Here is a 112,832-nt window from a genome sequence, read left to right as displayed (position 1 = left end):
TGTCAGGTCGGGATTTGTCGCAACCGCGCGAGGGCCTCCTGGGTGTCCACATCGAAGCTCGCGGCGGTCGAAGAGACGGGAATCTCGACCACCGCATCGCCGTTCACCTTGAGAATCTGTCGGCCCCCGGCGTCGCCCTCGATGGCTTGCAGCTCATCGAAGAATCGCCGCGCCCAGATCACCGGGTTGCCGCGCTGCCCCTGCGTGACGGGGAGCACGATGAGGGCACCCTTGTCGGGTTCGAAGGCCGATATCAGCCGGTCGAGCAGGGCGCCATCCACCAGCGGCATGTCGCCCAGCGCGATCAGGGCCGCGTCGCATTCGACAGGAAGGGTCGCAATGCCGGCGCCCACCGAGGTGGAGAGGCCGTCTGCGAAGGCCGGATTATGCACGAAGGTAACAGCCAGCCCCGCAAGGGCAGCACGAACCTCCACCTGCTGATGGCCTGTGACCACCGTGACCGAACTGGCCCGGCTGGCAAGCGCCGCTTCCACCGCGTGACGGACGAGCGGCTTGCCAGCATAGTCCTCCAGCAGCTTGTTCGGCCCGCCCATGCGCGTGGAGCGGCCAGCGGCAAGGACGATGGCCGCGACGGTCGGAGGGCTCGCGGCCGGCTTTTCGGCGGCGGCGCGCGGCTGCGGACGGCTGACGATCTCCATCAGCAGGCCCCCGACGCCGAGGCCGACGATGTCGGCGCGCGTGACCGGCAGGCCGGCCAGCAGTCGATGCAGGATCCAGTCGAAGCCGTTTTCCTTGGGCGAGCGGGCGCAGCCGGGTGCGCCCAGCACAGACATCGTGCCGGAACGCCCCAGCAGCAGGAGATTGCCCGGATCGACCGGCATGCCGAAATGTTCGACGGCGCCACCCGATATCTCGATGGCCGCGGGAATGACGTCGCGCCGGTCGGCAATGGCCGAGGCACCGAAGATGATGGTGAGATCGGCCTGCGCCGCCTTGGCGCGCTCGAGCGCCTGCGCCAGGGCAGGGGCCTGGTGCGGCACCCTTTCGTCGAGGACGAGCCTGGCCGCGGCCGGCGCCAGGCGCTCTTTCAGGACCTGGAGGGTGCGGGCGATCACGCTTTCCTTCAGGCCGGGAAGCAGAGTGGAGACGGCAGCGACCTTGAGCGGGCGGAAGGGAGCGATCTGGATGATCGGGGCACCCAGGCTGGCGAGCGCGCGCTCGAATGTCGGAGCCTCGACCGCAAAGGGGATGATCTTGACCGTCGCAATCATCTCGCCGGCCTTGACCGTATCGAAAGCGGGCAGAGTTGCGAAGGTGATGCTCTCGTCGATGGCGTTCACCCTGTCGACGCCGTCGCGATCGATTACCAGCACGCCGGCCTGTTCGGCAAACAGATTGGCCCGGCCGGTGAAAGGCTCGGCTACTCGCACGCCATGGCCTCTCAGTTTTGCGGCGATGCGCTCGGCGGCAATGTCCTCGCCGACATCGCCGGGATCGAGCCTGGCGATGACGATGGACTCGACCCCTTCGCGGCGCAGCGCTTCGATTTCGGTCGGCCGGATATGCGTGCCTTTCTTGAGGACCAGCCCGCCCTTGCGGATCGAATGGACAGCAACACCGCCTAGAGCCTGATCGATAGAAATTTCACCGAAAAACATGAAAAAACAATCACTTATAACAGGGTTTTGACAGGGCGGGTGGCCTGGGTTGCCTCTCGCCGCTTTCCAATCGAAGTGCGCTCGTGATCTCGGCCATGATCGAGACGGCGATCTCGGCCGGGCTGATGGCACCGATGTCGAGGCCGATAGGCGCATGGATGCGTGCCAGCGCCGCCTCGCCAACCCCGGCCTCGCACAACCTTTCGATGCGGCGCGCATGCGTCCTGCGCGAACCAAGCGCTCCCACATAGAAGCAATCGCGTTCGAGCGCATGTATCAGCGCCCCGTCATCGATTTTCGGGTCGTGGGTCAGGGCGACGAAGGCGGTGTAACGGTCTATGCCGAGGGGAGGCAAGGCTATATCGGGCCATTCGGCGAACAGTTTGACACCGGGAAAGCGCTCGGGCGTGGCAAAAGCGGTGCGCGGGTCGACAATGATCGGATCCTGGCCGACGAGTCGGGCCAGGGACGCCAGGGCCTGGCTGATATGGACGGCGCCGATCATCACCAGGCGTACCGGCGGCACGTGGACGGTGATGAAATGGCGCCTGCCGTCCTGCTCGATCGTGGCCGAGCGACCCTGCCGCAATTGCTGCGAAAGCACGGAGGCGAGCGGATCGGCCGGGATTGCGCTTTCCTCGACCAGACGTTCCTCTCCTGTGTCGAGATCGGTGACGAGAAGAACGGCCTTGCGGGCGGCTTTGGCCTGGTTGAGGGCCTGGAGGGTGGCAAGTTTCATGGCAGAGCCTGCGGGAATGTTGCGAAAGAAGGGGGCCTTCAGTCCAGTTTCTCGACATAGACCCGAATGGTGCCGCCGCAGGACAGGCCGACCCGCCAGGCGGTCTCGTCGGCGACGCCGAATTCGAGCAGGCGCGGCTTGCCTTGCTGGATGACGTCGAGTGCTTCGGTGACCACCGCACCTTCGACACAGCCGCCGGAGACGGAACCGAGAAAATTGCCGTCCTCGTCGATCACGAGGTTCGAGCCCGTCGGCCGTGGCGCCGAGCCCCAGGTCTCCACCACGGTGGCGATGGCGACGCCCTTGCCCTGTTCCCGCCAGTGCTGGGCGCTGGCGAGGATGTCGGTGTCGGAGGCGAAATTGCTGGCAGTATCACTCATCGAAATTGCTCCTTGAAACAGGACCTTCAGCCGCAATGCAGTTCACTTGAGTGTCTTGGAGTTTGCACAACCTTTGTCATTGCCAGGCTAGACCCGGCAATCCAGGCTTGACCCCGCAATCCAGGCTTGACCCCGCAATCCAGGCTTGGGCCCTGTTGCGCGGGTGGCTTCTGGATCTACACCGGACAACCGGTCCGGTTGGGGGCAAGCCCGACTATGACAATTCGGAAGGTTTCCTCCTTAAGTGAACTGTATTGCCCGTCAACCAACGCGTTTTAACCAATTCTTGGGATCGGCTGAGGCATCGGCCTTGCGGTCGAGGGCTTTCACCAGATCGCCCATGCTCCTCAGATTGTGAATGGTCCTGAATTCGTCAACATGCGGCAGCATGGCCTTGATGCCGGCGGCCCGTGCTTCGAAGGCATCGAAGCGCAGTAGCGGATTGAGCCAGATCAGGCGACGGCAGGAGCGATGCAGGCGATCGAGCTCCTTGGCGAGGCCGGGATCGACCTGGCGCTCCAGCCCGTCCGTGATCAGCAACACCGTGGCGCCCTGGCCGAGCACGCGGCGCGACCAGTCCTTGTTGAAACGTTCCAGGCAATGGGCGATGCGGGTGCCGCCATCCCAGTCCCTGACTGCACGGGAGGCATGTTCGAGTGCTTCGTCCGGGTCACGCGTGCGCAGGGACCGGGTGATGTTGGTCAGCCGCGTGGCGAAGACGAAGGCATGCACGCGCCGGCCCTTTTCAGAGATCGCATGCAGGAAATGCAGGAACAGGCGGGAATAATCCGCCATCGAGCCGGATATGTCGCAAAGCGCCACGAGGGGCGGGTGTTTCTCGCCGGCTTGTCGATAGGCGATGGTGACGAGATCGCCGCCGCTGCGCATGGCAGCCCTCAATGTCCTTCGCAGGTCGATGACCTCGCTGCCCCCGGGCCTGAGGCGGCGCGTCGGCTGGATGTCGAAGGGCAGGCGCAGTTGCGCCATCTCCTTCTTGGCCGCGACAATTTCCTCCGCTGTCATCTGGGCGAAGTCCCGTTGCTTGAGAATCTCGCGCTCCGACATGGTCAGGCGCGCGTCGAACTCGACGAGCTGCTTTTCCTCCACCTCGCGAGGCGGTTCCTTGTAGAAGGCGTCGTTGACGCGCTGGGCACCGGCCTTGGGTTTGGGCGCTTCCTTCATCGCCACCGCCTGGGGAGACATCATGGCGATGAGCTTTTCGGTGAGGGCACGCTGGCGCCAGAACAACTCGAAGGCCTGGCGGAACAGCAGGGACTGCTCATGCCGCGTCACGAAAACGCTGTGCAGCGTCCAGTAGAAATCCTGCTTGGCGCCGAGGCCTGCCGTCTCCACCGCCCGGATGGCATCGAGCACGCTGGCGGGACCGACCGGCAGGCCGGCGTCGCGCAGCAAGCGGCCGAAATAGGCGATGTTGTCGGCAAGGCGGCTGGGCGTGATTGGCATGGGGTCAGCCATCATCCACTCCCGCCATGGATGAACGGGACGACTTTCTACCCTCCCCTGGAGGGGGAGGGTCGGACCGGAGGTCCGGGGTGGGGTGACCACCTCGCAAGAATTCCGTCTCGCCAATCCAAGTCCGGCAAGACCGCACCTTTTCACCCCACCCCGACGCTTCGCGTCGACCCTCCCCCTCCAGGAGAGGGTAAAGAACGCGCGTCTCGGCCAGGAAGCTGCAACCTTCAGGCATGGGTCTGCGCCCCAGCCTTGACGCTGTCGATCAGCCTTTTGGCCTGACTGCCGGAGAGGCGAGCAATGTCGTCCTGATATTTCAGGAGCACGCCGAGCGTGTCGGAGACGAGGGCAGGATCGAGCGCCACAGCGTCGAGCTCGGTCAGGGCGGTGGCCCAATCCAGCATCTCGGCGACGCCCGGGGACTTGAACAGGTCCTCCCGGCGCAGTGCCTGTACGAAGCCGATCAGTTCGCGCGACAGCTTGGCCGGTACATGGGGTACCTTGCGGCGCAGGATCTCGAGCTCGTTCTCGGCGCTGGGGTAGTCGACCCAGTGATAGAGACAGCGCCGCTTGAGAGCGTCATGGATCTCGCGGGTGCGGTTGGAGGTGATCACCACAATGGGCGGGGATTCCGCCTTGACCGTGCCGAATTCGGGGATGGTGACCTGGAAATCCGAGAGGACCTCCAGGAGATAGGCTTCGAAGGCTTCGTCGGTGCGGTCGAGTTCGTCGATCAGCAGGATCGGCGCACCACCGGCCTGAGGGCGCACAGCCTCCAGGATGGGCCGGGCGATCAGGAAGCGTTCGGAGAAGAGATCGGAGCCCAGGCTGGCGCGGTCGACGCTGCCGCCGGCCTCAGCCAGGCGGATCTCGATCATCTGCGCCATGGTGTTCCATTCATACACCGCCGAAGCGATGTCGAGGCCTTCATAGCATTGCAGGCGTATCAAGGGGCGTCCCAGCGTCGCGGACAGCACCTTGGCGATCTCGGTCTTGCCGACGCCGGCTTCCCCTTCCAGGAAGAGCGGTCGGCCCATGCGCAGGGCAAGGAACAAAACGGTGGCAAGGTCTCGTCCGGCCACGTAATCGGCCTCGGCGAGCAGGGCGGCTGTTGCGTCGATGGAAGCGGGAAGGGGGGTAGGCAAGGCAAACTCCTGAAATCTGCCGGCATTAGAGTGTTTTCCAGAAAAGTTGAAAGACTTTTCGATTAAGAAAACACGTAAAAACAAAGAATTAGAGCAAAGTACGATTCAGAGATATCGCACTTTGCTCTAGAGGACGAGTCCCGTCAGGTCGAAGCGAAACCGTGGGATATCGGTTCTCGAGCCCTCCGGCATCAGAAGGGGGCGAGGCCCGCATCCGCGAAGGCCTGGCGGTAATGGGTGGCCGTGCCCGCGTCGAAGCAGCAGAACACGATCAGCGAAGGGGGCGCCGTGAGCAACGGCAGGGTATCGGTCACGGTTGCGATGGCGATGCCGGCTGCCTCGTCGGCGGGATAGCGGTAGATCCCGGTGGAGATGGCCGGAAAGGCGATGGAGGCAATGGCGTTGGCAGCAGCGACTTCCAGGCTGCGCCGATAGCAGGAGGCGAGCCTCGCCGCCTCCCCCTGGCCGCCGCCGTTGAAGACCGGGCCGACGGTATGGATGACGTGGCGGGCCGGCAGCCGGTATCCGCCGGTGATCTTGGCATCGCCGACCTTGCAGCCGTTCAGCATGCGGCACTCGGCCACCAGTTCCGGTCCGGCGGCGCGATGGATGGCGCCGTCCACACCCCCTCCGCCGAGCAGGGAGGTGTTGGCGGCATTGACGATGGCGTCCACCGCGAGCGTGGTGATGTTGGCGATCACCACTTCAAGGCGGGTTTTCGCAAGATCCGTGAAGAATTCTGGTTCGGGCATGATCCTGGGACCGCAGGCGTCTCGCCTGCATCTTCCTTTCCGCGAGCGTCCCGTTGCCAAGAGCAGGCGAGACACCTGCGATCCCAGAGGACGCTCGCGTTCTCGGCTTACCTCACTTCGCCGCGGCCACGGCTCTCTTGGTCAGAACGCCGATCAGATGGGCGCGATAGTCGGCGCTGGCGTGAATGTCGCCATTGAGCCCCTTCGGCGACAGGCTCACCCCGTCGAGCGACTTGGCGTGGAAGCGCGACGACAGGGCTTCTTCCGCCTTGGTGTGGCGGAACACGCCGTCAGAGCCGGCCCCAGTGACGGCGACGCGTACCGAACTTCCCTTCTTGGCCACGAACACGCCGACCAGGGCGTAGCGCGAAGCGGGATTGGGGAACTTCTGGTAGGCAGCCTTGGCCGGAATGGGGAAGGAGATCTTGGTGACGATCTCGCCTTCCTCCAGCGCGGTGTCGAACAGGCCGGTGAAATATTCGTCGGCCGGAATCTTGCGCTTGTTGGTGATGATGGTGGCGTTGAGAGCCAGGGCGGCGGCCGGATAGTCGGCGGCGGGATCGTTGTTGGCAATCGAGCCGCCGATGGTGCCGCGCGAACGCACCGCCGGATCGCCGATCATGCCGGCAAGAGCGGCGAGCGCCGGGATGGCTTCGCCGACAGTGGCGCTGTCAGCCACCTCGCCATGGGTGGTGGTGGCCCCGATGATGAGGTTGCGACCCTTCACCTCGATGCCGCTGAGGCCCTCGATCTTGGTGAGGTCGATCAGGGTGGTGGGGCTGGCGAGGCGCTGCTTCATGGTGGGCAGCAAGGTGTGCCCGCCAGCGAGCAGTTTGGCGTCCTCGGCCTTGGCGAGGGCGGCGACGGCTCCCCGGACGGAAGTCGGGCGCTGATAGGTGAACGGATACATGGGAGGCTCCCGGTTAGACTGGGGGGCGGGTCTTCAGACCCGCCTTGCTTGATCGGTTCGTGGTTCCAGGCGGGTCTGAAGACCCCCCCGTTTATTCCGCGGCTTTCTTGCCCTTGGCGGCGCGCTGGACGGCGTTCCACACGACCTGGGGGGAGGCCGGCATGGCAATGTCTTCGAGACCGATGGCGTCAGTGATGGCATTCATCACCGCTGGTGGTGCCGCGATCGCACCAGCCTCGCCGCAGCCCTTGATGCCCAGCGGGTTGGAGGGGCAGACTGTCTTGGTCATGCCGACATTGAAGGAGGGCAGGTCGTCGGCGCGCGGCATGCAATAATCCATGAAGGAAGCGGTCAGGAGCTGGCCGTCCTTGTCATAAACAGCACCTTCGAGCAGAGCCTGGCCGACGCCCTGGGCGATGCCGCCATGCACCTGGCCTTCGACGATCATCGGGTTGATCAGTTCGCCGAAATCGTCCACCGCCGTCCATTTGTCGATGGTGGTGACGCCGGTATCGGGATCGATCTCGACTTCGCAGATATGCACGCCCGCCGGGAAGGTGAAGTTGGTGGGATCGTAGAAGGCGCCTTCCTTCAGGCCGGGCTCGAGGTCCTGGCCGGAGAATTTATGGGCGATATAGGCCTGCAGCGCCACTTCGCCGAAGGCGAGACCCTTGTCGGTGCCGGCCACCGAGAAGCGCCCATCCTTGAACTCGATGTCGCCCTCCGACGCTTCCAGCACATAGGAGGCGACCTTCTTGCCCTTAGCGATGACCTTGTCGACCGCCTTGACGATGGCCGACATGCCGACCGCGCCGGAGCGCGAGCCGTAGGTACCCATGCCGAACTGCACCTTGTCGGTATCGCCATGCACGACGGCGACGGAGTCGATGGAAATGCCGAGCCGGTCGGAGACCAACTGGGCAAAGGTCGTCTCGTGGCCCTGGCCGTGGCTGTGCGACCCTGTCAGCACCTCGACGGTGCCGATCGGATTGACGCGGATCTCCGCCGATTCCCACAGGCCGACTCCGGCGCCGAGCGAGCCGACGGCCGCCGAGGGCGCGATGCCGCAAGCCTCGATATAGGCCGAATAGCCCAGGCCCCTCAGCTTGCCGGCCCGCTCGGAGGCACGGCGGCGGGCGCCGAAACCCTTGACGTCGTGCAACTCCATCGCCTTGTCGAGCGAGGCATTATAATCGCCGGCGTCATAGGTCATGATCACCGGGGTCTGGTGCGGGAAGGATTTCACGAAGTTCTTCTTGCGGAACTTGGCGGGATCCAGGCCGAGTTCGCGCGCCGCCACCTCGACCAGACGCTCGACCACGAAGGTCGCCTCCGGCCGCCCGGCGCCGCGATAGGCGTCGACGGGAGCGGTGTTGGTGTAGACGCCGTCGACCTCGGCATAAACAGCCGGAATATCGTACTGCCCCGACAACAGCGGCGCATAGAGATAGGTCGGCACACTGGAGGAGAAGGTCGACAGATAGGCGCCGAGATTGGCGATGGTGTGGACGCGCAGGCCGGTGATCTTGTTGTTGGCGTCGACGGCGAGTTCGGCGTGGGTGACGTGGTCGCGGCCATGGGCGTCGGCCAGGAAGGCCTCGGTGCGGTCTCCGGTCCATTTCACCGGCCGGCCGATGCGCTTGGCGGCCCACACGCACACCGTCTCCTCGGCATAGATGAAGATCTTGGAGCCGAAGCCGCCGCCGACGTCGGGGGCGATCACGCGCAGCTTGTGTTCGGGCGCAATGCCGATGAAGGCCGAGAGCACCAGGCGGGCGACATGCGGGTTCTGCGAGGTGGTGTAGAGCGTATAGGCCTCGGTGCCGGAATCGTAATCACCGAGCGCGGCACGCGGCTCGATGGCATTGGGCACCAGGCGGTTGTTGACGATGTCGAGCTTGGTGATGTGCTTGGCGGCCTTGAAGGCCGCGTCGGAGGCCGCCTTGTCGCCGAGGTGCCACTGGAACACCGTGTTGTTCTCGGCTTCGGCGTGGACCTGGGGCGCGCCTTTGGCCTGGGTCTTGGCGGTATCGGCGCTGGAAGGGAGTGCCTCATAGGTGACGTTGATGGCTTCGGCGCCGTCCTTGGCCTGGGCCAGGGTCTCGGCCAATACGACGGCGACGTGATCGCCGACATAGCGCACCTTGCCCTGCGCCAGGGCCGGATGGGCGCCGGCCTTCATCGGCGAGCCGTCCTTGGAGTGAATCATCCAGCCGCAGATCAGGCCGCCGATCTTGTCCTGCGCCAGATCCTCGCCGGTGAGGATCTCGATGATACCCGGCAGCTTGCGGGCCGCGCCGATGTCGATCGACTTGATCGTCGCATGGGCATGCGGCGAGCGCAGGAAATAGGCATGGGCCTGCCCCGGGCGATTGATGTCGCCGGTATAGTTGCCCTTGCCGGTAATGAAGCGGAAATCTTCCTTGCGGCGCACCGGTGCGCCCACGCCTGTGGCGTTCATAACATTCTCTCCCCATCAGGATTGGAATAATCCCCGGCAAACAAAGGCTTCGCCGAGAGAGTCGATGAAAAGCTCGAGGTTGGAGCGTCAGCCGATGGTGCCTATAGGCCGCCAAACTTGTTCGAGGTGACGCATCCCAGGAGAGAATAGGGTTATTCGGCCGCCTGTAGCGTTTCGCCTTCGGTCATCGCCTTGGCACCTGCCGCCACCGCCTTGACGATGTTGTGATAGCCTGTGCAGCGGCAGATATTGCCTTCGAGCTCATGGCGGATGGTGGTCTCGTCGAGGTCGCCGCCGAGCCGGTCGACCATAGCAACCGAGGTCATGATCATGCCGGGCGTGCAGAAGCCGCATTGCAGGCCGTGATTGTCTCTGAAAGCTTCCTGCATCGGGTGGAGCTGGCCGTTATTGGCGAGGCCCTCGATGGTGGTCACTGAGCCGCCGCTGGCCTGAACAGCGAGGGTGGTGCAGGATTTGACGGCCTTGCCGTCGATATGCACCACGCAGGCACCACACTGGCTGGTATCGCAGCCGACATGGGTGCCGGTAAGCCTCAGATGCTCGCGCAGAAAATCGACAAGCAATGTACGTGGATCAATATCAGCCGTAATTTCCCGTCCATTGACGAGAAGCGAAACGGAAGCCATGGGGTCCTCCAACCGGTTCGCGATCTGTTGTCCTCTCTATGTTCGCCGTCATTCATTTGGCGGCCTGAACGGAAGACTCTCATATAGCAGATCGGAATAATTCCAGTCTGGACCCCCTCTTTTCGGTGGTCAAGTGACAAGCTTGAAAAGTTGAGGGCCGTTTTCACGGGGTTTTTCGCGATTTTTTCGATTTTTCGAACAAAGCAGGCGAACGGGCCCCTGCGACAAGAAAGCACGAGTGCGAAGGCCTTGCGATGCAGCATGGTACGCTGTGCTGCGAAGGGAACTGTGCGGCAAAAGCACAACACCCATCCGCAAATGATGTGTGCGACGCCCAGTTTGGAATTGGACAGCACAATCATCTCGAAATTGTCGCAGAGTCCCACTATAAGCCCGGCAAGGATCTCACGAGTCAGCCTTATTTTGGAACCGCGTAACCCCAGAACATCCGAACTCCTTGCGGCTATCGCTTCGGCGGAAGGAGAGGACCGTATCTATTTCGGTGACCTGACGGCCGCCATGCGCAACCGCGCCTTCGGTATTCTGTTCCTTTTGTTCGGCATACCGATCTGCCTGCCCATTCCCGGCCTTGCCACCGTTTGCGGTTTCATCATTACTTTGATCGCCGCACAGATGATCCTCGGCCGCGACAATCTATGGTTGCCGCAATTCCTGGCCCGCCGCAGTTTCGCCCGCAAGGATCTGCAGCGGCTCGTCACCAGGGCGGAGCCCTGGATCCAGTGGGTCGAGCGGTTCGCCACGCCTCGCCTGGCGCCTTTCGCCGATGCACGCTCGCGTCGTATCATCGGCATTGTCGGGTTTGTCCTGGGCCTGGCACTGCTTCCAGCCATTCCGGTCATCGGTGCCATCCCGCTCGGTATCCCGATCTGCATCCTCGGTCTCGGCTTGGTGGAACGCGACGGCGCGGTGATCCTCGCCGGCTATGTCGCCACCAGCCTGGGCCTGCTGATCACGGCCGGCCTCGGCTATCTGATGTTCCAGGGCGCTCTGGCGGTCTTCTGATGCCAGGAAGCTTGGAAGTGACTCCTGGTTTTTTCGGACGATTTTCGCCAAATCTTTGATTTGGTGTTGAAAATCGTCAGGTGTTCAAGCCGAGGTAACTGCTCACCTCCTACCGTTGAGGGGCTGGACGACCTTAAGCAATTACCAGCCGAGAATGCGTCGGCATTTTCGAGGCTTTTGGTATGAGACGGGCGGTTCGGACAAGCCCTGTTTGAGGGCGGCGCAAACCCCGTAAGCAATTACGCTTCGATGAAACGGATGCTGTCGCCCTGGTTGATCGGCCCGGGTTGCTCCACGGTGCCGTAAATACCGATCTGGTTGGCGAACTGGCGCGCGACCGTCTTCATGATGGCAGGGGTTCGCTCGGCCGTCTGAGGGTCGAGGGTGATCATCACGCAGCGGTCGATCGGCCGGTCGGTGCGCAGCCGGACCTCCCGATTGCCGATGGCGACCCGCTTGCCGAGCCAGTCGCGCTCCCAGGTCTCGGCATCCGTGGGTTCGACAAGGAGGTTGATGCGGAAACGCTGCAGATCGATGTCGCCGCCATGGGCCTGCGCCAGGCGCCCTGCCGTGGTCGTGCTGACCAGCGAGAGGACGGCGCTGTCGAAATGGCCCCGCCCGAGTTGCATCAGATGCACGGGCTCGCCGGCGGCCTCGCTCAACTCCCGACACAAAGCAGGATCGTCGATGTCGTATTCGCCGCCTTTGGGCGAGGCCACGGTTAGCGCCGAGGCCTTGGGATCTTCCGGGTTGAGGTAGCGGGCGCGATAGCGCAGCAGATCCGGCAGATCCCGGCCGGTGAGGTAGGGGAAGCGGCCGCGGTCATTGGTTTTCACGAAGGCGTATTGCCTGTCGCCCGCCAGGCCGTTCCAGCGCAGCTCCACCGTGTCGAGGGCATCGCTGCCCATGGATTTGACCGGAAAACGCTGGATCCGGCGGATGATGCCGATCGAACCGTCCTTGCTCATGTCTGCTCGGCCCATGTCTGCTCGCCGCCGGAGGTTGCGAAGGATCAGTGGATGGAGAGGCCGTGGGAATCCCATTGGTCGCGCGGCACGGCTTCGCCGATCCTGTAGTCCAGAGATATCACCTTCATGCGATCGGGTGTCGCTTCGCAGCTAAAGGAATATTGGTACCAGATCCCGCCGCTGCGGAAGGCACCGCCATCGCCCTTGAGGGTGTCGCCCGTCACATGGGGATCCCCCAGCGCATAGGCGATGACGCTGTCGGGTTTGTAGGGCCGGGATTCGTGGCGGAGCCTTTCCATCAATTCAATGTCGCAGGCCTGCTGAAACCGATCGGCGGGAGCCAGTTTTGCGAGACCGGCTTCGGTCCGGTTGTTCTGGCGCGCAAGAGCAGGTGTCAGGGTAAGGGCGATCAGGGCGATCGAAAGCAGCGTCGATTTCATTCATCCAGTCCAGGCGGAGACAGGCCTATGCCGGATCGCGTGAACGACCGGCACGGGCCCGGTATTGGCCATGATCCTCACCATGCATCGTGCGATCGGGCAAAGGCCCGGGAAGCGCGCAGCATTTGGAATGGAGGGTCCGGAACAACAAGCGTTTCGTGACCACGCTTCCTGTTCCAGGCGACCAGCCCCGGTGGCCGAGGTGGCCATTTCCATGGCGAGGAGGATCGGCCCAGGCGAAATGGGTTCGGTTTCAACCCAATTCAATCCCGCGCCGATTCAGGGAGCGCAACCTAACGCTTCATCCACCCCTTGTCGATCCGTGGCGGACCTGGACATCCGCATGGTGGCTGCGGTTCGATCCTACCGTTCGCGTGCCGAATCCACGCTGATCGATCCGGGGCCGGCGAAAACGAAATAGAGGAAGAGGAAGCAATAGAGGATGGCGGCGTCACCGCCATTCAGGGCCGGGAAGAAGGATTTCGGTGCGTGGAACATGAAATAGGCCACCGCCATCTGCCCGGAAAGGATGAAGGCGACGGGGCGGGTAAACAGGCCGATCACGATGAGCAGACCGCCAAAGGCCTCGAGAATGCCGCCGAACCACATCAGACTGAAGAGCGCGATCTCGCGATCGGGCGGGAGTGCCGGAAAACCGAACAGCTTCTGGGTGCCGTGCGCCAGGAAGATCAGGCCGGCGACGATGCGAACAAGGGAAAGGATGGTCGGCGCATAGGCCTGGAGGGTCGATTGCGTCGATGGTTGTGACATGCTGCTCCGTCCGTGGATGGCTAAAGCGTTTTGCTTTAGGGGAAGAGCAGCCTTAGGTCACCCGCTGGCGTCTTTCCAGCCCGCGCGACCGGCAAGGCGATCACGAACCATCACGTTCTTGTTTAACTTCATTCCAGACTTGACGGATTTTCCACGGCGTTCCGCTGTCTGGCCGCAGGACATGCGCCGATGCGTTATGGTTCAGGGCGTGTCGAGCACCCCTGTCTTGCCGATGATGTAAGGCGGTCTGGGAATGGCGATGTGGGCCGCCCGCAAGGCTGCCGACCAGCGTTCGCGCAAATCGTGGAAATAGGGCTCGCCCGGCTCGATGCGATGGCTGATCTCGGATTTGAGCGCGTCGCGCCGCACGGTGAGGATGTCGATCGGCATGCCGACGCCGAGATTGGAGCGCATGGTGGAGTCCATCGAGATCAGGCCGACCTTGAGGGCATCCGGCATTTCCGTCTCGTAGTTCACGGCGCGGTCGAGGATGGGCTTGCCATATTTGTGCTCGCCGATCTGCAGATAGGGCGTATCGACCGTAACCTCGATGAAATTGCCGGCAGAATAGATCATGAAGAGTCGCATCTTGCCGCCCTTGATCTGTCCGCCGAACAGGAAGGCCACGTCGAAGCGGCTGTTATGCTCCTCCAGGCTGCGGCCATCGGTGGCATAGACGGCGCGGATGGCCCGACCGATCAACTGAGCGGCCTTGAACATGCTGGGCATGCTCATCAATGTGTCGACGGCGCCGGTATGGGGATTTTCCAGGCCCTCTTGGATGTGATCCAACACCGCCTGGCTAACGGACAGGTTGCCCGAGGTGCAAACCGCCAGCACGCGATCGCCCGGCTCCTCGAACACGTGCAGCTTGCGGAATGTGGCGATGTTGTCGATGCCGGCATTGGTGCGCGTATCCGCGATCATCACCAGGCCCTCGCGAACCGAAATCCCGACGCAATAGGTCATCGACTGAACTCCCAAGCCGCCCGCCGGCGGTGCCCCATGCGAACCCGAACCCCCAGGCTGCAGCGATCTTCCCATAGAGCAAGATTCGTTTGCCGCCTACGGGCGCAACGTCGGTCGAGACAGCGGCAAAAGGCGGCAGGGCAGCCTTTTAGTGCTTCGGCACGGAGCGCAGGCTCGAATAGACCATGCGCAGGACCAGCACCAGCGTGGTCAGCACGATCAGGATGACGGAGATCGCGGCGATGGCCGGATCGATGTTGTCGCGTACGCCGCTCCACATCAGCCGGGGCAGGGTGATGGCGTTCACGCTGGTGATGAAGAGGGTGACGCCGATTTCCTCCCAGGACAGCACAAAGGAGAGCATAGCCGCCGTCAGCAGCCCGAACTTGATGTTGGGCAGGATGATTCTGGTGGCGCGCTGCCAGACGCTTGCGCCCATGCCGCGGGCGGCCAGATCGATGCGCCGGTCGACCTGGCTGAGCGAGACCAGGATCAGCACCACGCAGAAGGGGACGATCATCACCACATGGGCCAGCACGACGCCGAGCCAGGTATCGAAACCGATGGCGGAGCTGACCTGGGACAGTCCCGTGAGCAGGAAATAGAGCGTCATCGCCGAAACGACCGGCGGCACGATCATCGGCAGCAGCACGAAGCCGACAAGGGCCGCGCTGAAGCGGGGGCGGAACATCCAGATGCCGACGCAGAACAAGGTCGCCAGCGTGGTGGCAAGCGCCGACGAGACCACGCCGATGCGGATGCTGAGCAGGATGGCATTGGCCCAGTCCGGATTGGTGAAGAGCGTACGGTAATGGGTCAGGGCATAATTACCGTTGGGCATCGACAGATAGCGGGCCGCCGTGAACGACACCGGCACCACGGCCAGCAGTGGCAGCAGCAGGAAAATGGCGACGAGGGCGGCCGCGGTGAGCGCGATCAGGCCGGGGCGGTGCGACGTCATTTGGACACTCCCGTATCGCCGAGGCGGGCATAGCGGAACAGCAGGCCCATCAGCACCGCCACGATCACCACCAGCGTGACGCTGATCGCCGCGCCCAGGCCCCAGTCCGGGCTCTGGAACATGCGCAGATAGATGAGTTCCGCCACCATCACGCTGCGGCCGCCGCCGAGAATGGCGGGTGTGACGAAGAAGCCGAGGGCGAACACGAAGACGATGAGCGTGGCGCCGATGATGCCGGAAAAGGTCATCGGCACGAAGACGGACCAGAAGATGCGCATCGAACCGGCTCCCATGCCGCGGGCGGCGAGGAAGACGCGCTCATCCAGGCTGCGCATGGCCGAGGCCAGCGGAAACACGGCGAAGGGAATGAGAAAATGCGACATGCCGATGATGACGCCGAATTCGTTGCGCACCAGCGTCAGCGGCTCCGAGATGAAGCCCAGACTCTGGAGCCAACTGTTGACGAGGCCGCGATTGGACAGCAAAGCGAGCCAGCCGAAAGCGCGGGTCAGCACCAAGATCCAGAAGGGGATGAGGATGCACAGTTCCGCCAGGCGCTGCTGCATCGGCGTACCGCGCACCCAGACATAGGCGATCATGTAAGCGGCGATGACAGTGATTACCGTCACCATGGCGCAGATACGGAAGGTGCGCATGAAGACCGAGAGCACCAAGGGATCGCCGGCAAGCCTTTGATATTGCGTCAATCCCGGTTCGGGCAGCGTGATGCTCCATTGGGCCACGCCAAGGAAGGGAATGAGATAGACCAACGTCAGGAACACCAGAAGCGGTCCTGCCAGAACCAGGAATGAGAGCGAAGACAAAGGCTTGTGCATGAAAGCTCTCGCATGTCTTCACTGCCCGGGCTTGGGTCCTGCCCGGGCAGTGGATGAAAGGTCAGGCCGAAATGATCTTGGTGTAGGCATCCAGCGCCGCGCCGTAGTTTTCGGCATACCAGTTCATGTCGAGTGCCACCTGCTTGCCGATATTGACCGGATCGACCGGGTTGAGGCGCTTCTGATCGGCGGGGATGAGGGCGTCGGTCGCCGGATTGGCGGGGCCCTGTCCGAGCATGTCGAACATCACCAGCTGCTTCTTGGGATCCTGCGCGCTGGCGATGAACTTCATCGCATTGTCCTTGCCGCCGGGGTTGTTCTTGATCACCGCCATGGCACCAGGCGAGATCAGGCCCTGGTCCCAGATGAACTTGACCTGCCCGCCGGAATCCTTTTCCAGGATGGAGGCGCGGGTCGACCAGATCAGGGCCATCGAAGCATCGCCGCTCAGCAGCACCTGCTGGCTCTCGGCGCCGCCGCCCCAATAGGACACGATGTTTTCCTTGAAGGCGGCCAGCTTGTCGTGCGCGCGCTTGAGGTCGAGGGGGTAGAGCTTCTCGGGTGCGACGCCGTCACCCAGCAAGAGCGCCTCCCACATGCCGGCGCCCCATTTGTAGAGCGAACGCTTGCCCGGGAATTTCTGCACGTCGAAGAAATCGGCCATGCCGGTCGGGGCCTTGTCGCCATATTTGGAGGCGTCATAGGCGATGATATAGGAGAAGAAATAGGTCGAGGAGGCATGCTCCCAGCCAAAGCCGGGCCGGAACTTGGACTTGTCGACCACATTATAGTCGATGGGCTCGAGCATGCCCTGCTTGCCCAGGGAAATGGCGGAGAACGGGTCGGCGTCCACGATGTCCCAGGTCGGCTTGCCGCTCTTGGACTGGGCGATGATGCCGCCCTCGGTCGGGCCGCTGCCATCCTCCTTCACGGTGATACCGGTATCCTTGAGAAAGGACTGGCCATAGGCGGCATCGTAGGCCTTGATTGCGTCACCGCCCCAGTTGACCAGCACCAATTGGCCGCCATCGGCACGGGCCGGATCGGCGCGCAGGGCGAAGGGCGCGCCGGCAAGCACCATGGCGGCGAGCTGGGCGAAGCGCCGGCGGCTGATCTGGCCGGCTTCGACCTTCGAGGCGAGGATTTCGAGACAGTCTTTCTGGAAGGCTTCATTCATAGCCGATGTTCCCCTGTTGGGTCTCTGAAGGCGGATGGTGGGAATTATGCTTTAATTGCTTGTTCTTGTTGGATTTATCGTCGGATAGAACTGGGGCTCAGGCCTCTTCGGGCAACAGGAAGCCCTTGCTCTTCGGCCAGGTAAGCCAAAGATCCGGCCCGTTCGCCAAGGCTTGTGTCGCCTTGTCCGTCGGCAGGGTCAGGCTGACCGGCGTGCCGCTCCTGGTCGCAAGGGAGAGCCTGGTGGCGGAGCCGAGATAAGTCGAAGCTGTCACGGTGCCAGCCAGGCAATTGACGGCGTCCGCCTGAGGGGTCACCGAGATATCCATATGCTCCGGGCGGATGGCCAGGATGCCGGTCTTGCCGACATGGGTCTGGGACGGCACGTCGAGCAGGACTCCATCGCAGGAGCCGCGGGCGTTGCCGGCTTCCCGCCGGACGTCGTGCAGCGGCAGGAGGTTGATGTCGCCCAGGAATTCCGAGACGAAACGGTTGGTCGGCTTCTCATAGACCTCTTGCGGCGTGCCGACCTGCAGGAGTTGGCCATGGTTGAAGATCGCCACATGCGAGGAGAGAGCCATCGCCTCGCTCTGGTCATGCGTGACGAAGATGAAGGTGGTGCCGAGTTCCTCGTGCAGGCGCTTGACCTCGTCCTGCATGGAGTTGCGCATGTTCTTGTCGAGGGCGGAGAAGGGCTCGTCGAGCAGAAGCACAGGCGGCTCGAACACCAGCGCCCTCGCCAGTGCCACGCGCTGCTGCTGGCCGCCGGAAAGCTTGGAAGGAAGCTTGTGGCCATGGCCGGAAAGGCCGACGCGGGTCACCATCTCGCCGACGCGGCGGCGGATCTCGTCGCCGGGCATCTTCCGGATATGCAGCGGGAAGGCGATGTTCTGTTCCACCGTCATGTGCGGGAAGAGCGCATAGCCCTGGAACACCATGCCAAAGGCTCGCTCTTCGGCGGAGAGAGTGGTGATATCGGTCCCGTCGCGGGTGAGGCGACCGACGGTGGGCTTTTCGAAACCGGCGAGGATCATCAGGAAGGTGGTCTTGCCGGAACCCGATGGCCCGAGCAGGGTGAGGAACTCGCCGCGGGCAATGGTGAGCGAAACGTCCTTGAGCGCCGCGAACTTGCCGAACGTCTTGCCGATGCCTTGGGCCCGGATCTCGGCAGCATGTTCGATGCTCGAATGACCGGCTGCCTTGCCGGCCGCTACCCCGCCGCTTTGCGCCATGCATATCCTCCCGGAAAACCGTTCAAAGCCTAAGCGTGATTATCGTTCACGACAATTGAATGTTGTTGCCTCTGGGGAAAAATTTGATTCACCCCAACGGGTAGCCTGCTACAGGCGCTCAAGCATAATTGGAACGATGCGTCGAGCTGGTCTGCGCCAAAGCCGACTTCAACCAATCCGCGAAGGCCTGCGACACGGCATGGCCGGCCTTGGCATGCTCCATCACCAGGAAATAGGAGCGGGGGGACTTGATGGCGAGGTCGAAGGGGCGGACCAACTGGCCGGCCTTCATGGCGGTGTTGCAGGTCAACTCGTCTCCCATGGCGATGCCCTGGCCGGCGGTGGCCGCGGCGAAGACGAGATTCATGTCGGAGAAGATCATGCCGCATTCGGCATTGGGATTCTCGACATTGGCGAGCGCCAGCCAGCGCGTCCAATCGTCGAAGTCGCCCAGGTGAAGCAGCGGCGCCCTCAGCACGTCCGAGGGCTCGTTGAGACCACCGACCTTGTTGAGCAAAGCGGGACTGCACAACGGTGTGAACTGCACTTCGCACAGCAGCTCGACGGCCCGGTTGGGCCAGTTGCCATCACCGAAGGTGATAAAGAGGTCAACATCGGGATTGGAGACGTCGTCGAGCCGCCGCGGCGTCACCACGCGCAGGGACACGTCGGGATACATCTCCTGGAATTCCGCGATATGGGTGCACAGCCACAGCGATGCGAAACCAGGGGTGCAACTCACCTGCAGCGTGCCGGCGACGCCCCTGCCGCCATATTGCAGCGAGGCGTCGCCGATCACCGTGAGCGCCTTGCGCACTTCGTTGGCATAGTGGCGCCCGCGCGCGGTCAGCATTACGCCCTTGCCGTTGCGCTCCAGGAGATCGAAGCCTAGATCGCGCTCGAGCAAACGCAATTGATGGCTGACGGCGCTGCGCGTGAGAAAGAGTTCTTCGGCGGCGCGCCAGACACTGCCGTGGCGCGCGAAGCTGTCGAGGGCGCGCAGGGCTTGGGTGGAGGGAATACGCAAAGGAGGCTCCGGAAATCTCGCGCCCTGGGCGGGGTATCGAATTGGTGAATGGAATTTGCTCAAACAAGCAAAACTTATCACTTTTTGATAGCGTTGTTCACCGCTTATCCTCCATGGCAATCAGGGAGGTGGAATGTGACCAGTTCAGCTCAGCTAACGGCGCTCGCGCATGTCGATGCCATCGCCGGTGATCTGTCGACCTGGACGCGCACCATCTTCGACCTCGGCGAGACGGCCTGGCGCGAGTACGAATCCGCGCGCTGGTATGTCGATCTCCTGCGCCGGCATGGCTTTACCGTCGAGGAAGGTTCGGCCGGCATGCCGACTGCCTTCTGTGCGCACTGGACCAGCAAACCGGGCGGGCCTGTTATCGGCATGTATGCCGAATATGACGCGGTGCCCGGCAATTGCCAGGATGCGGCCACCGTCAAGCGCCCGCGCCCGGGCCTCAGCGAGCACGCCGGCGGCCACACCGACCCCCATTCGGCGCTGGGCACCTCCAGCCTTGGCGGCCTGCTCGCCACCAAACAGGCGATGGAGCGCCATGGCCTCGCCGGCACGCTGCGCTTCACCGGCGAACCGGCCGAGAAGGTGAGGGGATCCAAGCCCCTCCATGCCGCCAAGGGCTATTATGACGGCCTCGACGGCATGCTCTCCTTCCACCCCTTTTACATGCTGCCGATGTGCAACACGGTGCGTTGGGATACCCATTGCGGCGCCGCCTATTCGATGATCTATCGCTTTGTTTGCGACGAGCCGGAAGCCTGGAACCGGGCGGCGGGAGCGCCGATCCCGCAATCGCATTCCGCCGTGCGCGCGCCCGGCGCCAATGACGCGCTGATGATGATGTACATGGCCTCCAAGGCCCTGCGCGATTCCATGCTGACCCATCAGGGCGGCTGGTCGATCAGCGAGGCGATCCTGACGGCCGGCCAGGCGACGGCGGACAATCTCCCCGCGGGCCTCGCCGAGATCCAGTACATGATGCGCATGCCCACCCTCGACATGGCCGAGCAGGCGACTGCCATGCTCGACCGCAATGCGGAGATGGCGGCAAAGATGACCGGCTGCCGTTACGAGCGCCATTGGGTGTGCAAGTCGCGCCCGGGCCTGGCCAACCATGCCATCGCCAATGTGGTGTGGGACGCGATGTCAACGGTTGGAGCGCCGCGTTGGGGCGAGGAAGCCTGCCGGCTCGCCCGCGAGATCCAGGTCAATCTTGGCCTGGAGCCGATGGAAAAGCCCTTCCTGGCCGAATGCGAGCGTTTGATCGCCCCGCAGGAAGCCGAGGCGATCCTGCGGCGGGATCTGCCGCCCTCGCAGCTCAACTCGACCTCGGACGACTATACCGACATGAGCTGGCATGCCCCGACGGCGCGCTTCTACGTGGCCCGGCCGGCCCTCAGGGCGCCGGAGGGCTACACCTATCCGGGCTGGGTGATGAATGCGCTGGGCGGCATGCCTGCCACCATCGATCCGATGGTGACGACCGCTGCCAAGACGATCGCGCTCTCGGCCCTGCGCCTGATCGAGGACGGGGAGGCGCGCGCCGCCGCCCGTCGCGAATTCGAGGAACGTACCGGCGGCGGCGTCGGCGGCTCCAATTGGATCCCACCGCTGGCCGATTATCCGCCGCCGATCGGCTTTCGCTGGCCTGAATATGTCACCACCGTTCGCGGGCGCGAATGGTGGATCCCCACCTGATGCTAGAGCAAAACGCGTTCAAGTGTGAACGCGTTTTGCTCTAACTCTTTGTTTGGACGCGTCTTTGCGATTCTTGGTGATTCCAAGAAATCACAAAACGCTATAAGGGAAACGATCATGAACCGCATAGAACAGATCCATGTCGACGACGCCTTCACCCTGCGTCGCAGGAATCTCGCCGGCGGCACCAAGCCGCTCAAGCATTGGGGCTTTCGCAACGAGACCGACCGCCTGACCGACGTTCTGCTCGGCTCTCCGGCCTATCTCCGGCATATGGCGACCAGTTCCTTGTCGCGCAAGCATCTGCGCGAGGCGCCCTGCAACATCCAGACGGCGCAGGCCCAGCACAAGGAACTCGCCTCGGCCTATGAGCATTTCGGCGTCAACATTCACTGGCTGGAGCCGGAAGTCGAATTGCCGATGCAGGTCTACACGCGCGATTCCAGCGTAATGACCCCCTATGGCGTCGTCATCACCGCCATGGCCAATTGGTGGCGCCGGGGCGAGAACTATGCCGCCATCCGGGCCTATGAGAAGATGGGCATTCCGATCTACGACATGGTGACGGCTGGCACCTTCGAGGGTGGCGATTTCAACGTGATCGAGGAAGGTTGCGTGCTGATCGGCTGCGGCGGAGCCCGCACCCAGGAGGAGGGCGCCCGCCAGGTTGCCGAGTGGTTCGAAAAGGAAGGCTGGGAAACCCGGCTTGCCTTCATCGACGAATATTACGTTCATATCGACCTGATGGTGGTGCCGATCGCCCCGAAGCTGACGGCGGTATGCCTGGCTTGCACCGAGCCCGGTATCGTCGACTGGCTCAAGGCCAAGGGCCACGAGATCATCGACGTACCGTTCCAGGACACCATGGCGCTCGGCTGCAACTTCATGTCGCTCGGCAATGACCGGATCATCGCGCCCACCGCGAGCAAGAGCCTGATCGGCCAGCTCAAGGCACGCGGATTCGAGGTTGCGGCCGTCGACACCGGCGAGATATCCAAGACGGGCGGCGGCATTCATTGCATGGCGCAGGCTCTGCGCCGCGCGGCCTGAGCGCTCACGGCGAAAAGTAATGGGATAAGGCGATGATCGCGCAGGAAAACGGGCTGCCGGCGGACTTTCTGTCCGATCTCGCCTCCATCGTCGGTGCCACCAATATCCGTACCGGCGCGGCGATCGCCGAGCTCGACCCAGGCGAAGAGCCGGATAATCTCGGCGCCTCAGCCGTCGTCTCGCCGGCGACGACCGGGGAAGTCGCTGCGATCGTCAGGCTTTGCCTGCGCGACGGCGTCTCGATCGTTCCGCAAGGTGGTCGCACCGGTCTCGTCGGCGGCGGTATCTCGACGGCGGGACAGCTCGTCGTATTGACACGCCGCTTGAACCGGATCGAGCGGCTCGACGCCGATGAGCGCGTGGCGGTGGTGGAAGCCGGCTGCACGCTTCAGGCTCTGCAGGAGGCAGCATTCGTCCATCATCTCGAACCCGGCATCGACCTCCCGGCACGGGGGTCGGCCAGTATAGGCGGCATGATCTCCACGAATGCGGGGGGCATCATGGCCTTCCGCAATGGTGTGACGCGCCATCGCATCCTCGGCCTGGAAGCGGTGTTGCCGGATGGGTCTGTTTATTCCGACCTCACCCGGCTGGTGAAGAATTCCGCCGGATACGATCTCAAGCATCTGCTGATCGGGGCCGAAGGAACGCTCGGCATCGTCACAAAGGTGGCAATCAAACTGGACGCCGTACCGAAAGCCCATGCCGTCGCCCTGTTCGGTTTCGGCTCGGTGCCCGCGGCACTTGCCGCCATCCGGCGCGCCCTCGACGCGCGGGTCGGCGAATTGCGCGCGGCCGAGGCGATGTGGGCCGATTACTTCCGTTATGCCGCCCGCCATTTCGGTTGGTCGGCGCCCGACTTTTCCTTCGACCACCAGATCTATCTCATCCTTTCCCTGGGCGGTGCTGACGAGGCGGCACTGCAGGAAGAACTGGCGGCGATCTATGAGGAATTGCTGGACGTCCATCCCGAGACCAGCGCCGTCTTGGCGAGTTCGCTGGCGCAGGAGCAGGCGATCTGGCGGCTGCGCGAGGAATCCGCAGTCCTCTATGTCGATTATCCCAACTCGCCGAGTTTCGACGTCTCGCTGCCCTTGTCACAGGTGGACGACTATGTGCGCGCCAGTGTTGCCGGCCTGGCGGGCGTCTCGCCGGGGCTCGCTCCCTTTGTCTTCGGCCATCTGGGCGACGGCAATCTGCATATCATGCTCAACCGGGCGGCGGATGCGCTGACGCCCGACGATATCGCCGGCGTGGAGGCCGTGCTTTATGGCGGCATCCGCTTGCGTGGCGGTTCATTCTCGGCCGAGCACGGCGTCGGCTCCAAGCGTATCCATGCCCTCTATGCCACGGCCGATCCGGTCAAGCTGGCCTTGATGCGGTCGGTCAAGGACCTGCTCGACCCCTCGGGTCTCATGAACCCCGGCAAGGTGCTCGCTTCCTGACACGCCGAAGATGTGCTGACGCCGATCTGACGCCTTGCCTATCTCGAGCTCAAGCTGGGTCGGATGACGATAGCGGGAGCTTGACGCTGGAAAAGTCGTCGGGACAGCACCATACCTCTCTCGACGCCAAGAAACTACTTTCCTGTCACGCCGATAGCATATTATGCTTACCTAATCCGAATAGGGCATTGCTTCCTTCGTGGAGAATATGCTCACTGTCTGGGCATTTTCTAAAGAAGGAGATTGAGCTTCCCGGGTGTAAACGCCCTTCTTTCGGAGGAGCTTCGACACAAGGCAGTGCTCGAACAGATGCGGTGAAGCGAGGGGCGGTCGCGCAGGCGGGTGCGGCCAAATACCGGGTTCCGGTGACAGAGCATCGGCATACTTGGAGAGGACAATGTTCGTGATCTGGCCTGTCATCGTAGCGATGGCGCTAGGGGTTGTGTGCGGAACCTTCGTTCCCGTGCTGGCCTTCACGATCGTCGCCGTGGTCGCGTCTGTCGGCAGCGCCATCGTTATCTGGGTGGTCGGCTTCGGCCTTGGCGTGGCCTTGATCGACATGGTGGCGATCGCCGTGACCCTGCAGGTTGGCTATGTTGTCGGTGTCCTCGCTTTGTTCGCCGTAAGCAAGCTTACGCCGAAATTGCGTCCGGGTGCAGTGCGCTACGAGCACGAACACGATTCCAGCCTGCCTTGACACTCCATCGACCCTGACACGGGCGGTCGGGCTTAAAGCTCAGCTCTGTGACTGATGCTGTGCCTGCGGGCGCTCGCCCTTTTCAGCGATATCGACCGTCACCTCCAGGCTTTCGCCATCGCCGCCGTAATGGGCGCCCCGGACCGGCGCAGCGCCAAGATAGTCCAGGCCGGCAGCGACACGGACATGGTGGACCGTCGGACAGACCGGCAGCGTCGGGTCGAAGCCGACCCAACCCAGACCTTCGACATAGGCCTCGGCCCAGGCATGGCTGGCGCTGCCTTGCTGCGCCTGAGGCTGCCACAGCAGCCCGCTGACATAGCGGGCCGGAATGCCGAGCGTGCGGGCGCAAGCGATGAAGAGATGGCTGACGTCCTGCGCGACGCCGTTGCCGGCGGCGAACGCCTCCACCAGGCCGGATGCCAGTCGTTTCGGATTGCGGCTGACGTCAATGCGATTATGGATCGCTTGCATCAGGGCATGGCAGGCGGCAAGACCGCCCTCGGCCTCGCTTACGCTCTGGCGGGCGAACGCCTGGATCGAGACATCGGCACGGGTGAGATCGGTATCGCGCAGATAGAGGGAGACGGGGAAGCGCTCGACGACGCCGAGCAGCACACCGGCATTGTCATGGGTTTCCACCTCGCCCTCCACGCGCACCGTCAAGCTGTCGATGCTGCCGATCACCGCGAAGGCATGGCTGATATTGCCGAACGCATCCTCGGCCTGGCTCAATCTGACATCCTGGTCCACGTCGATGCGCCAGCGCACCACATGCTGGCCGTCATGCGAGCGTGGGGTCAGGCGAAGGGTCTGGATCACGGATTTGGCCGGCCGCTCGTAGCGATAGACGGTCTCGTGGGCGACGCAGATGCGCATGGTCCGTAACAGTCTCTCAGATCAGATATTGCTCGGCGATCGCCGCACTTAGATTGTTGTTGTCGGTGATGAAATCGGTGATGAAATCATGCAGCCCGGACTGGAAAACCTCGTCGATACTCAGATTTTGGAGGCGCGATTGGGTCACGCGCACCAGGCGCTGGGCCGGGCCCTGCCGGCCATAGACCTGTGCGAGTTGATCGAGATTCCCATTGAGGTTCTCATAGCATGAAGCGAGGGAACGTGGCATCTGCGTGTTCAGGATCAGAAGGTCGGCGACCAGCCACGGCTTGAGGCTTTCCTTGTAGACCCAGTGATAGGCGGTGAGGGCGGAGACGGCGCGCAGAATGGCCGTCCATTGGAAGTAATCGAGACTGCCGCCGACGCTTTCGGACGGTGGCAGCAGCACATGATATTTGACGTCGAGAATACGTGCCGTGTTGTCGGAGCGTTCCAGGAACAGGCCGAGGCGCGCGAAAGCGTAGGCATCGTTGCGCAGCATGGTGCGATAGGCCGAGCCGTCGAACATCAGGGAGACGCCCTTGACCCAGTCGAGGAAGCGGGAGACTTCCTCGCGACTCATATGCGAAGGATTGTAGCGCTTGAGTTGGAGCCAGGAGTCGTTGATGGTCGACCACATCTCCGCGGTCAGCGCCGTGCGGACGCCGCGGGCATTGGTGCGCGCCATCTCGAAGCAGTTCCGGATCGAGGAGGGGTTCTCGGCGGAGAAGGCCAGGAACTCGGTGACCGTACGCTCATTGGCCTCCTCATAGGCGGCAAAGAAGGCTGGGCCGCATCCCGCCGTCTCTACCGCACTCTCCCATTCCGTGGTCAGGCCGCCATAGGAGGCCGGCAGGGAGGACAGCCGATAGGCCGCATCGAGGATGCGGGCGAGATATTCGGCCCGTTCGACATAGCGGGCCAGCCAGAACAGATTATCAGCGGTACGCGACAGCATGGCTCTTCGTCCGAACGGGAGGAGGCGGGAGGAGCGATAATAGACAATGCATGGCCTGCCTCATCGGTCCAGGATCCAAGTATCCTTGGTACCCCCGCCCTGGCTGGAATTGACCACCAGGGAACCTTCCTTCAAGGCCACCCGGGTCAGGCCGCCCGGCACGATGCGGATCTTGTCCGAGCCGGTGAGGACGAAGGGGCGAAGGTCGACATGTCGGGGGGCAATTCCCTCCTCGACGTAACAGGGACAGGTCGAGAGCGCCAAGGTCGGCTGGGCGATATAGCCGAAGGGGTGGGCCTTCAGCTTGGCGCGGAAATCCGCGATCTCGGCCTTGCTGGCATGCGGGCCGATCAGCATGCCATAGCCGCCTGATCCCGAGACCTCCTTGACCACCAGGCTTTCGAGATTGTCGAGCACATAGGCCAAGGCTTCGGGCTCGCGGCAGCGATGCGTCGGCACGTTCCGTAGGATCGGCTCCTCTCCGAGGAAGAAGCGCACGATGTCAGGCATATAGGAATAAACGGCCTTGTCGTCGGCGACGCCGGTGCCGACGGCATTGGTCAGCGTGACATTGCCGGCGCGGTAGGCGGTCATCAGGCCGGGAACGCCGAGAGCGGAGTCCGGGCGGAAGGCGAGAGGATCGAGGAAGTCGTCATCGATGCGCCGATAGATCACGTCGACCCGGCGGGGCCCCTCGGTGGTGCGCATATAGACGATCTCGTCCCGCACGAAGAGATCGCGCCCCTCGACGATCTCGATGCCTAGGCGATCGGCCAGGAAGGAGTGCTCATAATAGGCAGAGTTGTACATGCCGGGGGTGAGCAGCACCACGACCGGATCGCGCGAGGCCGAGCGCGGGGCGATCGAGCGCAACGTGGCGAGCAGTTCGTCCGTATAGTTCTCGACGGGGGCGATGCGGTGGCGTGCCACCACTTCCGGGAACAGGCGCATGGTGACTTCGCGGTTCTCCAGCATGTAGGAGACGCCGGAGGGCGTGCGGGCATTGTCCTCGAGCACGTAGAATGTATCGGCGTCGACGCGCACGATGTCGATGCCGGCAATATGGACATAGACGTCGTGCGGTACGCTCTGGCCCGCCATTTCGGGGCGGAACGCCGGATTGTTGAAGATCAGGTCTTCCGGCACCACGCCGGCGCGTACCACCTCGCGTTTGCCGTAGACGTCCTTGATATACATGTTGAGCGCGCGCACGCGCTGTTCGAGGCCTCGCTTGAGCGTCGCCCATTCCTGCGCCGCCAGGATGCGTGGGATGATGTCGAAGGGGATGAGGCGCTCGGCGCCGGCCTTATCGCCATAGACCGCGAAGGTGATGCCGATGCGCCTGAACAGTAGCTCGGCCTCGTTGCGTCGATGGGTCAGTAATTCCTTTGGGGCCGTGGACAGCCACTGCGCGAGATCGGCGTAGGCGGGTCGAATGGAACCGTCGCTCAGTGTCATCTCATCGAACGCCGCCATGCATTCCCTCCAGACGTGCAATCTGGCGTTACATTGAGCGAGATCGTGCAAGGCGGCAAGCGGTCTGCGCATATCGATTGATGAGATCGTGAGCAGAATTGCGGATTTGCCTACCGCAAAGGCAACTTGCCTGCCGCGCTGGCATCGTTTGCCTGAAATGGCGGCTGAAGCCTCCGGTGCGGTCGACCTATCAGGGGGCAGTCGGTTACCGGGGATTGACGAGTGAGGCCGGCAGGCGCAACACGGCGAGACCGCCAATAGCGATGAGAGCCGCCACGCAGTAGAGCGCAAGCGATGAGCTCTGAGTCGCATCGCGCATCCAGCCGATGAAATAGGGGGCGAGGAAGGCTGCGACATTGCCGAGCGAACTCACAAAGGCGATGCCGGCTGCCAGGACAGCCGCAGACATGAAGGCAGGCGGTAATTGCCAGAACAGGGGCAGGGAGGTGCTGGCGCCCATGCCGGCAAGCGTCAATCCGAGCATGGTCGATACCGGATTGCCGGGATCGAGGCCGACGATGGCAAGACCGCAGGCGGCCATCAGCAGCGGAATGCAAAGATGCCAGCGGCGCTCCCTGAACCGATCCGATGAAAGGCCGACGGCGAGCATGAAGACGCAGCCCGCCAGATAGGGCACAGCGCTGAGGAGCCCGATCCTTATGTCGCTGGTAATGCCGGCGCCATTGATCAAGGCCGGCGTCCAGAAGGCAATCGTGTTCACGGCAAGCATCACGGCGAAATAGATGCCAACCAGTTGCCAAACCCTGGGATCCCGAGTGCATTGGGATAACGAGATATTCGCTGTCGGCTTCTGTTCGGCAGCGAGGGTTGCCATCAGGTGGTCCTTCTGTGGTTCGCTCAACCACGAGGCATCACGCACGGTGTCCGGTAGGGCGGCGTAGACCACGAAGGCGAGCAGGATGACGGGCAGGCCTTCGAGCAGGAACATCCACTGCCAGCCGCGCAAGCCTGCAATGGTGTTGAAGCTTTCGAGAATGCTGCCCGAAATCGGGCCGAGCAGACCGGCTGCCGGTACGGCGAGGGCAAAGAGCGCCGTGATCTGGCCGCGTCGGCGCTGCGGAAACCAGCGGTTGATGTAGACGAGAACCCCTGGGAAAAAGCCGGCCTCGGCGATGCCGAGAAGGAGACGCAGGCCGTAGAACTGCTGGGCGGAGGTCACCAGGAAGGTCGAGGCCGAGAGAACTCCCCAGACGAGCATAATGAGGGTGATCCCGCGCCGCGGGCCGAGCCTGTCCAGCATCAGATTGCTCGGCACGCCGAACAGGGCGTAGGCCACGAAGAACAGGCCGGCGCCCAGGCCATAGGCGGTGTTGCTGAAGCCGAGATCGGATGTCATCTGCAGCTTGGCGAAGCCGATATTGATGCGGTCGAGATGGGCGAAAACGTAGCACGCCAGCAGTAGGGGCATGATCCTCCGAGCGGTGAACCGATGGATTGCGTTTCCAACTGCCTGGGTATCCAGATCGATCGCGAAATCAAGCGCAGCGACATCCCCTTGCGAATAGCCCTGATTTGCCACGGCTTCCTCCTGTCGCCCGCGGTTTGTCGCCTCGAAGCACTCATCATTGCCGAGAAGACCGAGTGGGGTTTTTAGATATTTAATATGTTAATTAATTAATGGATAATCCCATTCGTGCCGATGGCAAGGGCATGGCATTCCGGCCTGGATCGCCGCGCCGCGCAGGCGGCTTCTGGATAGCCGGGTCAAGCCCGGCTATGCCAGTTCAAGGAGTTTCCTTCTTAAATTGCCCGCATTACGCCTTCAGAGGCCGACCTCGTTGCTCATCAAGCGGGAAAGGTTCGCGACGAGTATATCGATGGCGGCACGCACGCGCAGTGGCAGCAGGGGCGAGCGCGGCCAGAGGGCATGCACATCGAAGGCCAGGCCCGGATGCTCGGTCAGCACCCGGACCAACTCGCCCCTGCGTACACGGTCGGCCGCCAGCCAGCACGGTATCCAGGCAAGGCCCGCTCCGGCCACCGCCGCATCGGCGACCGCGTCGAGGGCATCGAAGATGAAGCGGCTCCTAGGCATGATCTCGACGGAAGGCCCGCCTTGTACCGGAAATAGCCATGACCGGGGCTGGCCTGAACGGCCGTAGAGAATGGCGTGATGGTCGGCGATGGCGGCCAGGGTGAGGGGGGCGCCGTGCTCGCGCAGATAGGCAGGTGCGGCGCACACCGTCATGCGCTGCTGGGCGACACGGCGCGTGATCAGGTTCGCGTCGGATTCGAGGGCACCGTTACGAATGGCGAGGTCATAGCCCTCCTCGATCAGATCGACGCGCCTGTCGTTGAAATTGAGCTCGAGTTCGAGAGCCGGATGCTGGGCCGCGAGCTTGAGCAGAAGCGGCGTGACGCAGGCACGTCCGAACAGGGCCGGCATGGTGACGCGCAGCCGGCCACTGACGTCGCGCCGGCCGCTGTCGAGCATGGCCTCGCCGTCGCGGATCTCGGCCAGCGCCCGCAGGCAGCGCTCATAGAAGACCTGGCCGTCCTCGGTCAGCGCCTGGCTGCGCGTGGTGCGATGGAACAGGCGGGCGCCCAGCCGTTCTTCGAGCCGGGCGATCGATTTGCCGACAGCCGATCGCGAGAGGTTGAGCCGTTGGGCAGCGGCGGCAAAGCCGCCAGCCTCCACCGCTTCGACGAAAACCGAGACACCCGTGAGACGATCCACCATTGCAAGAACGATCTTGTAGATAAAACAGAACCAATGAACGGAAATTATATCGCCACTGGTGCTTAAAATTCAACATTATTGTGCCGCTTCCACATCCGATGGAGAATGGCGATGACGGAGCAGATGAAACGGTGGTCCATAAATGCGATCGGGCGCGATCGGCTCGTGTTCGAACACGTGCCGAAGCCTCAGCCGACGGCGGGTGAGATATTGGTCAAAGTGACCGCCGTTTCCCTGAACTACCGCGACAAGCTGGTGATCGAGACCGGTTTCGGCCAGCCTCTGGCCTTCCCCTTCACCCCGGCATCGGACATGGCGGGTGTCGTCGAGGCGATTGGAGAGGCAAGCACGCGATTCAAACCGGGCGACCGGGTGATCTCCACCTTCATTCCCGGCTGGATCGACGGGCTGAACGACGGTACGGCCCGCGTGCCGCCCTACCGCACCTTGGGCGGCATGCGGCCCGGCGTTCTTGCGGACTATGTCGCCTTTCCGGAAGACTGGTTCACCCTTGCGCCAGCCACGCTCGACGATGCCGCTGCGAGCACCTTGCCGGTGGCTGGGCTGACGGCCTGGTTCGCGCTGGTGGAGCGCGGGACGCCTCTGGCCGGCAAGACCGTGCTGGTGCAAGGCACCGGCGGGGTCTCGCTGTTCGGGCTGCAGATCGCCAAGGCCGCGGGGGCCAGGGTGATCGTCACGTCCGGCAGTGCCGACAAGCTGGCGCGGGCCCGCGAACTCGGCGCCGACCATGGCATCGATCGCAGCCGCGAAAACTGGGTTGAGGCCACCCATCGCCTGACGGGCGATCGTGGAGCCGATCACATCCTGGAAATTGCAGGGGGCGCCAACCTGGGGCAGTCCGTGCAGGCGGCGGCGATGGGAGGGCGCATCTCCGTCATCGGCGTGCTGGAAGGCATCGAGGTCTCGGCGCCGGTGGTTCCCCTGATGCTCAAGGGCCTGACGGTCCAGGGCATCGGCGTCGGCCATCGCCGGGCCCAGGAGGATCTGGTGCGGGCTGTCGATACGCTTGGCCTCGAACCCGTCATCGACAAGCGCTACGGCTTCGCCGAGCTTCCGGCCGCGCTCGATCATCTTGATCGAGGCGCCTTCGGCAAGATCGTGATCGAGACGGCACGATAGTTGAGGCGAACCCGACCGGGGCGAGGCGTCACGCCGCGGCGACCGCCGTCTTGCCGAAGAGATGCAAGGCGGCATGGTAGAGCAGCATGATGGTCTTGCCGTCCCGGATCTCGCCGCGCGCAACCATCGCCAGGGCCTCGTCGATGTCGAGTTCGAGGAGATCGATGTCCTCGCCTTCCTCCGCCTGGCCGCCGCCGGCGCCGACGCGATCGCCGGGGCTGTAGGGCGCGACGAAGAAATAGAGCTTCTCGGTCACGGAGCCCGGGCTCATATAGGCCTCCATCACACGCCGGACTTCGTGAATCCGGAAACCGGTTTCCTCTTCGGTCTCAGCCCGTATACGTTCCTCCGGACTGGCATTGTCGAGCAGGCCGGCCGGGGCTTCGATCAGGAGATCGTCGCAGCCATTGACGAAGGCCGGATAGCGGAACTGGCGCGTGAGAATGACGGTGCGCCGTGAGGGATCGTAAAGCAGGATGGTGGCGCCATTGCCGCGATCATAGGTCTCCCGGCTCTGCCTTTGCCAGCTCCCATCACCGCGACGATAGAGAAACGTCGTCTTCTTCAGGACATACCAGTTGTCGGAGAGGAGTTCGACATCCTCGACCCGCACCCGATCCGCCAAGCTCATGGAAGCCTCTCTGCACGAAATATCGTGAATTTTCTTGAGTGAGCTTTAAATTTCGTGCAATTTCGTGCATAGTCAAGAAAATTCGTGAGGCGGACGGCGTCATGCTCACAAGCGAGCGCAAGGCTTACATTCTCGAAGTTCTCTGCCGGGACGGGCGCGTCGTCGCCAAGACGGTCAGCCGGGAGCTCGACCTGTCCGAGGATACCATTCGCCGGGATCTGCGCGAATTGGCGGGCGAGGGGCTGCTGCAGCGTGTCCATGGCGGCGCGCTGCCGGCTTCGCCGGCCATGGGTGATCTCGCTCAGCGCCGCGACGTCTCGGCGGCTGGCAAGATCGCCATCGGCCGCGCGGCTGCGCGCCTGGTGCGTCCGGGACAGGTCGTCATGCTCGACGGCGGTACCACGGCGGTGCAGCTTGCGCGTCATCTCGACCCCAACCTCAGGGCCATGGTGGTGACCCATAGTCCGAACGTCGCGGTGGAGCTGGCGGGGCATGCCGGCATCGAGGTGGAACTGATCGGCGGCCGGCTGTTCCGTCATTCCATGGTTGCCGTGGGGGCTGTCGCTGCCGAAGCGATCGCACGCATCCGGGCCGACATCTATTTCATGGGCGTGACGGGCATTCATGCCGAGATCGGCTTGACCACCGGCGAAAGCGAGGAGGCCGCCATCAAGCGGGCGCTGCGCCGGCAGGCCGCGGAAACCGTCGTGCTGGCGTCTCGGGAGAAGCTCGGCGCTGCCTCGCCCTTCCATGTCGCGGCGATAGAGGAGATCGACGTCATGCTGGTGGAGGAAGATACGCCCGATCCGGCTGTCGAGCCTTTCCGCGCGCTCGGCGTTACCATCATTCGGGCATGATGCGCTATCGCCGGCTGGAATCGGTCATATTCTCCAACCATGGCCGGTACCGGTAAACAAAGCGAGGATTCATGGCTGTTCTGAACGCGGATGATACGGTGCTGATCGAAGCGGCCAGGGCGGCGATTGCTGCGCGCTACCGGCCGGATTGGCATGTTGTCGGGGCCGCCTTGCGCCTTCGCAGCGGCGAGATCGTCACGGGTGTTCATCTCGAAGCCAATGTGGGGCGTATCGCGGTTTGCGCCGAGGCGGTGGCGATCGGGCGGGCCGTCACCGAGATCGGCTCTTCCGATATCGAGGTGATCGTCGCGGTCTATCATAATCGCGATGGCTCGATCGAGATCGTCGCTCCCTGCGGCATGTGCCGCGAGATGATCTCGGACTATGCGCCGACGGCCGAGGTGATCGTGCCGGACGCCTCGGGGAGGGCGACGAAGGCCGCCATCGCATCGCTGCTCCCAGGCAAATATCGGCGCAGCGAATAGCTGGTGGCGTTTCCGGAAAGAGGCGCCTTCAGCCGCGGTCTATGCCCCCAATGAGAGCTGCGCTCAAAACAGGCGCTGCGCCTTCAGGCTGACATGGCCATCACGGCCGATGATGATGTGGTCATGCACCACGATGCCGAGGGGCCCGGCGACATCGGCGATGGTGCGCGTCATCGACACGTCGGCCGAGGAGGGCGAAGGATCGCCGGAGGGGTGGTTATGCACGAGGATCAGCGCTGTGGCCGAGAGTTCCAGCGCCCGCTTAACGACCTCGCGCGGGTATACGGGCGTGTGATTGACCGTGCCTCGTTGCTGGACTTCGTCGGCGATCAGGCCGTTCTTGGTGTCGAGGAAGAGGATGCGGAAGATTTCGCGCTCGGCGAAGGCCATGGTGCTGCGGCAATAATCGATGAGCGCTGCCGAGGTCGACAGCACCGGCCGTTTGGCGATGCCGCCTCTGGCGAGGCGATGGCCGGCCGCCTCGACGATCTTGAGATCGCCGGCTACGCCGTCGCTGACGCCATCGACCTCCTTGAGCCGGGCGATCGGCGCACCCAGGACCTCCGCCAGCGAGCCGAAGCGGGTGATCAGCGCCTTGGCGAGCGGTTTGACGTCCCGGCGCGGAATCGAGCGGAAAAGTATGAGTTCGAGCAGTTCATAGTCGGGCAACCGGCCCTCGGCCTCGGCGAAGCGCTGCCGCAGCCTCTCGCGATGGCCATGATAATGCGGCTCCCCCGGTTCGCTGGCTGAGGGGAACAGGGCTGCTTCGCCCAAGCCGGGAAGCGGGGCGTCCGACAATGGCGAGCGCCCCTTCTTCATTCAGGCAGCCCTTTCATTCAGGCAGCCTTGGCGTAGGGCGGCTGATTCAACTCACCGGGGGAGAGAGTGAAGATCTCGACGCCGGTCTCGGTGACGCCGATGCTGTGCTCGAACTGGGCCGAGAGCGAGCGGTCACGCGTCACCGCGGTCCAGCCGTCATTGAGCACCTTCACATCCGGGCGGCCGAGATTGATCATCGGCTCCACCGTGAAGAACATGCCGGGCTTGAGCACTACGCCTTCGCCGCGCCGGCCGTAGTGGAGGATGTTGGGCTCGTCGTGGAACAGGCGGCCGAGACCGTGGCCGCAGAAATCGCGCACCACCGAGCAGCGCTCGGCTTCGGCATAGCTCTGGATGGCGTAGCCGATATCGCCGGTTGTCGCGCCCGGCTTGATGACGTTGATGCCGCGCATCATCGCTTCATAGGTGACTTCCATCAGCCGCTCGGCGCGGCGGGCGATGTCGCCGGCCGTATACATGCGGCTGGAGTCACCATGCCAGCCATCGAGCACCACGGTGTAGTCGATGTTCAGGATGACGCCATCCTGCAGCGGCTTGTCGTCTGGAATGCCGTGGCAGACCACGTGGTTGAGCGAAATACAGCTCGACTTGCGATAGCCGCGATAGAACAAGGTGGCCGGATAGGCCTTGTTGTCCATCGCGAATTCGAACAACATCCGGTCGAGCTGATTGGTGGTGACGCCGGGCTTCACCGCGTCCACCATCAGGTCCAGCCCCTGCGCCGCAAGCCTGCCCGCCGCGCGCATGCCGGCAAAGGCCTCCGGGCCATGGATCTTGATCTGGCCGTTCTTGCGCTGGGGAGACAGTTCTGCGTCGATGAAGCTCATGAAACTACCTGATTAAACGTGTGCGATTCTTATGCCATCTGGGGATGCGGGCAGGAAAGAAAATTCTGAATACCGCATGGCTGCCTTGTGATCTGCCCGGAACCGGGACTTATTCCCGCAGCGGCGTGAGGATCTCGCGCAGTGTCATCCGGCGGAAGGCGGCGACGAGGGCAGCGCCTTCTTCTTCGTCCACCGAGACTGCCAGGCGCATCGTCGCCTCGCCGAGCTGCCAGATCAGGAAAGCCGTGGCGGCATAGCTCGCGCCATCCGGTGCGCCATGGGCTCTGGCCATGGCGTCGGCCAGCATGCCGCCGCAGATGCGGCTTTCGGCGAGTTCCAGGGCCGCGAGCTGTTTGTCGGCCTGCGTGCCCGACCAGATGTCGCGCATCACCGGCTCGGCCCGGTAAATGTCGTAGTAGATGTCGATCAGCGAGCCATAGGCCGTTTCCAGCTCCGCCACCGATTGCACTTGTGCCAGGGCATCCTCGATGCAGCGACGGCTCTCGGCGCTGCAGCGCTCGGCGAGGCTGCGGATGATGGCGCTCTTGTCGGGGAAATATTGGTAGAGCGAGCCGATGGAGATGCCGGCCTGCTCGGCAACCTCGCCCATCTTCAACTGGTCGCTGCCGCGTGCCCCGATCATCGCCGTCGCCACCGCCAGAATCCTGTCCATGCGCTCGCGGCTGCGCTGCTGGACCGGCGCGCGCCGGGGAATCGGCGCGGTGGTCGGTTGGTCGAGAGAGCCGGTCAGAGATCTTTTTGCGGGCATGGCTTGACAATAAAAATATGAGGATTTATCACATTCTCAAATATGAGAATTACTCATGTTTATCAGCGGGAGGTCGAAATGGCAAATGAACATTGGTCCAGAGGTAAGGTTCTGGTGTTGGGGGGCACGGGCAAGACGGGGCGCCGAGTCATCGAAGGCTTGGAAAAGGCGGGACGGGCCCTGCGCCTCGGCTCGCGCAAGGCGCAGCCGGCTTTCGATTGGGAAAGGCCGGAAGGCTGGGCCGCCGCCCTTGACGGTATCGCCGCGGTCTATGTCGCCTACCAGCCGGACCTGGCCTTGCCCGGCGCGGTGGCGGCGGTGAGCCGGTTCTTCGCCGAGGCCAAAGCCGCCGGCGTCGGCAAGATCGTGCTGCTGTCCGGGCGGGGCGAGCCGGAAGCCCAGGAAGCGGAAGAGGCACTGCAGGCCACGGATCTGGATTGGACGATCCTGCGTTGCAGCTGGTTCTTCCAGAATTTCAGCGAAAGTTTCTTCCTCGATGCCATCCAGGCCGGGGAGGTTGTCTTGCCCGATACGCTTGCGCCCGAGCCCTTCGTGGATGCAGACGACATCGCTGAAATCGCCGTAGCGGCCTTCGCCGATGCAAGGAATTCTCGCCAGCTCTACGAGATCACCGGTTCCGAAGCCCTGACCTTCGAGCAGGCCGTTGCAGCGATCGCCGAGGCAGCCGGACGCCGCATCGATTATGTGCCGGTGTCCCAGCAGGCTTACAGGGCCGGCCTGGTCGAGCAGGGCCTGCCGCCTGAGGTCATCGAACTCGTCACCTATCTGTTCGCTACCGTGCTCGATGGCCGCAACGAACCGATTGCCGATGGGGTCGAGCGCGCACTAAGCCGCCCGCCGCGCCGCTTTGCCGACTACGTCGCCCGCACCGCGGCCACCGGCATCTGGGGAGGAAACCATGCTTGAGCGCACCCTTTACGTCACCACCTTCATGGCTGCCATCGGCAGCGGTCTGGTGGCGGGCATTTTCTTCGCCTTCTCCAATTTCGTCATGCCGGCCCTCGGGCGTGTCGCCCCGGCGAGCGGCATCGCGGCGATGCAGGCGATCAATGTCACCGTGATCAATCCCGGCTTCATGCTGGCCTTCATGGGCACGGCCGTGCTTTGCCTCGGTCTTGCCCTGGGCTCCTGGTTCTGGCTGGGGGAGTGGAGCGGCAAGCTGCTGCTCGCCGCCAGCCTGGTCTATCTCGTCGGCTGCGTCGGTGTGACCATGGCCTTGAACGTACCGCTTAACGACGCGCTGGCTGCAGCTCTGCCCGAGACGGCGCAGGCAAGTGAACTTTGGCAGCGCTTTTTGGTGGATTGGACGTTCTGGAACAGTGTCAGGACGGCGGCTTCCGCAATGGCCATGATGCTCTTCACACTGGTCCTGATCAGCCGCAGCGCCAGCTGATATTTGGCGTGAATCTGCCCTTGGGGCGTAGCAGTCCGCCAGGGCAGGCTGTTGTCAACGTCCGAATATGCCTTTGAAGAACTGCGCCGCGCTGTTGCGCTTCTTCTTGCGCTCGAGTTCGCTGGCATCCTTCAGCCAGGTAATCTGGACAACGCGCCGCTCGCCGGCGAAAGGCTTGTGGCCGTGCCAGGAATTGGCGGCCCGGCGAAAACCGAAGCATGAGCCCATGACGGGTGATATTTCCGCCGTCATGTCGTCGAAGTCATCAGGCCCGTTCAGCACGCGCAGGCAACCACCATCTTCATCCCAGTCGTCGTTCATGTAGACGAGGAACGTGGCGAGCTTGCTTTCGCTGTCGGTGTGAATGCGGCCATCCTTCAGCTGCGAGAGCCGGCGGATCGTCGTCAGCCGGGGCAGGGGATCGAGATCGAGGCCGAGCTTGTCGGATAGGGACCGGGCCATCGCGCTGCTTGCGAGTTCCTCGACCAGATCCCGGAAGCTGCCCCGCAGCGCCATGTCGGCGACGGTCAGAAAGCCGGGTTTGTCGATGGTTGGAAAATCCTGCCGCAGCGACGAGATCTTGTCTTTCCGGAGAAAACCCTCGCCGATGATGTGGCGGTAGGGCTTGTCATGGATTTCAGCATTGCGGATGACATCGAGGTCGATGACAGGCATCGCCGGTCACTCCTGGAATGCATGCGCCAGCTGGCAAAGCTTGCATGGCGCTGCCCGAGCGTCCCCCGACCCTGAACGGATATGACAGGCTTTAATGTCTCGCTGCCTCGTGTCGTGGTCAAGGTGCTTTTGGTTTATAGGCGCTCCTATAAAGCTTGCTGCCTGCCACGTTCGTGACGGGGCTTGCGTTCGTGCCCTTGCTGCAATCTGTCCGATAGGAGAATCGTGCCGGCGCGCCCTATTATTCTGCGATCCAAGGCCAGCGGTGGTTGAATGCCGCGGCCGTGCTCCCCAATTTTGAGGGAATCTTCCGGGGCGGCTATGCCGCCACCTTCCCTTGCTTCGTGAGGATCCTTCCTTGTCCCTGACGCCAGCCGATGTCATTCGCGCCCTCGAACTCGTCAAGCTGCCGGCAAGCGGCCAATCGCTGCCCTCGACCGGCCGGCTGACTGAAATCCGCGTCGACGGCTCGAAAGTGATGTTTGCCATCGCCATCGATGCGACCGAGGCGCGGGCGATGGAGCCGGTGCGAGCGGCGGCGGAAAATGCGGTACGCGGCCTACCGGGCGTCACCAATGTGCTGGTCGGGCTGACGGCCGAACGGCCGGCCGGTGCCGCGCGCCAAGAGCCGCCTGGCCCGCGGGCGCAGGCCGCGGCCCACAACGCGCCGCAGCAGCGGGCCCCAGTTCTGCCCGGCGTGAAGCGCGTCATTGCCGTCGCTTCCGGCAAGGGCGGTGTCGGCAAGTCGACGACCGCCTGCAATCTGGCCATCGCCCTGGCCGCGCAGGGGCTGAGCGTCGGGTTGCTCGATGCCGATATATTTGGACCGTCGGTTCCAAAACTCCTCGGCTTGACCGACAAGCCCGAACAGAATGCCGACAAGAAGATCATTCCGCTCGAGGCCTATGGCGTGAAGGCGATGTCGATCGGCTTCCTGGTCGACCAGGAGACCGCGATGATCTGGCGCGGCGCTATGGTGCAGTCGGCGCTCACGACGCTTCTGCGTGATGTCCTCTGGGGCGAACTCGACGTCATGGTGGTCGACATGCCGCCGGGCACCGGCGATGCGCAGCTCACCATGGCGCAGAACACGCCGCTGGCTGGCGCTGTGATCGTCTCGACGCCCCAGGATCTGGCCCTGATAGACGCCCGCCGCGGCGTCGGCATGTTCCAGAAGGTGAATGTCCCGATCCTCGGCATCATCGAGAACATGTCCACCTTCTCCTGCCCCAATTGCGGCCATGTCAGCCATCTCTTCGGTCATGGCGGAGCGCGGCGTGAGGCCGAGAAACTCGGCGTGCCCTTCCTCGGCGAATTGCCTTTGTCCATGGAAGTGCGCGAGCGCTCGGATGCCGGCAGACCGGTGACCGCCACTTTGCCGGACAGCCTGGAAGCCGGCATCTATCGCCGCATCGCGGCGCAGGTTTGGGCTGGTCTGTCGGGGGAAGGTGTTGATCAACGCCTTCAGCCGCGTATTGTCATCGAGTGACGGTCGGCCACCTTCCGCCGACACTCGACAGCGACATCATTCGGAAATGCCCTATGGAAACGCTCTCTGCAAATCCCGAGCAAGTCGCTCCGGTATCCGTGACGGCCGCCATCCTCGTCGTCGGTGATGAGATTTTGTCGGGCCGGACCAAGGACAAGAATATCGGCTACATCTCCGAATTCCTCACCGGAGCCGGCGTGGACGTGAAAGAGGTGCGTGTCGTTCCCGACGAGGAGGACCGCATCGTCGAGGCCGTCAACGCCCTGCGCGCGCGCTATGACTATGTGCTGTCGACGGGCGGCATCGGGCCGACACATGACGATATCACCGCCGATTCCGTCGCCAAGGCCTTCGACGTCGGCATCGAGATCGACCAGCGCGCCGTCGAAGTGATGACCCGGCATTATGGCGGCGCCGTGAACCTGACACCGGCCCGCCTGCGCATGGCGCGCATTCCCGCTGGGGCCGAACTCGTCGACAATCCGGTCTCCGCTGCGCCGGGCTTCATGCTGGGCAATGTCATCGTGATGGCGGGCGTGCCCAACATCATGCAGCGCATGCTCGACAATGCCATTTTGAAGATGCGCACGGGAGCCGTCACGCTATCGGACAGCGTTTCGCCGGGGCCGGGGATCGGCGAGGGCGCCGTCGCCGAGCCACTCGCGGCGATCGCGCAGGCCCATCCCGAGGTCTCGATCGGCTCCTATCCCTCCTTCGGCCCGGCCGGCTTTCAGACCCAGCTGGTGATCCGAGGCAAGGACGCGGCCAAGGTCGCCGCTGCCAAGGCCGACATCGAGGCGATGGTCGCCACCATCAAACGCTGAGGACGGGGCGCCTTCATCGGTCGCAAAATGGCGTGGAAGGGCTAATTCGGGGCTTGATCCATTCGATTTCGCCGCTATGAAGAGCGACCCGCGAACCAGCAGACTATGGCTCATGGGATCCTTGATCCCATGAGCCATAGTCTGCTGGACTTTTAACATTTGCAAAATTCACCAGCTTCATCCACCCGTGGATGAAGCTGGTGAATTTCTGCTAGGGACCGGATCATGAACTCGCCCAAGCTGGACAAGGCCTTCCCCGTATCCTGGGATCAGTTCCACCGCGATGCGCGTGCGCTTGCCTGGCGATTGTCCGGCAGCGGCCCCTTCAATGCGATCGTCTGTATCACGCGAGGCGGCCTCGTTCCGGCAGCGATCATTTCGCGCGAGCTTGGCATCCGCCTGATCGAGACCGTCTGCATTGCCAGCTATCACGACTACAAGACCCAGAGCGGCCTGCAGGTACTCAAGGATGTAGACGAGAAGCTGGCCGCCAATGGCGGCGAAGGCATCCTGGTGGTCGATGATCTCGTCGACACCGGCTCGACCGCCAAGGTGGTGCGCGACCGCCTGCCTAAGGCGCATTTCGCCACCGTCTATGCCAAGCCGCTCGGCCGCCCGCTGGTCGATACCTTTGTCACCGAGGTGAGCCAGGATACCTGGATCTATTTCCCGTGGGACATGGGCCTGGCCTTCCAGCCGCCGATCGCCCAGGGCTCCGAGGGGTGATATCGGCAGGCACTGAAAGCGCGGTATTGAAACCAACTCTACGTCGTTAGCCCGGCTGCGCGAGGCGCAGCCGTTCCACTTCCTCCCAACAGGTCCGGATGATCGGCTCGGCGCTCGGGCCGACATGCTCGCGGAAATGAGCCAGCATCCCGTCCATCGGCAAGCCAAGCTCGTCGAAGCCGATCATGTAGTTGCGGATGCGGTCGTGCCAACTGATCGTATAGGGTGCGCCCGTCGGGCGGTCGAAGCGATGGATCCAGCGCAGGAAGGGCAGGCACAGGGTGCGCCCGCCCGCTTGGCGGAATTTCTCGTGGATATAGCCTTCCTCGCCGCCAAAACCACGGAAAAGCTTGTTGTAACCCGGCCAGGCTGCGCGGCGGCAAGCATAGAGGCCCAGGCCTTGCATCGGAATGTCAAAGGGCGGCGCCTCGGGATCCCTGCCTGCGGGATCGAGCGCCCAGGTGCCATACATGCCGCCGGACCATTCCCCCGTCCAATGGGTGGAAAGGGTGACGAGGTCGTCGCTGACGAGCGGCCCCTGCAACAGGTCGTTACTGCCGGGATGCTCCTCGAAATAGCGCAGGAGCCTAGCCAATGCCCCCTGCACCAGCAGGACGTGGCAGTCCAGGCAGACGACATGCTCGCCGGCGGCTTCCTGCATCACGAAATCGCGCACGGCGGTGCCGATGCTCTCCGCCACCGGAATGTAGCGAAACCCGCCTGACCCCTTGGCAAGACGGCGAAGGGCATCGCCGCAGATCCCGTTCGGATTGTTGTCGACCACCAGGAATTCGAGGTCGTCGGCGATCTCGGGATGATAGAGCCGCAGGGCCTGCAGCGTGAAATAGACCCCGTCATAATCGTCGAACGTCGCCATGCCGATGCTCAGGCGCTTGCGCGGTCTGGCGATGGCCGGTTTGGAGAAGAACCAGTCGCCGGCCGGGCGTACCGTCACTGCCGCTGCGGTGTCCAGTTGCTGGCGCGCCTCGATCCTGTGCTGATGGGCCGTGTTCGCTACCGGCAGGTCGGCATCGAACCTGCGGCGCAGGAAGCTGTCGAGCCAGTCGCCAGGCTGGCCGAAGCGCGCTTTGACGACCGGGATCTGCCGGGCGAAGTCGGTGAGCTTGGCCTCGATCGCGGCCGACATCTGCTGGTCCGGATGCTGGGAGAGTTCGAGAAAGAAGCGCCGCCTGTCTAAGGAAACCGTCTGCAGGTCGGGTTCGGCGCCCTCATGGCGCTGCGGCACCAGGACGAGGGCGCAGGGCCATTCGGCCGCGTGGTCCTCGGCCAGCGCCTCTGGCTTGATCACGGCGCCTGCCTGGGTGAGCGAGGCGTAGGCATCGATGAAGGCCGGAGAGGACAGGATGCGGGCCGACACCTGCGCATGGGGCGCGAGGGCGAGCGCGCCCGGCCTGACGAATGTCTCCGCGTCCCCGAGGCAGACGAGATCGTCGGCGAGGAACTGGAAGCCTCTTTCGACCAGCCAGGCGGCAAGACTGGTCTTGCCGCAGCCGGGAGGCCCGGCAATCAGCACGACCTTGCCGTCATAAGCCACCGCTGCAGCGCGCAGAACCGGCGGGATGGAGGCCGTCGCCACCACGCGGCCGATCTCGTCGAGCAGGGGATGCAGGGCATCCGGCCAGAACAGCTCTCTCCAGACCAGGGTGCCGTCACGATAGAGCTCGAACCGGCTCGAATCCTGGCGGTACAGGCGCAACGTCGCAGATGGGGGTTCCGGTTGGCTATCACCGGCGACATGCCAGAAATAGGGCCAGATCGCTTCGTCCAGATCTTCAGGATAGATTAACGTGAGGTCGATGCCGCAAAGCGTGATCGAGAGAGTGGTTTCGCTCATCCCTTGTCCCGTTTCGTCTTCCTTATCAGTGCCGACCGCCGAGGCAATGACGATCTTTCCACAAGGATGCAGAGCACGAGCGGGCGAAGCCTTGCAAGGTCTGGGCCGGGGCGGCCGAGCTTTTCAATGGGTCGGGACACAAGGGAGGCCACAGCTTGATCGGACTGCCGCTCTGCCGCGTGCCGCTGTTCCCGAGTGGAGCGAGAGCCGTATCGGCGCCTGCCTCCCTCGCTTTCGAGCCAGGGTGACCATGGACCTTGAAATAAGAACAATTCAAGAACAAATTGCTGGCCATCGCCGGGCTTCCCGGTTAATTTCCGGCGGATTCGAAGGATGGGAGGCAAGGATGGCGATCGATCCGAAAATACTCTTCGCGGACGAGGTCGTGCCGGCGACAGCCGAGGAAGCGGCGGCCCTGGACGGCATCATCCGCGATTGCGACGGCGATCCCTACAAGGCGGCGCTGACCTTGTATCGCCTGTTCACCCTGCAATCCGCGATCGTGGAGGCGAGGGGACGGCCGGCGGAGGGGAGCGGGGATTGAACGTCGCCATCGGGCGGGGCTTCAGGCCCGGCTGCGTGGCGGCTCGATCAGCACGATCTGGCATTCCGCGGTCAGCGCTTCCGGGCAATGTTCGACCCCGTGCGGCACGATGATGAAATCGCCTTCCTCGACGACCTCGTCGCGGTCTCGGAAGCGCATGAGCAGTCGGCCCTTGTGCACCAGCAGGAAGGCATCCTCTCTGGCATTGAAATGCCAGCCGGATTCGGCCTCGACCTTGGCGAGCTTGACCTCGATGTCGTTGATCCGCCCGGCAATCCTGGGTGAAGCGGCGTCCGCAAAGGCGCCGAAGGCGGATGTCAGGCTCTGCTTGTGATAGGGGGACAAATGGTTGTTGATCTCGGCCACGTCCCGCATGATGGCGGCAAGCTGGCTTGCCACATCCTTGCCGTCGGCCAGATAGCGGCCGTCGAGCGCGGCGGTTCCGATGGTGAAGCCCATGCCGCCCGCCTCCTTCACCGCTGCGATCTGCCTAGGCGTCTCGATGGATCCGGCCATGTAGATGGGCTTGGAAACCGCGGCGCATACGGCCTTCATCAGCGTAGCCACGTCTTCCTTCGAACGATAGGCAAGCAGATCGAGGCCGTGCACGCCTTCATGGGCCGCGAGCTTGCGGGCACTGTCGACGATTTCCTCGATGCTGCCTTCGAGCACGCTGGGATGGCCGCTGATGCGGCCGGGGAAGGGGCAATAGCGGATGGACGTGCCCCTGACGATCGCCGACACCTCCTCGACATGCGTGCCGCCAAGCAGGATATCGACGCCGATCTCGACGGCCGCCCGCGCGGAGGCCAGTTCGCTGTCGCGATCGAGCGAGACCACTTCGAGATAGGAGGTCGCGCCTCCCGCCCGGATCGCCCGGCTGAGATCCTTGAGCCGCTCGATCGGCAGGCCGATATCCTTGAAGCCGATATGGCGGATCCCGAGCTTCAGCGCCGTTTGGAGATGCGTGGCGGCATCTTCGACCGTCTGGTCGTTGCGGGTGAGCATGAAGATGAAGCGAAGACCCATCAGGAGACCCTCTCGATAGTGTTTTCAAGAAAAGTTGATAGACTTTTTGATTAAGAAAACGCGTCAAGACAACGCGTTATATTAAAGTTCAATTTGCTGAAAACACATCTTGCCCTCGTTCAGTATCGGCTTTGGCCGCGATGAGGCGCCGGGCATAGGCAATGGCGGTCATCAGGCTCGCGGGATCCGCAATGCCCTGTCCGGCGATATCGAACGCCGTGCCATGATCGGGGCTGGTGCGGATGAAAGGCAAGCCGAGCGTGATGTTCACGCCCCTGTCCAGCCCGAGATATTTGATCGGAATGAGGCCCTGGTCGTGATATTGGGCGACCACGACGTCGAACCGGCCTTGCCGGGCCTGAAGAAACACGGTGTCGCCGGGCCAGGGACCGCTGGCGTCGATACCCTCGCGGCGCGCCGCTGCGATGGCCGGCGCGATGATCTCGATTTCCTCGGTGCCGAACAGGCCGCCTTCACCGGCATGCGGGTTGAGGCCGGCAACGGCGATGCGCGGCACCGGGATGCCGAGCGCCCGTCCGCCTTCATGCGCAAAGCGGATCGCCGCCATCTGGGCCGCGAAATCGGCCTGTTCGATCGCTAGGCGCAATGCGGTGTGAATGGTGACGAGAACTGTCCGGATTTCGTCATTGGCCAGCATCATCGCCACCCGCGTGGCTCCGCCATGGGCGGCGAGGATCTCGGTGTGGCCTGGGTAGGACAGGCCCGCGGCCGCCATCGCTTCCTTGTTGATCGGAGCCGTGACGATGCCTTTGACCGTGCCCGCCTTGGCGGCATCAATGGCCGTCAGCAGCGCATCGAAGGCTGCCTTGCCGCAGGCCGGGCTGATCCGGCCGAGGGGCGGCGGCTCGCGAATATCGCAGGCGTCGACGACATCGATGACGCCGGCGCGAAAGTGAGCCTCCTCCGGCCCGGCAATCTTATGAACCTGCAGCGTCAGGCCGAGGCGGGCCACGACGTCGGCCATCACGCGCGCGCTGCCATAGACGACGGAGGGCCCGCAGCCTGCGGTAAACGCCTTGGCGATGATCTCCGGTCCGATGCCGGCGGCATCGCCCATGGTGATGGCGAGCGGCGAGGGGGCCGCAGCGGGGACGGTGCCGGACTGCTCTCTTCCGGGAAGGCTCGCGATTTCAGAAGGAACGGTTTGCATGGCCTGATTATCGAGGAAATGGAGCCCAAAAAAAGCGATAGTTTCTATCCAAAATCGGTGATACCAGATCACCAATGGACCGCTCCGACATTCCCTCGCTGGACGATTTGCGCGCCTTCGAGGCCACGGCGCGGCTGGGTTCGGTACGCCTTGCCGCCGACACCCTGGCATTGACGCATGGTGCGGTCAGCCGGCGCATCGCCAAGCTCTCGGAGGATCTGGGTCTCCGGCTGTTCGAGAAGAGCGGGCGTGGCCTCAAGCTGACGACGGCCGGCGAGACGCTGTTCCTGACTGTGAACCGCTTCTTCGGCGAATTGCGCACCACCGTCCAAGGCCTGCGCGCCGCTGCGACGCGGGACGATGCCCTGGTGCTGTCCTGCGAGCCGTCGGTGGCGATGCGCTGGCTCATCCCGCGCCTGGGCGGCTTCCAGGCAGCCCATCCCGCGATCGCCCTGCATCTTTCGGTTGGCGGCGGCCCGATCGATTTCGCGCGCGAGCGGATCGATCTCGCCATCCGCCGCCTCGACTTTGCCATGCCAGAAACCTGGCAGGTCAAGCGCCTGTTCGCCGAAAAGGTCGGACCGGTGATGGTGCCTGATCTCCTCGCCGATTTCGAGGAGGGCGCCTATATCGGCCTTGGCTCGAGGACGCGCCCCGACGCCTGGTCGACATGGCTGGCGCGCCACGCCCACCGGCCGCAACCGAGGGAAATCCGCTTCTACGATCACCATTTCCTGATGATGGAAGCGGCTTCGGCGGGGCTGGGCGTCGCCCTCAGCCCGCTGGTGCTGGCTACCGATGACATCAAGCGAAGCCGCCTCCGAGCGCCCGCTGGCTTCTGGGCCGACGGCACGCATTACGGGCTGGTCTGGCCGGGCGAACGCGAACCGAATGCGAAGGCCCAGCAACTGATGGACTGGCTCGTGGCGGGATGCGCTTCCTCGTTTGGGTAGCGTTGATTGCCCGGGAAACGATGCTATGGCGGGGGGCTTTCGCGAAAAGCGAGCACGGCCCCCCTGCGAGTCAGTCAGCTTTGTAGATCGGCGGGCACTTTGCCACCATTGGCCGCCAGTTTTGCGATGACGGCCTTATGTAACCAGAGGTTCATCGTGGCGGAATCCGCTGTGTCGCCCGTATAGCCCAGCTCATGAGCCAACTCTTTGCGAGCTACCAGACTGCTATCCAGCTTTAGGGCTTTGAGGAGGTCCACAATCGAGTGCTTCCAATCAAGATTCTGCCCACTGGCTTTGGCCGCTTGGTCGAGAACCGCACCAACGTCCACGGCGCTCGAGGGAGGTGTCGAACTGGATGGGTTAGCGGCCGGGGCGGATGCGGCGCCGGATGACGGCGCCGGGGCAGCCGGCGTACCAGCGGGAGCCTGGGGTGCCTCTGCCGCCTTTGCACGACCGAAGATGGCGTTGCTGATTGAATTGAAGATGCCCATGTTTCTTTCTCCGTTGGAAGTGACCGTCGGGCTTCGCCCACAATGCCCTGATTATTTAGTCAGGCCTTCAGTTGGATGGTCCTTGAACCGTCACACCCTTATCCCCGATGCTTATCTCGACGGAGTTCTTGTGCTTCTCGTGATAAATATAGGCACCTGCCCCGGCCATAACTACAACGGCAACGACAAGGGTAATGGCGGCATTACGAGACATTCGCTGAGGCGCCCGAGGGGTTTATTTGCAACCATCAACGCGCGGGTGCAGTCATTGGTTCCTGCACGGACTGTCCTTTGGGAAGGGGCGCGGAACCCAGCTGCTACACAAAGAGTTGTCACATACAGCTGGGGAGCCGGCTGCCTTATTTTTATCTTGTGACTCAAGGGGAAGACCCGATGGCGAATTCGCCCTCCGCAGATGACCTTCGGAAGGAACTCGAAAAGCAGATTGCTGACCTGAAAAAGGAGATAGGTGGACTCAGCAAGTCCCTATCCCAGCTTGGGTCTGACGCATATGAGAGCACCAAGACGGCGGCCGATGGCCTTTTAGACCAGGCAAAAGGCAAGGCTCGCGGTGCTGCGCGTCAAGCTCGCGGCCAGGCTGAACTGGTCAGCGACACGATGAAGGAGAACCCGGGCGCGTTCACAGCCGTCCTGTCCTCGGCCGGCTTTGTCGGTTTCCTTCTCGGGGCGCTGGCAGTCGGGGCCCTGCTGAATAGCTCGCGGCGTTAAGTCTCCTGGAGCCAGAGCCCGCCAGACTTCACTGGCGGGCTTTAGTTTGGGCCGGCTTGAGCAGTACATCGGAGAAGAGGAGTGCTTAGGGCCTCTCAGCGATCCCATGGGGTGGCCCGCGAAGCCTTTAAGGCGACGGCTTACCAATCATATCTGGTGCGGACGGCGGGACTTCGAACCCGCACCCGGTTTCCCGAAGCAGATTTTAAGTCTGCTGCGTCTACCATTTCGCCACGTCCGCAGCGCCGGCCTTGCTTAGGGCCGGAATCATGTCGGCTCAAGCCTATTCTGTCGGCTTCCAGCCATAGAGCCAGTCATAGCGCTCCAGCAGGCGCCGGCCGCCGAGGGCCGACAGCCCGAGGTCGCGCGCGGCGGCGAGGGGCCAGCGCCAGTGGTAGCGCTCGCCATTGCTGCGCGCCTCGGTCTGGATCCGGGTGACACGAGGCAGACGCAGTCTCGACCAGTCCTGCAGGCGGGCGGGAACATCCCCGTCGACGGCACCGTCCAACCGGGCGGCCAGTTCGGCCGCATCCTCGATGGCCGCTGCGCCGCCCTGGGCGATGAAGGGCAGCATGGGGTGGGCGGCATCACCGATCAGGGCGATATTGCCAGTGGCGATCCGGCTGTCGGCGCGGCCTTCGAACAGCGGCCAGGTCCGCCATTGCGGCACCATGGCGAGCAAGGCGCGCAAGCGCCCATCCCAGCCGGCATAATGGGGCAGCAGCGCCTGCACGGGTTGCGGCGTCGACCAGCCGGGCCCGGCGTCTTCGTCATGCGTCACCGCCACGAGATTGAGCGCCTGCCCAGAACGCACGGGGTAATGCACGAAATGCGCGTTGTCTCCGAGCCAGAGCCCGGTCACCAGACCATGAAACAAGCTGGGGGCGTCCTTACTCGGGATCACCGCCCGCCAGGCCCGCCGTCCGGCGAAACGGGGCGGTTCGAGGCCGAGCAGGGGCCGCAGCTTCGACCACAGCCCGTCGGCGCCAATCAGTATACGGGCGGAAACATCGGCGTGGCCCCCAGTGAAGGACAGGATCGCCCGCTGCCCGTCCTGTCGGGCCGCATGGATTTCTTGTCCCAGCTTCAGCGGAATGGCGTGCTGGCGCACCGCCTCCACCAGCACGGCCTGCAGGTCGGCGCGATGGATGACGCCATAGGGGGCGCCCCAGCGTTGGCGGCATTGGTCGAGCGGAATTTGCTGGATCAGGCCGCCGGTCGCGCCTTTGCGGATGCGCACCACCTCTATCACCGCCATATGCGCCTCGAGCGCCGGGCCGAGACCGAGGCCGTACAGGACGTTGAGTGCATTGGGTGTGAGCTGGATGCCGGCCCCGGCCGCCTCCAGCTTGTCGGCGCGCTCATAGATTTCAACCGCAAAGCCGCGCCGGGTCAGGGCCAGGGCAGCCGTCAGCCCGCCGATGCCGGCGCCGGCGATCGCGATATCCATGCCGGGTTCAGGCGGCGTTCGCGGTCACCGTGCAGGATGCCGGGTCCGAGGTACCTTCCGCCAGCTTGGGATCATATTTGTAGAGCGTGGAGCAGTAGGAGCACACCGCCTCGTCGTCCGACCCGAGGTCGATGAAGATGTGAGGGTGATCGAAAGGAGCGCTCGCGCCCTGGCACATGAATTCCTTCGAGCCGACGCGAATGACCTTCAAGCCGAGGTCATTGTGGAAATGGGGAATGGAATGGCCTGCCATTGATCTTCAGTCCGCGATTTGGAGTGCCCGATGTCGACCTGGATGTGGACTTGGGGTCGGTAATTTTCTCTCGCGCGGACCATAGCGGCGCCGCACGGGATGCGATAGGGGCTAAAGAGATCGAGAGCAAAGGAAAACCGCGCCGATGCAGCGTTTTGATCATGATGGCGTCGAAATCGCCTATATCGACGAGGGGGAGGGCGATCCCATCCTCCTCATTCACGGCTTCGGCTCGAATCATCAGGTGAACTGGGTCGGCACCGGCTGGGTCGACCTGCTCACCAGGCAGGGCCGGCGGGTGATCGCCTTCGACAATCGCGGGCATGGCGAGTCCTTCAAGCTCTATGATCCCGCCGCCTACCACCCCGCCGTGATGGCCGGGGATGCCGTCGCGCTGCTCGACCATCTGCGTATCGGTTCGGCGACCGTGATGGGCTATTCCATGGGCGCCCGCATCACGGCCTTCCTGGCGCTCGAGCAACCCCAGCGCGTGGATGCGGTTGTATTCGGCGGCCTGGGCGTGCGGCTGGTGCACGGCGAAGCCCTGCCACCCACCATCGCGGCGGCCATGGAAGCGCCCTCGCTCGACGACGTGCCGGATCCGATTGGGCGGATGTTCCGCGCCTTTGCCGACAAGAGCGGCGCGGACCGACGGGCCCTGGCGGCCTGCATCCGCGGATCCCGGGTCCAGCTCAATCCGGCCGAGGTCGCAAGGATCCTGCAGCCGACCCTGATCGCCGTCGGCACGCGTGATCCGATTGCGGGCTCCGCACAGGAACTGGCGGCGATGATGCCGAACGCAGCCGTGCTCGACATTCCCAATCGCGATCACAACCCGGCCGTCGGCGACAAGGTCTACAAGCAGGGCGTTTTGGCATTCCTCGCAGAGCAGGGCGTCTAAATGAACATTGGCACTGGCGGCATCGCTGCGCTAAAAAGGAAAGAGGTACCTTCCATTCAGCGGATAGGCAGATGAATCAGTCGAAGCGCCTGGTTTCCCATGGGCTTGAGGTCGTCGACCCGGTATGGAGCCGGATCAGGGCGGAAGCCGAAGCCGTAACCCATGCCGAGCCGCAGCTTTCCAGCTTCATCTTCGCCAATATCCTGCAGCTCAATTCGCTGGAAAGCGCCGTGGTGCAGCGCATCGCTTCGCGCCTGGATCATTCGGACATGCCGGCGACCCTGATCGCGCAGGCCTTCGGCAAGGCGCTCGAGGCCGACCCGAGCATCGCCTCGGCTATCCGCGCCGACATCGCGGCGGTGATCGATCGCGACCCGGCGGCCAATCGCTATATCGAACCGATCCTCTACTTCAAGGGCTTCCATGCCCTGCAGACTCATCGCCTGGCGCATTGGCTCTGGAAGGCGGGGCGCAGGGATTTCGCGCTCTATCTGCAGAGCCGTTCCTCGGCCGTGTTCCAGTGCGACATCAACCCGAACGTGCCGATCGGGCGCGGCGTCTTTCTTGACCATGCCACCGGCCTGGTGGTCGGCGAGACGGCGGTGATCGGCGACGACGTCTCCATCCTGCAGGACGTGACACTGGGCGGCACTGGCAAGGAAACCGGCGACCGCCATCCCAAGATCGCCCGCGGCGTGATGATCGGGGCCGGCGCCAAGATCCTGGGCAATATCGAGATCGGCCAATGCGCCCGCGTGGCAGCGGGCTCCGTCGTGCTCAAGGCGGTGCCGCGCAACACCACGGTGGCCGGCGTTCCGGCGCGCGTGGTCGGGGAGGCGGGCTGCGCCGAGCCATCGCGCAGCATGGATCAGATCCTGCACGGCCCGCTGCCGGACGACATCTTCTGGCACGACGTCGGGCTCTAGGTTTCCGTCACGAAAGCCGGATGCAAAAGTCAGGAACTGTGTGAGGCACGAACTCCGCTCACAATCTGTGGCTGGCCTCTCCCGGGCTACGGGATTGCCGTCAAGAAGCGTAAGTCTGGATAAAGCCCACCAATGACAGCGCGTCTCATTGCAATCGCGAGAGGATCGTGAAAGATTTTGAGGGCCTTTCCTGCGTCCGCGCGCGTGAGCCAACCGTCGCTAAGACGCCAGCGGCAAAAAAAGAGCCAATCGAGCTTATTCCGGCTTGCAAATTCCAAGCCCTTTCGGGCCTGATCGAGGGTATCGGGTGAACCTATTCCGGCATTCGGCCCAAAAATGACGCGCTGTTCTTCGTAGAATGCGACCCTACTGGCCACTGACGCTATTACATCTGCCTCGGTGATTGTTACGATCCGATCCATTTCAGTGCGAATGTCCTCCGGCACCGTATCGATGGCCCGGACAACGGCGTCGGCAAAACGAGCGTCGGACGGAACATTGATATCCCATTCCCGGGGCAGATGGCGCCAGAGAATGGTTTCGGCTGCTTTGGTCCAACTGTCGTCTGCGATCAAGCCCAATGACTGCAGGACCGACTGCACATCCGGCGCGGCATGAGCAGGACCAAGACCCCAGGCTGAGCGGATGTTCGGCGCAGGAAGAGGGAGTGCGTCAACTACGATATAGTCGATCAATCCGCCCCGATTTGGAGGAGGGGGGATGCTTCCATCCCGAAGGCGATACGAGAGCAAATTGCGTTGCTTAGCCAGTTTGAGGACTGCAACACATACATCGTCCCATCGGGGCAGAATGTCAGGCAATCGAGGATTTTTGCGCGGGACAGCGCCATACGCGACTTCATCGGCCTGACCAAGCGCCACCAGCGCTTCGCAACCGATCTGATAGGCCGTCATCGACATATCTTCCCAGCCCACTCTTTCTTCGAGGGAAAAGGGAATGTTGCGCGACAGGAAGTCGATGACATCCATCGGCCAATGAACAGCTAAGTGACGCGCATTCAACTCGCCGGCTCCTCCTGCTGGGCTTGGAGCTATATGCCCTCAAGCGATGGCCATCTTCTGCACGACACGAAGGTCAATACAATCATAGCGCAACGCGATGGCCGCATGGGCTGAAGTGTGCAATTGCAAGGTTCCCACAGGTTATGTGGAAAAGGTGTTGCACCTACGACGGCCGTGCTTTCATCGCCTATCCTTTTCATAGCTCCGAAGGTCGGGCGGTATGGTTGCCCAGTCTACCTTCGATTGGCACCAGCTTTGGTAGGCAGGCTGAACGATCGAGGGATCATCCAGAATGCCAGCCTTCACATACACCACATCGGGATGCCTAAGGGACGATGTGTAGAGTGGAGAGCCGCAGTTCCGGCAGAAATGCCGCGTCAGTTCGTTGCTACTATCTGCAGTTTTGGCGAACGATCCGATCTCGCCTGACGTCACCCGAAACGTTTCGGCCTGGAAGGGCACGCTGACGTTGAAGGCGCTCCCCGTGCACTTCCTGCAATCCTCGCAATGACAATAGGCGGCTGGGCCGGCCGGCATTCCACATGAAATGCCGACTGATCCACAGAGGCATGAGGCGGTGATCTTTCTATTCATAGGGCGACTATCGCACTTGATCGAAGTGCTGCAAAGATAGCCACGGAACCCTTGATTGGCCCGACCATCCGGAATGGCCGCCTGAGCACTCACGGCTCTGCATTCGACCCTTTACCGTAATGGATGAAACGCTGCTTTCCCCGGCATACACAGGCCCTCGGCCCGCATTCTCTTGCGAAGCGCGTGTTGGCATGGCAAAGCCCCCTGATGGCGGGCGGCAATGCCGCCTGGCGCATCCAACCGAGGAAGTCTAGTGGACAAGAAAGATATGCAGCGTGTCGAAGCCTATCTTCGACGCACCTTCGGCAATGCCACCATTCGCGTCGTGCCTCGCGCCCGCAAGACAGACAGCGCGGAAGTCTATATCGGCGAGGAGTCGGTCGGCCTGGTCTCCGAGGACAAGGAAGACGGCGAGACTTCCTACGATTTCCACATGGCGATCCTCGATATCGATCTCGAGGACTGATCGGCCGGTGGATTTGGCATTTTGGGGATTGCAGGCGTCCTCGCCTGCATCTTCCCACGCCGTAGCGGCCGCGTGTCCAAGGGCAGGCGGGGGTGTCTGCGATCCCTTGGCGTTCGCTTGGCCACAGGCGTGCACTCGTTCCTAAATCTGAGTTGGAGCCCTGCCATGCCCCTCTATGCGCTCGACGATATTGCACCAGCCGTGCCGGCGGATGGTCGCTATTGGCTCGCTCCCGACGCGCAGGTCGTCGGCCGGGTCATTTTGGGAGAGGATACCAATATCTGGTTCGGCGCAGTCTTGCGCGGCGACAATGAGCCGATGACCATCGGTGCACGCTCCAATGTCCAGGACGGTGCCGTGCTGCATTCCGATCCCGGCTTTCCCCTCACCATCGGCGAGGATTGCACGGTCGGCCATTCCGCCATCCTGCATGGCTGTACCATCGGGGCCGGCAGCCTGATCGGCATGGGGGCCACCATCCTGAACGGTGCGCGTATCGGAGAGGGCTGCCTGGTGGGCGCCAACGCGCTGATCACCGAGGGCAAGGAGTTTCCGGATCATTCGCTGATCGTCGGCTCGCCGGCGCGGGTGCTCCGTCCCCTCGACAAGGAAACCGTCGCCAGGCTCAAGCAGTCATCGGCGCATTATGTCGCCAACGCCAAGCGCTTCGCCAAGGGACTGAAGCGGGTCGATTAAGGCGTCAAAGCAATTGCGGTTTTGGGTTGCTAGCTGAAGTGTCGATCTCCAGATCGACACTTTTTGAGACTATGTCGATCTGGAGATCGACATTCCGAATTCGTCAATTGCCCTTTGCCGACACGATCGACGTGGTCTGCGTGTCGCCGAGCGAGACCCAGGCATTCTGGTCGGACTGCGACTGGCGCTTGACGTAGCGATAGCCAGTGGCGCGCCAGGACAGGATCTTGGTTTCCTGGTTGTCGAGAACGAATTCGCCGCGGTCGGTCTTCACCATCAGCACGGCATGGCCTTCGTTCTTCTTGTCACGCACCACGGTGATCAGCAGGGCCGAGCGTGGCCAGCCGGCATCGATCAGCAATTTGCGCTTGAGCAGGACGTAGTCCTCGCAGTCGCCCTTGCCATTGGTGGGGTAGGCCCACCATTCGACCTTGCCGTAGTTGTCGAGATCGGTAACCGGCTTTACCGACTTGTTGACCTGGTCGTTCAAGGCGATCAGATCCTTCCAGGCCTGGCGCGAGAGCACGATGTCGCGTGCTTCCTGCGAGCCCGACTTGCAATCGCCCGGATTGTCCTTGCAGAACTGCAGATAACCAGACGGCGGCGTGGTGACATCGCCCACGGGAGCATAGATCGGCATGGCACTGTGGCCGGCGGCTGCAGCCTGCGATTGCGGCAGCGCTGCCGTTGCGAGCGCTATGGCTGCGAAGGCGGCTTTGGGCGCCATCCGGCTCAAATTCGACCTGATCCTGATCCCGAAGCGCATCACAATCTTCAGACCTGTTTTGCCCGCCACCGGATGTTTACCCAGAGAGCAGGGCCAATTACCCGTTCCCGACGTCAACTTCGCACAAGGCCTGGGGCCGCACAACGCTCTTGCCGCAGAAAAAACAAGATCAACGCGAAGGACGGGATGTCATAACCCATTGAAAATATTCATGTTAACGCTCGATTAACCATGATTTCCCGTTTTCCACCGACGGTCGGCAACGAGGGGATGCGTGGCACGATTGCCACGGTTTTGTCACCTTTGGCGGGGCAGATTTGGTTAATGTCGAGTGGCTTCGACGCCGATATTGTCGATGAGGCGGGTCGCTCCCAGCCGGGCTGCCACCAGCAATCGCACGGGTCCTTGAGCGAGTCCGGTGACCGGGGCAAGACTCACTGCCTGCCGCGCCTCCAGATAGTCGAGTTCGAAGCCGCCGGCCGTGATGGCGCTGCGCCCGGATACCAAGGCTGTCTCGAGATCGGCGCCCTTGATGAGAGCGTCGGCAACCTGCCTGAGGGTGCGATGCAGGAGGGGAGCCTTGGCGCGCTGTTCCGGCGCGAGATAGCGGTTGCGCGACGACATCGCCAATCCGTCGGCTTCGCGCGCGGTCGGCACGCCGACCACCGTGGTCGGCAGATCGAGATCAGCAGCCATCTGGGTGACGACGCAAAGCTGTTGATAGTCCTTTTCGCCGAACATGGCGATGTCGGCGCCGCTTTGACAGAACAGCTTGGCCACGACCGTCGCCACGCCGGCAAAATGGCCGGGGCGGAAGCGGTCTTCCAGGCCGGCCTGTGCCGGCCCGGCGACCGAGATAGTGGTGGCGAAGCCCTGTGGATAGACCTGGCTGACATCGGGGGCGAACAGGAGGTCGCAGCCGACATCCCTGAGCCGGGCGAGATCCGCCGCTTCCGTGCGAGGATATTTGGCGAGATCCTCGCTCGGTGCGAACTGGGCGGGATTGACGAAGATCGTGGTCACCACCCGGCTGGCCCGCTGGCGAGCCTGCCGCACCAGGGTGATATGGCCGTCATGCAGGGCGCCCATGGTCGGCACCAGGGCGACCGTCTCAGCCGCTTCGCGAAAACGCTTCACGGCCAGGCGCAATTCCGCCACGGTTCGAACGACCAGAGTTTGGCGTGCCATCCCTTACTCCGCAGATCCATCATTTCGCATTTGCTTGACCAGGGCTCCAAAGCGTCTTGCGATTTGGCGGTTACGCCGAGAATCGCAAAGACGCTTTTAGCCAATCAGTTGGATTGGCTGGAACCAAAGAGTTTGAGCAAAGCCACGTTTGCGTTTAAACGCGCTTTGCTCCCGGAACGCTCAACTGGCAAGATTTGGATTCATCGCTGTTTCGCAGATCGGATAGAAGTGGGCCAGCTTATTTTCGCATGCGTGGTGCTGTTCTGCCTGTGGCCGTTCCTCAAGCCGGGCATGTTGTCGAAGACCCCGGCTCTGGACAGCTTGTTGCGGCGCGGCGGCAGTTTCCTCGCCTTTGCCTTCGGCCTTTATCTGCTGACGCGCGGCGTTTGGGGCATGGGGCTGCCCTTGCTGCTGTTGGCCGCGGGCATGCGCGGCTGGCTGCCGCAATTGCCGGAAGGTGTCATTCCCGGATCGACGGCGAGGCCGAGTTCGGTACGCACTGCGGATCTGGTGATCATGCTGGATGGCAACAGACAGCCGGTGGATGGGCAGGTCATTCGCGGGCGCTTTTCAGGCCGGCGCCTTTCGGCCATGCAGCCGGGGGAACTGATGGAACTGCGCGCGGAGATTGCCGCGGATTTCGTCGGCCGTTCAATCCTTGAGGCTTATCTGGACCGCCGGCTTGCCGGATGGCGTGAACACTTCAAGGATGACGCGTACGCGAGGGGCTTCGGAGCGCCGGCGTCCGACGCGATGACCCAGCAGGAAGCTTACCAGATCCTTGGGGTGCAGCCGGGGGCGAGCGCCCAGGAAATTCGTCGAGCGCACCGGGTGCTCATGAAGAAAATCCATCCCGACAAGGGGGGCACGACGCAGATGGCTGCTCGTGTCAACCGGGCCAGGGATATGCTTCTTGAAGGCCATGGACGCTAACTCCACCGAACTGGGCGGTTCCGACGATGCTTGAGCGTCGCAGAACATGGTTACGCAACGATTAAGGCTATAGCGTTTTCCAGGAGCAAAGCGCGTTCCAGCGAAAACACCCTTTTGTTTGAAAGCAAAGCGTTCGTGACTGAACGCCTGTCTGTTCCAATCCTGTGTTTTGACGCGTCTTTGCGCCTTCTTGTGACGCCATGAAATCGCAACACGCTTTGTTTATCGCCGTGTTGCTTTCCTCGCGTTGTGTGTGAAAGCGCAATTCCCGCAAAGCAAAGGCGCGGCCTACCGAGGGAGGCCGCGCCTGAAAGAGATCAAAGCTTGGTCTTTGCCGAAAGGATCAGAGCTTCACGGCGACACAGGCGAAAGAGGCAGCCTTGAGGGTGCTGCAGGCCGACTGGGCCTGGTTCTGATCGCTGAAGCCGGCGAAGCGAGCCCGGTACAAGGTCGAGCCATTGCGGTTGACCGTCTCGGTGAAGGGACGGGCGGAAGAGAGCGCCTTGCTCCCGGCCAGCTTGGCGCTGGACAGCAATTGCCGGGCCGCTCCTTCGTTGTCGGTCGCGCCGATCTGGATGATCCAGCCGCTACGCTGCGGTGCAGCCAGGGCGACCGAATCGCGGGTGATGGCGACGGTGCGCACATTCTGCACCGTCGCGGTGGTGTCAGGGCTGGCTTCGCTGCTCTGACCAGCCCGCACGGGAGGCGTGGCCGGCGCGGTCGTGACCGGCTGGAGGCCCTGCACCCAGCGCATGCTCGGGGTGCTGGGTGCGGCAAAGGCCATCACCGGCCTGGCGGGAGCCGGCTGGGGGCGGCCCTGGGGAGCAGGAGTAGAGGCTTCCCCGACGATTTCTGGCGGCATCGGTGCTGCCACGGGGGCAGCCTGGCGGGCCTTCGGAGCTTCAGCGACCACGGCCGGGCGGACAACCGGCGGACGCGGAGGCGCGGCCACGGGCATGGCATCGTTTGGGAGCTCTGCCCTGGCGACCTGTGTAGCGGAGCGGTCGACGGCGTTGCCGGCATAGGCGACCGGCAGATAGGCATCGATCAGGCGGCGCATCACGACATCGCGCGAAGCAGCGCTGCGGCCGCCCATCACCACGGCGACCAATTGCCGGTCATTACGCTTGACGGAAGTCAGGAGGTTGAAGCCGCTGGCATTGGTGTAGCCCGTCTTGATGCCGTCGACGCCTTCCACCGAACCGAGCAGGCGATTATGGCCCGGGATCGGCCGCCCGCGATAGACGAAGCTGCGGGTCGAGAACAGGCGGTAATATTGCGGGAAGCGCTTCTGGATGGCCATGCCGAGGATGGCGAGGTCGTGGGCGCTGGTGATCTGCCGGTCGTCGGGCAGGCCGGAAGCGTTCACGAAGGTGCTGCGCGCCATGCCGAGAGCGCGAGCCTTGCGGGTCATATAGGCGGCGAAATTGCTTTCCGAGCCGGCGAGGGCTTCGGCCACCACCACGGCGGCGTCGTTGGCCGAGCGCGTCACCATGCCCTTGATGGCATCGTCGACGCGAATGGTCTGGCCCGGGCGCAGGCCGAGCTTGGTCGGGGACTGGGAGGCGGCGTGGGCGGAAACCGGAAGTTCGGTTGCCATCGAAAGCCGGCCGGCCTGCAATTGTTCGAACAGGAGATAGAGCGTCATCACTTTGGTGATGGAGGCCGGATGCCTCAGTGCTTCGGGGGCGGCCTCATAGAGCGTGCGGCCGGTCTTCACGTCGACCACGATGGCGGCGTAGCGCGGATTGTTGCGCATGTCGGCGGGGATGGCCGAAGCAGCCGATTCCGCGCGAACGCGCTTGCTGCGCACATGTTTAACAGTCTTCTGCGCCGGAGCGGCATGATGGCCGCGGCGGCGCGCATCCGCTTCATCCGGATGGAAGGCCAGGGTTGTCGTAAATACTACCAAACCGGCTGCAACCATTGTGGTGGTCCGGGCCAGTCCGCCCCCGATCCAACGCGATAGCATGCAAAGTCCCCAATACTCACCGGCGCGACAGCACCGTCCATTACATGTCCCTGCGAGACCGGTGGTCTCTTTCGCCCTTCGTCCGGGGCTCACCCCATCCCCTTGCGGGGAGGAGGCAGTCTCACCGTGCCGCTGCAGGGACGACACAGTCAACGAACCTAGGCGGACGCGGTTACGGATCGGTTAAGTGCCCAGCCGGCGCGGCATTTTGGTCGCATGATTGTCCGATTGGTTGAGAATGAATGAAAAAGAGGCACTTCACCGGCCGTTGAGAGCATGGATCCTATTATTGCGCGTTGTTGCACTAGCGGAAAGTCGGGTGCGATCATAAATTCAGTTCGTGGAAGCCTTTTTCCTCGTCGAGATCATGTTAGGCTGCAGGCGATTGCAGTTGTCGAAATGGAAGATTCAACGATTCTGGATATTGCAGTGAGCGCCGCGCACAGGCCGTCTCCCTTGATCGGCATGGCCCGCGAGCCCCGAGCTCCAGGTGGCGGTGAGGGTACTAATGCGGCCGTGATCACCAAGACGCGGCCGGCGACCAAACGCCCGAAACTCTACCGGGTCCTGTTGCTGAATGACGATTATACTCCGATGGAGTTCGTCATCGAGGTGCTGGAGCGCTTCTTCAACAAGGATCGCGACGGTGCCACCCACATCATGCTGCATGTTCACCACAATGGCGTGGGAGAGTGCGGCATTTACACCTATGAGGTCGCGGAGACCAAGGTGACTCAAGTCATGGATTTTGCCCGTAAGCATCAGCATCCGCTGCAATGCGTCATGGAAGAAAAGTGAGGAACTGATCGTGCCATCCTTTTCAAGACACCTCGAACAGTCCCTCCATCGCGCTCTGGCCGCCGCCAATCAGCGCCATCACGAATATGCGACTCTCGAACATCTGTTGCTCTCCCTGATCGAGGATCAGGACGCGGCCGCTGTGATGCGGGCCTGCAATGTCGATCTCGACATCCTCAGGCGCAACCTGGTCGAATATATCGATACCGAACTGGAGAACCTGGTTTCGGACGGCCGGGACGACGCCAAGCCGACCGCGGGTTTCCAGCGCGTCATCCAGCGCGCCGTCATTCACGTGCAGTCTTCGGGCCGCGAGGAAGTCACCGGCGCCAACGTGCTGGTGGCAATCTTCGCCGAACGCGAGAGCCATGCCGCTTATTTCCTGCAGGAGCAGGACATGACGCGCTATGACGCCGTGAACTACATCTCGCACGGCATCGCCAAGCGCGCCGGCCTGTCGGAAGCCAAGGCGCCGCGCGGCGTCGACGAGGCCGATGGCGACAGCCCCAAGACGACGGCCAATGGCGAGGAGGCGTCCAAGAAGAAGCAGGACGCCATCGATGCCTATTGCGTCAACCTCAACAAGAAGGCCCGGGACGGCAAGATCGACCCGCTGATCGGGCGCGACAGCGAAATCACGCGCACCATCCAGGTGCTCTGCCGGCGGCAGAAGAACAATCCGCTCTTCGTCGGTGATCCCGGCGTCGGCAAGACGGCGATCGCCGAGGGCCTCGCGCGCCGCATCATCGAAGGCGACGTGCCGGAGGTGCTGCTGGGCGCCACCGTGTTCGCACTCGACATGGGCACGCTGCTTGCCGGCACGCGCTATCGCGGCGATTTCGAGGAGCGCCTCAAGCAGGTGGTGAAGGAGATCGAGGCCTATCCGGGCGCGATCCTGTTCATCGACGAGATTCACACGGTGATCGGCGCCGGCGCCACCTCGGGCGGTGCCATGGATGCCTCCAACCTGCTCAAGCCCGCCCTGGCCGCCGGCCTGCTGCGCTGCATCGGCTCGACCACCTACAAGGAATACCGCCAATATTTCGAAAAGGACCGGGCCCTGGTACGCCGATTCCAGAAGATCGACGTGGCCGAGCCCTCCATCCCCGACACCATCGAGATCCTCAAGGGCCTCAAGCCCTATTACGAGGAGTATCACAAGCTGCGCTACACCAACGACGCCATCAAGGCGGCGGTGGAGCTCTCGGCCAAATACATCAATGACCGCAAGCTGCCGGACAAGGCGATCGACGTCATCGATGAAACCGGTGCTTCGCAGATGCTGGTGACCGAAAGCCGGCGCAAGAAGACGATCGGCGTCAAGGAGATCGAGGCGACGATCGCCACCATGGCGCGCATCCCGCCCAAGACCGTGTCGAAGGACGATACCGAGACGCTGAGGAACCTGGAGACCAACCTGAAAAGGGTTGTTTACGGGCAGGACAAGGCGATCAAGCAGCTTTCGGCGGCGATCAAGCTGGCCCGTGCCGGACTGCGCGACCCGGAAAAGCCGATCGGCAACTACCTGTTCTCGGGCCCGACGGGCGTCGGCAAGACCGAAGTCGCCCGCCAGCTCGCCTCGGTGCTCGGCATCAACCTGCTGCGCTTCGACATGTCCGAATATATGGAGCGCCACACGGTGTCGCGCCTGATCGGTGCGCCTCCCGGCTATGTCGGCTTCGACCAGGGCGGTCTGCTCACCGACGGTATCGACCAGAACCCGCATTGCGTGCTGCTGCTGGACGAGATCGAGAAGGCCCATCCGGACCTGTTCAACATCCTGTTGCAGGTGATGGATCACGGCAAGCTTACCGATCACAACGGCAAGAGTGTCGATTTCCGCAACGTGATCCTGATCATGACGACCAATGCCGGTGCGTCCGATCTGGCCAGGGCGGCCTTCGGCTTCACCAAGAACAAGCGTGAGGGCGACGACACTGAGGCGATCAACCGTCTGTTCACACCGGAGTTCCGCAACCGCCTGGATGCGACCATTGCCTTCGACCATCTGTCGCAGGAGATCGTCAGCCAGGTCGTCGACAAGTTCATCGCGCAGCTCGAAGTCCAGCTTGCCGATCGCCATGTCGCGGTGGAGCTCTCCAACGATGCCCGCACCTGGCTGGTTGCCAATGGCTATGACGAGTTCATGGGCGCCCGGCCGATGGCTCGCCTGATCCAGCAGGCGATCAAGACGCCGCTGGCCGACGAGGTGCTGTTCGGCCGGCTGAAGTCGGGCGGCGCCGTGCGCGTAACTGTTGTCACCAACGAAGAGGGCAGGCAGGAACTGGGCTTCGAATATCCGGCCGGTCCGGCCAAGCCCAAGCCCGAGCCGGTGGTGGCGGACAACAGCCAGGCCTCGGCCAAGAAGCCGAAGGCCAAGCCGAAGGGACCGCCGCAGCGCGAGCCCGACGCACCGGCTGGCGCGGAGTAGGCTCTTTCCCGCAAGGGGGCTGATGAAAATCGATCGGGCGCGAAGCGGGCAACGTTTCGCGCCCTTATTCGTTGAAGGATGTCAATCTGGAGATTGACACTCCAATCCAAAGCAAGCGCCTCGGCGAGCCGCTCGAGATCCAGCGAGCTGGTCTGCTTGGTGATGCGGTGAGCTAGGTCTTCATTCTCGCATCGTTACGCCGAAGACCGACGCCATCTTCTCGTTACGATGCTCTAGGACTCGACGGCGGCATCCTGTGCCGCAGCGGATGCGACATGGGTCTCGACACCGCTTCGGTACACCCTCTCGCGAAAAGCGGCGGGAATGTCGTCGCTGACCAGGATGTCGACATCCTCGAGCGAGCCGAGCCTGACCAGCGCCCTTTTGCCGAATTTCGTGCTGTCCACGGCCAGGATGGTGCGCTCGGTTTGCGCCAAGGCGGCAGTGACGGCCGAGACCTCGGCATAGTCGTCGTCACAGATGTCGCCGGCCTGGTCGATGCCGCTGACCGAGATCACGGCGTAGTCGAATTTGAAGCGGCGGATATAGTCTGCCGTATCCTCGCGGAAGACGCCACCATCCACCGGCCGCACGAAGCCGCCGGGAATCGCCAAGGCGAAATTGGAATTCTCGCTGAAAATGGTGGCCACACGCAGGCTATAGGTGACGATCCTAAGGTCTCGCCTCTGCAGCAGCGCGTAGGCGATCGCTTCGCAGGTCGTTCCGGTGTCCATGAAGATCGCTGCCCCGTCTGGAACGACCTGGGCGACGAGAGCAGCCACCCGGGCCTTCAGGGAGGCGTTTTCGATACGCCGCTGGCGGCGGGTAACGGCGTCCACCGGTGTGGCGATCGTGGCCCCACCATGCAGGCGACGCACCTGGCCGGTGGCTTCCAGCGCGATGATATCCCGACGGGCAGTCTGGGTTGTCACGGCAAAGCGTTCGGCGATTTCCTCGATCGAAAGATAATGGCTGCGCTCGAGCAGCTGCAGCAGCTCGGCTTGCCGATTCGATTTCTTGGTGCCGTCGCCAAGCGCATATTCGTCGAGCTGCGTCATCTGGCCTGCTTTGTTTCGCCTTGGATCCAATGTCCATCCCCGCGGAAATGTTTCAAGGAAAATGTCGTCCGGAAACGTCGGTGATCCCCGGCATTATCCGATGCGACGTCGTGGAGCCTTTTGCGTTCTGCAGCCAACGAAGGGGAGCGACAAAAATGTCAATAAAGCAACATTTTTACTTCCCTGCCTAACTCCATCTTTGAGCGAAGCTAGGGGGTCCAAGTCGAGTCTAGCGTGAGATTTTTATTTGTTTTCTTTCGATGGTGGCTATTTTTCGAGCTGCTCTTCCAATGCGATAGCAGCTCCGAGCGTACCTTTAGCAGCGCAGGTCCGATAAATTGTAATAAACATGACATTTGCGTGTGCCACCACGGACAATGTGGGCGGCAAAATGTTGCTTTGATCAAGCTGGATGCTTCTGAGCAGATCCGGTCACGGCCGCCCCGCATGATTGATTTTATGGGGGTAGTTCAATGGCTATTGGGGATGGCGGTCGCACATGTCGGTTCAGGTTTTTCGGCATTGGTGCGCGTTTGCTGTGCGGGGTTGCGCTGTGCGCCTTGGCGTCGACGCCGAGCCTGGCCCGGGATGACGGCACGCTGCGGATCATGACGCTGAACATCTGGAATCAGTTCAAGCAGAATCCAGAAGTCGTAGCCGACTTCATGACCAAGGCTAATTTCGACATCCTTGGCATGCAGGAAGTCAACGGCAGCCGATACGTTTCCGATATTCCCGGCTTCCTCGAAGAGGCAGGTCTGGGAACCTATGGGAAGGTCCAGATCGGGGATGTCGGCGTCATATCTCGGCTGCCGGGAAGCTTTGGCACCTATGTTCTGCCGGGCATTTCCACGCAAGGGCGCAACATCAGCTACACGGTAACCGGTCAGCAGGGAGGGCGGCCGGAGACGTTGGTCGGCACCGTCCATCTCGACTACAGCGACGGCTCGCAGGGGCGCGTCAAGGAAGCCCAGGCTCTCAATGACTGGGCGAAGACGTCTTCGCGCCCTGTCATCCTCCTGGGTGATTTCAATGCGGGCGACGTCGCTGAGCGCGGGCTGCACAGCGCGGCACAACAGTCCTATCTGTTTGCCGGATATGTCGTCGGCTCCTATGGAGACAATGCGCTCTACAAGAAGCTGAGGGAGGAATATCTGGGCTCTGACCAGCTTGCCAAGGCCCAGGAATATTTCGACGACATGCGGTCCGGTGGCAAGGGCAAGGAGAAATATCGCAGCGTCATCCAGGCCTATTTCGATGCCAACAGGAGCAAATATCCGGGCATCACCAGCATCAGCCAGATGAGCTGGCGGCAATGGGAGGAAATCATCGCACTCGATGCCCAGACCAAGGGCATCGCGTTCAAGGACGAGACCCATCCGGTCGCCGACAATCAACCGGTGACGATGAACCTCCTCAAGAAGCAATATATGCTTCTTCAAACGGAAGCCGAGCGTGAGCGCTACAAGCCGCATGATTTCAACGACGGCAGTTCGACCTGGCCCTCTGCCGGGGAGGACGATACCAACACCTGGCAGAGCTGGGATCGCACCAAGATCGACCACTTCCTGGCCTCACGTCCCTTTGGCAAATGGTATGTTCTCGCCGACGACCCGAACGATCCCTATTTGGGGGTCATCAAGGATGTGTATGTAACCAAGCCCGATGGCACGAAAGCACCGATATCCGACCATGAGCCGGTAGCCCATGAGATCAAATGGATCGGTCCTGCCCTTCAGACCTACACCGAGACCGCTGGCGGCCCACAGCCTGACAAGACACGCCTGGTTTGGGGCGAGGAGGCCAATACCTTCGACAAGGACGGCAAGGCGTTCTTCCTCACCCGCAACAATATGCGCAGGGACGTCTATCTCGGACAGATCGCCGATGCGAACGGCAATCCGATTCTCGCCGGGCTGACACTGGAGGAGAAGAAGACCCTGCTGGATTGCGCAAGCAAGGATCCGCGCTTCCAGCAGGCGATCCGCGAGTATTGCATCGACGACCATTCCTTCATCGGGGAGACGCTGGTCAAGGACAAGAGCGTTCTCATCGTCGAGGAGGATGCGGCACTCGGCACTTCGCAGGCCAAGCTCCGGCTTGCCGATGGCACGCTGCGCATCATCGGCAACGACATGCACGGTCTCGATCGGGCCCTGGTGCTCGAGGGCGCCGGCGGGACGCTCGACATTGCCAGCGCGGGCAATGCCGTAACTTTGGGCCAGACGATCACGGGCGAGGGCGGCCTCACCAAGCTCGGGGCGGGCGGGCTTCGCCTCACCGGCACGGGCACCTATGCGGGACCGACCCAGGTGAAGCAGGGAACACTGGTGGTCGATGGCTCGCTGACCTCGTCGGTGACCATCGACCGGGGCGCGGTGCTTGGCGGCAGCGGCATCATCGGCGGCCTCGACGCCAAGTCGGGCGGCCTGGTCACCCCGACCGGGGCCGGCGTGCTGATGGTGAAGGGCGATGCCCGCTTCGGGCAGGGCAGCTATTACCAGGTGGATGTCGGTGCCGGCGACAGGGCGGACCGGATCGCGGTGACCGGCAAGGCGACGCTGGACGGCGGCACCGTCCTGATCGGTGCCCAGGGCGGTAATGGCCTGTTGAGCAAGGAGCAGTTGCTCGCGCTTTATGGCAAGGAATACACCATCCTGACCGCCGAAGGCGGTGTCAGCGGACGCTTCGAGGGCGCTCTGCCGGACTACGCCTTCCTCGGGGCCAGCTTCGGCTATGACCCCACCCAAGTAACAATGACCATCGGCCGCAACGATCGCAGCTTTGCGAGCGTCGGCCGGACATTCAATCAGCGGGCTGCCGCGGCCGGCTTGGAATCGCTGGGAAGGGGGAATGCCCTCTTCGATGACTTCCTGGTGGCCAATACCGGTGCCGATTTGGCCGGTCACCTGGCTTCGCTGTCGGGCGAGGTGAATGTTTCCGCACGGACTGCCCTGATCGAAGGTGACAGCCAGTTGGGCGCCATGGCAACCGATCGCTTGCGTTCGGCTTTCGAGACGACGGCGGCAGCGGGCCTGCCGACGACGGGGAGCGGCGCGGCTTCGGTCATGCCCATGCAGTTTGCCTCGCTCGGCAATTCGACTGCGCCTGCGGGTTCGCCTTCACCGGTAGCGCCTCCTGCGGCAGACGGGCTTTCTGTCTGGGGGCAGGGTTTCGGCTCCTGGGGGCGTACCGGCAGCACCGGCAACGCTGCCGGCATGACGCGCAACAGCGGCGGTTTCCTGTTTGGCGCCGATGCGCCCATATCGCTCGGCGAGACGGATGTGCGGCTCGGTGCACTGGCAGGCTATAGCCGTACCAGCTTCAGCACCCGGGGCCTGGGCAGCGGCGACAGCGACAACTACCACCTGGGCCTCTATGCCGGCACGATGGTGGGTCAGCTCGCCCTGCGTGCGGGCGCCTTCTACACCTGGCACGACATCTCCACCAGCCGCGTGGCGGCCGGGCAGGGCATCAATGCCGACTACCGGGCCGGCACGGCACAGGTTTTTGGCGAGGCCGGCTATAATCTGCGCTTCGGCGTCGTTGGTTTCGAACCCTTCGCCAATCTCGCTTTCCTCGATCTGCGCGCAGATAGCTTCCATGAGCGCGGCGGCAATGCGGCGCTTGCGGCATCGTCCTCCAATACGGACGTCACCTTCAGCACGCTGGGGCTGCGGGCCTCCACCGACTTCGAACTCGCCAGCCTGACGGCGCGCGTCAGTGCCACGCTCGGCTGGCGCCACGCCTTCGGCGATACCACGCCGCACGGAACGTTCGCGTTCGACGGCGGCACGCCGTTCGGTGTGGAGGGCGTGCCGATTGCCGAAAACGCCCTCGTGGCCAGGGCCGGGCTCGATCTTGCCCTCAGCCAGTCGGCGACGCTGAGCGTGGCCTATGGCGGCCAGTTCGCACGCCGGGGCAGTTTCGACCAGAACGTATCGGGCAAGTTCAGCCTCCGGTTCTGATCGGCAAGACCAGGCTGCTTCAATCTCTGAGACGTTCGCCGCCGGATATCGATGCATCGATATCCGGCGGTTTCATTGTGTCATTTTCGAAGGCCGCAATTTGTATCGGGCAGTATAATTCAATCGATTGACTGAAAACCGAACTTCGACTATGAGTTGCGTCATGGTCAAGAAACAATCCGCTCCTCCGGCCCCGAGCGGCCGCGGTGATGCAACCCGCGAGAAGCTGCTCGATGCGTCGATCGGCGTGTTCGGTCGCTATGGCTTCGACGGCGCTTCGACGCGCATGCTGGCGGATGCCGCCGGCGTCAACCTGCAGGCGATTCCCTATTATTTCGGCAGCAAGGAAGGGCTCTACGTTGCCACGGCCGATCATATCGCCAGCCTGATTTCATCCCATGTTGGCGGCTTGGGAGGGCGCATCCGAGCGCGCCTCGCCGAAGCCACGGGCGGGGGCACGACCATCGATCGGCAGGAGGCCCAGGCTTTTCTGACCGAGCTGGCGCAGGCCATGGCAGTCCTGTTCATCGGGCCGATATCCGAGCCGCTGGCGCGCTTCCTCATCCGTGAGCAGATGGAGCCGACCGAGGCTTTCGAACGTATCTTCGCGCAGGTGATGAAGCCCATGCTCGAGGCGGCGAGCATGCTGGTGGGCATCGTGCTGGGCGAGAATGGGCTTACTCGTCACGTCAAGCTGCGCACCCTTTCTCTGCTTGGCGGCCTGATGGTTTTCCGGGTCGCGCATGCGGCCGTGAAGCGCCATCTCGCCTGGGACACCATCGGTGCCGACGAGGTGGAAACCGTGCGGAGCCATGCCGGTGAACTCGTCGCTGCCCTTGCTGCGGAAGGAGGCCGTTCATGAAGAAGGCTGCCGTTCCCATCGTTCTGCTGGCACTCGCCGGTGGTGCGCTCGCTGCCTGGTGGTTCGATCTGCCCCAGCGCATGGGCTGGGTCGAACGCGCGGAGAAAGAGCTGGTCCTCTACGGCAATGTCGATATCCGCCAGGTGCAGCTCGGCTTTCGCGTCAGCGGCAAGCTCGCCGAAACCCTGGTGGACGAAGGCGATAGCGTGAAGGCGGGCGATACGCTCGCCCGGCTGGACAACAGGCCTTACCAGGACCTGGTCGAGGTGGCGCAGGCGCAGGCGGCCGGCCAGCGCGCCACGCTCGCCAAGCTGGAAGCCGGCCCACGCGCCTCCGAGATCGCACAGGCCAGGGCCGTTCTCGCCGAACGCCAGGCCGATCTCATCAATGCCGAACAGAGCTACACCCGCTCCTTCCAGCTCCGGCCGAGCGGCACCGTCTCGCAGGGCGGGCTTGACCAGGCGATCGCGGCGCGCGATGCGGCGCTGGCCCGGGTGAACGCGGCCAGGGAAGCCCTGGCACTGTTGCAGGAGGGCACGCGCGCCGAGGATATCGCCGCCGCCAAGGCCAGCCTGGAGGCGGCCGAGGCCAACCTTGCTTCGGCCCGGACGACCACCGCCGACACCATCCTGGTCGCGCCGGCCGATGGCGTCATTCTTTCCCGTGTCCGCGAGAAGGGAGCGATCCTGGCCCCCAACGACATCGCTTTCGTGCTGTCGCTCACCAAGCCTGTCTGGATCCGGGCCTTCATTGCGGAAACCCATCTCGGCCGCGTCCATACCGGCACGATGGTGGAGGTGCGTTCGGATACCGATCCGGCCAAGCGCTACAAGGGGCGCGTGGGCTTCGTCTCGCCGGTCGCCGAATTCACGCCGAAGACGGTGGAGACACCGGAACTGCGCACTGATCTGGTCTATCGCCTGCGCATCGTGGTCGACGAGCCGGACAGTGCGCTCCTGCAGGGCATGCCGGTGACGGTGCGCCTCGCCGATATGGCTGCCGAGCAAGGCGGCAAGCCCTGAAAGGCACCGATATGACCGACGCAGTCGTCCAGATTTGCGGCGTCAGCAAACGCTTCGGCGTAACGATCCAGGCGCTCGACGGCATCGAGGCTTCGATCCGGCCGGGCGAGATCACCGGGCTGGTCGGCCCCGACGGCGCCGGAAAAACCACGCTGATCCGCCTGATGACGGGCCTGATGCTGCCTGACGAGGGCCGCCTGCAGGTGCTCGGCTTCGACACCGCCCGCGATGCGGCTTCGATCCAGGCGGCGATCGGCTACATGCCCCAGCGCTTCGGTCTCTATGAGGACCTGTCGGTGCAGGAGAATCTCGATCTCTATGCCGATCTGCGCGGGCTGCCCAAGAGCGAGCGGGCCGCCATCTTCGAGGAATTGCTGGCCTTCACCGATCTCGGCCCCTTCACTAGTCGCCTGGCCGGCCAGCTTTCTGGCGGCATGAAGCAGAAGCTGGGCCTGGCCTGCGCGCTCCTCAAGAAGCCGCGCCTGCTGCTGCTCGACGAGCCGGGGGTGGGCGTCGACCCGATTTCGCGGCGCGATCTGTGGAAGATGGTGGAGGATCTGACTCATGAGGGCATCGGCGTGGTCTGGTCCACCGCCTATCTCGACGAGGCCCAGGCCTGCGACCGCGTGCTGCTATTGAATCGGGGCAAGCTGCTGTTTGCCGGAGTTCCCTCCGAACTCACCAGCAAGGTCGAGGGCCGCGTGTTCCGTCTCGGCGATATCGAGGGCCGACGCCGTCCGGCGCTGTCGCGGGCGCTCGCGGTACCGGGGATCGTCGATGGCGTCATTCAGGGCCAGGCCATCCGGCTGGTAACGGCGGCCGGGGCGGGCTTTGCCGAGGAGGCTGCACGCGCCGCGGGTGCTCGTGCAAAGCCGCAGCCGACACAGCCGCGCTTCGAGGATGCCTTCGTCGATCTGCTCGGGGGCGGCCCCGGCGGACGCTCGCGGCTTGCCGAGGCGGCGCGGACGCTGCCCGTCGAGGAGGGGCAACCCGTGATCGAGGCGCGGGGGTTGACCAAGCATTTCGGCGATTTCGCTGCGGCGCAGGATATTTCCTTCGAGATCCCGCGTGGCCAGATCTTCGGGTTGCTGGGGCCGAACGGTGCCGGCAAGTCCACCACCTTCAAGATGCTGTGCGGCTTGCTCAAGCCCACGGGCGGCGAGGGGCGCGTCGCCGGCTTCGACCTCAGGCGCGACTCGGCCGAGGCCCGCAATCGCCTGGGCTACATGGCCCAGAAATTCTCGCTTTATGGCGATCTCAGCGTGGCGCAGAACCTCGCCTTTTTTGCTGGCGTCTATGGCCTGACCGGCGCTCGCAAGCGCGAACGCATTGAACTGATGACCGAGATCTTCGATTTCGGCCCGCGAAGAGGCATGTCCGCCAAGGATCTGCCGCTCGGCCTCAAGCAGCGCCTGGCGCTTGCCTGCGCCGTCATGCACGAGCCGGAAGCGCTCTTTCTCGACGAGCCGACATCGGGGGTCGACCCGATCACGCGGCGCGAATTCTGGACCCATATCAACGCGCTCGTCGAGAAGGGCGTGACCGTGCTGGTCACCACCCATTTCATGGACGAGGCCGAATATTGCGACCGGATTTCGCTGATCTATCGCGGGCGCTCGATTGCGCTGGGCTCGCCTGACGAACTCAAGGCACAGGTTGCCGATGCCGCCAATCCCGATCCGACCATGGAGGACGCCTTCGTCGCGCTCGTGCAGGGTTCGGAGGCGAAGGCGGCATGAGCGAGGACAAACCAGCGCCCTCAACTGCGGCCGAGGAAACCGCGCGGCCATCCGTCGCGGCGGACCGTTCCGCCCGGCTGTCGCGCTTCGCCGCCCTGGTGCGCAAGGAAAGCTATCAGATCGTCCGCGATCCCAGCTCCATCCTGATCGCCTTCGTGCTGCCCCTGATCCTGCTCTTCCTCTTCGGCTACGGCGTTTCGCTGGACGCCACCCGCACCCGTGTGGGACTGGTCCTCGAGGATCCATCGCCGCTGACCCGCGACATCGCCGCAAGCTTTCAGGCCTCGGGCTATTTCGAAGTCAGGCAGGGGCATGACCGGCGCGAATTCGAAGAGGACCTGATCGTGGGGCGGATCAGGGGCATTATCGTCATTCCCTCGACCTTCGCCGCCGACTTCGCCTCCGCCACCGGACCGGCTATCCAGATTCTGGTCGATGGCTCGGATCCGAACAATGCGAATTTCGTGCAGAACTATGCCCGCGGCGTCATCGCCAGCTGGGCGGTGATTCGAGGGGGCGAGCGAGGTTTCGGTCAACCGGCGATCGAGGTGCAACAGCGTTTCTGGTTCAACCCGGAGCTGACCAGCCGCAACTTCCTGGTTCCAGGTTCCATCGCCATCGTCATGGCGCTGATCGGCACGCTGCTGACCTCGCTGGTGGTGGCCCGCGAATGGGAGCGCGGCACCATGGAAGCGATGATGGCGACGCCCGTCAGTGCCGCCGAGTTGCTGGCCGGCAAGCTCATACCCTATTTCCTGCTTGGCCTGGCTTCTATGACCCTGTGCGTGCTGGTGGCGGTCCTCCTGTTCGGCGTGCCTTTCCGGGGCTCGCTGCTGGCGCTCTATGCCTTGTCGGCCAGTTTCCTCATCCCGGCACTGGGGCAGGGGCTCCTGATCTCAGCCGCCACCAAGAACCAGTTCCTGGCTTCGCAGCTCGCGCTGATCTCGGCCTTCCTTCCGGCTTTCCTGCTGTCGGGCTTCCTGTTCGAGATCAATTCGATGCCTCGGGTGATCCAGTGGATCACCTTGATCCTGCCCGTGCGCTATCTGATCCCCAGCCTGCAATCGGTATTCCTGGCCGGTGACATCTGGCCGATGTTCCTCAAGGCCATCGCGGTGATGCTGTTCATCGGCTTCGTCTTCTTCCTGGCTGCGGCCCGCAGCACCCGCAAGAGGATCGGCTGAGATGGGACTGGTGCGCCTCAGGGCCCTGATCATCAAGGAGTTGCTGGGGATCCTGCGGGATCCCAAGAGCCGCATCATCCTGGTGGTGCCACCCATCCTCCAGCTCCTGGTGTTTTCCTTCGCCGCCACGCTGGAGGTGAAGAATGTCGACCTTCTCGTGCTCAACCGCGACAACGGCGCCTGGAGCCAGGAGCTGATCCGACGCGTCGAGGGCTCGCCCACCTTCCGCTCCGTCCGCCGCACGCAGGATCCCTTAGAGCTGCGCACCGCCATCGACAGGCAGGAGGTCATTGCTGCCATCGAGATCGGCCCAACCTTTTCCCGCGATATCGAGGCGCGTCGGCCGGCCGATCTCGGCCTCGTCCTCGATGGCCGCAAGTCCAATGCCTCCCAGATCGTGGCAGGTTATCTCAACCAGATCACCTCCGGCCTCGGCGCCGACACCGCCCTTGGCAAGGCTGCCGGCGGTCGGGCCATCGACGTGGTCGTGCGCAACTGGTTCAATTCGAACCTGACCTTCCAATGGTTCATGGTGCCCAATCTGGTAGCCGCCATCGCGCTCTTGATCGGGCTGATCGTCACGGCCTTGTCGATCGCGCGCGAGCGGGAACTCGGCACCTTCGACCAGCTCATGGTCTCTCCGTTGCGCACGCACGAGATCCTGTTGGGCAAGGTGCTGCCGCCCATGCTGATCGGGACCTTCCATCTGACCGTTTATATCGTGGCTGCCGTCATGATCTTCGGGGTGCCGCTGCGGGGCTCCTTGCTGCTGCTCTATGGCAGCGCGGTCTTCTATCTCCTCGCCGTGGCTGGCATCGGCCTGTTCATCTCGGCCCTGTCGACCACCCAGCAGCAAGCCATCCTCGGAGCCTTTCTCTTCCTGGTGCCGGCCATGCTGCTCTCCGGCTTTGCCACGCCGATCGAGAACATGCCGGCCTGGCTGCAGCCGATCACGGTCATCAACCCGCTGCGCTATTTCCTGGTGATCGTGAAGGGTGTGTTCCTGCGCGACCTGCCTCTGGAGGCGGTGGTGGCCAACACCTGGCCGATGGCTGTCATCGCAGCCGTTTCGCTGGCGGCGGCCAGCTGGCTGTTCCGCCGGCGATTAGAGTGACCTGCGAGCGCGGACTTCCAGCCCACTCTTGGAAACACTTCGCAGACAGGATCAAGAGCAGACAGGATGTCCGCGCTCCAATGCCCTTGCCAATCACTCCCATCCAAGCCACAGATTCTTCCCCCGCCACCGCCAGGGCCCCATCCCATGAAGATCACCGCCATCCGTGCCACGCCGATCAACCTGCCGATCGAGGCACCCTATTGGTGGTCTTTCGGCTGGCTGCCGGGGTCCTCGCGTTGCGTGGTCGAGGTGGAGACGGACGAGGGCCTCACCGGGCTCGGCGAAGCGGCCTCCTGGCTCGCCTGCGCCATCGTCGAGCGGATGGCGCCTGCCCTGATCGGGCGCGACGCCCACGACATCGCCGGCGCCGAACTCATCTGCCTGCCGAGCTGGCGCGGCGTGACCTCCACTATCGACTTCGCCTCGATCAGGGCTTTCGCCGCCATCGAGACGGCGCTGTGGGATATCAAGGGCAAGGCGGCTGGGCGCCCGCTCTACGACCTGCTCGGCGGAGCCGTGCGCAAGAAGATCGCCTTCGCCGATTATTTCGGCTTCCGCCAGGCCAGGAACGGCAGGGGTGGCGAGCTCACGCCGGAAGCCGTGGCGGAATATTGCGTTGGCCTGAAGGAGCGGTTCGGCACCACCATCTTCGAGGGCAAGCTCTGCACCCGCGATCCGGAGCCCAGCATCGAGGCGCTCCGGCTGATGCGCCGGCAGCTCGGACCCGATGCGATCATCCGCATCGATTCGAACATGGCCTATTCGGTGACCGAGGCCAAACGCATTGCCAGCCGTATCGAGGATCTCGACATCCGCAACTGGGAGGAGCCCTGCGCCACCTTCGAGGAGATGGCGAGCTTGCGCCGGCACACCGCCATTCCGTTCTCCGGACACAATGTCGATATCCAGAAGGCGGTGGCGCTCGGCGTTCCCGATGCCATCGTTACCGACGTCAATGTGCATGGCGGCATCGGTCGCACGGTGCGTTTCATCGGTGCCTGCGAAGCGATGGGCATCGATTTCTGGTGCTACAGCGCCAATACCGGCATCGGCAGCGCCGTCTATCTGCATCTCAGCGCTGCCTTCTCCCATCTGCGCGAGCCCAGCCAGTCGCTGTTCCGCATGCAGCCCTACGACGTGGTGGAAGAAGGCGTCTTCGCACCGATCGACAATCTCGTCGCCGTGCCGGAGGGGCCTGGACTGGGCGTCACCTTGTCGAAAGACAAGCTCGCCTTCTGCCACAAGCTGTTCCTGGAGGAGGGCCCCTACAGCCAGCATCATGACCCGGAGGAGCCGGGCCGCTACAAGAGATTGCCCTTGCGCTGAGAGCGCAAGCCCTCAGGCCAGCCGGCCATAGCGCCGCATCAGCTCCATCAAGGGCGCGTGCGGCAGGGCCTTGATCAGGAAACGATCATGCGGCGTGCCGCCGGCATCCTCGGCGGCGAGCATGGCGTTGACCACGGCCTCCTCGACGCTGTCGACCACGGCGAGATAGGCTGGATCGAGCCGTTCGTCGTTGAGGATCTCGATGCCGAAACGCGGCGGGGCACGGTGCAGCATCGGCCTTGCATTGGCGGTGGAGAAGGCCAGGAAGATGTCGCCGGAATTGTTGCCGCCTGGTGTGCCGTTGCGGCCGATGCCGATGGCGGCCCGGCGCGCCAGGCGCTGGAGCTGGTGCGGGGCGAGCGGCAGGTCGGTGGCGATGACGACGATGATCGAGCCGCGCTCCTGCAACTGGCTCTGCGGCGTGCCGTCGCGAAGGTGCTCGCCGACCGGTACGCCGCGGATGGTCAGCCAGTCGCGCTGGCCATGATTGGCCTGCACCAGCGTGCCGATGGTGTAGGAGATGCCGTCGAGCTCGACGATGCGTGACGCCGTGCCGGTGCCACCCTTGAAGCCATAGGTGATCATGCCGGTGCCGCCACCGCAATTGCCTTCGCGCACCGGACCGGGGGCGGCGGCGTCGAGGGCGGCGCGGACATCGGCTTCGGACACGGCAAGGGCGTTGATGTCGTTCAGCACCCCGTCATAGGTCTCGGCGATGACGGGCATGATCCAGAGGAAATCGTCGCTGTCATAGGTCGAGGCGTAGCGCTCGAGCATCCATTTCACCGTGGCGTGATGCGCCATGCCGATGGCGTGGGTGTTGGTGATCACCACCGGCCCGATGAAGCTGCCGCCATCCTCGATCCAATGCGTGCCGGTCATCTCGCCATTGCCGTTGAAGCGGTGGACGCCGGCATAAACAGGAACCGGCGTCGGCGAGGCCCAATGCGGCAGGATGGCGGTGACGCCGGTGCGCAATGGCCTCTTGCGGCCGGGGCGAGGCTCGTTTTCGAGAAGGGTGGTGAAGCCGACGCCGACCCCTTCCACATCGGTAATGGCATTATGCAGACCCGTCTTGCCCGAAAAGGGCAGGCCGAGGTCGCGGGCGCGGGGCTTGCGCCCGGGAAGATTGGCTTGTGTCATGCTGGTCAATTCTGGCGAGAGCGGAGGTAGAGGCCGAGCGAGGCGACCACGAAGGAGAAGGCAAGCATCATCACGGCGATCGCGTTGATCTCCGGTTTGATGCCACGGCGAAGCATGGAGAAGATGAACATCGGCAGGGTGGTGACGTCGACGCCGGCGATGAAATAGGTGATCACCAGATCGTCCATCGAGATGATGAAGGCGAGCAGCGCACCCCCGACGATACCGGGCAGAAGCTGCGGGAACACCACCTTGCGGAATGTCGTCCATTCATTGGCGCCGAGATCGGCCGAAGCATGCTCCAGCGTCCGGTCCATGCCGGCAAGGCGGGCGGAGACGACGATGAAGACGTAGGAGATCAGGAAGGTGCACTGGCCGATGATGATCGTCTTCAGCCCAAGCTCGATGCCGGCATTGACGAAGAAGATCAGCAGCGCGATGCCGAGCACGATGTCCGGCATCAGCATGGGCATGAAGAGCGAGGCTCGATAGAAGCGGGCGCCGAAGAAGGCATAGCGGTGCAGGGCGATGGCAAGCGCCGTGCCGAAGATGGTGGCGATCGCCGTGGTCGCCCCGGCGATGACGAGGCTGTTCCTGACGGCGCGCAGGAGCTGGTCGGTCAATTCGATATAAAGGGCGCTCTCCGAGATCGCGGTCTTGAAACCGAGGACCTGAGCATACCACTCGGTGGTGAAGCCGCTCCAGGTCATCATGTTCACTGGATTGGCGTTGAACGAATAGACCGCAATCACCGCGAGCGGCACATAGATGAAGGCGAAGAACAGGGCCGTATAGGCGACGAGGCCACCGCGGGCGAGGAAGCGAACGGCTTTCATGCGCCGCCTCCCTGGCCTGCCGCCGCAGGGCGGCGGTTGGAGGTGAAGACATAGACCATCAACAGCACGAGCATCACGCTCATCACCATCATGGCCAGCGCCGAGCCGAAGGGCCAGTTGCGGGCGGACAGGAATTGCTGCTCGATCAGATTGCCGAGCATCATCACCTTGGCGCCGCCGAGAATGGCCGGCACCACGAAATTGCCGAGTGCCGGGATGAAGACGATGATGGCGCCGCCGGCGATGCCGGGGGCGGTCAGCGGCAGGATGATGCGCAGGAAGGTGCGGATCGGTCCGGCGCCGAGATCGAGCGAGGCGCGTACCAGCGTCCAGTCGAGCTTCTCCACGCTGGCATAAACAGGCATGAACATGAAGGGAATGTAGACATAGACCATGCCCAGGATAATGGCGCCGTCGGTGTAGATGAGATCGAGCGGACGGGCGATCAGCCCGGTCGACAGCAGCGCCTCGTTGACCAGGCCCGTCTGGCGCAGGATCAGCACCCAGACGAACAGGCGCACGATCAGGCTGGTGAAGAAGGGCAGGGTGATCAGGAAGAGACAGAAATTCTTCCAGCGCGCTGGTAGGCTGGCGATGCAGAAGGCGGCCGGATAGCACACGATCAAGGCGGTCAGCACTGTGAAAGCGGCGATCTTCAGGGAACGCAGGAAGATCGCGATGTAGATCGGATCGAATTCCTCGAAGGCCGGATTGGCAAAGCCGAGGATGCGCCCGAAATTATCGGGATAGAAGCTCCATTCCACCCCGCCATAGAGGCCCGGAGCGAGGAAGCTTGTGACCATCATGATGGCGAGCGGCACCAGAAAGAAGAGGGCGAGGAAGGCGCTGACAGGACCGAGGAGCAGGGAAAGTTCGACGCGGCGGCGGCTGGCAATGGACATGTCAGATGCTCGCTCCCGGCTCGATGAGGTGGACGGCGCCGGGATCGTAGGAGATCCGCGCCCGGCGGCTTTGCTCGATGGCTCCGACGGCCTCGCGGCGCGTGGCGGGCACTTCGACCACGATCGGCCGGCCCTGGCCCGTGTGCCCGAACAATTCGAAGGACGAGCCCACGAAGACGATTTGCCTGAGTTCGATATCGAGGCCGGGCAGGCTGGCGTCATTGTCTGCCAGGAGGAACTGCTCGGGCCGGATCAGGGCGGTGGCGCTGCCGGATGCCGACGTCCGTGCCGTGCGATGGCGGATCGTCGTGCCGTCCTCTGTCACCAGTTCATGGCCCCGGACCTCGCCCTCGAACAGATTACTGGCACCCACGAAGGTGGCGACGAAAATATTGGCGGGGTGGTCGTAGACGTTGCGCGGCGTGTCGAGCTGCTGGATGCGGCCGCCCGAAAGTACGGCCACACGATCGGACATGGTCAGGGCTTCCTGCTGGTCGTGGGTCACGAAGATGAAGGAGATGCCGAGCTCGTGCTGCAGCGTCTTGAGCTCGATCTGCATGGCCTGGCGCAGGTTCTTGTCGAGCGCCGACAAGGGTTCGTCCAGGAGGACGAGCTTGGGCCGGGCGATGATGGCGCGGGCGAGGGCAACCCGCTGCTGCTGTCCGCCGGATAGCTGGCGCGGCCGCCGGCTTTCGGTGCCTTCCAGGCCGACCATGCGCAGCGCGGCGGTGACGCGCTGCAGGCGCTCGGCCTTGCCGATGCCGGCGATTTCGAGGGCATAGCCGGTGTTCTCGCCCACCGTCATATGCGGGAAGAGAGCATAGTTCTGGAACACTGTGTTGACGGGGCGCCGATAGGGTGGGCGATCGGTGATGTCCTCCCCGTCGATGAGGATACGCCCTGCGTCGAGCTCGACGAAACCGCTGATGGCGTGGAGCAAAGTGGTCTTGCCGCAGCCGGAGGGGCCGAGAAGCGTAAGGAACTCATTGCGGCGCACATCGAGATCGATCGCGTCCAATGCGGTCACGCTGCGTCCCTCCGGCGTGGGGAAGGCCTTGGCCGCTCCCTCTAGCCGGACGATCGAATCCTGCATCTGTCTTCCCTCGAAATGTTATTAAAATAACTCTTGTTATGTTAAGATATTTGGATACCATTTATTGAGTGAAGTCAACGGCCGGCAGAAGCCGTGACCAGCAAAGCGCGATGGGAAACCGGGCCCGGGAGGTCCGTGCCGGGCGCTGCCATCAGAGGAGAATTTGGATGACCAAGACCATTGATACGGCCGGTCGAGGCCGGACGAGACGGCGTGCCTGGTGCGCGGGCCTGGCCTTGTCACTCGCGGCGCTGCTGGCGGCGGGCAGCGCTTGGGCGGAGGAACTCAACGTCTATAATTGGGGCGAATATATCAATCCGGCAGTTCTGAAGAAGTTCGAGGAGGAGACCAAGATCAAGGTCAATCTCTCGACCTATTCCTCCAATGAGGAAATGCTCGCCAAGATCCAGGGCGGCGCAACCGGCTACGACATCGTGTTCCCGTCGGTGCACATGCAGGACATCATGGACAAGCTGGGCCTTTTGGAGAAGACCGATATCGGTTCCTATGAGGGCTTCAAGAACATCGAACCCAGCTTCCTCAGGGCCAAGAGCGATCCGAAGGGCGAATATTGCCTGCCTTATGCCTTCGGTTCGGTCGGCATCCTCTATAACCGCAAGGTGCTGGGCAAGGATATCACCGGCTGGAAGGATCTACTCGCCACGGTGAAGGCGAAGGGGCTGAAATTCACCTTGCTCGACGACATGCGCGAGGTGCTCGCGGTCGGATTGATCCTCAACGGTCACAAGGTCAATTCGACCGATCCGGCCGAATTGCAGCAGGCGGCCGAGACCGTGATCGCCATGAAGCCTGAGGTTGCCGCCTTCACCTATGACGCCCGCCCGATGGTGGGGGCGGGCGACGTCGCGGCAGCGCATTTCTTCATCGGCGCCATGATCGACGTCTTCGGCAACCCCAAGGATCTTGGCTTCGTGATCCCGGAAGAGGGGGCCACCATGTATCAGGAGGATATCTGCGTCCTCAAATCGGCCCCGAACAAGCAGAACGCCATCAAGTTCCTGCAGTTCTACACTCGGCCCGAGATCGCGGCGCTGAATGTCTCGCAGCAGACCAACGGCACGCCCAATCTGCCGGCCCGGCAATTGACCCCCGACAACATCAAGAATAGCAAGGAGATCAATCCGCCGCAGGAAACCATGCAGAGGCTGCAGATCTTCCAGGATCTCGGCCCGGGCATCCGCCAGTTGGACCGCGTCTGGACCAAGGTCAAGACGGCCCAGTGAGGCCGACGACACGCCCTGGGGAGGTGATGTGGCGCAGCGTATCCTCAAGCTCCTGCAAGACGAGGCATTGCGGCGGTCGAAGTCCGACAAGCTGATCGCCAATTATCTCGAACGGAACATCGCCGATCTTCCGTTCGAGACCGCCAAGTCGATCGCCGAACGCCTCGAGCTCTCGCCAATGACGGTGGGGCGCTTTCTCAGGCGCATGGGGTTCGACGGTCTCGACCAGCTCAAGCGTGAATTGCGGCGCGGCAGCTCCAATCCGGCCTGGCAGGTGAAGGGGCCGGTCGACCGCCTGCGCGAGGACATTCGTGGCGGCAAGCTTCTCGCGGGGCTGATCCAGCAGCAGATCGACAATCTCGGCCAGATCTACGGACTGACGACCTCACTTGAATGGCGGCAGACCATCGAGGCCCTGGTCGGCGCGAGCGAGGTCTATGTCGCCGCCTATCAAAATGTACGGGGCATAGCCCAATATTTCGCCAGTCAGCTCTCCTATACGCGGCCGCGCGTGCAATTCGTGGACGGGCTGAACGGAACCTATGCCGAATTGCTCGACGGCTCGGTGAGCGGCAGGCTGCTCTTCCTGCATGATGTCCGCCGCTTCGCCTCTAAGGCACGGCCTTTGGCGATCGAGGCACGCCGCGCCGGCGTAAAGGTGGTCCTGATCACCGACGAGTTCTGCCCTTGGGGCGCCGAGGTTTCGGATATCTGCCTGGTAGTGCCGGGATCCCACGGCCCGCTCTGGGACGGAGCCGCGACGATCACGGCCGTGCTCGACCTGATGCTGAGCAATGTCATCGTCGTGCTGGGCGACGAGGTCAGCGAGCGCGTCGAACAGCTGACGCGGCTTCAGGACATCTTTGGCGATTTCGAGACCTGAAACTTGACGGGCGAATGTCCGGGTGCGCGGACGTCTCGTCCGCCTTTTTTCTGCAAACGAAGCGTTTCCAAGAGCGGACGAGACGTTCGCGCACCGGAGAAGTGCTCCCTTGTCGAGAGCACAGATAATGTTGCTCGGTTTCAGATATCGACGAGTTCGCTGGCGAAGGCGGCCTGTTCCTGGATGAAGGCGAAACGGGCTTCGGGCTTGTTGCCCATCAGGCGTTCCACGGAGCTGGAAGTTTCCGCGCGCTCCTCATCCACCACCATCACCTTGAGAAGCGTGCGCTTCTTGGGATCCATGGTGGTTTCCTTCAATTGCGCCGGCATCATCTCGCCCAGGCCCTTGAAGCGGCCGATCTCGATCTTCTGATTGGCTTTGAAGGCCGATTTTACCAGCTCGTCCTTATGGGCATCGTCACGGGCATAGAGCGATTTCGAACCCTGGGTCAGGCGGTAGAGGGGCGGCGCGGCAAGATAGAGATGGCCGCGCTCGATCAGGCGCGGCATCTGGCGCCAGAAGAAGGTGATCAGCAGCGAAGCGATATGGGCGCCGTCGACGTCGGCGTCCGTCATGATGATGACCTTCTCGTAGCGCAGATCATCGTCGCGATAGTTCGAACCCATGCCGCAGCCGAGCGCCTGGCCGAGATCCTGCAATTGCTGGTTCTGGGCGAGCTTGTCCTTGGCCGCGGCCGCGACATTGAGGATCTTGCCGCGCAAAGGCAGCACCGCCTGGTTGGTGCGGTTGCGTGCCTGCTTGGCCGAGCCGCCGGCGGAATCGCCTTCGACGATAAACAATTCAGAGCCTTGCGCGGCATTGTTCGAGCAATCTGCGAGCTTTCCGGGCAGGCGCAGCTTGCGCGTGGCGGTTTTGCGCGCCACGTCCTTCTCGGCGCGGCGGCGAAGGCGCTCCTCGGCCCTTTCAACCACGAAGTCGAGCAGCTTGACCGCCTGCGAGGGCATGGAGGCCAGCCAATGGTCGAAGGCATCCTTCAGGGCCTGCTCGACGATGCGGCTCGCCTCCGTGGTCACCAGCTTGGCCTTGGTCTGGGACGAGAACTCCGGCTCGCGGATGAACACCGAGAGCATGGCGGCCGTGCAGGCCATCACGTCTTCGGTGGTGAGTTGGTTGGCGCGCTTGTTGCCGATCCGCTCGGCGTGATCCTTCAGGCCGCGCAGCAGGGCGATGCGCAGGCCCGCCTCATGGGCGCCACCTTCGCGGGTCGGTACCGTGTTGCAATAGGAGGAGACATAGCCTTCGTCCTCGGCGAACCAGCCGATGGCCCATTCCACCGAGCCATGTCCCTCAGGCTTGGGCACACGACCGGAGAACATCTGCTCGGTGACGAGTTCCAGGCCCTCGCTGGCCGAGCGCAGATAATCCTCCAGGCCGCGCGGGAATTTGAAGTTCTCCTCCGCCGGCACGTCGCTGTGGCCAACCAGTAGTTCCGGTGCGCATTTCCAGCGGATTTCGACACCACGGTAGAGATAGGCCTTCGAGCGCGCCATTTTGAACAGGCGCTTGGGGTCGAAGACGATGCCGTGCTTGAAGATCTCGGCATCAGGCTTGAAGCGCACCTTGGTGCCGCGGCGGTTGGGGGCGGCACCGATATGCTCGACGGGGCCGAGCGGCACGCCGCGGGCAAAACGCTGGCGGTGAAGTTCGCGCCCACGCGCCACTTCCACCTCCATGAGTTCCGACAGGGCGGTGACTGCGGTGACGCCGATACCGTGGAGACCGCCGGAGGTCTGATAGGCGTCCGAGTTGAACTTGCCGCCCGAATGCGGCCTGGTCATCACGACCTGCAGGGTCGACTCGTCCGGAAATTGCGGATGCGGCTCGACTGGGATGCCGCGCCCATTGTCGGTGATCGAAACGAAGCCGTCGGCGCTCAGCTCGACATCGATGAAGCTGGCGTGGCCAGCCACCGCCTCGTCCATGGAATTGTCGATCACCTCGGCGAACAGGTGGTGCAGGCCGTCGCCTTCCGGCCCGGTCGAGCCGATATACATGCCAGGGCGCATGCGAATGGCTTCGATGCCTTCCAGCACGCGGATGGAGGAGGCGCCATAGGCATCTTCGCTGCTCTTCGCCGCGGCGGGCTTGGAGGTCAGGCCTGCCTTCAAGGCTGCCGCGATCGACTGGGTCGACGGTCGCTTTGCATCGCCGGCCTTGTCGGAGCGGGATTTGGAGAGGGCGGGCTTGTCACTCCCGAACAGATCGGAGGTATCATTCATGCAGTCGGTATCTCGCGAGAATGCGTCTCGCCAGCGCGATTCGCGTTTCGGATCATTATGGCATGTTCGTATCGCGGCCGCGAACGGATCGTAAACGGCTTTGTTGATGAATGTGGAATGGCACGGCCGTCGGGCCTAATTCCGTCACGATTGACAGGCTCTTTGAGCATTGTGGCACGTGCCTCGCTATTTATGGTAATGCCGATTTCTGAAACGGAATTTTGCTTCATGCGGATGACACTTCCGGCCCGTCCGAGGGTCGTGCTTCTTCCGGCCGTGTTCTTCCTGATGGTGCCGGGCATGGCCCTGGCCCAGGACAGCGTTGCCCCCCAGAAGGCGGCGGCGACGGCTGCGATTCCCGCGGTGGCGCCCGTCCCTTTCGTTGCGCATCGGGCCATCTACGACCTCAATCTCGACCGCCGCAAGGACCAGTCGAGCGTCGACAGCATGCGCGGCCGTATCGTGTATGATTTTTCGGGCAATGCCTGCAGCGGCTATGCGCTCAATTTCCGGCAGGTCACAGAAATTGGCCTGAGCGGCGGCGGCGTCAATACCTCGGATCTGCGCTCGACCACTTTCGAGGACGAGAAGGGGCGCAATTTTCGCTTCAATTCGCAGAACTTCACCAATCAGAAGCTGGACGGCAGCGTCGATGGTCAGGCCAACCGGGCGGACAGCGGAACGGTCGGTGTTGCACTGAAGAAACCCAAATCCACAAAATTCGATCTGTCCGATCGGGTTCTCTTCCCCACCGGGCAGATGAAAGCGATCGTCACGGCTGCCCGGGCCGGTGAGCGCGTGTTCGAGAGCCAAGTCTACGATGGATCCGATGGCGGCCAGAAGATCTACAATACGCTCGCGGTGATCGGCGCCAAGATCGGCCCCGACAAGCCGCGCGAAGGCGTCGAGGCCAAGGCCAAACAGCTCGACGGCGTCGACCGCTGGCCGGTGACGATCTCCTATTTCGACCCGAGCAAGAAGGCCGTCGGCGAGGAGACCCCGGTCTACACCATGTCCTTCGAGCTCTATGCCGATGGCATTTCGGGCAATCTGACCCTCGACTATGGCGATTTCCGCCTGAAGGGAACGATGGTCTCGCTCGATTTCCTGCCCCAGACCGAATGCAAGTGAGCGGCAAGATTCAGTATGCCGATCTCTGGATCGGCATGGATGATACCAAGGACGCCGATCTCGCTCAATTCCTTGATGGAGCTGAGAAGACCGCTACGTCTGGCGGGTGTACCACGTCATGAGGAATGCGATCCGTCGGTGGTCCCATACCCAGAACTGGCGTGCGCTTGGCCAGCGCCTGCGGGCGCCGGCGCGCCTGCCGGCACGACCGCTGTTCGGGCAGGTGGCGACACCGGCTGCGATCGCCTTCGGCGGGGTGCTGATCATTGCCTTGATGGTGCTTGCCGACCCGGCGTCCCTGCACATCCTGCCTGAATGGCCGCATCTGGCGGTTCGGGTAGCCCGTATCATCACCTATCTTGGCGATTCCGGCCTTTATCTCATTCCGCTCGGCGTGGCGCTCATCCTGCTCGCCGTGGTCGATCTGGAGTTGCCGCCGCGGCTCGATGCCGCCTTGCGCCAGCTTTGGCTGCAGTTTGCCTTCGCCTTTGCCGCCATTGCTGGAACCGGGCTTGCCGTGAACGTCATCAAGCGTGCCATCGGCCGTGTCAGGCCCCTTCATGTCGAGGCGGGTGCGAGCTGGAGTTTCGAGCCGTTTTCCTGGCGCGCCGCCAATGCCAGCTTCCCTTCCGGCCATGCCACCACGGCCTGGACGGTGGTTGCGGTGATCATCCTGCTATGCGGGCCGCGCTGGCGCCCCTGGCTGTTCGCGCTGGGCGCACTGGTCTGTCTCAGCCGCGTGATCCTCGGCGCTCATTATCCCGCCGATGTGGTGGCCGGTGCCCTGTTCGGCTGGTTCGCCACCTTCTGGTTCGCCGGGTTTCTGGGGCGCCGCGGTCTTGTTTTCCGGCAAAACCACGACGGTGCTCTTGCGTTGCGGGGGCAAGACGCGGCAAAGACGCTGATCGAGGCGTGGCGAGCGCGCCGCTGAGGTCAGAGCTTACATGCCATCACAAGACAATGCGCCCGAGATCAGCGTCATCGTTCCCGTCCGCAACGAGGCCGGCAATGTCGAGCCGCTGATCCGGGAGATCGCGGCGGCCCTGTCAGGCCGAAGCTTCGAGATCGTCTATGTCGACGATGGCTCGAGCGATGCGACACCGACCGAGCTTGTCAGGCTCAAGGGTGAGCTGCCCTTCCTGCGCAGCCTGCGCCATGACGCCTCCTGCGGACAGTCCTGCGCCGTGCGTACGGGCATACGCCATGCCCGCGGTCGCCTGATGGTCACCATCGATGGCGACGGCCAGAATGACCCGGCCTATATTCCCGCGCTCGTCGACGCTCTGAATGCGGCGGGTCCTGCCACCGGCATGATTGCCGGGCAGCGGCTCGGCCGCAAGGATACCGGCTTCAAGCGCTGGCAGTCGCGCACCGCCAACAAGGTGCGGGCCTATGTCCTCAAGGACGGCACGCGCGACACCGGCTGCGGCCTCAAGGCCGTCCGCCGGGAGGTCTATCTCGCCTTGCCCTATTTCGATGCGCTGCATCGCTTCATGCCAGCCCTGGTCAAGCGCGAGGGCTTCGACGTCGGCCATGTCGACGTGGTCGATCGGCCCCGACTGACGGGCGTTTCCAATTATGGTTTCTTCGACAGGCTGTGGGTCGGTATTCTCGATCTCGTCGGCGTGTGGTGGCTGATCCGGCGGCGCAAGCGCGTGCCTGATGTCAGCGGAGGGGGACAGGATGCTGATTGAGTTGTCGAACGCCCTCGGCGGCTACCTTCACAACGTCTTCTATACCAATTTCGATTTCTGGCTGATCCTCGGCCTGTTCGCCCAAGCCCTGTTCACCGCCCGCTTCGTCATCCAGTGGTGGGTGAGCGAACGAGCCGGTAAGAGCGTCATTCCCTTCAGCTTCTGGATCCTGTCGATCGGCGGTGGCGGCCTGCTGTTTCTCTACGCTTTGGTGCGGGCCGACCTCGTCTACATCATCGGCCAGGGCTCGGGCCTGGCGATCTACGTCCGCAACGTCTCCCTGGTGCTCAAGGAGAAGCGCGAGGCGAAGGAAGCCGCAGAGGGGCAGGGCGCCTCAAGCTAATGCCGCGGCTACGCCGGGGCCGGCGGCTGTCTCGGCCAGGCATTCAGACCATCGAAGTGAATGTCGGCACGACCTGGAAGTTGCTGCCGAAATAGCAAGGGGCGGCAGGGTCGCCCGATGCTACCCCCGCGCCGCCCTGAACCGTGCCAGGCCGGCATCGAGGTCGCCGATCAGGTCGGCCACGTCCTCCAGGCCGACATGGATACGCACGCAGGGGCCGCCGGGGTCCCAGCTCGTGGCGCTGCGATAGGTCTTGCAGTCGAAGGGGAGGGCGAGGCTCTCATAGCCGCCCCAGGAATAGCCGAGCCCGAAGAATTTCAGATCGTCCAGGAAAGCGGCGACGGCTTCCATCGGCGCTGGCTGCAGCACGATGGAGAACAGGCCGGAAGAGCCCTTGAAATCGCGCTTCCAGATGGTGTGCCCCGGATCGCCCTCCAGCGCGGGATGCAGGACGCGTTGTACCTCGGGCCGCTTGGCCAGCCATTTGGCCACCCGCAGCGCGCTTTCCTGATGCTGGCGCAGGCGCACGCCCATGGTGCGGAGCCCGCGCATCGCCAGATAGACGTCGTCTGGTGCGACGCATTGGCCGGCATCGCCATGGAAGCTCTTCAGGGCCGGCCAGGCCTTGCGCGAGGCCGAGACCACACCGAACATCGCATCGGAATGACCGACGATATATTTGGTGCCGGCCTGGATCGAAAGGTCGACGCCGTGCCCGAAGGCGTCGAAGAACAACGGGGTGGCCCAAGTGTTGTCGAGCAGCACGGTGGCGCCGTGCCGGTGTGCGATGTCGGCGATCCCTGGCACGTCCTGCATCTCGAAGGTCTGCGAGCCTGGTGCTTCCAGATAGACCGCTTTCGTATTCGGGCGCAGGAGCGCTTCGATGCCGGCGCCCATCAGCGGATCGTAATAGGTCGTCTCGATGCCGAAGCGGCTGAGGACCTTGTCGCAGAGCTGGCGGGTGGGCTGATAGGTGGTGTCGACCATCAAGAGATGATCACCGGCCGAAAGGCAGGAGAGCAGGGCGGTCGAGACGGCAGCCAGACCCGAAGGGCAGAGCACCACGCCGGCACTGCCGTCGAGCGTCTTCAGCGCCTCCTCCAGAGCGTCATTGGTCGGGTTGCCGCGACGGCCATAACTGTAGCGCGGCGTGTGGTTGAGGAGATCCTTGGTCGTCGGTGCCAGGACCGTGGAGCCGTGATAGACGGGCGGATTGACGAAGCCGTGATATTCCGATGGCTCGCGGCCGCCGATGACCAGGCGCGTATTTTCGCCGAAGGTGGCCATCTCGTCTTTGCTGATCTTCTTCATGATAGATTCGATTGAGTCCTGAAACGCTTACATTCGGCCGCGGGCGCCCCTGCGTCAATCTCGGGCCCTGCGACATCTTCCACAGACAGGTTTTGTGAATATTCCGCCGCATTTCACGAATTCCGCTTGACGTGAGCGGCCAAAGCGCTTGCAATCGGTGATAAGGCACGGGTCGCAACTGGCGAAAACAAGCTGGGCGCTTTTGCTGCGTGACAGATCGATACGGGGGACCTTGCAATGACCACTTCAGCACGCATGGCCGGCAGGTCGCCCTTCATCTCCGGCGGGGCCTATCCGGATCGTTGAGCTCGTCATCATACTTCCTCCACGGAACAGCCCGTTCCTCCCGGCCATCGAACCGGGGACGCTCGAAACATCCATTCGCGAACGTAGGAAGAGGTGGCGGCAATTCATAAAAAACACGGCGTTTAGCAGTCTGGCGATGGTTTCAGACCTCGCACTGGCGCCGATAACAAAGATTTGGTTCAAAATGCGTTCCGTAGAAACGTGTTTTGCCCTAAACCGTTGAGGGATTGGCGGGATACGCCGAAAATCGCCCAGATGCGTCGAAACAAGAACTGGCGCGTCGAAACAAGAACTAGAGCCAGAGAGCGCTCCCGTTTGAACGCACTTGGCTCTGGGGACATCGAACCTGCCCGACGGGGCGGCCCGGTTCTCTCTCCGCGGCCCTCCGTGAAAGGGTATTCTCGTTACACTGACAATGAAGTGAACAGGGGCCTCCATCCATGAGAAAGACACTCCTTACCGCTGTAGCCGGCGCGGCGCTGGCGTTGAGCGGGGTCGGCGCGCATGCCGATACGCTCGACACCATCAAGCAGCGCGGCCAGGTGATCTGCGGCGTCAATACTGGCCTGCCGGGATTCAGCGCCCCCAATGAGAAGGGCGAGTGGGCCGGCCTCGATGTCGACTATTGCCGCGCCATCGCCGCAGCGGTGCTGGGCGACGCCACTAAGACCAAATTCGTGCCGGTTTCCACCAAAGATCGCTTCACGGCCTTGCAATCTGGCGAAATCGACGTACTCAACCGCAACTCGACCTGGACGCTCGGCCGCGACACCGCCGGCATGCTGTTCGCTGGCGTGAACTACTATGACGGCCAGGGCTTCCTGGTGAAGAAGTCGCTCGGCGTCAAATCGGCGACCGAACTCTCGGGGGCCTCGATCTGCGCCCAGCAGGGGTCGACCGGCCAGCTCACAATCTCGGATTTCATGCGGTCTCACAATCTGCCCTACAACATCGTCAGCTTCGATACCGCGGATGAAGCCGCCAAGGCTTATGAAGGCGGGCGTTGCGACGTCGATACGGACGATGCTTCCGGCCTCTATTCGATCCGCGTCAAGATGGCCAATCCTGACGACCATGTCGTACTCCCCGAGATCATCTCGAAGGAGCCGTTGGCTGCAGGCGTGCGCCAGGGCGACGACAAATGGTTCAACGTGGTCAAATGGGTGCACTATGCCATGCTGACGGCAGAAGAGACCGGCGTGACCCAGGCCAATGTCGACGAGATGGTCAAGTCGGACAAGCCAGATATCAAGCGCCTGCTCGGCGCCGAGGGTGACTTCGGCAAGCAGCTCGGTCTCGACAATCAGTGGGCCTATCGTATCGTCAAGCAGGTGGGCAATTACGGCGAGAGCTTCGACCGCAATCTCGGCCCCAAGACCGTGCTGAAGATCGATCGCGGCCTGAACAATCTGTGGACCAAGGGCGGCCTGCAATACGCCCCGCCGATCCGCTGACGATCGCAAGACCTGTCCTGGAAGGACTGTTCCGGGGCGGGGCCCGATAGAGCCTGTGCTTGTCGCGGCTTTGTTCGTCCCGCCTCAAACCGGCCATTTATGAAAAGGTTTTATCCATGAAAAAGCAACTTTCCATGGCGATTGCCGGGGCTTTTGTCGCCCTGGGAGTTTCGGTGGCGAGCGCTGGGACGCTCGACACCATCAAGCAGCGCGGACAGTTGATCTGTGGCTCGAATGCCGGCCTTGCCGGTTTCGGCATCCCGAACGAGCAGGGCAAGTGGTCCGGCTTCGACGTCGACTACTGCCGCGCCCTCGCAGCGGCGGTGCTGGGCGAGGCCGACAAGACCAAATATGTGCCGTTGTCGGCCAAGGACCGCTTCACCGCGCTGCAGTCGTCCGAAATCGACGTGCTGCCGCGCAACACCACCTGGACGCTGACGCGCGAGACCGGTGGTTTCCTGTTTGCCGCCACCAATTATTATGACGGCCAGGCCTTCATGGTGAAGAAGTCTCTGGGCGTGAACTCGGCCAAGGACCTCGATGGCGCCACCGTCTGCGTGCAGCAGGGAACGTCTCACGAACTCAACCTGTCCGACTTCTTCCGCGGCATTGGAAAGAAGTATCAAATTCTGACCCTGGCGACGATCGACGAAGCCAAGAACGCCTATGATGGCGGCCGCTGCGATACGTTCACCTCGGACGCTTCTCAGCTGTACGGCGTGCGCCTTGGGCTGAAGAACCCCGACGAACACGTGGTTCTGCCTGAAATCATTTCGAAGGAGCCGCTGGCGATCGCGGTCCGCCAGGGCGACGACCAATGGTTCAACATCACCAAATGGGTCTATTATGCCCTCGTCCAGGCCGAGGAATCCGGCGTGACCCAGGCCAATGTCGACGAGATGCTCAAGTCGGACAAGCCCGATATCAAGCGCCTGCTCGGCGGCGAGGGTGATTTCGGTAAGCAACTCGGCCTCGACAATCAATGGGCCTATCGCGCGATCAAGCAGGTCGGCAATTACGGCGAGATCTTCGACCGCAATCTCGGCTCGAAGTCGCCGCTCAAGATCGAGCGCGGGCTCAACGCCCTGTGGACCAACAAGGGCCTGCAATACGCGCCTCCCATTCGCTGAGGCTGGCGAGTGCCTGCCCTGGAAGGACGACTTCCGGGGCAGGTACGCAGGATTGGCACCACGGCTCTTTGGCGAGGCGCAGGAGAGCCAAGACGATCGAGCTGAACCGATATCGAGAAGGGGGAGTTGATGAGGCAACAACTCTGCGCGACGGCCGTTGGTGTCTTCGCCGCTTGGAGTGTTTCCATGGCGGGCGCTGGAACGCTCGACACCGTCAAGCAGCGCGGTCAGCTGATCTGTGGAGCCCATCAGGGCCTGGCAGGTTTCAGCATCCCGAATGAACAGGGCAAATGGGCCGGCTTTGATGTCGACTATTGCCGTGCTCTTGCGGCGGCCGTGCTGGGCGATGCCGACAAGACCAAGTTTGTGCCCTTGTCCGCCAAGGACCGCTTCACCGCCCTGCAATCTTCCGAAATCGATGTTCTGCCGCGCAACACCACCTGGACTCTGACCCGCGAGACTGGTGGCTTCCTGTTTGCCGCCACCAATTACTACGACGGCCAGGGCTTCATGGTGAAGAAGTCGCTGGGCGTGAAATCGACGAGGGAACTCGATGGCGCGACCGTTTGCGTCCAGCAGGGTACCTCGCACGAACTCAATCTTTCCGATTATTTTCGCAGCATCGGCAAGCCTTATCAGATCCTGACGCTGGCCACGATCGGCGAGGCGCAGAACGCCTATGAGTCGGGCCGTTGCGACACCTTCACGACCGATGCCTCCGGGCTCTATGGCGTGCGTCTGGCCCTGAAAAACCCCGACGAGCATGTCGTGTTGCCTGAGATCATCTCCAAGGAGCCATTGGGGATCGCCGTGCGCCAGGGCGACGATCAATGGTTCAACGTGGTCAAATGGACCTATTTCGCTTTGGTTCAGGCCGAGGAATCCGGTGTGACCCAGGCCAATGCCGATGAGATGCTCAAGTCGGACAAGCCTGATATCAAGCGCCTGCTCGGCGGCGAGGGCGATTTCGGCAAGCAGCTCGGCCTCGACAATCAATGGGCCTATCGCATCGTGAAGCAGGTCGGCAATTACGGCGAGATCTTCGACCGCAATCTCGGCTCGAAGTCCCCGCTCAAGATCGAGCGCGGGCTCAATGCCCTGTGGACGAACAAGGGCCTGCAATACGCGCCGCCGATACGTTGAGAATGAACGGCCCGGCGATTTGCTGGGTGTTTTTTCAAGGCGTTTTGCGATTCGGCGGGGATGCCGGGAATCGCAAGGACACTCTGGCCACTCCGTCGGATTGGCTTGGAAACAAGGAGTTGGAGCAAAATGCGTTCGGCCATGAGCGCGCCTTGCTACAGCGGAATCCGTAGAAAAAGGGTGAGGGCTATCTGCGTGTTGGGGAGAATGAGACAATGACGTTGGCAGTCGACCGGGGAGACGGCGGCGGGCGTACCTACTGGTTCAACAATCCGAAATTACGGGCTGTTGTCTTCCAGGTCGTGCTGTTGGCAATCGTCTTGCTCATCATCTTGACGGGCGCTTGGAACGCCGTCGAAAACCTGGCCAGGCAGGGCCGCTCTCTCGGCCTTGATTTTCTGGGGCGAACGGCGAGCTTCGATATCGGCCAGACGCCGATCGAATATACTTCGCTGTCCACCAATGGCCGCGCTTTGCTGGTCGGTATCGCAAACACGCTGATCGTGGCCGCCCTTGGCATCGTGTTGGCGACCATTCTGGGTTTCATCATCGGCGTGGCCCGGCTGTCCAACAACTGGATCATAGCCAAGCTCGCGATGGTTTATATCGAAGTCGTCCGTAACATCCCGCTGTTGCTGCAGTTGCTGTTCTGGTACGGCGCCGTGCTCAAGCCCCTCCCGGGCGTGCGCCAGTCGATCACCTTCGGCGAGAGCATCTTTCTCAACAATCGCGGCATCTTCTTTCCGGCTGCCATGCCTCAGGCTGGCGCAGGCCTGGTCGGCGGGGCTTTGTTGGTCGGCATTCTCGGCGCCATCGGCGTTGCCCTCTGGGGCAAGCGCAAGCAAATGGAAACCGGCAAACGCCCGCCGGTGGGGCTCATCAACCTGGCGCTGATCGTCGGCCTGCCGCTGCTGGCCTTCCTCGCCACCGGCATGCCCTTCACCATGGATTATCCCAAGGTCGGCGGCTTCAACGTCACCGGTGGCTTCCGCCTGCAGCCCGAATTCGTGGCCCTGCTGCTCGGCCTGACCATCTATACCGCAGCCTTCATCGCCGAGACCGTGCGTTCGGGCATCCGCGGCGTGTCGCATGGCCAGACCGAGGCTTCCGGCGCTCTCGGCCTGAGGCAGGGGCACAATCTGCGCCTGGTGGTGATCCCGCAGGCAATGCGCATCATCGTGCCGCCGCTGGCCAGCCAATATCTCAACCTGACCAAGAACTCTTCGCTGGCGGTGGCCATCGGCTATCCCGATCTGGTGCAGGTGTTCTCGGGCACGGTACTCAACAACACCAATCAGGCGATCGAATGCATCGGCATCACCATGGCTGTCTATCTGATCATCAGCCTGTCGATCGCCGGTTTCATGAACTGGTTCAACCAGCGCGTCGCGCTGGTGGAGAGGTAAGGCCATGAGCGACGCAACTTCCGCCGCCGGCAGCCCGGCCTTCGTCTCGACCACGACCTTCGAGCCGCAACCGCCCCCGGCTGCGACCACCGGTGTGCTCGGCTGGCTGAAAAAGAACCTGTTTTCCTCCATCTCCAACTCCATCCTCACCGTTCTGGCGATCCTGCTGGTGATCTGGGTGCTTCCGGGCGTCCTGCGCTTCATGATCTTCGACGCCGTCTGGACGGGCACCGATCGTAATGCCTGCCTCGAGGCCAATGTGGGGCGGCATGTTGGTGCCTGCTGGCCCTTCATCGAAACGCGCCTGCAATATTTCATCTACGGCCAATATCCGGTGGATGAGCGCTGGCGCGTCAACCTCACCGGCATCCTGGCGGCCATCGGCATCCTCTGGTTGCTCTGGCCGAAGATCGGCGCCAAGGGCTGGGGTGTCCTCTACTTCTTCGTGGTCTTCCCGCTGCTGGCCTTCTGGCTGCTGGTCGGGGGCTTTTTCGGGCTGGTACATGTCCCCACCAATCTGTGGGGCGGCATCCTCGTAACCCTGGTGATCGCCGTGGTCGGCATCGTGGCCTCCCTGCCGCTCGGCGTGTTCCTGGCGCTTGGACGTCGCTCGCGCATGCCGATCGCACGGACCATCTCGATCATGTATATCGAGTTCTGGCGCGGCGTGCCGCTGATCACCGTGCTGTTCATGGCCAATATCATGCTGCCGCTATTCCTGCCGGAAGGCTGGCGGCCCGACTCGCTGCTGCGCGTGCTCGTCGGCGTAGCGCTGTTCTGGTCGGCCTATATGGCCGAGGTTGTGCGCGGCGGCTTGCAGGCCATTCCCAAGGGCCAATATGAAGGCGCCCAGGCGCTGGGGCTCAGCTTTCCAAAGATGCTGATCTTCATCATCCTGCCGCAGGCGCTGCGGCTGGTGATCCCGAGCATCGTCAACACCTTCATTGCCCTGTTCAAGGACACCACTCTGGTGGCCATCGTGGGTATCTTCGACTTCCTGAAGACGATCGAGGCGTCCATTCCCGATCCGAACTGGGCAACGCCCGTGACCTACTATACGGGCTATGCATTCGCCGCTATCTTCTTCTGGATCTGCTGTTTTTCGATGTCGCGCTACTCGCAGGCCTTGGAGCGTCGTCTCGATACCGGTTACAAACGTTGAGGGGAAAAATGGCTAACGCCGTTCAAAACACTGCTGGAGAACTGAGCCCGATCGCCGTGCAGATCACGGAGATGAACAAGTGGTATGGCGAGTTCAATGTTCTCAAGAACATCAACCTCACCGTGAAGCGGGGCGAGCGCATCGTGATCTGCGGGCCGTCGGGCTCGGGCAAATCGACGATGATCCGCTGCATCAACCGCCTCGAGGAGCACCAGAAGGGCACGATCGTGGTCGATGGTATCGAGCTCACCAATGATCTCAAGCGCATCGACGAGGTGCGACGTGAGGTCGGCATGGTGTTCCAGCACTTCAACCTGTTCCCGCATCTGACCGTGCTGGAGAACTGCACGCTCGCCCCGATCTGGGTGCGCAAGATGTCGAAGGCCGATGCCACCGAGAAGGCGATGCACTTCCTCAAGCGCGTCAAGATCCCCGAGCAGGCCAACAAATATCCGGGCCAGCTCTCGGGCGGCCAGCAGCAGCGCGTGGCGATTGCCCGGGCCCTGTGCATGAATCCGAAGATCATGCTGTTCGACGAGCCGACCTCGGCTCTCGATCCGGAAATGGTGAAGGAAGTGCTCGATACCATGGTCGGCCTTGCCAATGATGGCATGACCATGCTGTGCGTCACCCACGAAATGGGCTTTGCCCGCCAGGTCGCCGACCGGGTGATCTTCATGGATGCCGGCCAGATCGTCGAGAGCAACGAGCCCAACGCCTTCTTCTCCAATCCCCAGCACGAGCGCACCAAGCTCTTCCTCAGTCAGATCCTGCACTGAGGCAGGACAGCGCGGCCGGCGCAGGTCGCCGGCCGCTTTGGCTGTCTTTTCAGGGGCAGTCGCCATTTCTCATGCCCGTGCTCGTTCTGGGTAATCGGCGAAGATGCCGCCTTAGAGAGTGGCCTCGCATCATTGCCGATACCGGTTCAGTACGTAGGAATTTCATCATGGCGTTTGATCGCTCGAGCGAGCCGGATGGCACGCCGAGGCGCGGGCTCTATCCCGAAATCGAGGCTTATCGCTCCGGCATGCTCGATGTCGGCGACGGTCATTCCATCTATTGGGAACTCGCCGGCAATCCCGAGGGCCTGCCGGTGGCCTTCCTGCATGGCGGCCCGGGGGCCGGCTGTTCGGCCAAGCATCGGCGCCTGTTCGATCCGCGCTATTGGAACATCTTGCTGTTCGACCAGCGCGGCTGCGGCCGCTCCCGCCCGCATGCCAATCTGGACGCCAACACCACCTGGCATCTGGTGGCCGACATGGAGCGGCTGCGCAAGGAAGTGCTGAAAGTCGAGCGCTGGAGCCTGTTTGGCGGATCCTGGGGCTCGACCTTGGCGCTTGCCTATGCGCAGACCCACCCACAGGCGGTGCAGGCGCTCATGTTGCGCGGCATCTTCACGCTGCGCCGCATGGAGCTCGACTGGTACTATCGGGAAGGAGCCTCCTATTTCTTCCCGGACAAATGGGAAGCCTTCCGCAAGGATCTGCCGCAGGATGCCTGGGCCGATCCGATCCTGACCTATCATCGGCGCCTGACAGGCGATGATGCGGCGACCCGCCTCGCGGCGGCCCGTGCCTGGAGCGTTTGGGAGGGGGAGACTTCGACGCTGATGCCGGAGGGGCCTGCCGTGGGCCACGCGCAGGAACAATTCGCCCTGGCCTTCGCCCGCATCGAGAACCATTATTTTGTGCATGGCGGCTGGATGGAGGAGGGGCAATTGCTGCGCGATGCCGGCAAGCTCGCCGACATCCCCGGCACCATCGTGCAGGGGCGTTATGACGTGGTCTGCCCGCCGGTCACGGCATGGGAACTGGCCAAGCGCTGGCCGAAGGCCGAATTGCAGATGGTGGAGGATTCAGGCCACTCCTTCTCCGAGCCGGGTACGCTGCATCGCCTGATCGAAGCCACCGACAAATATGCCCGCCTGCTAGGGGCGGCCACGGCCTGAGGATTCCTCCTGTCTTAACCCGGTGACTTCTCGATCCAGGCTGCGGCGCTGGCGACGATGCTGCGGAGGTCGCTGTTGCCTGGCGACCAGCCCAGCGTGTCGGCTGCCTTGTCGATATTCGCATAAAGGGCGGCCGGATCGCCCCTGCGGCGAGGATAAGGCTGGACGGGTACAGGTCGCTCGGTGACGGCTTCGACCATTTTCAGCAATTCCCTTACGGTGGTGCTGCGGCCACTGCCGAGGTTGAGCGTCAGGCTGCCGCCTCCCGCCAACAGATGGTCCAGGGCGCGCAGATGCGCATCGGCGATATCGACGACATGGACATAATCGCGCATGGCCGTGCCATCGGCGGTGGGATAGTCGGTGCCGAACAGTTTGAAGACGGGGCCGAGGCCCAGGGCGGCGCGGATCGCCTTGGGTATGGCGAGGCTGGTCGTTGCGTGCCGCTCGCCGATCTCGCAGTCAGGGTCGGCGCCGGCCGCATTGAAATAGCGTAGCACCACGCTGGGCAGGCCATAGGCCGCGTCGTAATGACGGAGCGCCTGCTCGTCGATGAGCTTGGTGGTGCCATAGGGGCTGACGGGGGCCGGGAGGGTTGCTTCGGTAACCGGAAGAACCGGGGCGTCGCCATAAACGGCGCAGGTCGAGGAGAAGACGATCGGGCAATTACCGTTGTGCCGCGCCGCCTCGATCACCGCGAGAGTGCCTGCGACATTGGCGGCGTAGCAGGGGGCGGGATCGGTGACCGACGAACCCACATCGGCATAGGCGGCAAGATGCATGATCGCGCCAGGCCGGTGCCGGGCAAAGACGCCGGCGAGCCAGTCCGCATCGGCAATGTCGCCCTGTTCGAAGGGGCCCCAGCGGACATGTTCTCCTCGGCCGCTCGAAAGATCGTCGCAGGCGACGGGCCTGTGTCCGGATGACGCCAATGCCTTGCAGACATGGCTGCCGATATAGCCGGCCCCTCCGGTGACCAGGACGACACTCATGATGGCTCTCGCACTCCCTGGCTGGCGATTGCGACGGACCCCGTGTTGAGCGTTGCCGCCGCCGAAGAGAATCAAAGAATAAGCTTGCCGCGTCAAATGGATGCGGGCACGGGCGCCTGTTCAGACTTTCGGACTGCAACGCTGACGTGTATTTCCTGCGAGCACGGACGGATGAACCAGCGGGCCTTGGCTCGGAAGTTGCTTCGAAAGGCTCGGCGCAATGGAATTGGAGAAGTCACGATGACGGCGATCGGCACCTCGGAAGCGAGCGAGCCCCCGTTTGCCGACCATCCGGGGCGGGCGGCCATCTATGCCGAATTGCATGCCAGGCCGACCGAGCCGATCGCCATTGCGGCGCGCATCCGCAGGGTTGCCTTCATGCCGGGAGGCGAGGGACCTTCGCTGGAAGAAGTGGCGCGAGGCTTCGCCCTTTTCGCCGGCCAGCCCGTTCTGCCCTTCGAAGATGCCCGCACACGCCACATCACGGTGGAAAGAGGCGGACGCAAGGCCACTTTCGAACTCCACAACGAATTTGCCACGCTGACCTGGCAATCCGTCCTCACCGACCGCGAGCCCTGGCCCGAGGGTATCGGCCTGGACTGTTTCGCGGGGCTGCAGCGGGTCAGTGCCACACGCATCGACCTGACCGAGACCCACGCCATTTCGGAAGCGGCGCTGGTCGGCTTCAACCCGATCAGCCTGTGCTATTCCGAACTCTATGACGGCAGGGCCCAGGTCGCGACGGATTTCAATCGCGATCGCGACGGGTTCACCCGCTACGAGCTTGCGGCCGGGCAGTGCAACGTCGTGCGTCGCGGCGTGCTGGTGCGCCGCCTCCTCGAGATCGAGACCTACAGCAATTTCGTTCTGCTCGGCCTGCCGGTGGCCCGAGCCCTCGCTTCGACGATCCGCCAGTTCGAGGGGGCCGTGAGCCAGGTGATGGGCCGGGTCGGCCACGCCCATTCAACCGGGGAGAATCGGGAGGCGCTGGAGGCCATCCATGCGTTGTCGGCCGATGTCGGCCGCAGCATCGAGGAAACCAGCTTCCGTTTCGCGGCGAGCCAGGCCTATGCGGCGGTGCTCGGCACCCGCTTGGGGCAACTCGTCGAGCGGCCGATCGGCGAGTTCACCACCATCGACCGCTATCTGACCAACCGGACCAACCCGGCCGTTGCCACCTGCCTGGCAACGGAGAAGCGCCTGCAGGCGGTGGCGATGAAGCTGGAACGTTCGGCGGAACTCCTGAACGCCCATATCAGCCTCAGCCTGGAAACGCAGAACCAGACGATTCTGGACACCATCTCGCGCACGTCGGAAAGCCAGTATCGCCTGCAGGAGACGGTGGAGGGGCTCTCCATCATCGCGATCTCCTACTATGCTCTCGCCATCCTGGGCTACATGATCGAGGGCGTCAGCCACATCTGGCATGTCGACAAGGCCATCGCCATGCTGTGCGCGGCACCGGTGGTGCTGTTCCTGGTCTGGCAGGGCATCAAGCGCCTGCGACGGCACGCGGCCTGAGATGCAGGTTCGGGACATGCAAAAGGGGCACCGAGAGGTACCCCTTTGAATTGCTTCCGCTTTGATATCTGTCCGTCAGCTATGGGGAACGCATTGGCCGGAGTGATTGGGACGAAGCGATGGCGGGCACACGTCGATGTTCTTCCGACGCTCCGATAGCCGGCCGACCGAGGCATTCGACGCCATGTGCCGGGGATCGAACGCATCTCGGCTGGCGTCATTGATGGTGCGATTGGGCACGCATTTTCGCCATTGATTGAAATGGAAGCCCGGAGCGCATTCGGGGGCAGTCGCCACGGTCGCGTCTCCTGCGGCGGTCTCCTGGGCGGCAAGCCTGGCAGGCGTAAGCGCCACCAGGCATATCAACGTGGCTGGCAGCAGGATGGTGGCTCTTGCAATCATGGGACGGGCTCGGGGCTGATGGCGATGTGTCAGGATGCACTGCATGGACCATCGAAATGATCCATGCGCGGCTTAGCCTTTGACACGCTGCACGGTTGTGCGTTTTTGCACAGAGCGCGCAATGCCCTGCTCAGCCTCTTGTCGTCCGATGGCGACAGGCGGTCTCAGTTCTTGCACGAAATGCGGATCAATCTCAGCCGGAACATACCGATCATGGCTGGCTGATAAGGGGGGAGGCCCGGGAAGGACGCCTTGCTGAGGTTGTCATCCGGGCCTCCGGGTTCCCAGACGGGAACGCCCATGAGTTAGACTGCTGAAACTTAGATGAGGATTAGAAGCTCAGTGTAACAGAATTATACATAGGTATCTTTAATGAATACTTTGGTATAATTGGTATAATTGATCTCTGTGTACTTTAAGTAGCATCAGAATTCAGATAAAGTCCGGCTGAGTGTTCCCGCCGGCAGCCATCAATTCATGATGCAATTCTTCAGCGGCGATATATCCGCGACCAGATCATAGATGGCAGGTACCCGAAGCTGCCGGATACATGATCGCAGTTGCAGGGGTTCCAAAACGCTCCTGGAATGCCGCGGCGCAGTGTTCCTTCTTGAAGCAGCCGCTATGATGATGATGAGTCTCGCATGAAACTGCATAGTCTGGATGTACAACTCATAATGGCGCAAGGAATCAGGTAGAGAGACGATCGAAAGCTGGTTGAGCGCGGCCTGCTCGATTTTGTTTGAGCCTTTGGGGGGCTTCTAAGTGGATAGTTACGTTCCAACGACCAACACCGTTTCATTCGGAGCGGCCATTTTCCGCTTTTCATGGTTGTATATTCTGACCGCGATCGCCGTCGTGGTCATTGCATTCCTGCTGGAGGCATTCTTACACATCGACATGAGCAAGAACTCCTTCCTGGGCGTCCTGCCTTTGCTGTCTGCAGGCGCGGGGACCGGGAAATACTATGCCTCCCGCACCGGCATGAAGCCAAAAGGCGGCAAGGCATGGTCGATAGCGCTCGTCGGCTTCGTCATCTCGTTGATTTTCAACCTGGCTGTGATCTTTGGCTTCGTCGCGTTGACCAACTCGTGGCAGGAGTTGGGTGGTCTCGGATCTCTCCGCCTGCGCGGAGGGGAGCAATGGCTGGTGCCGCTGGTGCTCGGCGGGTTGTTCCTGTTCTTCGTCGTGTTGACCCGCCTGTCCCTGTGGATGGGAGCCAACCCCGTCGTGAAGAAGATACGCAAGGACGCGACCGGCGCGTTCTGAAAAGTGGGATCGCACGATACCCCTGCGGTGCGGTGGCTGCAGGGGAGGCGCGAAGATGGCCTCGTCGATGAGATTGACGGGGGGGGCGGGGGCGATTAAGGCTGAGCGGCGAGCACGAGGCCGGGCTCTTTCGAACGACATAGCCATGTCGCAAACATCGGACTATGTTACGTTGCGGTATAGGAGACCGGATGTTTAAATTATTTTACGATATGTCGATGCTCGCTTTTGAATCACAGCAAGCCATTTTACTGCGTACGCTTCGGCTGGCTCAGGGCGGAAGCCGCGCCGAGCGCGAGGCCAAGCTGATGATCAGCGAGAAAGTCACAGCCGCGCAGAAAGCCGCAGGCAAGCTCATGACGGGCACGGCGCCTGGCACCGTCGTTCGAGACTATCGACGCAAGGTTCGTTCCAATGTGAAACGCCTGTCGAAGTCATGACAGCCATTGGCGGGGTCACTGCTATGGAGATGGCGTAGGCCCGGGTTCTGCATCGAGATTCGGACGTGGCGAATATCGGTGCGATGGTGAGCTGGGTTCTATCACGCCCCCGTCACACCATTTGGTCTAATCATTGTGCGTTGTCGGCCGCTCCCAATACCGGCCCGATACGTCGCATCCGATCTTGGCCCGGCACGTTGCGTAACGCCGGGCTTTTTCTTGTCCGCGAGGGGCAAGATCGGAGCTGGAGCATTCAGATGGCTCACACGTCACGATCGTATCACGTGATATGGAATTTATCACGGCGTCCAGCGATTCAGCGGGATAGCAACCTCCTTGGCCCGGCGTTCCGACAGCGCCGGGTTTTCTTTTGCAGCCCGATCGTTCGGTCGAACGGCGCTCGACCGCGATCTGGCAGCGACGACAAGCGGGGACCTGTCTCACTCTCATCCCACCCATCGCGCGCGCGGCCGGCAAGCATATCGTCTTTTCAGGTGACGCCTCGATGTCTGGAGACCTTCCTGATGAACTGCATTGGTGATTTCAGCCGCATCATCGGCGAGTAGACGATATCCTGGAAGGTCTTGGGATTGGGCATTTCGAGGGCGGAAACCAGTTTTGCCTTGAGAGCATCCCGCGCCGGTGAAAAGCCGGGCGGTTGCGGTTTCAGCCTGAGTTGGCGCAGCATGAAGTTGGCCTGATAGACCCTGGCCCGTTGCTCCAGAGCGCGCATGCAGAAGGAAATGCTCAGGCTCACCGAGATGTCGCTGCCGTTCTTGACCCAGTGTGGCGCTACGGGCGGATGGTGTACGGCTTCGCCGGGTGTCAGTCTGTAGATCTCGCCATGGCTCTGTAATTCGGGCCTATAGCGCGGTGTATTGTAGCTGCTGGCATAGAAGCGCTCGAGTTCGATTTCCGGCAGGACTTCGCGATCCTTGGGATCGAACAGGCAGACATCCTTCTCGCCCTGAATCTGGAACAGGAAGTTGGATTCGTGGTCGATATGGAAGGGGGTGGAGATCCCGGGCGAAGACAGAATCACGGTCAGGGTCGCCCAAGTCACCTCCTGGCGGAATGGGCGATCGGCATATGTCCCGATTTCATCGATGAGCATCGCGAGAACCCGGGCGTAATCGGGATTGTAATTCTGTGTACGTGAAAGCCTGATCCAGGAGCCGCCCTCGCCAAGCCGCTCGACCAACTCGGTCGGCCGGTCATGCTGCGTGGCCTCGGTGAATTTGCTGCTGATCGATACCTTTTTCAAATCAAGAGCGAGAAAGTTGGCGGCATTGCCGCTCGCGATTATGCTGCGAGCAGTTTTAACGATCTCGGACACCTCGAATAAGCCACTTCGACAAAGTGTATGGTGAAGCTTGAAGGGTCTAATGTTGTAATTTTCTTTAAATGCTTGCTTGTTCGTATCGAGTATGTTTTCAATTTTTCTGGAACTTAAATTCGACTCTCTTTCTATTTTGTTTGCGAAGGCGATGTTCATGACGAATAACTCGCTCTCTCTGGAATGCCCCACAGTCCATTAATGCTGATGATATCACCGGGAGACATTTTTATATGGAGTAGGAGTGTTGAAAATACTAACTCTTTAGGAGAGCGTATGTCCTACTCATATCGAAATCTGAAGAGAATTGTTTGATGACTGTTTTTTCGAGAGAAAGTTATTTCAAGAATGAAAGGTTTTCGACAATTCAGGCATCGACATTGCCCAAATCCCAATCGATAGACCTAACCAAACGGCACCGCACGGCCCTTGCTGGCGCCCATAGATTTAGATGCGAATTGGTTCAGCCAAAACTGCGGGTGCCCTAAGCGCCACGCCATGTGCGAGGGATCTTTTCAGGCAAATATCCAGGGCTGTGACGACGTCTGTCTCGCGCGGGATGCCTGGCACTACCTGGATGAACTCAAGACGGCAGCGCTCGCCGACAGGCTCTTCTACATCCAAGATGCTCGTTCGAGTCACAGGGGGGGTGCGATCATTGCTCAAGTCTCTGCCGGTCTCGCATGGCAGGGAGGTGTTCAAACCGGCAACAGGATGGCGCTTCGCCCTGAAACAAAAGAAGGCGCCTCGAAGGGCGCCTTGCTTTTCTTCAGCGATATCAGGGATTTCGATGGTGGGCGCACTAGGGCTCGAACCTAGGACCCGCTGATTAAGAGTCAGCTGCTCTACCAACTGAGCTATGCGCCCATCGAAACCACCGAAGCGCGACGCGGTGCCGCGTTCGATGGCCGCGATGTAGCAAAGCTCTTTGTGTGTGTCCAGCGTGTGACGGAAAAATTCTTCAGGTTTTTTGAAATCGGCTTCCTCCGTGCTATTCGAAGGCTATATTCAGAAGCGCCACTCATTAAATTGCCGGAGGTTCCTGATGCCGCCTACCAAATTTGGCGTTGGCCAAGCTGTGCGTCGCAAGGAGGACCAGTCCTTCATCACCGGCACGGGCCGTTACGTCGATGACGAATCGCGTTCCGGCGTGCTGCGGGCCTATGTGCTGCGCTCTCCCTATGCTCATGCCCGTTTCAGCATTGGCGATCTTACCGATGCCGCGGCGATGCCGGGCGTAAAGCTGATTCTGACGGCTGCCGATCTCGATGGCCTCGGCGATCTTCCCTGTCTCGCCTTGATGAAGAATGCCGACGGCTCGCCGCAGCGCCCACAGCCTTATCCGCTGCTGGCGCGCGACGTGGTGCGCCATGTCGGCGATGCGGTCGCCTTCGTGGTCGCCGATTCGCTGATCGAGGCGCGTGACGCCGCCGAGGCGATCCCGGTCGACTACGAATCGCTCGACGCCATCGTCGGTTCCGTGGCGGCTCTGGAACCGGGCGCGCCGCTGGTCTGGCCCGAGCATGGCTCGAACCTCGCCTTTGATGCCCAGATCGGCGATGCCAAGAAAGTGGCCAAGGCCTTCGACAAGGCCGCCCGCGTGGTATCCCTGGACGTCGTCAACAACCGTCTGGTTGCCAACTATTTGGAAACCCGCGGCTGCCTTGCCGAATGGGACGGCAAGCGTTTCACCCTGACTGTCGGCAGCCAGGGCGTGCATTCCATCCGCGACACGCTCGCCAACCATGTCTTCAAGGTGGAGCCCGACAGGGTGCATGTGAAGACCGGCGATGTCGGCGGCGGCTTCGGCACCAAGGCCTTCATGTATCGTGAATATCCGCTCTCGCTGGAGGCGGCGCGCCGTCTGGGCAAGCCGGTGAAGTGGTTTGCCGACCGGGCCGAGCATTTCCTGGCCGATACCCAGGGACGCGACAATATCAGTCGTATCGAGGCGGCGCTCGATCGCCGTTCGCGCATCCTGGCGGTCAAGATCGACATCATCGGCGATCTCGGCGCCTATCTGTCGCAGTTCGGTCCCTTCATTCCCTGGCTCGGCGCGTTGATGGCGACTGGCGCCTATGCGATCGGTGCCATGGATGTCAGGGTGCGCGGCGTCTTCACCAACACGCTGCCCGTCGATGCCTATCGGGGCGCCGGCCGGCCGGAGGCCGCCTATCTCATCGAGCGGCTGATGGATGCCATCGCCTTCGAGACCGGGCTTTCCGTCGACACTGTACGCACGCGCAATTTCGTCAGGCCCGAGCAGATGCCGTTCAAGGCGCCGACCGGCCGGACCTATGATTCCGGCGAGTTCGAGGGTCATATGCGCAAGGCCATGGATGTCGCCGGCTGGGGTGATTTCAAGGGCCGTTGGCAGGCCTCCAAGAAGGCCGGCAAGTTCCGCGGCATCGGCATGTCCACCTATATCGAGGCCTGCGCCGACGGGCCCAAGGAAGTGGCCAGCGTCACGCTCGAAAAAGATGGCACCGCGACCGTGCTGATCGGCACGCAGACCAACGGGCAGGGGCATCTGACGGCCTATGCGCAGTTCGTCTCGCAATATCTCGACCTGCCGCTCGAGCGTATCAACGTCATCCAGGGCGATTCCGATCGCATCAAGACGGGAGGCGGCACCGGCGGCTCGCGCTCGATCCCGGTGGGCGGGGCTTCCGTGGCCCGGGCCAGCCAGACTCTGGCCGAGAAGCTCAAGACGCTCGCTTCCGACGAACTCGAGGCCGGCATCGCCGATCTCGAAATCGTGGACGGCCGAGTGCGCGTAGTCGGCACCGATAAGGCGATCGATTTTGCCGCGCTCGCCCGCCTGCCCAAGGCGACGCCTGAACTGCTCAGCGCCGAGACCGACTATCAGCCGGGCGAGGCGACCTATCCGAACGGCACGCATATCTGCGAGGTGGAGATCGATCCTCAGACCGGGGTCACCGGCATCCTCGGTTACACCATCGTCGACGATTTCGGCATGGTGGTGAACCCGATGCTGCTGGAAGGCCAGGTGCATGGCGGTGTAGTCCAGGGCATCGGCCAGGCCTTGCTTGAGCGTACGGTCTATTCGGAAGACGGCCAGTTGCTGACGGCATCTCTCACCGATTATGCGCTGCCGCGTGCAGACGATCTGCCCTTCATCCATTTCGAGACGCGCAACATCCCCTGCAAGAACAATCCGCTCGGCGTCAAGGGCGCCGGCGAGGCCGGCACCATCGGCGCCGCCCCGGCGGTGATGAACGCGGTGATCGATGCTCTCAGGCGCGGCGTCGGCGTCACCAAGCTCGATATGCCTGCGACCCCCGAGGTGGTGTGGCGCACCATCCAGGACGCGCAGGCGAGAAAGCTGGCGGCCGAATAGCAAGAGTGCGGTGCCTGGCTGCCTTCACCAGTCGGGGGAGGGCAGCCAGGCCTTGTTTCCTCTGCTCCTGGTCTGGCGGCCCACCGGTCTATTTGCCGGTAGACAGGGCTTCGAACAGGAAGCGGCGTTCTGAGAGGCTGAGCTTGCCGAGCTGCCAGCCGGGCGTGAGCCTCTCAAGTTCCTTTTCCCAGGTGCCGGCGGAATGCCTGCGGGAGCATTCGCTCTTGGCGATGCATGTGAAGATTGCAAGGAACCTGCTGACCATGGGCTCATTCTCGTCACGCCGTCTCTAGTGGGGGTATCCGTAGCCTCAAGGGCGTGGCGCCGGTGTGTCGATGGGAACAAGATGCTGCAGGTCCTTTCGCGTTGCTCTTCCCGAATGTCGGTACGGGCTCTGCAGCGACACTTCGGCTGCTTTGACCACCGTTGCGGTCTCGCTTCTCAGGGCGTCGACGGTTCGGCCGCCTTCGGCCAATAAGTACCGAAAGCCCAGATATTGCCTTCCGGATCACGGCAGATGAATTCGCGGCTGCCATAGTCGCGATCGACGAGCTCCTGCTCGATTATCGCCCCGGCGTCCTTGGCACGCTGATAGGCGGCATCGGCATCGTCGACGGCGATATAGATCGACTTGCCACCTCCTGATCCGGGCGAGCCGACGATCTTGCAGAAATTGTCGTCGCGAGCCGAGCCGAGCATGATCATCGAAGAGCCGAGGGCGAGCTGGGCGTGATCGACGACGTCGCCATTGCCGTAGCAGGCATGCAAGGTGAAGCCGAAAGCTTCCTGCAGCCAGTCGATCATGGCGCGCGCATTGGCATAGCGCAGGGCCGGGTAGAGGCGGGGGGCTTCAGTCGACGATAGTGCCATGGAACATGTCTCCGTTTGTGAACCGGAGCGGACTGTGCCCCCAAGGGCGGCGGGTGGTCTTGAAGAAATGTTATACCGAGAGTCATTTTCCATGACTCTCGGTTCCTTCTGGCGATTTTCGCCAGATGCTTGATTTGGTGTCGAAAATTGCCGGGTGCTCAAGCCTGGAATGAGCCAGCATTTTAGAGGTTTGGGATTACTTGGCTGGGCGCCAGGCGGTCGGTGCGCAGCCTGCCAGCGAGGTGAATTCGCGGGTGAGATGCGCCTGATCGGCATAGCCGCAGGCCGCTGCGATATCGGCCCATCCTGCCGCCGTGCCCTTGGCGGCGAGAGCCTGCGCGGCATTGAAGCGGATGATGCGGGAGACGGATTTCGGAGGCAAGCCGATCTCTTCGCGGAAGCTTGCGACCAGGCGCCTGCGGCTCCAGTCGAGTTTTTCCGCCAGTGCGCCGATGCGCACGTCGCCGCCTTTGAGCATGAGCTGGGAGAAGGCCCAGCCGATCGAGGGATTGGCCTGCGGGGCGCGGTCGAGGCGGATTGCGATGAAATGCTCGGCGAGATCGAGGCGGGACCCCCAGGAGTTCAGTTCGGCGAGCCGCCGGGCGAATTGATCGATGTCACAGTCGGCGAGGTCATCCAGCGCAACCATGCGGTCGGCCAGCTCGCTCATCGGCAGCCCGAAGAACAGCCGCCCGCCAAGCGGCGTGAAATTGATCTGGATACACTCGGCCGCGCCATCCGAATCCATGACGATCGGGCCGGCAAACAGACCAGCGGCAAAGCTGCCATAACTGTCTGCAAGGGTTGGGGTCCTGCCGAGGCCGATGCGGAATGGGCTGCCGAAATTGACGATCAGCGGCACGGTCAGAGAGGCGGTCTCGGTGAGGCCCTGCATGGCAGCGCCGTTCTCCCGATAGCCGTAGATCCCGCTGACCAGCATGTTCAAGCGCGGCGCCGGGCTCCGGTACCAGAAAACCGGCTCGCTCGAACTCTTTTGTCCATGCCCCATCGCGAATCCCGGTCAAATCCCATAGCCCGCCCGCGTTCGGTCGGCACGGTCGAGGCTGCGATCATAGGACGATCTGCCGTGCAGAGGGAGTCTTGTGCCAGGTCTTGCCATCGGGTTTCGATGATACTGGTGTCATGTAAGGCCATCACGCGATGGACATGTGTTCGATCCTGCCTTTGCTTCCATCAAAAGGCTTTTCTCTCGCTCAGCTTGGCCGTATTGTCCGCCAGAACAAACGATCGTTCGTCATAACAAACGGAAGGCTGGTAATGAGCGGATTGGAAAGGCGGGGTGAACTCGATGCGGGCGCGGTCGCGCTATCGGGGCAACTCGGCAAGACGGTCCAGCGTCTGCGCAAGGCCTATAATCTTTCATTGTCGGAGTTGGCCGAGCAATCCGGGGTTGCCAAGTCGATCATCAGCCAGATCGAGCGTAACGAAACCAACCCCACTTTGGCGACGATCTGGCGCCTGTCCCAAGCCCTCGACGTTTCGATCGAAAGGGTACTGGGTTCGAGCGAGGACGAGGCCTTCATCGAAAAGACCACCCGTGTCGATACGCCCGTGATCATTTCCGACGACGGCAAGTGCCGTCTGGCGGTGGTCGGCTGGCTGAAGACGGTGGAATGGTTGCAATGGTATGATTTTCGGGCCGAGCCGGGCGGCGTGCTTGAAAGCGACGCCCATCAGCGCGGCTCGGTCGAGTGCCTGTCGATCCTGGCCGGCGTGGTCGAGGTCGACGTCGCCGGCGTGCTCGAACGGGCTGAGCCTGGCGAGACGCTGCGCTATCGCTGCGACCGCCAGCACGCCATCCGCGTGGTCGGCGACGAGCCCGTTCACGCCACCATGGTTTGCTTCATGAAGGCGGCCCTCATGGAGTAGGGGCCGCCCCTGCCCATATGGAGGTTGCCGTGATGCCTGGCGGTGATTCGATGTAATCCTCCCGCCCTGGTGCCTGGCGCTCGATCAGCACGGAATCACCGAACTCGTGGGCTCGGTAGTTCCACGCTTCCAGCATGAGCGAGATCCGGTCGAGAATGCGATCGTCGGCAAAGGCGCGCAGCAATTCGAAATGGCTCTCGCCCGGCAGATGGACGCCGCTCAGAACGGCATCGACGAGACGAAGCTTTGATTTCGGCCCGATTCGCCCCTGTGCCAAGCCATCGCCGGCTCTGAGGCCACCGGGGAGCGAGGCGGCGTGTTCGAGAGCCCGCACCACGCTGGTGCCGATGGCGATCACGCGTCCCCCGACCGCCTTGGTGCGGTTGATTCCAGCTGCCGTCGCCGCCGGGATGCGGTAGGGCTCGTCGAAGGGAAGGCGCAGATCCATCACCGCGTCGCCCGTCGAGGAAATTCCGGCGGCATGCGTCAGGCTGGCAAACCCCACGCCGCGGCGTCGCCAGGCGGCGATCGTGCGCCAGTCGAGCGCGAAACCGGCCGAGGGTGGTTCGAAGGCGAGCGGCTCGGCCGCCATTGCCGTCCACATGTCCCAAAGAGCGAGAGGCTCGGGCACGTGAGCGTATTGGATCGGCCGCCCATGCTGAGCCAGCCCGGCGAAGATCTGTTCCGGGGGGCCGGGGAAACGCAGCGATACCAGGCGAGGATAGCCATGCAAGCGCTCGACCACGGCCGTGAGTGGGCCAAGTTCGAGCTTGTCGCCGGCGAGAAGCTGCGGTGGCGCGGGGCGGTCTTCCGTGCGTATGCGATGATCGCCCGCCCCGAAGACGATGGCGATGAAGTGACGGGGATCACCGGCCGCGACCCAGGCGGCCAGCCTGACTTCAATCGGCCTGCCGTTTTCGGCATGGATGCCGGTAAGGCTGGCGGGCAGGGTAGCTGCGTCGTTGGCGATGATGAGGTCGCCGGGGCTGAATAGCAGAGACAAAGCGCTGCGCGGCAGATGGCGGATTTTGCCCGTGCCCGAGACGGCGAGCAGCCGGGCGGCGCCAGGCTCCGGATTGTCGGCGGCGATCATGGCCGGACCTCCACGGTCAGAGCGAGGCGCGGCTCATCCAGGCCCAGGCTGCGAATGATCTCGGATGCCGCTTCCTCGGGACGCTTGAGCGAGGATCTGTCGGCCTCCGGAATGGCTTGCGCATGCAGGGGGGTGTCCATGTCGCCGGGATCGACGGCGAGGAAGCGAATGCCTTCTTCGCGGGCTTCCTCGGCCCAGATAGCGGTGAGATGCTGCAGCGCGGCCTTGCTGGCGCCATAGGCGCCCCAACCGGCATAGGCGTTGACGGCTGCGTCGCTGCTGATGTTGACCACGCTGGCCTCACGTCCCTGCCGCGCCGAGGCAGCGAGGGCGCCGAACAGAGCCTTGGTCAGGCGGAAGGGGCCGACCAGGTTGGTGGCGAGGGCTGCCTCCAACTCCTCGCATTGCGTGTCGGCCAGCAAGGCGAGAGGCACAGGCCCGAGGCTGGAGGCATTGTTGACGAGGAGATCGAGACCGCCAAGGTTGCCGGTAATCTGCAGGGCAATGGCATGGATGTCGGTCTTGCGTCCGACATCGCCGACAATGCCGAGCGCACCGGTTTCGGCAGCCACGCGCGTTACGGCATCGCTGGTGCGGGCGACGAAGGCCACCTGAGCGCCCCGCTCGGCCAGCGTCTGCACGAGGGCCAGCCCAAGCCCGGAGGTGCCGCCGGTAACCGCCGCACGCAGGCCATTGAGATCGGTATGAACCGTCATCGATCGAAGCTCCCTGAATCACTCAGGGAGTTTTGATACAAGTTCAAGTGAACTTTAAGTCAAGCGATATGTCGAGATAGGGATGGATCGATCCCAGGACATTATGACCACGGGCGAACAGCAAGGGCGGTTCGACCAGGCAAATTTGTCGAGGAATCAACCGTCCAGGCCGAGTTCGAGCTGTGCGCCGTCCGCGGGCTCTTCCAAGGCGAAGCCGGACATGGTGACACCGAGCAGGCGGATGCCTTTTGCCGGCGGAAACACGCTGCGGATGAGTTCCAGGCTGACGGCCTGCAGGGTTTCCTGGGTATGGACCGGCGCGGTCAGGGTACGGCTGCGGGTGGCCTGCTGGAAATCGGCATATTTGATCTTCACCGTCACGGTGCGGCCGAAGGCTTGGGTTTTCTCGCACCAGGCCCAGACTTCGTCCGCCATGGCGAGGACACCCGTTTCGATATCCTCAGGCTTCGTCAAGTCGTCGGAGAACGTCGTCTCCGAGCCGGCGGATTTGCGCGGGCGGTCCGGCTCCACCGGCCGGTCGTCTTCGCCCCGCGCGATCGTGTGATACCAGGCGCCGGCCTTGCCGAAATGGCGGATGAGATCCTCCAGCGGCCGTGCCTTGAGGTCGGCTCCCGTGAAAATGCCGAGCCGGTCCATCTTTTCCGCGGTGACCGGGCCGACACCGTGGAACTTGGCCACCGCCAGCGTCTCGACAAAAGCCGGTCCCATGGCTGGAGTGATGACGAACTGGCCATTGGGCTTGCGATGGTCGGACGCGAGCTTGGCCAGGAACTTGTTGTAGGAGATGCCGGCCGAGGCGGTGAGGCCGGTCTCCTCGAGGATACGGGCGCGGATGGCCTCGGCCGTGGCCGCCGCCGAGGGCAGGCCCTGTAAATTTGCGGTGACGTCGAGATAGGCCTCGTCCAGCGACAGGGGCTCGATCAGCGGCGTGAACTCGGTGAAGACGGCATGAATCTGGCGGGAGACGGCGCGATAAACCTCGAAACGCGGCCTGACGAAGATGAGGTCGGGACAATTGCGCAGCGCAGTCGAGGAGGGCATGGCCGAACGCACGCCGAAGGCTCGCGCCTCATAGCTCGCCGCGGCGACCACGCCGCGTTTTTCCGAATAACCTACGGCCAGCGGCCGTCCCCGCAGCCCGGGATCGTCGCGCTGCTCGACGGAAGCGTAGAAGGCATCCATGTCGATATGGATGATCTTGCGGATGGAGGCGGACATGGATCTAGGTTAGCAGAGCTGCGGTGATTATGGGGAGGCTGGCTCAGGCGCAAGCCCGGCTCTGACGGCACAATAGGGAAAGGCGGACACCTTCAGAACTCTTGCGCCAGGAGCGTGAAACTCTCATCGACATAGTGGGCGAGGGGATGCGCCGCCTCGTTCTGTTTCCATCGCTCCAGGGCCAGGCGCAGCGTACCCATCGCCACCATCGCGACCAGCCGAAGCCCGTCCCGCCGCTCCGGCGATGGCCAAAGCTCACACATCGCTTCCAGCAGAATCCGCTCGGTCTCGACGAAACCGGCCTCCTTGCGCGCCCGCAGGGCTTCGGTCGATTGCATTAGGCGATCGAAAACGATGGACTCCTTGGTCTCTCGCCGTGAGGCAAGCTTGATCAGGCAGTTTTGAACGGCTGCGAGAGGGGCTTGGTCAGGCGACTCTTCGAGCATTGCCGGCTTCAATGCCTCCCGGAAGCCACCGTCACGCGCGGACAGCAAAACATCCTCCTTGGACTTGAAATAATAGAAGAAGGTCCGACGTGAAATGCCGGCTGCCTGCGCGATCGCGTCGAGCGTCGTGCCTTCGTAGCCGTGCTTCACGAACAGTTTCAAACCCTCATCGATGATCCGCTCGGACGTCTCACGCCGTTTGCGTTCTCGCAGCCCTTGCGGCCTTTCCAAGACGTCCTTCATACCGACGGTTCCATAGGCGTCTCTTGCAAAATTACACTGGGTGTAATAATAAATCGCACTCAGTGCGATTTTATAACGAGATTGGCAATATGCCTCAAGCGATGATTGGGCCCGTTACCGAGCCTTTCGGCAAGGCGACGATGCCGCCGACACCGATGTTGACGAGGACGATGGAGGATTTGTCCTTTGCTGTATGATGTCGTGATTGCCGGCGCAGGGCCGGTCGGCCTGTTCTTGGCTTGTGAACTGCGCCTTGCGGATCTATCCGTGTTGGTGCTGGAGCAGAACGAAGATCCGCATTCCCCCCTGAAGCGGCTTCCCTTCGGCTTGCGCGGCCTATTGGTGCCCACTGTCGAGGCTTTCCATCGTCGCGGCTTGCTGGATGACATCGCGGCGCCGCAACGCGCGAAAGACGATTCGGGTGGTGGTGTCTCGAGTGCTGCGCACTGGATGCAACAGTCGCGTCGCCCCGGCGGTCATTTCGCCGGCATCCAGTTCTTCCACGACAATGTCGATCCTTCGAAGTGGCCCTATCGCTTGCCGAGCTCCGCCGTCGCCGGCATTCCGGTCACGATGGAGCATCTGGAATCCGTCCTGGCCGCCCGCGCTCAGGCCATGGGTGTGGAAATCAGGCGGGGCCTCGGCGTCGAGGGTTTCGAGCAATCGGACGAAGACGTGACGATTCGTGCCGGCACCTCGACTTTTCGCGGGCGCTGGCTCGTCGGTTGCGATGGCGGCCGCAGCACGGTGCGCAAGGCCGGTGGTTTCGGGTTCGCCGGAACCCATCCCGAGTTCACAGGCTATTCCGTTGAAGCGGATATGGCCGATGCGCACAAGCTCCGCCCGGGCCGTCACTACACGCCGACGGGCATGTATACCTATTCGTCCCCCGGGACGATCGCGATGGTCGATTTCGACGGGGGCGCTTTTCATCGGACCCAGGCGATCACGCTCGAGCATGTGCAGGCAGTATTACGTCATATCTCCGGCACGGACGTTACCCTGACCACTCTCAAACTTGCTGCGACCTGGACGGATCGCGCCTATCAGGCGACCGCGTACCGCAAGGGGCGGGTGCTGCTTGCGGGTGATGCTGCGCATATCCATTCTCCGCTGGGCGGCCA

Annotated in this window: 104 protein-coding genes and 2 tRNA genes (1 of these 106 cut by a window edge); 49 read left to right on the top strand and 57 right to left on the bottom strand. The window is 62.7% G+C overall.

Annotated features, from left to right (window positions below; all coding sequences use genetic code 11):
• Window positions 1-2 precede the first annotated feature (2 nt).
• The 9 genes from ACR9ZN_RS12910 to ACR9ZN_RS12870 form a co-directional block, all read right to left on the bottom strand.
• Window positions 3-1,619, bottom strand: a complete 1,617-nt coding sequence (locus ACR9ZN_RS12910; protein WP_481272402.1) for an NTP transferase domain-containing protein — start codon at window positions 1,617-1,619, stop codon at window positions 3-5.
• Window positions 1,620-1,629: 10 nt separating this feature from the next.
• Window positions 1,630-2,358, bottom strand: a complete 729-nt coding sequence (locus ACR9ZN_RS12905) for an XdhC family protein (RefSeq protein WP_481272401.1) — start codon at window positions 2,356-2,358, stop codon at window positions 1,630-1,632.
• 38 nt (window positions 2,359-2,396) lie between these two features.
• Complete coding sequence (locus ACR9ZN_RS12900) at window positions 2,397-2,738, bottom strand: XdhC family protein (RefSeq protein ID WP_434956847.1); 342 nt, start codon at window positions 2,736-2,738, stop codon at window positions 2,397-2,399.
• A 261-nt stretch (window positions 2,739-2,999) separates the two neighbouring features.
• Window positions 3,000-4,202 carry a vWA domain-containing protein gene (locus tag ACR9ZN_RS12895; RefSeq protein WP_481272400.1) on the bottom strand — a complete coding sequence of 401 codons (1,203 nt, stop codon included), beginning with the start codon at window positions 4,200-4,202 and terminating at the stop codon, window positions 3,000-3,002.
• A gap of 236 nt (window positions 4,203-4,438) precedes the next feature.
• On the bottom strand, window positions 4,439-5,356 hold the full coding sequence (locus tag ACR9ZN_RS12890) for an AAA family ATPase (RefSeq protein ID WP_434956845.1): 918 nt from the start codon (window positions 5,354-5,356) through the stop codon (window positions 4,439-4,441).
• A gap of 191 nt (window positions 5,357-5,547) precedes the next feature.
• A complete protein-coding gene (locus ACR9ZN_RS12885) occupies window positions 5,548-6,108 on the bottom strand; it encodes an O-acetyl-ADP-ribose deacetylase (RefSeq protein ID WP_441773481.1) in 561 nt (186 codons plus the stop codon).
• A gap of 112 nt (window positions 6,109-6,220) precedes the next feature.
• Window positions 6,221-7,018, bottom strand: a complete 798-nt coding sequence (locus ACR9ZN_RS12880; RefSeq protein ID WP_481272399.1) for an FAD binding domain-containing protein — start codon at window positions 7,016-7,018, stop codon at window positions 6,221-6,223.
• A gap of 91 nt (window positions 7,019-7,109) precedes the next feature.
• Window positions 7,110-9,479 (bottom strand): xanthine dehydrogenase family protein molybdopterin-binding subunit, encoded by a 2,370-nt coding sequence (locus ACR9ZN_RS12875; RefSeq protein ID WP_454814241.1) that lies wholly within the window; start codon window positions 9,477-9,479, stop codon window positions 7,110-7,112.
• 152 nt (window positions 9,480-9,631) lie between these two features.
• Window positions 9,632-10,126, bottom strand: a complete 495-nt coding sequence (locus ACR9ZN_RS12870) for a (2Fe-2S)-binding protein (protein ID WP_441773483.1) — start codon at window positions 10,124-10,126, stop codon at window positions 9,632-9,634.
• Between the two features lie 423 nt (window positions 10,127-10,549).
• On the opposite strand from ACR9ZN_RS12870, the gene ACR9ZN_RS12865 reads away from it, so the two are divergent.
• Entirely contained in the window at window positions 10,550-11,149 is a 600-nt protein-coding gene (locus tag ACR9ZN_RS12865) for an exopolysaccharide biosynthesis protein (RefSeq protein WP_434956840.1), read from the top strand.
• 239 nt (window positions 11,150-11,388) lie between these two features.
• Here ACR9ZN_RS12865 and ACR9ZN_RS12860 read toward each other — a convergent pair whose 3' ends face one another.
• The 9 genes from ACR9ZN_RS12860 to ACR9ZN_RS12820 form a co-directional block, all read right to left on the bottom strand.
• Entirely contained in the window at window positions 11,389-12,117 is a 729-nt protein-coding gene (locus ACR9ZN_RS12860) for an MOSC domain-containing protein (RefSeq protein WP_481272398.1), read from the bottom strand.
• Window positions 12,118-12,161: 44 nt separating this feature from the next.
• A complete protein-coding gene (locus ACR9ZN_RS12855; RefSeq protein ID WP_434956838.1) occupies window positions 12,162-12,557 on the bottom strand; it encodes a DUF930 domain-containing protein in 396 nt (131 codons plus the stop codon).
• A gap of 363 nt (window positions 12,558-12,920) precedes the next feature.
• Window positions 12,921-13,328, bottom strand: a complete 408-nt coding sequence (locus ACR9ZN_RS12850) for a DoxX family protein (protein ID WP_434956837.1) — start codon at window positions 13,326-13,328, stop codon at window positions 12,921-12,923.
• A gap of 201 nt (window positions 13,329-13,529) precedes the next feature.
• Complete coding sequence (locus tag ACR9ZN_RS12845; RefSeq protein ID WP_481272397.1) at window positions 13,530-14,297, bottom strand: proteasome-type protease; 768 nt, start codon at window positions 14,295-14,297, stop codon at window positions 13,530-13,532.
• A 148-nt stretch (window positions 14,298-14,445) separates the two neighbouring features.
• A complete protein-coding gene (locus ACR9ZN_RS12840) occupies window positions 14,446-15,258 on the bottom strand; it encodes an ABC transporter permease (RefSeq protein ID WP_481272396.1) in 813 nt (270 codons plus the stop codon).
• Complete coding sequence (locus ACR9ZN_RS12835; protein ID WP_481272395.1) at window positions 15,255-16,094, bottom strand: ABC transporter permease; 840 nt, start codon at window positions 16,092-16,094, stop codon at window positions 15,255-15,257. Before ACR9ZN_RS12835 ends, ACR9ZN_RS12840 begins: the two co-directional genes overlap by 4 nt.
• Window positions 16,095-16,155: 61 nt before the next feature.
• Window positions 16,156-17,271 carry an ABC transporter substrate-binding protein gene (locus tag ACR9ZN_RS12830; RefSeq protein ID WP_441773487.1) on the bottom strand — a complete coding sequence of 372 codons (1,116 nt, stop codon included), beginning with the start codon at window positions 17,269-17,271 and terminating at the stop codon, window positions 16,156-16,158.
• Window positions 17,272-17,368: 97 nt separating this feature from the next.
• Complete coding sequence (locus ACR9ZN_RS12825) at window positions 17,369-18,502, bottom strand: ABC transporter ATP-binding protein (RefSeq protein ID WP_481272394.1); 1,134 nt, start codon at window positions 18,500-18,502, stop codon at window positions 17,369-17,371.
• A gap of 118 nt (window positions 18,503-18,620) precedes the next feature.
• Complete coding sequence (locus ACR9ZN_RS12820) at window positions 18,621-19,529, bottom strand: LysR substrate-binding domain-containing protein (RefSeq protein ID WP_434956831.1); 909 nt, start codon at window positions 19,527-19,529, stop codon at window positions 18,621-18,623.
• Window positions 19,530-19,664: 135 nt separating this feature from the next.
• Between ACR9ZN_RS12820 and ACR9ZN_RS12815 the strand changes: the two genes are divergently transcribed.
• The 4 genes from ACR9ZN_RS12815 to ACR9ZN_RS12800 all read left to right on the top strand — a co-directional run bounded on the left by ACR9ZN_RS12815 (window position 19,665) and on the right by ACR9ZN_RS12800 (window position 24,425).
• The gene (locus ACR9ZN_RS12815; RefSeq protein WP_481272393.1) at window positions 19,665-21,233 is read left to right on the top strand and encodes a zinc-binding metallopeptidase family protein; all 1,569 of its coding nucleotides are present in this window, start codon (window positions 19,665-19,667) and stop codon (window positions 21,231-21,233) included.
• Between the two features lie 117 nt (window positions 21,234-21,350).
• On the top strand, window positions 21,351-22,283 hold the full coding sequence (locus ACR9ZN_RS12810; RefSeq protein WP_434956829.1) for a dimethylarginine dimethylaminohydrolase family protein: 933 nt from the start codon (window positions 21,351-21,353) through the stop codon (window positions 22,281-22,283).
• Between the two features lie 32 nt (window positions 22,284-22,315).
• Window positions 22,316-23,728, top strand: a complete 1,413-nt coding sequence (locus tag ACR9ZN_RS12805; protein WP_481272392.1) for an FAD-binding oxidoreductase — start codon at window positions 22,316-22,318, stop codon at window positions 23,726-23,728.
• Window positions 23,729-24,125: 397 nt separating this feature from the next.
• Window positions 24,126-24,425 (top strand): hypothetical protein, encoded by a 300-nt coding sequence (locus tag ACR9ZN_RS12800; RefSeq protein ID WP_481272391.1) that lies wholly within the window; start codon window positions 24,126-24,128, stop codon window positions 24,423-24,425.
• Window positions 24,426-24,464: 39 nt separating this feature from the next.
• Here ACR9ZN_RS12800 and ACR9ZN_RS12795 read toward each other — a convergent pair whose 3' ends face one another.
• The 5 genes from ACR9ZN_RS12795 to ACR9ZN_RS12775 all read right to left on the bottom strand — a co-directional run bounded on the left by ACR9ZN_RS12795 (window position 24,465) and on the right by ACR9ZN_RS12775 (window position 30,436).
• Window positions 24,465-25,304 carry a transglutaminase family protein gene (locus ACR9ZN_RS12795; RefSeq protein WP_481272390.1) on the bottom strand — a complete coding sequence of 280 codons (840 nt, stop codon included), beginning with the start codon at window positions 25,302-25,304 and terminating at the stop codon, window positions 24,465-24,467.
• A 16-nt stretch (window positions 25,305-25,320) separates the two neighbouring features.
• Window positions 25,321-26,262, bottom strand: coding sequence for an alpha-E domain-containing protein (locus tag ACR9ZN_RS12790; protein ID WP_434956825.1), 942 nt, complete (start codon window positions 26,260-26,262; stop codon window positions 25,321-25,323).
• 60 nt (window positions 26,263-26,322) lie between these two features.
• Window positions 26,323-27,738 carry a circularly permuted type 2 ATP-grasp protein gene (locus tag ACR9ZN_RS12785; RefSeq protein WP_454814230.1) on the bottom strand — a complete coding sequence of 472 codons (1,416 nt, stop codon included), beginning with the start codon at window positions 27,736-27,738 and terminating at the stop codon, window positions 26,323-26,325.
• A gap of 205 nt (window positions 27,739-27,943) precedes the next feature.
• Complete coding sequence (locus ACR9ZN_RS12780) at window positions 27,944-29,167, bottom strand: MFS transporter (protein WP_481272389.1); 1,224 nt, start codon at window positions 29,165-29,167, stop codon at window positions 27,944-27,946.
• Window positions 29,168-29,521: 354 nt separating this feature from the next.
• Window positions 29,522-30,436, bottom strand: coding sequence for a LysR family transcriptional regulator (locus ACR9ZN_RS12775; RefSeq protein ID WP_481274353.1), 915 nt, complete (start codon window positions 30,434-30,436; stop codon window positions 29,522-29,524).
• Window positions 30,437-30,550: 114 nt separating this feature from the next.
• Between ACR9ZN_RS12775 and ACR9ZN_RS12770 the strand changes: the two genes are divergently transcribed.
• Window positions 30,551-31,579 (top strand): zinc-dependent alcohol dehydrogenase family protein, encoded by a 1,029-nt coding sequence (locus ACR9ZN_RS12770; protein WP_481272388.1) that lies wholly within the window; start codon window positions 30,551-30,553, stop codon window positions 31,577-31,579.
• Between the two features lie 28 nt (window positions 31,580-31,607).
• Here ACR9ZN_RS12770 and ACR9ZN_RS12765 read toward each other — a convergent pair whose 3' ends face one another.
• Window positions 31,608-32,210 carry an NUDIX domain-containing protein gene (locus ACR9ZN_RS12765; RefSeq protein ID WP_481272387.1) on the bottom strand — a complete coding sequence of 201 codons (603 nt, stop codon included), beginning with the start codon at window positions 32,208-32,210 and terminating at the stop codon, window positions 31,608-31,610.
• 101 nt (window positions 32,211-32,311) lie between these two features.
• Here ACR9ZN_RS12765 and ACR9ZN_RS12760 point away from each other — a divergent pair, with 101 nt between their 5' ends.
• Window positions 32,312-33,067: a DeoR/GlpR family DNA-binding transcription regulator gene (locus ACR9ZN_RS12760; RefSeq protein WP_454814226.1), complete on the top strand. Its 756-nt coding sequence runs from the start codon at window positions 32,312-32,314 to the stop codon at window positions 33,065-33,067.
• A gap of 71 nt (window positions 33,068-33,138) precedes the next feature.
• Window positions 33,139-33,552, top strand: coding sequence for a cytidine deaminase (locus ACR9ZN_RS12755; protein ID WP_481272386.1), 414 nt, complete (start codon window positions 33,139-33,141; stop codon window positions 33,550-33,552).
• A 63-nt stretch (window positions 33,553-33,615) separates the two neighbouring features.
• On the opposite strand, the gene radC is transcribed toward ACR9ZN_RS12755, so the two are convergent.
• The 3 genes from radC to ACR9ZN_RS12740 all read right to left on the bottom strand — a co-directional run bounded on the left by radC (window position 33,616) and on the right by ACR9ZN_RS12740 (window position 35,988).
• Window positions 33,616-34,371 (bottom strand): RadC family protein, encoded by a 756-nt coding sequence (radC, locus tag ACR9ZN_RS12750; protein WP_434956817.1) that lies wholly within the window; start codon window positions 34,369-34,371, stop codon window positions 33,616-33,618.
• Window positions 34,372-34,388: 17 nt separating this feature from the next.
• The gene (map, locus tag ACR9ZN_RS12745; RefSeq protein ID WP_434956816.1) at window positions 34,389-35,219 is read right to left on the bottom strand and encodes a type I methionyl aminopeptidase; all 831 of its coding nucleotides are present in this window, start codon (window positions 35,217-35,219) and stop codon (window positions 34,389-34,391) included.
• Between the two features lie 109 nt (window positions 35,220-35,328).
• Window positions 35,329-35,988 (bottom strand): TetR/AcrR family transcriptional regulator, encoded by a 660-nt coding sequence (locus ACR9ZN_RS12740; protein ID WP_481272385.1) that lies wholly within the window; start codon window positions 35,986-35,988, stop codon window positions 35,329-35,331.
• Between the two features lie 78 nt (window positions 35,989-36,066).
• Between ACR9ZN_RS12740 and ACR9ZN_RS12735 the strand changes: the two genes are divergently transcribed.
• Window positions 36,067-36,915, top strand: a complete 849-nt coding sequence (locus ACR9ZN_RS12735; RefSeq protein ID WP_481272384.1) for an NAD(P)H-binding protein — start codon at window positions 36,067-36,069, stop codon at window positions 36,913-36,915.
• The gene (locus tag ACR9ZN_RS12730) at window positions 36,908-37,402 is read left to right on the top strand and encodes an anthrone oxygenase family protein (protein ID WP_481272383.1); all 495 of its coding nucleotides are present in this window, start codon (window positions 36,908-36,910) and stop codon (window positions 37,400-37,402) included. Before ACR9ZN_RS12735 ends, ACR9ZN_RS12730 begins: the two co-directional genes overlap by 8 nt.
• Window positions 37,403-37,456: 54 nt before the next feature.
• On the opposite strand, the gene ACR9ZN_RS12725 is transcribed toward ACR9ZN_RS12730, so the two are convergent.
• Window positions 37,457-38,077, bottom strand: coding sequence for a 2OG-Fe(II) oxygenase family protein (locus ACR9ZN_RS12725; protein ID WP_454814221.1), 621 nt, complete (start codon window positions 38,075-38,077; stop codon window positions 37,457-37,459).
• A 358-nt stretch (window positions 38,078-38,435) separates the two neighbouring features.
• On the opposite strand from ACR9ZN_RS12725, the gene ACR9ZN_RS12720 reads away from it, so the two are divergent.
• The 3 genes from ACR9ZN_RS12720 to gpt all read left to right on the top strand — a co-directional run bounded on the left by ACR9ZN_RS12720 (window position 38,436) and on the right by gpt (window position 41,116).
• Window positions 38,436-39,566: an Mrp/NBP35 family ATP-binding protein gene (locus tag ACR9ZN_RS12720; RefSeq protein WP_434956811.1), complete on the top strand. Its 1,131-nt coding sequence runs from the start codon at window positions 38,436-38,438 to the stop codon at window positions 39,564-39,566.
• Window positions 39,567-39,619: 53 nt separating this feature from the next.
• The gene (locus ACR9ZN_RS12715) at window positions 39,620-40,390 is read left to right on the top strand and encodes a competence/damage-inducible protein A (protein WP_434956810.1); all 771 of its coding nucleotides are present in this window, start codon (window positions 39,620-39,622) and stop codon (window positions 40,388-40,390) included.
• A gap of 225 nt (window positions 40,391-40,615) precedes the next feature.
• Window positions 40,616-41,116, top strand: a complete 501-nt coding sequence (gene gpt, locus ACR9ZN_RS12710; protein WP_481272382.1) for a xanthine phosphoribosyltransferase — start codon at window positions 40,616-40,618, stop codon at window positions 41,114-41,116.
• A 46-nt stretch (window positions 41,117-41,162) separates the two neighbouring features.
• Here gpt and ACR9ZN_RS12705 read toward each other — a convergent pair whose 3' ends face one another.
• The gene (locus ACR9ZN_RS12705; RefSeq protein WP_481272381.1) at window positions 41,163-42,971 is read right to left on the bottom strand and encodes a glycosyltransferase family 2 protein; all 1,809 of its coding nucleotides are present in this window, start codon (window positions 42,969-42,971) and stop codon (window positions 41,163-41,165) included.
• Window positions 42,972-43,317: 346 nt separating this feature from the next.
• Here ACR9ZN_RS12705 and ACR9ZN_RS12700 point away from each other — a divergent pair, with 346 nt between their 5' ends.
• The gene (locus ACR9ZN_RS12700; protein ID WP_434956807.1) at window positions 43,318-43,515 is read left to right on the top strand and encodes a hypothetical protein; all 198 of its coding nucleotides are present in this window, start codon (window positions 43,318-43,320) and stop codon (window positions 43,513-43,515) included.
• A gap of 21 nt (window positions 43,516-43,536) precedes the next feature.
• On the opposite strand, the gene ACR9ZN_RS12695 is transcribed toward ACR9ZN_RS12700, so the two are convergent.
• Both ACR9ZN_RS12695 and pdxA read right to left on the bottom strand, forming a co-directional pair.
• Complete coding sequence (locus ACR9ZN_RS12695) at window positions 43,537-44,544, bottom strand: cupin domain-containing protein (RefSeq protein ID WP_481272380.1); 1,008 nt, start codon at window positions 44,542-44,544, stop codon at window positions 43,537-43,539.
• Between the two features lie 88 nt (window positions 44,545-44,632).
• The gene (pdxA, locus tag ACR9ZN_RS12690) at window positions 44,633-45,622 is read right to left on the bottom strand and encodes a 4-hydroxythreonine-4-phosphate dehydrogenase PdxA (RefSeq protein WP_481274352.1); all 990 of its coding nucleotides are present in this window, start codon (window positions 45,620-45,622) and stop codon (window positions 44,633-44,635) included.
• A gap of 167 nt (window positions 45,623-45,789) precedes the next feature.
• Between pdxA and ACR9ZN_RS12685 the strand changes: the two genes are divergently transcribed.
• Window positions 45,790-46,668 (top strand): LysR family transcriptional regulator, encoded by an 879-nt coding sequence (locus ACR9ZN_RS12685; protein ID WP_434956804.1) that lies wholly within the window; start codon window positions 45,790-45,792, stop codon window positions 46,666-46,668.
• A gap of 74 nt (window positions 46,669-46,742) precedes the next feature.
• Here the strand turns inward: ACR9ZN_RS12685 and ACR9ZN_RS12680 are convergent, their stop codons facing one another.
• Entirely contained in the window at window positions 46,743-47,159 is a 417-nt protein-coding gene (locus tag ACR9ZN_RS12680; protein ID WP_481272379.1) for a DUF3597 domain-containing protein, read from the bottom strand.
• Between the two features lie 393 nt (window positions 47,160-47,552).
• Here ACR9ZN_RS12680 and ACR9ZN_RS12675 point away from each other — a divergent pair, with 393 nt between their 5' ends.
• Entirely contained in the window at window positions 47,553-47,888 is a 336-nt protein-coding gene (locus tag ACR9ZN_RS12675) for a hypothetical protein (protein ID WP_481272378.1), read from the top strand.
• Window positions 47,889-48,042: 154 nt separating this feature from the next.
• Here the strand turns inward: ACR9ZN_RS12675 and ACR9ZN_RS12670 are convergent.
• The 3 genes from ACR9ZN_RS12670 to ACR9ZN_RS12660 all read right to left on the bottom strand — a co-directional run bounded on the left by ACR9ZN_RS12670 (window position 48,043) and on the right by ACR9ZN_RS12660 (window position 49,591).
• Window positions 48,043-48,129: transfer RNA gene (locus ACR9ZN_RS12670), tRNA-Leu, on the bottom strand.
• 42 nt (window positions 48,130-48,171) lie between these two features.
• Window positions 48,172-49,338, bottom strand: a complete 1,167-nt coding sequence (locus ACR9ZN_RS12665; RefSeq protein ID WP_481272377.1) for an FAD-dependent monooxygenase — start codon at window positions 49,336-49,338, stop codon at window positions 48,172-48,174.
• A gap of 7 nt (window positions 49,339-49,345) precedes the next feature.
• Window positions 49,346-49,591 carry a zinc-finger domain-containing protein gene (locus ACR9ZN_RS12660; RefSeq protein ID WP_434956801.1) on the bottom strand — a complete coding sequence of 82 codons (246 nt, stop codon included), beginning with the start codon at window positions 49,589-49,591 and terminating at the stop codon, window positions 49,346-49,348.
• Window positions 49,592-49,736: 145 nt separating this feature from the next.
• Here ACR9ZN_RS12660 and ACR9ZN_RS12655 point away from each other — a divergent pair, with 145 nt between their 5' ends.
• Both ACR9ZN_RS12655 and cysE read left to right on the top strand, forming a co-directional pair.
• On the top strand, window positions 49,737-50,492 hold the full coding sequence (locus tag ACR9ZN_RS12655) for an alpha/beta fold hydrolase (RefSeq protein WP_481272376.1): 756 nt from the start codon (window positions 49,737-49,739) through the stop codon (window positions 50,490-50,492).
• Window positions 50,493-50,563: 71 nt separating this feature from the next.
• Window positions 50,564-51,418, top strand: a complete 855-nt coding sequence (cysE, locus tag ACR9ZN_RS12650; protein WP_434956799.1) for a serine O-acetyltransferase — start codon at window positions 50,564-50,566, stop codon at window positions 51,416-51,418.
• An 86-nt stretch (window positions 51,419-51,504) separates the two neighbouring features.
• Here cysE and ACR9ZN_RS12645 read toward each other — a convergent pair whose 3' ends face one another.
• Together ACR9ZN_RS12645 and ACR9ZN_RS12640 are read right to left on the bottom strand one after the other, a co-directional pair.
• A complete protein-coding gene (locus tag ACR9ZN_RS12645; protein ID WP_481272375.1) occupies window positions 51,505-52,440 on the bottom strand; it encodes a hypothetical protein in 936 nt (311 codons plus the stop codon).
• Between the two features lie 180 nt (window positions 52,441-52,620).
• Complete coding sequence (locus ACR9ZN_RS12640; RefSeq protein ID WP_481272374.1) at window positions 52,621-53,034, bottom strand: GFA family protein; 414 nt, start codon at window positions 53,032-53,034, stop codon at window positions 52,621-52,623.
• 253 nt (window positions 53,035-53,287) lie between these two features.
• On the opposite strand from ACR9ZN_RS12640, the gene ACR9ZN_RS12635 reads away from it, so the two are divergent.
• Together ACR9ZN_RS12635 and ACR9ZN_RS12630 are read left to right on the top strand one after the other, a co-directional pair.
• On the top strand, window positions 53,288-53,500 hold the full coding sequence (locus ACR9ZN_RS12635; protein WP_434956796.1) for a DUF3126 family protein: 213 nt from the start codon (window positions 53,288-53,290) through the stop codon (window positions 53,498-53,500).
• A gap of 165 nt (window positions 53,501-53,665) precedes the next feature.
• Window positions 53,666-54,196, top strand: a complete 531-nt coding sequence (locus ACR9ZN_RS12630) for a gamma carbonic anhydrase family protein (protein WP_481272373.1) — start codon at window positions 53,666-53,668, stop codon at window positions 54,194-54,196.
• Between the two features lie 103 nt (window positions 54,197-54,299).
• Here the strand turns inward: ACR9ZN_RS12630 and ACR9ZN_RS12625 are convergent, their stop codons facing one another.
• A complete protein-coding gene (locus tag ACR9ZN_RS12625) occupies window positions 54,300-54,923 on the bottom strand; it encodes a transglutaminase-like cysteine peptidase (RefSeq protein ID WP_434956794.1) in 624 nt (207 codons plus the stop codon).
• Window positions 54,924-55,244: 321 nt separating this feature from the next.
• Window positions 55,245-56,111, bottom strand: a complete 867-nt coding sequence (panC, locus tag ACR9ZN_RS12620) for a pantoate--beta-alanine ligase (RefSeq protein ID WP_481272372.1) — start codon at window positions 56,109-56,111, stop codon at window positions 55,245-55,247.
• A 132-nt stretch (window positions 56,112-56,243) separates the two neighbouring features.
• Between panC and ACR9ZN_RS12615 the strand changes: the two genes are divergently transcribed.
• The gene (locus ACR9ZN_RS12615; RefSeq protein WP_481272371.1) at window positions 56,244-57,044 is read left to right on the top strand and encodes a DnaJ domain-containing protein; all 801 of its coding nucleotides are present in this window, start codon (window positions 56,244-56,246) and stop codon (window positions 57,042-57,044) included.
• A 343-nt stretch (window positions 57,045-57,387) separates the two neighbouring features.
• Here the strand turns inward: ACR9ZN_RS12615 and ACR9ZN_RS12610 are convergent, their stop codons facing one another.
• Window positions 57,388-59,016 (bottom strand): SPOR domain-containing protein, encoded by a 1,629-nt coding sequence (locus tag ACR9ZN_RS12610; RefSeq protein WP_481272370.1) that lies wholly within the window; start codon window positions 59,014-59,016, stop codon window positions 57,388-57,390.
• 465 nt (window positions 59,017-59,481) lie between these two features.
• Here ACR9ZN_RS12610 and clpS point away from each other — a divergent pair, with 465 nt between their 5' ends.
• A complete protein-coding gene (gene clpS / locus ACR9ZN_RS12605) occupies window positions 59,482-59,814 on the top strand; it encodes an ATP-dependent Clp protease adapter ClpS (protein ID WP_082980075.1) in 333 nt (110 codons plus the stop codon).
• Between the two features lie 10 nt (window positions 59,815-59,824).
• Window positions 59,825-62,245, top strand: coding sequence for an ATP-dependent Clp protease ATP-binding subunit ClpA (clpA, locus tag ACR9ZN_RS12600; RefSeq protein ID WP_481272369.1), 2,421 nt, complete (start codon window positions 59,825-59,827; stop codon window positions 62,243-62,245).
• 233 nt (window positions 62,246-62,478) lie between these two features.
• Here clpA and ACR9ZN_RS12595 read toward each other — a convergent pair whose 3' ends face one another.
• Entirely contained in the window at window positions 62,479-63,303 is an 825-nt protein-coding gene (locus ACR9ZN_RS12595) for a DeoR/GlpR family DNA-binding transcription regulator (RefSeq protein ID WP_454814206.1), read from the bottom strand.
• 560 nt (window positions 63,304-63,863) lie between these two features.
• Here ACR9ZN_RS12595 and ACR9ZN_RS12590 point away from each other — a divergent pair.
• The 7 genes from ACR9ZN_RS12590 to ACR9ZN_RS12560 all read left to right on the top strand — a co-directional run bounded on the left by ACR9ZN_RS12590 (window position 63,864) and on the right by ACR9ZN_RS12560 (window position 74,521).
• Window positions 63,864-67,271, top strand: a complete 3,408-nt coding sequence (locus tag ACR9ZN_RS12590; protein ID WP_481272368.1) for an autotransporter domain-containing protein — start codon at window positions 63,864-63,866, stop codon at window positions 67,269-67,271.
• 163 nt (window positions 67,272-67,434) lie between these two features.
• Window positions 67,435-68,133, top strand: coding sequence for a CerR family C-terminal domain-containing protein (locus tag ACR9ZN_RS12585; RefSeq protein WP_481272367.1), 699 nt, complete (start codon window positions 67,435-67,437; stop codon window positions 68,131-68,133).
• A complete protein-coding gene (hlyD, locus tag ACR9ZN_RS12580) occupies window positions 68,130-69,155 on the top strand; it encodes a secretion protein HlyD (RefSeq protein ID WP_454814203.1) in 1,026 nt (341 codons plus the stop codon). Before ACR9ZN_RS12585 ends, hlyD begins: the two co-directional genes overlap by 4 nt.
• 11 nt (window positions 69,156-69,166) lie before the next feature.
• The gene (locus tag ACR9ZN_RS12575; protein WP_454814202.1) at window positions 69,167-70,894 is read left to right on the top strand and encodes an ATP-binding cassette domain-containing protein; all 1,728 of its coding nucleotides are present in this window, start codon (window positions 69,167-69,169) and stop codon (window positions 70,892-70,894) included.
• The gene (locus ACR9ZN_RS12570) at window positions 70,891-72,078 is read left to right on the top strand and encodes an ABC transporter permease (protein WP_481272366.1); all 1,188 of its coding nucleotides are present in this window, start codon (window positions 70,891-70,893) and stop codon (window positions 72,076-72,078) included. The genes ACR9ZN_RS12575 and ACR9ZN_RS12570 overlap by 4 nt, the downstream gene beginning before the upstream one ends.
• A gap of 1 nt (window position 72,079) precedes the next feature.
• Window positions 72,080-73,192: an ABC transporter permease gene (locus ACR9ZN_RS12565; RefSeq protein WP_481272365.1), complete on the top strand. Its 1,113-nt coding sequence runs from the start codon at window positions 72,080-72,082 to the stop codon at window positions 73,190-73,192.
• A 147-nt stretch (window positions 73,193-73,339) separates the two neighbouring features.
• Complete coding sequence (locus ACR9ZN_RS12560) at window positions 73,340-74,521, top strand: mandelate racemase/muconate lactonizing enzyme family protein (protein ID WP_454814199.1); 1,182 nt, start codon at window positions 73,340-73,342, stop codon at window positions 74,519-74,521.
• Between the two features lie 12 nt (window positions 74,522-74,533).
• Here ACR9ZN_RS12560 and ACR9ZN_RS12555 read toward each other — a convergent pair whose 3' ends face one another.
• The 4 genes from ACR9ZN_RS12555 to ACR9ZN_RS12540 are packed head-to-tail and all read right to left on the bottom strand — an operon-like array spanning window position 74,534 to window position 78,495.
• Complete coding sequence (locus ACR9ZN_RS12555) at window positions 74,534-75,664, bottom strand: DmpA family aminopeptidase (RefSeq protein WP_481272364.1); 1,131 nt, start codon at window positions 75,662-75,664, stop codon at window positions 74,534-74,536.
• A gap of 5 nt (window positions 75,665-75,669) precedes the next feature.
• Window positions 75,670-76,500 carry an ABC transporter permease gene (locus tag ACR9ZN_RS12550; protein WP_481272363.1) on the bottom strand — a complete coding sequence of 277 codons (831 nt, stop codon included), beginning with the start codon at window positions 76,498-76,500 and terminating at the stop codon, window positions 75,670-75,672.
• Complete coding sequence (locus ACR9ZN_RS12545; protein WP_454814197.1) at window positions 76,497-77,402, bottom strand: ABC transporter permease; 906 nt, start codon at window positions 77,400-77,402, stop codon at window positions 76,497-76,499. Before ACR9ZN_RS12545 ends, ACR9ZN_RS12550 begins: the two co-directional genes overlap by 4 nt.
• A 1-nt stretch (window position 77,403) precedes the next feature.
• On the bottom strand, window positions 77,404-78,495 hold the full coding sequence (locus ACR9ZN_RS12540; protein WP_454814196.1) for an ABC transporter ATP-binding protein: 1,092 nt from the start codon (window positions 78,493-78,495) through the stop codon (window positions 77,404-77,406).
• Window positions 78,496-78,662: 167 nt separating this feature from the next.
• Here ACR9ZN_RS12540 and ACR9ZN_RS12535 point away from each other — a divergent pair, with 167 nt between their 5' ends.
• Window positions 78,663-79,739: a polyamine ABC transporter substrate-binding protein gene (locus ACR9ZN_RS12535; RefSeq protein ID WP_441773927.1), complete on the top strand. Its 1,077-nt coding sequence runs from the start codon at window positions 78,663-78,665 to the stop codon at window positions 79,737-79,739.
• 28 nt (window positions 79,740-79,767) lie between these two features.
• Complete coding sequence (locus ACR9ZN_RS12530) at window positions 79,768-80,622, top strand: MurR/RpiR family transcriptional regulator (RefSeq protein ID WP_441773928.1); 855 nt, start codon at window positions 79,768-79,770, stop codon at window positions 80,620-80,622.
• A gap of 140 nt (window positions 80,623-80,762) precedes the next feature.
• On the opposite strand, the gene parE is transcribed toward ACR9ZN_RS12530, so the two are convergent.
• A complete protein-coding gene (gene parE, locus ACR9ZN_RS12525) occupies window positions 80,763-82,862 on the bottom strand; it encodes a DNA topoisomerase IV subunit B (RefSeq protein ID WP_481272362.1) in 2,100 nt (699 codons plus the stop codon).
• A 228-nt stretch (window positions 82,863-83,090) separates the two neighbouring features.
• Between parE and ACR9ZN_RS12520 the strand changes: the two genes are divergently transcribed.
• From ACR9ZN_RS12520 to ACR9ZN_RS12505, 4 genes are all read left to right on the top strand, one after another.
• Complete coding sequence (locus tag ACR9ZN_RS12520) at window positions 83,091-83,993, top strand: cell envelope integrity EipB family protein (RefSeq protein ID WP_434956774.1); 903 nt, start codon at window positions 83,091-83,093, stop codon at window positions 83,991-83,993.
• A gap of 118 nt (window positions 83,994-84,111) precedes the next feature.
• On the top strand, window positions 84,112-84,924 hold the full coding sequence (locus tag ACR9ZN_RS12515) for a phosphatase PAP2 family protein (protein WP_481272361.1): 813 nt from the start codon (window positions 84,112-84,114) through the stop codon (window positions 84,922-84,924).
• A 13-nt stretch (window positions 84,925-84,937) separates the two neighbouring features.
• Window positions 84,938-85,687: a glycosyltransferase family 2 protein gene (locus ACR9ZN_RS12510; protein ID WP_481272360.1), complete on the top strand. Its 750-nt coding sequence runs from the start codon at window positions 84,938-84,940 to the stop codon at window positions 85,685-85,687.
• A complete protein-coding gene (locus tag ACR9ZN_RS12505) occupies window positions 85,677-86,030 on the top strand; it encodes a lipid-A-disaccharide synthase N-terminal domain-containing protein (RefSeq protein WP_441773933.1) in 354 nt (117 codons plus the stop codon). Before ACR9ZN_RS12510 ends, ACR9ZN_RS12505 begins: the two co-directional genes overlap by 11 nt.
• Window positions 86,031-86,150: 120 nt before the next feature.
• On the opposite strand, the gene metC is transcribed toward ACR9ZN_RS12505, so the two are convergent.
• Complete coding sequence (gene metC, locus ACR9ZN_RS12500) at window positions 86,151-87,341, bottom strand: cystathionine beta-lyase (protein WP_481272359.1); 1,191 nt, start codon at window positions 87,339-87,341, stop codon at window positions 86,151-86,153.
• A 746-nt stretch (window positions 87,342-88,087) separates the two neighbouring features.
• Here metC and ACR9ZN_RS12495 point away from each other — a divergent pair.
• The 7 genes from ACR9ZN_RS12495 to pip all read left to right on the top strand — a co-directional run bounded on the left by ACR9ZN_RS12495 (window position 88,088) and on the right by pip (window position 95,890).
• Window positions 88,088-89,101, top strand: a complete 1,014-nt coding sequence (locus ACR9ZN_RS12495) for an amino acid ABC transporter substrate-binding protein (protein ID WP_434956769.1) — start codon at window positions 88,088-88,090, stop codon at window positions 89,099-89,101.
• A gap of 116 nt (window positions 89,102-89,217) precedes the next feature.
• Window positions 89,218-90,231 (top strand): amino acid ABC transporter substrate-binding protein, encoded by a 1,014-nt coding sequence (locus ACR9ZN_RS12490; RefSeq protein WP_434956768.1) that lies wholly within the window; start codon window positions 89,218-89,220, stop codon window positions 90,229-90,231.
• A 129-nt stretch (window positions 90,232-90,360) separates the two neighbouring features.
• Window positions 90,361-91,374: an amino acid ABC transporter substrate-binding protein gene (locus tag ACR9ZN_RS12485; protein ID WP_454814191.1), complete on the top strand. Its 1,014-nt coding sequence runs from the start codon at window positions 90,361-90,363 to the stop codon at window positions 91,372-91,374.
• Between the two features lie 215 nt (window positions 91,375-91,589).
• On the top strand, window positions 91,590-92,780 hold the full coding sequence (locus tag ACR9ZN_RS12480) for an amino acid ABC transporter permease (protein WP_434956766.1): 1,191 nt from the start codon (window positions 91,590-91,592) through the stop codon (window positions 92,778-92,780).
• 4 nt (window positions 92,781-92,784) lie between these two features.
• Window positions 92,785-93,942, top strand: coding sequence for an amino acid ABC transporter permease (locus ACR9ZN_RS12475; RefSeq protein WP_481272358.1), 1,158 nt, complete (start codon window positions 92,785-92,787; stop codon window positions 93,940-93,942).
• A gap of 8 nt (window positions 93,943-93,950) precedes the next feature.
• Window positions 93,951-94,721, top strand: a complete 771-nt coding sequence (locus tag ACR9ZN_RS12470; RefSeq protein ID WP_434956764.1) for an amino acid ABC transporter ATP-binding protein — start codon at window positions 93,951-93,953, stop codon at window positions 94,719-94,721.
• 167 nt (window positions 94,722-94,888) lie between these two features.
• Entirely contained in the window at window positions 94,889-95,890 is a 1,002-nt protein-coding gene (pip, locus tag ACR9ZN_RS12465) for a prolyl aminopeptidase (protein WP_454814189.1), read from the top strand.
• 14 nt (window positions 95,891-95,904) lie between these two features.
• Here the strand turns inward: pip and galE are convergent, their stop codons facing one another.
• A complete protein-coding gene (gene galE / locus ACR9ZN_RS12460; protein ID WP_481272357.1) occupies window positions 95,905-96,882 on the bottom strand; it encodes a UDP-glucose 4-epimerase GalE in 978 nt (325 codons plus the stop codon).
• A gap of 240 nt (window positions 96,883-97,122) precedes the next feature.
• On the opposite strand from galE, the gene ACR9ZN_RS12455 reads away from it, so the two are divergent.
• From ACR9ZN_RS12455 to ACR9ZN_RS12445, 3 genes are all read left to right on the top strand, one after another.
• Window positions 97,123-98,403 carry a DUF3422 family protein gene (locus tag ACR9ZN_RS12455; protein WP_441773938.1) on the top strand — a complete coding sequence of 427 codons (1,281 nt, stop codon included), beginning with the start codon at window positions 97,123-97,125 and terminating at the stop codon, window positions 98,401-98,403.
• A gap of 1,167 nt (window positions 98,404-99,570) precedes the next feature.
• Window positions 99,571-100,074, top strand: a complete 504-nt coding sequence (locus ACR9ZN_RS12450; RefSeq protein ID WP_454814187.1) for an ABZJ_00895 family protein — start codon at window positions 99,571-99,573, stop codon at window positions 100,072-100,074.
• Window positions 100,075-100,265: 191 nt separating this feature from the next.
• Window positions 100,266-100,514, top strand: a complete 249-nt coding sequence (locus tag ACR9ZN_RS12445) for a hypothetical protein (RefSeq protein WP_434956759.1) — start codon at window positions 100,266-100,268, stop codon at window positions 100,512-100,514.
• A gap of 490 nt (window positions 100,515-101,004) precedes the next feature.
• On the opposite strand, the gene ACR9ZN_RS12440 is transcribed toward ACR9ZN_RS12445, so the two are convergent.
• Together ACR9ZN_RS12440 and ACR9ZN_RS12435 are read right to left on the bottom strand one after the other, a co-directional pair.
• Window positions 101,005-102,009 (bottom strand): cupin-like domain-containing protein, encoded by a 1,005-nt coding sequence (locus ACR9ZN_RS12440; RefSeq protein ID WP_481272356.1) that lies wholly within the window; start codon window positions 102,007-102,009, stop codon window positions 101,005-101,007.
• A gap of 632 nt (window positions 102,010-102,641) precedes the next feature.
• A tRNA-Lys gene (locus ACR9ZN_RS12435) sits at window positions 102,642-102,717 on the bottom strand.
• Window positions 102,718-102,895: 178 nt separating this feature from the next.
• On the opposite strand from ACR9ZN_RS12435, the gene ACR9ZN_RS12430 reads away from it, so the two are divergent.
• Entirely contained in the window at window positions 102,896-105,211 is a 2,316-nt protein-coding gene (locus ACR9ZN_RS12430) for a xanthine dehydrogenase family protein molybdopterin-binding subunit (protein WP_454814185.1), read from the top strand.
• 88 nt (window positions 105,212-105,299) lie between these two features.
• Here ACR9ZN_RS12430 and ACR9ZN_RS12425 read toward each other — a convergent pair whose 3' ends face one another.
• The 3 genes from ACR9ZN_RS12425 to ACR9ZN_RS12415 all read right to left on the bottom strand — a co-directional run bounded on the left by ACR9ZN_RS12425 (window position 105,300) and on the right by ACR9ZN_RS12415 (window position 107,090).
• On the bottom strand, window positions 105,300-105,476 hold the full coding sequence (locus tag ACR9ZN_RS12425) for a hypothetical protein (RefSeq protein WP_441773941.1): 177 nt from the start codon (window positions 105,474-105,476) through the stop codon (window positions 105,300-105,302).
• Window positions 105,477-105,652: 176 nt separating this feature from the next.
• Window positions 105,653-106,081, bottom strand: coding sequence for a VOC family protein (locus tag ACR9ZN_RS12420; protein ID WP_481272355.1), 429 nt, complete (start codon window positions 106,079-106,081; stop codon window positions 105,653-105,655).
• Between the two features lie 196 nt (window positions 106,082-106,277).
• On the bottom strand, window positions 106,278-107,090 hold the full coding sequence (locus tag ACR9ZN_RS12415; RefSeq protein WP_481272354.1) for an AraC family transcriptional regulator: 813 nt from the start codon (window positions 107,088-107,090) through the stop codon (window positions 106,278-106,280).
• A 269-nt stretch (window positions 107,091-107,359) separates the two neighbouring features.
• Between ACR9ZN_RS12415 and ACR9ZN_RS12410 the strand changes: the two genes are divergently transcribed.
• The gene (locus tag ACR9ZN_RS12410; protein WP_434956753.1) at window positions 107,360-107,971 is read left to right on the top strand and encodes a helix-turn-helix domain-containing protein; all 612 of its coding nucleotides are present in this window, start codon (window positions 107,360-107,362) and stop codon (window positions 107,969-107,971) included.
• Here ACR9ZN_RS12410 and ACR9ZN_RS12405 read toward each other — a convergent pair.
• From ACR9ZN_RS12405 to ACR9ZN_RS12390, 4 genes are all read right to left on the bottom strand, one after another.
• Window positions 107,961-109,064, bottom strand: a complete 1,104-nt coding sequence (locus ACR9ZN_RS12405) for an S-adenosylmethionine:tRNA ribosyltransferase-isomerase (RefSeq protein WP_454814181.1) — start codon at window positions 109,062-109,064, stop codon at window positions 107,961-107,963. The two genes, ACR9ZN_RS12410 and ACR9ZN_RS12405, sit on opposite strands and share 11 nt — an antisense overlap.
• The gene (locus ACR9ZN_RS12400) at window positions 109,061-109,780 is read right to left on the bottom strand and encodes an SDR family NAD(P)-dependent oxidoreductase (RefSeq protein WP_481272353.1); all 720 of its coding nucleotides are present in this window, start codon (window positions 109,778-109,780) and stop codon (window positions 109,061-109,063) included. The genes ACR9ZN_RS12405 and ACR9ZN_RS12400 overlap by 4 nt, the downstream gene beginning before the upstream one ends.
• Before the next feature lie 156 nt (window positions 109,781-109,936).
• Window positions 109,937-111,019 (bottom strand): DNA polymerase IV, encoded by a 1,083-nt coding sequence (gene dinB / locus ACR9ZN_RS12395; RefSeq protein ID WP_481272352.1) that lies wholly within the window; start codon window positions 111,017-111,019, stop codon window positions 109,937-109,939.
• Between the two features lie 92 nt (window positions 111,020-111,111).
• Complete coding sequence (locus ACR9ZN_RS12390; RefSeq protein ID WP_454814178.1) at window positions 111,112-111,708, bottom strand: TetR/AcrR family transcriptional regulator; 597 nt, start codon at window positions 111,706-111,708, stop codon at window positions 111,112-111,114.
• A gap of 186 nt (window positions 111,709-111,894) precedes the next feature.
• Between ACR9ZN_RS12390 and ACR9ZN_RS12385 the strand changes: the two genes are divergently transcribed.
• Window positions 111,895-112,832: the 5' portion of an FAD-dependent monooxygenase gene (locus tag ACR9ZN_RS12385; RefSeq protein ID WP_481272351.1), read on the top strand. It continues 592 nt past the right edge of the window; only the first 938 of its 1,530 coding nucleotides appear in the window; its start codon is at window positions 111,895-111,897; the stop codon falls past the right edge of the window.

It is taken from the genome of Labrys sp. HAY1-8F (assembly GCF_056754975.1).
The sequence above is the reverse complement of the archived record's forward strand: the minus strand, read 5'-3'. Positions and strand labels throughout refer to the sequence as shown.

Bases quoted from the DNA above. Each gene is read 5' to 3' on its own strand.
- ACR9ZN_RS12910 (WP_481272402.1), bottom strand. From the start codon at position 1,619: ATGTTTTTCGGTGAAATTTCTATCGATCAGGCTCTAGGCGGTGTTGCT.
- ACR9ZN_RS12905 (WP_481272401.1), bottom strand. From the start codon at position 2,358: ATGAAACTTGCCACCCTCCAGGCCCTCAACCAGGCCAAAGCCGCCCGC.
- ACR9ZN_RS12900 (WP_434956847.1), bottom strand. From the start codon at position 2,738: ATGAGTGATACTGCCAGCAATTTCGCCTCCGACACCGACATCCTCGCC.
- ACR9ZN_RS12895 (WP_481272400.1), bottom strand. From the start codon at position 4,202: ATGCCAATCACGCCCAGCCGCCTTGCCGACAACATCGCCTATTTCGGC.
- ACR9ZN_RS12885 (WP_441773481.1), bottom strand. From the start codon at position 6,108: ATGCCCGAACCAGAATTCTTCACGGATCTTGCGAAAACCCGCCTTGAA.
- ACR9ZN_RS12880 (WP_481272399.1), bottom strand. From the start codon at position 7,018: ATGTATCCGTTCACCTATCAGCGCCCGACTTCCGTCCGGGGAGCCGTC.
- ACR9ZN_RS12875 (WP_454814241.1), bottom strand. From the start codon at position 9,479: ATGAACGCCACAGGCGTGGGCGCACCGGTGCGCCGCAAGGAAGATTTC.
- ACR9ZN_RS12870 (WP_441773483.1), bottom strand. From the start codon at position 10,126: ATGGCTTCCGTTTCGCTTCTCGTCAATGGACGGGAAATTACGGCTGAT.
- ACR9ZN_RS12860 (WP_481272398.1), bottom strand. From the start codon at position 12,117: ATGAGCAAGGACGGTTCGATCGGCATCATCCGCCGGATCCAGCGTTTT.
- ACR9ZN_RS12855 (WP_434956838.1), bottom strand. From the start codon at position 12,557: ATGAAATCGACGCTGCTTTCGATCGCCCTGATCGCCCTTACCCTGACA.
- ACR9ZN_RS12850 (WP_434956837.1), bottom strand. From the start codon at position 13,328: ATGTCACAACCATCGACGCAATCGACCCTCCAGGCCTATGCGCCGACC.
- ACR9ZN_RS12845 (WP_481272397.1), bottom strand. From the start codon at position 14,297: ATGACCTATTGCGTCGGGATTTCGGTTCGCGAGGGCCTGGTGATGATC.
- ACR9ZN_RS12840 (WP_481272396.1), bottom strand. From the start codon at position 15,258: ATGACGTCGCACCGCCCCGGCCTGATCGCGCTCACCGCGGCCGCCCTC.
- ACR9ZN_RS12835 (WP_481272395.1), bottom strand. From the start codon at position 16,094: ATGCACAAGCCTTTGTCTTCGCTCTCATTCCTGGTTCTGGCAGGACCG.
- ACR9ZN_RS12830 (WP_441773487.1), bottom strand. From the start codon at position 17,271: ATGAATGAAGCCTTCCAGAAAGACTGTCTCGAAATCCTCGCCTCGAAG.
- ACR9ZN_RS12825 (WP_481272394.1), bottom strand. From the start codon at position 18,502: ATGGCGCAAAGCGGCGGGGTAGCGGCCGGCAAGGCAGCCGGTCATTCG.
- ACR9ZN_RS12810 (WP_434956829.1), top strand. From the start codon at position 21,351: ATGAACCGCATAGAACAGATCCATGTCGACGACGCCTTCACCCTGCGT.
- ACR9ZN_RS12805 (WP_481272392.1), top strand. From the start codon at position 22,316: ATGATCGCGCAGGAAAACGGGCTGCCGGCGGACTTTCTGTCCGATCTC.
- ACR9ZN_RS12800 (WP_481272391.1), top strand. From the start codon at position 24,126: ATGTTCGTGATCTGGCCTGTCATCGTAGCGATGGCGCTAGGGGTTGTG.
- ACR9ZN_RS12795 (WP_481272390.1), bottom strand. From the start codon at position 25,304: ATGCGCATCTGCGTCGCCCACGAGACCGTCTATCGCTACGAGCGGCCG.
- ACR9ZN_RS12790 (WP_434956825.1), bottom strand. From the start codon at position 26,262: ATGCTGTCGCGTACCGCTGATAATCTGTTCTGGCTGGCCCGCTATGTC.
- ACR9ZN_RS12785 (WP_454814230.1), bottom strand. From the start codon at position 27,738: ATGGCGGCGTTCGATGAGATGACACTGAGCGACGGTTCCATTCGACCC.
- ACR9ZN_RS12780 (WP_481272389.1), bottom strand. From the start codon at position 29,167: ATGCCCCTACTGCTGGCGTGCTACGTTTTCGCCCATCTCGACCGCATC.
- ACR9ZN_RS12770 (WP_481272388.1), top strand. From the start codon at position 30,551: ATGACGGAGCAGATGAAACGGTGGTCCATAAATGCGATCGGGCGCGAT.
- ACR9ZN_RS12765 (WP_481272387.1), bottom strand. From the start codon at position 32,210: ATGAGCTTGGCGGATCGGGTGCGGGTCGAGGATGTCGAACTCCTCTCC.
- ACR9ZN_RS12760 (WP_454814226.1), top strand. From the start codon at position 32,312: ATGCTCACAAGCGAGCGCAAGGCTTACATTCTCGAAGTTCTCTGCCGG.
- ACR9ZN_RS12755 (WP_481272386.1), top strand. From the start codon at position 33,139: ATGGCTGTTCTGAACGCGGATGATACGGTGCTGATCGAAGCGGCCAGG.
- radC (WP_434956817.1), bottom strand. From the start codon at position 34,371: ATGAAGAAGGGGCGCTCGCCATTGTCGGACGCCCCGCTTCCCGGCTTG.
- map (WP_434956816.1), bottom strand. From the start codon at position 35,219: ATGAGCTTCATCGACGCAGAACTGTCTCCCCAGCGCAAGAACGGCCAG.
- ACR9ZN_RS12740 (WP_481272385.1), bottom strand. From the start codon at position 35,988: ATGCCCGCAAAAAGATCTCTGACCGGCTCTCTCGACCAACCGACCACC.
- ACR9ZN_RS12735 (WP_481272384.1), top strand. From the start codon at position 36,067: ATGGCAAATGAACATTGGTCCAGAGGTAAGGTTCTGGTGTTGGGGGGC.
- ACR9ZN_RS12730 (WP_481272383.1), top strand. From the start codon at position 36,908: ATGCTTGAGCGCACCCTTTACGTCACCACCTTCATGGCTGCCATCGGC.
- ACR9ZN_RS12725 (WP_454814221.1), bottom strand. From the start codon at position 38,077: ATGCCTGTCATCGACCTCGATGTCATCCGCAATGCTGAAATCCATGAC.
- ACR9ZN_RS12715 (WP_434956810.1), top strand. From the start codon at position 39,620: ATGGAAACGCTCTCTGCAAATCCCGAGCAAGTCGCTCCGGTATCCGTG.
- gpt (WP_481272382.1), top strand. From the start codon at position 40,616: ATGAACTCGCCCAAGCTGGACAAGGCCTTCCCCGTATCCTGGGATCAG.
- ACR9ZN_RS12705 (WP_481272381.1), bottom strand. From the start codon at position 42,971: ATGAGCGAAACCACTCTCTCGATCACGCTTTGCGGCATCGACCTCACG.
- ACR9ZN_RS12700 (WP_434956807.1), top strand. From the start codon at position 43,318: ATGGCGATCGATCCGAAAATACTCTTCGCGGACGAGGTCGTGCCGGCG.
- ACR9ZN_RS12695 (WP_481272380.1), bottom strand. From the start codon at position 44,544: ATGGGTCTTCGCTTCATCTTCATGCTCACCCGCAACGACCAGACGGTC.
- pdxA (WP_481274352.1), bottom strand. From the start codon at position 45,622: ATGGGCGATGCCGCCGGCATCGGACCGGAGATCATCGCCAAGGCGTTT.
- ACR9ZN_RS12685 (WP_434956804.1), top strand. From the start codon at position 45,790: ATGGACCGCTCCGACATTCCCTCGCTGGACGATTTGCGCGCCTTCGAG.
- ACR9ZN_RS12680 (WP_481272379.1), bottom strand. From the start codon at position 47,159: ATGGGCATCTTCAATTCAATCAGCAACGCCATCTTCGGTCGTGCAAAG.
- ACR9ZN_RS12675 (WP_481272378.1), top strand. From the start codon at position 47,553: ATGGCGAATTCGCCCTCCGCAGATGACCTTCGGAAGGAACTCGAAAAG.
- ACR9ZN_RS12665 (WP_481272377.1), bottom strand. From the start codon at position 49,338: ATGGATATCGCGATCGCCGGCGCCGGCATCGGCGGGCTGACGGCTGCC.
- ACR9ZN_RS12660 (WP_434956801.1), bottom strand. From the start codon at position 49,591: ATGGCAGGCCATTCCATTCCCCATTTCCACAATGACCTCGGCTTGAAG.
- ACR9ZN_RS12655 (WP_481272376.1), top strand. From the start codon at position 49,737: ATGCAGCGTTTTGATCATGATGGCGTCGAAATCGCCTATATCGACGAG.
- cysE (WP_434956799.1), top strand. From the start codon at position 50,564: ATGAATCAGTCGAAGCGCCTGGTTTCCCATGGGCTTGAGGTCGTCGAC.
- ACR9ZN_RS12640 (WP_481272374.1), bottom strand. From the start codon at position 53,034: ATGAATAGAAAGATCACCGCCTCATGCCTCTGTGGATCAGTCGGCATT.
- ACR9ZN_RS12630 (WP_481272373.1), top strand. From the start codon at position 53,666: ATGCCCCTCTATGCGCTCGACGATATTGCACCAGCCGTGCCGGCGGAT.
- ACR9ZN_RS12625 (WP_434956794.1), bottom strand. From the start codon at position 54,923: ATGGCGCCCAAAGCCGCCTTCGCAGCCATAGCGCTCGCAACGGCAGCG.
- panC (WP_481272372.1), bottom strand. From the start codon at position 56,111: ATGGCACGCCAAACTCTGGTCGTTCGAACCGTGGCGGAATTGCGCCTG.
- ACR9ZN_RS12610 (WP_481272370.1), bottom strand. From the start codon at position 59,016: ATGCTATCGCGTTGGATCGGGGGCGGACTGGCCCGGACCACCACAATG.
- clpS (WP_082980075.1), top strand. From the start codon at position 59,482: ATGGCCCGCGAGCCCCGAGCTCCAGGTGGCGGTGAGGGTACTAATGCG.
- ACR9ZN_RS12595 (WP_454814206.1), bottom strand. From the start codon at position 63,303: ATGACGCAGCTCGACGAATATGCGCTTGGCGACGGCACCAAGAAATCG.
- ACR9ZN_RS12585 (WP_481272367.1), top strand. From the start codon at position 67,435: ATGGTCAAGAAACAATCCGCTCCTCCGGCCCCGAGCGGCCGCGGTGAT.
- hlyD (WP_454814203.1), top strand. From the start codon at position 68,130: ATGAAGAAGGCTGCCGTTCCCATCGTTCTGCTGGCACTCGCCGGTGGT.
- ACR9ZN_RS12575 (WP_454814202.1), top strand. From the start codon at position 69,167: ATGACCGACGCAGTCGTCCAGATTTGCGGCGTCAGCAAACGCTTCGGC.
- ACR9ZN_RS12570 (WP_481272366.1), top strand. From the start codon at position 70,891: ATGAGCGAGGACAAACCAGCGCCCTCAACTGCGGCCGAGGAAACCGCG.
- ACR9ZN_RS12565 (WP_481272365.1), top strand. From the start codon at position 72,080: ATGGGACTGGTGCGCCTCAGGGCCCTGATCATCAAGGAGTTGCTGGGG.
- ACR9ZN_RS12560 (WP_454814199.1), top strand. From the start codon at position 73,340: ATGAAGATCACCGCCATCCGTGCCACGCCGATCAACCTGCCGATCGAG.
- ACR9ZN_RS12555 (WP_481272364.1), bottom strand. From the start codon at position 75,664: ATGACACAAGCCAATCTTCCCGGGCGCAAGCCCCGCGCCCGCGACCTC.
- ACR9ZN_RS12550 (WP_481272363.1), bottom strand. From the start codon at position 76,500: ATGAAAGCCGTTCGCTTCCTCGCCCGCGGTGGCCTCGTCGCCTATACG.
- ACR9ZN_RS12545 (WP_454814197.1), bottom strand. From the start codon at position 77,402: ATGTCCATTGCCAGCCGCCGCCGCGTCGAACTTTCCCTGCTCCTCGGT.
- ACR9ZN_RS12540 (WP_454814196.1), bottom strand. From the start codon at position 78,495: ATGCAGGATTCGATCGTCCGGCTAGAGGGAGCGGCCAAGGCCTTCCCC.
- ACR9ZN_RS12535 (WP_441773927.1), top strand. From the start codon at position 78,663: ATGACCAAGACCATTGATACGGCCGGTCGAGGCCGGACGAGACGGCGT.
- parE (WP_481272362.1), bottom strand. From the start codon at position 82,862: ATGAATGATACCTCCGATCTGTTCGGGAGTGACAAGCCCGCCCTCTCC.
- ACR9ZN_RS12520 (WP_434956774.1), top strand. From the start codon at position 83,091: ATGCGGATGACACTTCCGGCCCGTCCGAGGGTCGTGCTTCTTCCGGCC.
- ACR9ZN_RS12515 (WP_481272361.1), top strand. From the start codon at position 84,112: ATGAGGAATGCGATCCGTCGGTGGTCCCATACCCAGAACTGGCGTGCG.
- ACR9ZN_RS12510 (WP_481272360.1), top strand. From the start codon at position 84,938: ATGCCATCACAAGACAATGCGCCCGAGATCAGCGTCATCGTTCCCGTC.
- ACR9ZN_RS12505 (WP_441773933.1), top strand. From the start codon at position 85,677: ATGCTGATTGAGTTGTCGAACGCCCTCGGCGGCTACCTTCACAACGTC.
- metC (WP_481272359.1), bottom strand. From the start codon at position 87,341: ATGAAGAAGATCAGCAAAGACGAGATGGCCACCTTCGGCGAAAATACG.
- ACR9ZN_RS12495 (WP_434956769.1), top strand. From the start codon at position 88,088: ATGAGAAAGACACTCCTTACCGCTGTAGCCGGCGCGGCGCTGGCGTTG.
- ACR9ZN_RS12490 (WP_434956768.1), top strand. From the start codon at position 89,218: ATGAAAAAGCAACTTTCCATGGCGATTGCCGGGGCTTTTGTCGCCCTG.
- ACR9ZN_RS12485 (WP_454814191.1), top strand. From the start codon at position 90,361: ATGAGGCAACAACTCTGCGCGACGGCCGTTGGTGTCTTCGCCGCTTGG.
- ACR9ZN_RS12480 (WP_434956766.1), top strand. From the start codon at position 91,590: ATGACGTTGGCAGTCGACCGGGGAGACGGCGGCGGGCGTACCTACTGG.
- ACR9ZN_RS12475 (WP_481272358.1), top strand. From the start codon at position 92,785: ATGAGCGACGCAACTTCCGCCGCCGGCAGCCCGGCCTTCGTCTCGACC.
- ACR9ZN_RS12470 (WP_434956764.1), top strand. From the start codon at position 93,951: ATGGCTAACGCCGTTCAAAACACTGCTGGAGAACTGAGCCCGATCGCC.
- pip (WP_454814189.1), top strand. From the start codon at position 94,889: ATGGCGTTTGATCGCTCGAGCGAGCCGGATGGCACGCCGAGGCGCGGG.
- galE (WP_481272357.1), bottom strand. From the start codon at position 96,882: ATGAGTGTCGTCCTGGTCACCGGAGGGGCCGGCTATATCGGCAGCCAT.
- ACR9ZN_RS12455 (WP_441773938.1), top strand. From the start codon at position 97,123: ATGACGGCGATCGGCACCTCGGAAGCGAGCGAGCCCCCGTTTGCCGAC.
- ACR9ZN_RS12445 (WP_434956759.1), top strand. From the start codon at position 100,266: ATGTTTAAATTATTTTACGATATGTCGATGCTCGCTTTTGAATCACAG.
- ACR9ZN_RS12440 (WP_481272356.1), bottom strand. From the start codon at position 102,009: ATGAACATCGCCTTCGCAAACAAAATAGAAAGAGAGTCGAATTTAAGT.
- ACR9ZN_RS12430 (WP_454814185.1), top strand. From the start codon at position 102,896: ATGCCGCCTACCAAATTTGGCGTTGGCCAAGCTGTGCGTCGCAAGGAG.
- ACR9ZN_RS12425 (WP_441773941.1), bottom strand. From the start codon at position 105,476: ATGGTCAGCAGGTTCCTTGCAATCTTCACATGCATCGCCAAGAGCGAA.
- ACR9ZN_RS12420 (WP_481272355.1), bottom strand. From the start codon at position 106,081: ATGGCACTATCGTCGACTGAAGCCCCCCGCCTCTACCCGGCCCTGCGC.
- ACR9ZN_RS12415 (WP_481272354.1), bottom strand. From the start codon at position 107,090: ATGGGGCATGGACAAAAGAGTTCGAGCGAGCCGGTTTTCTGGTACCGG.
- ACR9ZN_RS12410 (WP_434956753.1), top strand. From the start codon at position 107,360: ATGAGCGGATTGGAAAGGCGGGGTGAACTCGATGCGGGCGCGGTCGCG.
- ACR9ZN_RS12405 (WP_454814181.1), bottom strand. From the start codon at position 109,064: ATGATCGCCGCCGACAATCCGGAGCCTGGCGCCGCCCGGCTGCTCGCC.
- ACR9ZN_RS12400 (WP_481272353.1), bottom strand. From the start codon at position 109,780: ATGACGGTTCATACCGATCTCAATGGCCTGCGTGCGGCGGTTACCGGC.
- dinB (WP_481272352.1), bottom strand. From the start codon at position 111,019: ATGTCCGCCTCCATCCGCAAGATCATCCATATCGACATGGATGCCTTC.
- ACR9ZN_RS12390 (WP_454814178.1), bottom strand. From the start codon at position 111,708: ATGAAGGACGTCTTGGAAAGGCCGCAAGGGCTGCGAGAACGCAAACGG.